62 protein-coding genes, 1 tRNA gene and 3 pseudogenes are annotated in these 81706 nt (G+C 59.7%); 53 read left to right on the plus strand and 13 right to left on the minus strand.

From position 1 onward, the window contains the following. Nucleotides 1-348: 348 nt before the first annotated feature. Nucleotides 349-1344, plus strand: coding sequence for a LysR family transcriptional regulator (locus FNJ47_RS04945; RefSeq protein WP_163151209.1), 996 nt, complete (start codon nucleotides 349-351; stop codon nucleotides 1342-1344). 13 nt (nucleotides 1345-1357) lie between these two features. On the opposite strand, the gene mobA is transcribed toward FNJ47_RS04945, so the two are convergent. Together mobA and FNJ47_RS04955 are read right to left on the minus strand one after the other, a co-directional pair. Next, the gene (gene mobA / locus FNJ47_RS04950) at nucleotides 1358-1990 is read right to left on the minus strand and encodes a molybdenum cofactor guanylyltransferase MobA (protein ID WP_163151211.1); all 633 of its coding nucleotides are present in this window, start codon (nucleotides 1988-1990) and stop codon (nucleotides 1358-1360) included. Beyond that, a complete protein-coding gene (locus tag FNJ47_RS04955; protein WP_163151213.1) occupies nucleotides 1983-2867 on the minus strand; it encodes a formate dehydrogenase accessory sulfurtransferase FdhD in 885 nt (294 codons plus the stop codon). The genes mobA and FNJ47_RS04955 overlap by 8 nt, the downstream gene beginning before the upstream one ends. A gap of 185 nt (nucleotides 2868-3052) precedes the next feature. Between FNJ47_RS04955 and FNJ47_RS04960 the strand changes: the two genes are divergently transcribed. From FNJ47_RS04960 to FNJ47_RS04975, 4 genes are all read left to right on the plus strand, one after another. After that, complete coding sequence (locus FNJ47_RS04960; protein WP_163151215.1) at nucleotides 3053-4306, plus strand: molybdopterin molybdotransferase MoeA; 1254 nt, start codon at nucleotides 3053-3055, stop codon at nucleotides 4304-4306. A 202-nt stretch (nucleotides 4307-4508) separates the two neighbouring features. Continuing rightward, a complete protein-coding gene (locus FNJ47_RS04965; RefSeq protein ID WP_163151217.1) occupies nucleotides 4509-6221 on the plus strand; it encodes an NAD(P)H-dependent oxidoreductase subunit E in 1713 nt (570 codons plus the stop codon). A gap of 37 nt (nucleotides 6222-6258) precedes the next feature. Continuing rightward, a complete protein-coding gene (gene fdhF / locus FNJ47_RS04970; RefSeq protein WP_163151219.1) occupies nucleotides 6259-9045 on the plus strand; it encodes a formate dehydrogenase subunit alpha in 2787 nt (928 codons plus the stop codon). Between the two features lie 31 nt (nucleotides 9046-9076). Then, nucleotides 9077-9799 (plus strand): substrate-binding domain-containing protein, encoded by a 723-nt coding sequence (locus tag FNJ47_RS04975; protein ID WP_165445542.1) that lies wholly within the window; start codon nucleotides 9077-9079, stop codon nucleotides 9797-9799. Nucleotides 9800-9811: 12 nt separating this feature from the next. Here FNJ47_RS04975 and FNJ47_RS04980 read toward each other — a convergent pair whose 3' ends face one another. Further along, nucleotides 9812-10339, minus strand: coding sequence for a SlyX family protein (locus FNJ47_RS04980; protein ID WP_163151221.1), 528 nt, complete (start codon nucleotides 10337-10339; stop codon nucleotides 9812-9814). 38 nt (nucleotides 10340-10377) lie between these two features. Between FNJ47_RS04980 and FNJ47_RS04985 the strand changes: the two genes are divergently transcribed. The 10 genes and pseudogenes from FNJ47_RS04985 (at nucleotide 10378) to FNJ47_RS05030 (ending at nucleotide 19965) form a co-directional block, all read left to right on the plus strand. Further along, nucleotides 10378-11016, plus strand: coding sequence for an exopolysaccharide biosynthesis protein (locus FNJ47_RS04985; RefSeq protein WP_163151223.1), 639 nt, complete (start codon nucleotides 10378-10380; stop codon nucleotides 11014-11016). Nucleotides 11017-11214: 198 nt separating this feature from the next. Next, nucleotides 11215-12426 (plus strand): ABC transporter substrate-binding protein, encoded by a 1212-nt coding sequence (locus FNJ47_RS04990; protein ID WP_163151225.1) that lies wholly within the window; start codon nucleotides 11215-11217, stop codon nucleotides 12424-12426. A 146-nt stretch (nucleotides 12427-12572) separates the two neighbouring features. Further along, nucleotides 12573-13265: pseudogene (locus FNJ47_RS04995) on the plus strand (glutathione S-transferase family protein). A 121-nt stretch (nucleotides 13266-13386) separates the two neighbouring features. Continuing rightward, nucleotides 13387-13803: a hypothetical protein gene (locus FNJ47_RS05000; protein WP_235999455.1), complete on the plus strand. Its 417-nt coding sequence runs from the start codon at nucleotides 13387-13389 to the stop codon at nucleotides 13801-13803. After that, a complete protein-coding gene (locus tag FNJ47_RS05005; protein ID WP_163151227.1) occupies nucleotides 13796-15028 on the plus strand; it encodes an HlyD family secretion protein in 1233 nt (410 codons plus the stop codon). The genes FNJ47_RS05000 and FNJ47_RS05005 overlap by 8 nt, the downstream gene beginning before the upstream one ends. Nucleotides 15029-15962: 934 nt before the next feature. Beyond that, nucleotides 15963-16967, plus strand: a complete 1005-nt coding sequence (locus FNJ47_RS05010) for a TRAP transporter substrate-binding protein (RefSeq protein WP_163151229.1) — start codon at nucleotides 15963-15965, stop codon at nucleotides 16965-16967. A 149-nt stretch (nucleotides 16968-17116) separates the two neighbouring features. Then, nucleotides 17117-17689 (plus strand): TRAP transporter small permease, encoded by a 573-nt coding sequence (locus FNJ47_RS05015; RefSeq protein WP_163151231.1) that lies wholly within the window; start codon nucleotides 17117-17119, stop codon nucleotides 17687-17689. Then, nucleotides 17689-18972 carry a TRAP transporter large permease gene (locus FNJ47_RS05020; protein WP_163151233.1) on the plus strand — a complete coding sequence of 428 codons (1284 nt, stop codon included), beginning with the start codon at nucleotides 17689-17691 and terminating at the stop codon, nucleotides 18970-18972. The genes FNJ47_RS05015 and FNJ47_RS05020 overlap by 1 nt, the downstream gene beginning before the upstream one ends. 159 nt (nucleotides 18973-19131) lie before the next feature. Next, nucleotides 19132-19713: a Spy/CpxP family protein refolding chaperone gene (locus FNJ47_RS05025; RefSeq protein ID WP_163151235.1), complete on the plus strand. Its 582-nt coding sequence runs from the start codon at nucleotides 19132-19134 to the stop codon at nucleotides 19711-19713. Nucleotides 19714-19889: 176 nt separating this feature from the next. Beyond that, nucleotides 19890-19965 (plus strand) — tRNA-Lys (locus tag FNJ47_RS05030). 249 nt (nucleotides 19966-20214) lie between these two features. Here the strand turns inward: FNJ47_RS05030 and FNJ47_RS05035 are convergent. After that, nucleotides 20215-21258 carry a tyrosine-type recombinase/integrase gene (locus FNJ47_RS05035; RefSeq protein WP_163151237.1) on the minus strand — a complete coding sequence of 348 codons (1044 nt, stop codon included), beginning with the start codon at nucleotides 21256-21258 and terminating at the stop codon, nucleotides 20215-20217. Next, on the minus strand, nucleotides 21209-21487 hold the full coding sequence (locus FNJ47_RS05040; protein WP_163151239.1) for a hypothetical protein: 279 nt from the start codon (nucleotides 21485-21487) through the stop codon (nucleotides 21209-21211). Before FNJ47_RS05040 ends, FNJ47_RS05035 begins: the two co-directional genes overlap by 50 nt. Before the next feature lie 574 nt (nucleotides 21488-22061). Here FNJ47_RS05040 and FNJ47_RS05045 point away from each other — a divergent pair. The 3 genes from FNJ47_RS05045 (at nucleotide 22062) to FNJ47_RS05055 (ending at nucleotide 24770) form a co-directional block, all read left to right on the plus strand. Next, nucleotides 22062-22811 carry an IclR family transcriptional regulator gene (locus FNJ47_RS05045; RefSeq protein ID WP_163151240.1) on the plus strand — a complete coding sequence of 250 codons (750 nt, stop codon included), beginning with the start codon at nucleotides 22062-22064 and terminating at the stop codon, nucleotides 22809-22811. Nucleotides 22812-22899: 88 nt separating this feature from the next. Further along, nucleotides 22900-23850, plus strand: a complete 951-nt coding sequence (locus tag FNJ47_RS05050; protein WP_347341609.1) for an amidohydrolase family protein — start codon at nucleotides 22900-22902, stop codon at nucleotides 23848-23850. Next, nucleotides 23847-24770, plus strand: coding sequence for an SMP-30/gluconolactonase/LRE family protein (locus tag FNJ47_RS05055; protein WP_163151244.1), 924 nt, complete (start codon nucleotides 23847-23849; stop codon nucleotides 24768-24770). Before FNJ47_RS05050 ends, FNJ47_RS05055 begins: the two co-directional genes overlap by 4 nt. 1 nt (nucleotide 24771) lies before the next feature. Here the strand turns inward: FNJ47_RS05055 and ydiJ are convergent. Continuing rightward, nucleotides 24772-27803: pseudogene (ydiJ, locus tag FNJ47_RS05060) on the minus strand (D-2-hydroxyglutarate dehydrogenase YdiJ). A 199-nt stretch (nucleotides 27804-28002) separates the two neighbouring features. On the opposite strand from ydiJ, the gene FNJ47_RS05065 reads away from it, so the two are divergent. The 5 genes from FNJ47_RS05065 to FNJ47_RS05085 are packed head-to-tail and all read left to right on the plus strand — an operon-like array spanning nucleotide 28003 to nucleotide 33335. Next, nucleotides 28003-29367, plus strand: a complete 1365-nt coding sequence (locus FNJ47_RS05065) for an MFS transporter (protein ID WP_163151246.1) — start codon at nucleotides 28003-28005, stop codon at nucleotides 29365-29367. A gap of 2 nt (nucleotides 29368-29369) precedes the next feature. Further along, entirely contained in the window at nucleotides 29370-30284 is a 915-nt protein-coding gene (locus FNJ47_RS05070; RefSeq protein ID WP_163151248.1) for an NAD(P)-dependent oxidoreductase, read from the plus strand. Between the two features lie 52 nt (nucleotides 30285-30336). Beyond that, nucleotides 30337-31659: an MFS transporter gene (locus tag FNJ47_RS05075; RefSeq protein WP_347341610.1), complete on the plus strand. Its 1323-nt coding sequence runs from the start codon at nucleotides 30337-30339 to the stop codon at nucleotides 31657-31659. Next, nucleotides 31656-32615, plus strand: coding sequence for an amidohydrolase family protein (locus tag FNJ47_RS05080; protein WP_165445543.1), 960 nt, complete (start codon nucleotides 31656-31658; stop codon nucleotides 32613-32615). Before FNJ47_RS05075 ends, FNJ47_RS05080 begins: the two co-directional genes overlap by 4 nt. Before the next feature lie 42 nt (nucleotides 32616-32657). Then, nucleotides 32658-33335 (plus strand): RraA family protein, encoded by a 678-nt coding sequence (locus tag FNJ47_RS05085; protein WP_163151250.1) that lies wholly within the window; start codon nucleotides 32658-32660, stop codon nucleotides 33333-33335. A gap of 386 nt (nucleotides 33336-33721) precedes the next feature. Here FNJ47_RS05085 and FNJ47_RS05090 read toward each other — a convergent pair whose 3' ends face one another. The 3 genes from FNJ47_RS05090 to dut form a co-directional block, all read right to left on the minus strand. After that, the gene (locus FNJ47_RS05090; RefSeq protein ID WP_347341611.1) at nucleotides 33722-34666 is read right to left on the minus strand and encodes a tyrosine-type recombinase/integrase; all 945 of its coding nucleotides are present in this window, start codon (nucleotides 34664-34666) and stop codon (nucleotides 33722-33724) included. 441 nt (nucleotides 34667-35107) lie between these two features. After that, on the minus strand, nucleotides 35108-35692 hold the full coding sequence (locus FNJ47_RS05095; RefSeq protein WP_163151252.1) for a hypothetical protein: 585 nt from the start codon (nucleotides 35690-35692) through the stop codon (nucleotides 35108-35110). Nucleotides 35693-37121: 1429 nt separating this feature from the next. Further along, nucleotides 37122-37595 carry a dUTP diphosphatase gene (dut, locus tag FNJ47_RS05100; protein WP_163151253.1) on the minus strand — a complete coding sequence of 158 codons (474 nt, stop codon included), beginning with the start codon at nucleotides 37593-37595 and terminating at the stop codon, nucleotides 37122-37124. A 63-nt stretch (nucleotides 37596-37658) separates the two neighbouring features. On the opposite strand from dut, the gene FNJ47_RS05105 reads away from it, so the two are divergent. The 24 genes from FNJ47_RS05105 (at nucleotide 37659) to FNJ47_RS05220 (ending at nucleotide 67954) form a co-directional block, all read left to right on the plus strand. After that, entirely contained in the window at nucleotides 37659-38582 is a 924-nt protein-coding gene (locus FNJ47_RS05105) for a phosphoribosyltransferase-like protein (protein WP_163151255.1), read from the plus strand. Further along, a complete protein-coding gene (locus FNJ47_RS05110; RefSeq protein ID WP_163151257.1) occupies nucleotides 38579-40453 on the plus strand; it encodes an ORC-CDC6 family AAA ATPase in 1875 nt (624 codons plus the stop codon). The genes FNJ47_RS05105 and FNJ47_RS05110 overlap by 4 nt, the downstream gene beginning before the upstream one ends. Continuing rightward, a complete protein-coding gene (locus tag FNJ47_RS05115) occupies nucleotides 40437-41372 on the plus strand; it encodes a hypothetical protein (RefSeq protein ID WP_163151259.1) in 936 nt (311 codons plus the stop codon). The genes FNJ47_RS05110 and FNJ47_RS05115 overlap by 17 nt, the downstream gene beginning before the upstream one ends. Before the next feature lie 16 nt (nucleotides 41373-41388). Next, nucleotides 41389-42528 (plus strand): methyltransferase, encoded by a 1140-nt coding sequence (locus FNJ47_RS05120; protein ID WP_163151261.1) that lies wholly within the window; start codon nucleotides 41389-41391, stop codon nucleotides 42526-42528. An 11-nt stretch (nucleotides 42529-42539) separates the two neighbouring features. Then, nucleotides 42540-43451 (plus strand): FAD-dependent thymidylate synthase, encoded by a 912-nt coding sequence (thyX, locus tag FNJ47_RS05125; protein WP_163151263.1) that lies wholly within the window; start codon nucleotides 42540-42542, stop codon nucleotides 43449-43451. A 461-nt stretch (nucleotides 43452-43912) separates the two neighbouring features. Next, complete coding sequence (locus FNJ47_RS05130) at nucleotides 43913-44143, plus strand: hypothetical protein (RefSeq protein ID WP_163151265.1); 231 nt, start codon at nucleotides 43913-43915, stop codon at nucleotides 44141-44143. Beyond that, a complete protein-coding gene (locus tag FNJ47_RS05135) occupies nucleotides 44140-50454 on the plus strand; it encodes an AAA family ATPase (RefSeq protein WP_175068347.1) in 6315 nt (2104 codons plus the stop codon). Before FNJ47_RS05130 ends, FNJ47_RS05135 begins: the two co-directional genes overlap by 4 nt. Next, nucleotides 50451-50726, plus strand: coding sequence for a hypothetical protein (locus FNJ47_RS05140; protein ID WP_163151207.1), 276 nt, complete (start codon nucleotides 50451-50453; stop codon nucleotides 50724-50726). Before FNJ47_RS05135 ends, FNJ47_RS05140 begins: the two co-directional genes overlap by 4 nt. Nucleotides 50727-50850: 124 nt before the next feature. Then, a complete protein-coding gene (locus tag FNJ47_RS05145; RefSeq protein WP_163151267.1) occupies nucleotides 50851-51471 on the plus strand; it encodes a response regulator transcription factor in 621 nt (206 codons plus the stop codon). Between the two features lie 110 nt (nucleotides 51472-51581). Beyond that, on the plus strand, nucleotides 51582-51959 hold the full coding sequence (locus FNJ47_RS05150; protein ID WP_165445544.1) for a response regulator transcription factor: 378 nt from the start codon (nucleotides 51582-51584) through the stop codon (nucleotides 51957-51959). 845 nt (nucleotides 51960-52804) lie between these two features. Further along, nucleotides 52805-54367 carry an ATP-binding protein gene (locus FNJ47_RS05155; RefSeq protein ID WP_163151269.1) on the plus strand — a complete coding sequence of 521 codons (1563 nt, stop codon included), beginning with the start codon at nucleotides 52805-52807 and terminating at the stop codon, nucleotides 54365-54367. 337 nt (nucleotides 54368-54704) lie between these two features. Continuing rightward, nucleotides 54705-55754 carry an alpha/beta fold hydrolase gene (locus FNJ47_RS05160; RefSeq protein WP_163151271.1) on the plus strand — a complete coding sequence of 350 codons (1050 nt, stop codon included), beginning with the start codon at nucleotides 54705-54707 and terminating at the stop codon, nucleotides 55752-55754. 127 nt (nucleotides 55755-55881) lie between these two features. Beyond that, nucleotides 55882-57306, plus strand: coding sequence for a class II fumarate hydratase (gene fumC, locus FNJ47_RS05165; protein WP_163151273.1), 1425 nt, complete (start codon nucleotides 55882-55884; stop codon nucleotides 57304-57306). Nucleotides 57307-57393: 87 nt separating this feature from the next. Beyond that, complete coding sequence (locus tag FNJ47_RS05170; RefSeq protein WP_163151275.1) at nucleotides 57394-57660, plus strand: hypothetical protein; 267 nt, start codon at nucleotides 57394-57396, stop codon at nucleotides 57658-57660. Nucleotides 57661-57703: 43 nt separating this feature from the next. Beyond that, nucleotides 57704-58114 carry a cupin domain-containing protein gene (locus FNJ47_RS05175; protein WP_347341612.1) on the plus strand — a complete coding sequence of 137 codons (411 nt, stop codon included), beginning with the start codon at nucleotides 57704-57706 and terminating at the stop codon, nucleotides 58112-58114. A gap of 32 nt (nucleotides 58115-58146) precedes the next feature. Then, nucleotides 58147-58551: a cupin domain-containing protein gene (locus tag FNJ47_RS05180; RefSeq protein ID WP_163151277.1), complete on the plus strand. Its 405-nt coding sequence runs from the start codon at nucleotides 58147-58149 to the stop codon at nucleotides 58549-58551. Between the two features lie 50 nt (nucleotides 58552-58601). Further along, nucleotides 58602-60134, plus strand: coding sequence for a malate dehydrogenase (quinone) (gene mqo / locus FNJ47_RS05185; protein WP_163151279.1), 1533 nt, complete (start codon nucleotides 58602-58604; stop codon nucleotides 60132-60134). 18 nt (nucleotides 60135-60152) lie between these two features. Then, entirely contained in the window at nucleotides 60153-61559 is a 1407-nt protein-coding gene (locus FNJ47_RS05190; protein ID WP_163151281.1) for a cytochrome ubiquinol oxidase subunit I, read from the plus strand. 2 nt (nucleotides 61560-61561) lie between these two features. Beyond that, nucleotides 61562-62593, plus strand: coding sequence for a cytochrome d ubiquinol oxidase subunit II (cydB, locus tag FNJ47_RS05195; protein WP_163151283.1), 1032 nt, complete (start codon nucleotides 61562-61564; stop codon nucleotides 62591-62593). Between the two features lie 81 nt (nucleotides 62594-62674). Continuing rightward, a complete protein-coding gene (locus tag FNJ47_RS05200; RefSeq protein WP_163151285.1) occupies nucleotides 62675-63211 on the plus strand; it encodes an FUSC family protein in 537 nt (178 codons plus the stop codon). Between the two features lie 57 nt (nucleotides 63212-63268). Then, on the plus strand, nucleotides 63269-65326 hold the full coding sequence (locus tag FNJ47_RS05205; RefSeq protein WP_163151287.1) for an FUSC family protein: 2058 nt from the start codon (nucleotides 63269-63271) through the stop codon (nucleotides 65324-65326). Beyond that, nucleotides 65313-65516, plus strand: coding sequence for a DUF1656 domain-containing protein (locus FNJ47_RS05210; protein WP_163151289.1), 204 nt, complete (start codon nucleotides 65313-65315; stop codon nucleotides 65514-65516). The genes FNJ47_RS05205 and FNJ47_RS05210 overlap by 14 nt, the downstream gene beginning before the upstream one ends. A 7-nt stretch (nucleotides 65517-65523) precedes the next feature. Next, complete coding sequence (locus tag FNJ47_RS05215; protein WP_235999456.1) at nucleotides 65524-66501, plus strand: efflux RND transporter periplasmic adaptor subunit; 978 nt, start codon at nucleotides 65524-65526, stop codon at nucleotides 66499-66501. A 142-nt stretch (nucleotides 66502-66643) separates the two neighbouring features. Further along, complete coding sequence (locus FNJ47_RS05220; RefSeq protein ID WP_163151291.1) at nucleotides 66644-67954, plus strand: threonine/serine exporter family protein; 1311 nt, start codon at nucleotides 66644-66646, stop codon at nucleotides 67952-67954. 534 nt (nucleotides 67955-68488) lie between these two features. Here FNJ47_RS05220 and FNJ47_RS05225 read toward each other — a convergent pair. The 3 genes and pseudogenes from FNJ47_RS05225 to FNJ47_RS05235 form a co-directional block, all read right to left on the minus strand. Next, a complete protein-coding gene (locus FNJ47_RS05225) occupies nucleotides 68489-71350 on the minus strand; it encodes an ATP-binding protein (protein ID WP_163151293.1) in 2862 nt (953 codons plus the stop codon). 434 nt (nucleotides 71351-71784) lie between these two features. Beyond that, nucleotides 71785-72759 carry an oxidoreductase gene (locus tag FNJ47_RS05230; protein ID WP_163151295.1) on the minus strand — a complete coding sequence of 325 codons (975 nt, stop codon included), beginning with the start codon at nucleotides 72757-72759 and terminating at the stop codon, nucleotides 71785-71787. A 1039-nt stretch (nucleotides 72760-73798) separates the two neighbouring features. After that, nucleotides 73799-74617 (minus strand): annotated as a pseudogene (locus FNJ47_RS05235) (alpha/beta fold hydrolase); the annotation flags it as partial. Between the two features lie 631 nt (nucleotides 74618-75248). Between FNJ47_RS05235 and FNJ47_RS05240 the strand changes: the two are divergent. The 5 genes from FNJ47_RS05240 (at nucleotide 75249) to hemA (ending at nucleotide 77861) form a co-directional block, all read left to right on the plus strand. Continuing rightward, the gene (locus FNJ47_RS05240; RefSeq protein ID WP_163151299.1) at nucleotides 75249-75479 is read left to right on the plus strand and encodes a hypothetical protein; all 231 of its coding nucleotides are present in this window, start codon (nucleotides 75249-75251) and stop codon (nucleotides 75477-75479) included. After that, complete coding sequence (locus FNJ47_RS05245) at nucleotides 75476-75709, plus strand: DUF6894 family protein (RefSeq protein ID WP_163151301.1); 234 nt, start codon at nucleotides 75476-75478, stop codon at nucleotides 75707-75709. Before FNJ47_RS05240 ends, FNJ47_RS05245 begins: the two co-directional genes overlap by 4 nt. A gap of 204 nt (nucleotides 75710-75913) precedes the next feature. After that, complete coding sequence (locus tag FNJ47_RS51035) at nucleotides 75914-76102, plus strand: hypothetical protein (protein ID WP_235999457.1); 189 nt, start codon at nucleotides 75914-75916, stop codon at nucleotides 76100-76102. Next, on the plus strand, nucleotides 76099-76308 hold the full coding sequence (locus FNJ47_RS53845; protein WP_163151303.1) for a hypothetical protein: 210 nt from the start codon (nucleotides 76099-76101) through the stop codon (nucleotides 76306-76308). Before FNJ47_RS51035 ends, FNJ47_RS53845 begins: the two co-directional genes overlap by 4 nt. Before the next feature lie 323 nt (nucleotides 76309-76631). After that, nucleotides 76632-77861, plus strand: a complete 1230-nt coding sequence (gene hemA, locus FNJ47_RS05255; protein WP_163151305.1) for a 5-aminolevulinate synthase — start codon at nucleotides 76632-76634, stop codon at nucleotides 77859-77861. Between the two features lie 555 nt (nucleotides 77862-78416). Here hemA and FNJ47_RS05260 read toward each other — a convergent pair. Beyond that, complete coding sequence (locus FNJ47_RS05260; protein WP_163151307.1) at nucleotides 78417-80432, minus strand: DNA primase family protein; 2016 nt, start codon at nucleotides 80430-80432, stop codon at nucleotides 78417-78419. A gap of 253 nt (nucleotides 80433-80685) precedes the next feature. On the opposite strand from FNJ47_RS05260, the gene FNJ47_RS05265 reads away from it, so the two are divergent. Beyond that, the coding region (locus FNJ47_RS05265; protein WP_206685291.1) for a DUF6538 domain-containing protein at nucleotides 80686-81706 on the plus strand (1021 nt) is incomplete at its 3' end.

Here is an 81706-nt window from a genome sequence, read left to right on the forward strand (position 1 = left end):
CTTACGGAGATCCAGAGAGTACGGCTTGCCCATCCATGCTGGCCTCCTATCCAGCCAGCATGGTGAATCAGAAACCAACTGATTTGGGAATCCCAAATCGATTCAGACTAAAGCCATCCCGCTTTAGATCTCTTCCGACATCGTCCGTTAACGATAAACGCCGCGGAAGCGTCATTTCATCCGGTCGATCGCCGCTCGCTCGACCTGTGCCTCCGCATCCTGGAATCGAAAGTACCTTTCCATCGGATTATTGGAATCCAATCCCAACAATCCGTCCTATCCCGCACTGCTTTGGAGTCTTCCGCGCCACCCCCAGCGCTACCCTCTGTTCTTTCCGGGGACGCTGCCATGTCGCTGCCCTCCATCGACGTCGACCTCCCGCGCCCCGCCACGCCGGCGGAGACCGCGCTGACGCGCCGGGTGGACCTCACCACGCTCCGTCTGTTCGTCGCGGTCTGCGACGAGCAAAATCTCACCCGCGCCGCACAGCGTGAGGGGATCGCAGCGTCCGCGGTGTCGAAACGGATGAACGATTTCGAGCTGGCGTTCGGCGTCACGCTGTTCAAGCGGCTTGCCAAGGGCATGGCACTGACGCCGGCCGGCGAGGCGCTGCTGCATCACGCCCGGGTCACGCTGCTCAATGTCGAGAAGATCGCGGTCGAGCTGTCGGAATATTCGCAAGGCGTGCGGGGCCATGTCCGCATGCTCGCCAACCTCTCGGCGATCGTGCAGTATCTGCCCGAGGATCTCTCCGCCTTCTTCGCCGCGCATGAGCTGCTCCGTGTCGATTTGCAGGAGGGTCCGAGCGGGCAGGTGGTGCGCGGCATCGAGGAGGGCGCGGCCGAGATCGGCATCTGCTCGGCAGAAGCCGACAGCCGCGCGCTCGAATCTTTCCACTACCGCTACGACAATCTGGTGGTCGTGATGCGGCAAGACCATCCGTTGGCCGGCCGCGAGAAATTGCGGTTCATCGAGACGCTCGATTTCGACCAGATCGGCCTGCACACCGCGAGCTCGATCTACCTGCGCTCGCAATATGCGGCCACGCAGGCCGGCAAGACGATGCGGCTGCGCATCAACGTGCCCGGCTTCGACGCGGTCTGCCGCATGGTGCAGGCCAATATGGGTCTCGGGCTGATCCCCGATCGCGCCTATCAGGTCGTTGGCGCCGGCGTGGGCCTTCGCGCGATCCCGCTGCGCGACGACTGGGGACGGCGCGAGCTGAAGATCGTGGTCCGCGATGCCGCGCATCTGTCCGGAACCAGCCGCCTGATGCTGGACTATCTGCGTGCGGCGGAGGCGCGGAATGCGCCGTGCGTGGAACATCGGGTCGGCAGGGCGTAGAGCGGCAGACGCGTCAGCCTCCGTCAAGTGCGGCGAGACGGTCGGCTTCCGCGATGTCTTCTACGGTGTTGGCGTTGAAGAACGGATCGAGCGGTTCGGTCGGCCACTCCACGGTTGCGAGTGGATAGCGCGCGGTCCAGCGATCGATCTTGCGTACGTCCTCCTCGACCAGCGCGTGGCGCAATTCATTCCGCAAGCGCACGCTCCAGAGGCCGATGACCGGATGCGTCTGCCCGTCGGATGAGGCGACCGCGAGCTCGGCATTCTCGGCCACGCGCGCTTGCTCCAGGCGTGTGACGAGATCGCGCGGAAGAAACGGACAGTCGCCTGCGGCGCTCAGCACCCATTTTGCATCCGGCCGGTTGGCTGCGGTCCAGTCGAGCGCGGCCAGGATGCCGGCGAGGGGGCCGGGATAGTCGGCGACATCGTCGGCAACGACGGGAAGGCCGAACGCGGCGAAGCGCGCGGGATCGCCATTGGCGTTGATGATCAGCCCGCCGCATTGTGGCGCGAGGCGGTCGATCACCCGTTGCAGGATGGTGCGACCGGCGATCTTGCGCATCGGCTTGTCGCCGCCGCCCATCCGTCGCGCCAGCCCGCCGGCGAGCAGCACGCCCGGGATGCCAGTCCCCGGAATATCAGTCATTGTCGGTCTCGCCCTTGCGCTTGTGACGCATCGATTCCTCTTCGACATAGTCGAGGTTCTGGTCGTAGACGATCCGCCCCTCACCCGACAGCGCGATGAAGCGCTTGCCGCGGGCGCGCCCGACCAGCGTCAGTCCGACCTGCCGCGCCAGATCGACGCCCCATGCGGTGAATCCGGAGCGGGAGACCAGGATCGGGATGCCCATCCGCACCGTCTTGATCACCATCTCGGAGGTCAGCCGCCCGGTGGTGTAGAGAATCTTGTCGGCCGGATCGACATTGTGGCGATAGATCCAGCCCGCGATCTTGTCGACGGCGTTGTGGCGGCCGACATCCTCGGTATAGCAGACCGGCGTGCTCTCCTTGCACAGCACGCAGCCGTGGATGGCGCCCGCTTCCAGATAGAGCGACGGCATCGTGTTGATGGTGTGCGTCATCTGGTAGAGCCAGGAGGTGCGCAGCTCGGCCTTCGGCAGCGCGACCTTTTCGACGGCTTCGAGCAGGTCGCCGAACGCGGTGCCCTGGGCGCAGCCCGAGGTCTGCGTGCGCTTCTTCAGCTTCGCCTCGAAATTGGTGTGGTGCGCGGTGCGCACCACGACGACCTCGAGATCGTCGTCATATTCGACCTCGGTGACGACGTCGTCGTATTTGAGCATGTTCTGGTTCAAGAGGTAGCCGAGCGCGAGGTATTCGGGATAGTCGTTGATCGTCATCATCGTGACGATCTCCTGCGCGTTGAGGTACAGCGTCAGCGGCCGCTCGACCGGCACCCTGATCTCGGTCTGCGCGCCGGTCTGATCGATGCCTGTGACGCGTTCGGTCAGTCGCGGGTCGTCCGGATCTGGAACGATGATGGGAGCGGCGGTCTTCTCGGTCACTGATTGACGTCCCGACGGGTTCACATGGTAACGCAGCTGAGGATATAAGCACGATCGGAGACCGACTGGCCACTTTCCGCCGGGTTGCGGGAACTGTCGCGGATGGGTTCGGTTTCAGAGATGATGCCGCAGTTCGCGATCCAGGTTGAGCAGACCTTGTCGGTAGCCGAGGACTGAGGGACAAAATGGCGCAGCTTTCGGACGACTGCTTCGCATTCGGCGGACCGATGATGTCGGTCGACGAGGCTGTCGCGATCATCGCCGCGCGCGTCAAGCCCATCGGCGAGACGGAGACCGTTGCCCTGGCGGACGCCGACGGACGCATCCTCGGCCGTGACGTTGCCGCGCCGCTGCCGCTGCCGCCTTTCAAGAACTCCGCCGTCGACGGCTACGCGGTATCAGGTGCTGATCTGCCGGCGAGCGGCGAGCGCACGTTTCCGGTCGCCGGACGCGTGCAGGCGGGGGCGCCGGCGCAGCCCGCGCGGCCCGGCCAGGCGGTGCGGATATTCACCGGCGCGCCGATGCCTGACGGCACCGACACCGTGTTCATGCAGGAAGACGTGCGGATCGACGACGCGGGGAACGTGATCCTGCCGTCCGGCCTGAAGCCCGGCGCCAACGTTCGCCCCGCCGGCGAGGATATTGCACGCGATCATGTCGCGCTGGCATCGGGCAGGCGCCTGCGCCCGCAGGACGTCGCCGTCGCCGCGGCCTTCGGGCTGACCACGCTCGATGTGGTGCGGCGGCTGCGCGTCGGGGTGTTCTCCACCGGCGACGAACTGGCCGCGCCGGGCGGCGCGCGCACGGAGGCGCAGCTGTTCGATTCCAACCGTTTCATGCTGATCGCGATGTTGCGGCGGCTTGGTTGCGAAGTCGGCGATCTCGGCATCCTGCGCGACGAGCGGGCCGAACTCGCGGCCGCGCTCAAGCAGGTTGCGCGACGCTATGACCTGATCCTGACCACCGGCGGTGTCTCGACCGGCGAAGAGGACCACGTCAAGGCCGGCATCGAGCAGGCCGGCTCGCTGGTGCTGTGGCGGATGGCGATCAAGCCGGGCCGTCCGGTGGCGATGGGAATCATCGACGGCACGCCGCTGGTCGGTTTGCCCGGCAATCCCGTGGCGAGCTTCGTCACCTTCGTCCACGTGGTGCGGCCGACCGTGCTGGCGCTGTCCGGCGCCGTGCCGTCTCCGCTGTTGCCGATGCCGGTTCGTGCCGCCTTCAGCTACAAGAAAAAGAGGGGGCGGCGCGAATATGTCCGCGCCTCGCTGCGACGCGCGGCGGACGGATCGCTGGAGGCGACCAAGTTTCCCCGCGAAGGGGCCGGTCTGCTGTCGTCGCTGGTCGAGACCGATGGGCTGATCGAACTCGGCGAGTCCGTCCTGCGGGTCGAGCCGGGCGATACCGTCGGCTTTCTCGGTTACGCCGATCTGCTGTGAGAGCGCAGATGCGGTCGTCTCTGCGATTTGAAATTCAGATCGATCGATAGGCAAACATTAACAACGGCCTGCGCGGCAACCGGACGCTCCTAGAGGCGTTCTAAATCTGCTTGCCTGTGGCATGCCAGTGAATAGACTTGGGTTGAACCGACGCAATTCGTGCAAAGCGGAGTTCCAAGACGCGGTTTCAAGGCGAGGATTCATGAGCCAAGGCGACGTTCACAAGGTCCGCGCGTTCGAGCATCCCGGACAGGGCAGGAAGCGGGCGAAAGCCACGCCCAAGGGACGCCAGGTCGACCCGGTGGCCGCGCATGAAATCGAGGCGCTGCTCGCCGACCGGCCGAGACAGCGCGATATGCTGATCGAGTACCTGCATCTGATCCAGGACAAGTACCACCAGATCTCGGCGGCGCATCTTGCCGCGCTCGCCGACGAGATGAAGCTGTCATTTGCCGAAGTATTCGAGACCGCGACCTTCTACGCGCATTTCGACATCGTGAAGGAAGGCGAGCCTGACATCGCGCCGCTCACCGTGCGTGTGTGCGATTCGCTGACCTGCGCGATGCTCGGCGGCGAGCAGCTGCTGAAGGATTTGCAGAACCGCGCCGGCCCCGGCATCCGCGTGGTGCGCGCGCCGTGCGTCGGCCGCTGCGACACGGCACCCGCTGCGGAGGTCGGCCACAACTTCATCGACCATGCCACTATTACCCACGTGCTCGCGGCGGCGAAGAGCGGCGACACCCATGCGCATCTCCCGAGCTATATCGAGTACGACGCCTATGTCGCCGACGGCGGATACAAGCTGCTGACGCGGCTGCGCTCGGGCGACCTGCCGCGGGAAGACCTGTTGAAGGCACTCGACGATGCCTCGCTGCGCGGCCTCGGCGGTGCCGGTTTTCCGACCGGCCGCAAGTGGCGCGCCGTGCTCGGCGAACCCGGTCCGCGGCTGATGGCTGTCAACGGCGACGAAGGCGAGCCGGGCACGTTTAAGGACCGCTATTATCTCGAGCGCGATCCGCATCGCTTCCTCGAGGGCATGCTGATCGGCGCCCACGTGGTCGAGGCGCCCGAAGTCTACATCTACATCCGCGACGAATATCCGGCCTGCCGCGAGATTCTCGCCCGCGAGATCGCAAAACTTCCGCCCGGCGGTCCGACGCTGCATCTGCGGCGCGGCGCCGGCGCCTATATCTGCGGCGAGGAATCCTCGCTGCTGGAATCGATCGAGGGCAAGCGCGGCCTGCCGCGGCACAAGCCGCCATATCCGTTCCAGGTCGGGCTGTTCGGCCTGCCGACGCTGATCAACAACATCGAGACGTTGTGGTGGGTTCGCGACATCGTCGAGAAGGGCGCCGACTGGTGGAAGAGCCATGGCCGCAACGAGCGCCACGGCCTGCGCAGCTTCTCGGTGTCGGGACGTGTCAGGGATCCCGGCGTCAAGCTCGCGCCGGCCGGCATCACCCTGCGCGAACTGATCGACGAGTTCTGCGGCGGCATGGCCGACGGCCATACCTTGCAGGCCTATCTGCCGGGCGGCGCGTCCGGCGGCATCCTGCCGGCATCGATGGACGACATCCCGCTCGATTTCGGCACGCTGGAGAAATACGGCTGCTTCATCGGCTCCGCCGCGGTCGTCGTGCTCTCGCAGGCCGATGACGTCAGGGATGCCGCGTTGAACCTGATGAAGTTCTTTGAGGACGAGAGCTGCGGGCAATGCACGCCTTGCCGCGCCGGAACCGAGAAGGCGGTGCTGTTGATGCTGCAACCGGTCTGGAACAAGGAACTGCTCGACCAATTGAGCCAGGCGATGCGCGATGCGTCGATCTGCGGCCTCGGTCAGGCGGCCTCCAATCCGCTGACCTCAGTGATCAAGTATTTTCCGGACGGCTTTCGTCCGCAGCAAGCCGCCGAATAGGCGGGCCGGGCAGGACGAATTTCGACGAGGATTTTGAATGAGCAACCATCAGAACTCCGGCCAGACGATTCAGTTCGAGCTCGACGGCCAACAGGTCGAAGCGCGCGTCGGTGAAACCATCTGGCAGGTCGCCAAGCGCCAGGGCACCGAGATCCCGCATCTCTGTTATTCGCCCGCGCCGGACTACCGGCCGGACGGTAACTGCCGCGCCTGCATGGTCGAGATCGAAGGCGAGCGTGTGCTGGCGGCATCGTGCAAGCGAACGCCTTCGGTCGGCATGAAGGTGAAGTCGGCGAGCCAGCGCGCCGTCGCGGCGCAGAAGATGGTGATGGAGCTGCTCGTCGCCGACCAGCCGGCGCGCGAGACCTCGCACGATCCGGATTCGAAATTCTGGCACTGGGCGGAGAAGACCGGCGTCACCGAAAGTCGCTTCCCCGCGACCGAGCGCTGGCACGCCGACACCAGCCATCCGGCGATGCGCGTCAATCTCGACGCCTGCATCCAGTGCGGCCTGTGCGTACGGGCGTGCCGCGAGGTGCAGGTCAACGACGTGATCGGCATGGCTTATCGTAGTCACGGCTCGAAAATCGTCTTCGACTTCGACGATCCGATGGGAGAGTCCACCTGCGTCGCCTGCGGTGAGTGCGTCCAGGCCTGCCCGACGGGGGCGTTGATGCCGGCCGTAATGCTCGACGACAAGCAGACGCGCGTCACCTGGCCAGACAAGAAGGTGGACTCGCTGTGCCCGTATTGCGGCGTCGGCTGCCAGGTCACCTACCAGGTCAAGGACGAGAAGGTGATCTACGCGGAAGGCCGTGACGGGCCCGCCAATCACAACCGGCTCTGCGTCAAGGGCCGCTTCGGCTTCGACTATATCCACCATCCGAACCGGCTGACCAAGCCGCTGGTGCGGCTGCCGGGCGTCAAGAAGGATGCCAACGACCAGGTCGATCCGGCAAATCCCTACACCCATTTCCGCGAGGCCTCGTGGGAGGAGGCGCTCGATCTTGCTGCGGCGGGCTTGCGGAAGATTCGCGACGAGAAGGGCGCCAAGGCGCTCGCCGGCTTCGGCTCGGCCAAAGGCTCGAACGAGGAGGCCTATCTGTTCCAGAAGCTGGTCCGCACCGGCTTCGGCTCCAACAATGTCGATCATTGCACGCGGCTGTGCCACGCCTCGTCGGTGGCGGCGCTGTTCGAGGGATTGAGCTCCGGCGCAGTGTCGGCGCCGTTCGCAGCTGCCGCGGATGCCGAGGTGATCTGGGTAATCGGCGCCAATCCGACCGTGAACCATCCGGTCGCCGCGACCTACATCAAGAACGCCGCCAAGCGCGGCGCCAAGCTGTACGTGATGGATCCGCGCCGGCAGGCGCTGTCGCGCCACGCCACGCAACACCTTGCCTTCAAGCCGGGCAGCGACGTCGCGATGCTGAACGCGATGATCCACACCATCATCACCGAAGGCCTGACCGACGAGCAATACATTGCCGGCTATACCGAAGGCTACGACGACCTCAAGGCGAAGATCCAGGAGTTCACGCCGGAGCGGATGTCGGCGATCTGCGGCATTCCCGCCGAGACGCTGCGCGAGGTCGCGCGTGCCTACGCCAGCGCCAAATCGTCGATCATCTTCTGGGGCATGGGCATCAGCCAGCATGTCCACGGCACCGACAATGCGCGCTGCCTGATCGCGCTGGCGCTCATCACCGGCCAGGTCGGCCGCCCCGGCACCGGGCTGCATCCGCTGCGCGGCCAGAACAACGTGCAGGGCGCCTCCGACGCCGGCCTGATCCCGATGTTCCTGCCGGACTACCAGCCGGTCGGCCGCGACGACATGCGCGGCGCCTTCGAGAAGCTGTGGGGGCAGGAGCTCGACCCGGTGCGCGGGCTGACCGTCGTCGAGATCATGAACGCGATCCACGCCGGCGAAATCCACGGCATGTATGTCGAGGGCGAGAACCCCGCGATGTCCGATCCGGACTTGCAGCACGCGCGCGAGGCGCTGGCCAGGCTCGACCATCTCGTCGTGCAGGATCTGTTCGTCACCGAGACCGCGTTCCACGCCGACGTCATCCTGCCGGCCTCGGCATTCGCAGAGAAGTCCGGCTCCTTCACCAACACCGATCGCCGCGTGCAATTGGCGCGCGAGGTGATCAAGCCGCCGGGCGATGCGCGGCAGGATCTCTGGATCATCCAGGAGATCGCCAAGCGGATGGGACTACCGTGGAACTATGCGGGGCCGGGCGAGGTCTTCACCGAGATGGCGCAGCTGATGCCGTCGCTGAAGAACATCACCTGGGAGCGCCTGGTGCGCGAGGGCGCGGTGACTTATCCGGTCGACGATCCCGACATGCCCGGCAACGAGATCATCTTCACCACCGGATTCCCGACCGAGAGCGGCCGCGGCAAGATCGTGCCGGCCAAAGTGATCCCGCCGGATGAATTGCCGGACGACGAATATCCGATGGTGCTGTCGACCGGCCGCGTGCTCGAGCACTGGCACACCGGCTCGATGACACGTCGTGCGCAGGTGCTCGACCAGATCGAGCCCGAAGCGGTGGCGTTCATGACGCCGAAGGACATGCGCAAGAAGGGGCTCGCGCCGGGCGACTTCATCCGTCTCGAGACCCGCCGCGGCGCGGTCGAGGTCAAGGTGCGCGCCGACCGCGACGTGCCCGAGAACATGGTCTTCATGCCGTTCTGTTACGCGGAAGCGGCGGCCAACCTGTTGACCAACCCGGCGCTCGATCCGTTCGGCAAGATTCCGGAGTTCAAGTTCTGCGCCGTCCGTGCCGAGAAGATCGATATCTGCACCGCGGCGGAATAGCGGTCGCGGGACGGAGCGTGGAGCCGCTGCATTGACGACGATCAAGGTCATCATTTCCGGCGGCTTCGCTGCGGTGTACCGGGAGGTGCTGCCTGAGTTCGAGCGAAGCGCTGGCATCAAGGTGGAAACCGGATCGGGCGCGTCGGAGGGCATCGGTCCGAAGACGATCAGGCACCAGCTTGCGAACGGCATCAAGGCGGACGTGGTGATCCTCTCGCGCGAGGGGTTGCGAACGCTGATCGAAGACGGACGGATTCGTGCGGGCTCCGATACCGGCCTGGCGACGGCGCCTCTGGCCGCCGCGGTTCGGGCGAGCTGTCCCAAGCCCGATATCGGCGATGACATCGCGCTCAGGAAAGCTTTGATCGCTGCGGGTCAAATCGTGGCGCCGAGCAGTACGAGCGGACAGTTCGTCCGCGACAAGGTCTTCCCGAAGCTGAACCTGCCGGACACGGTGAAACTCAAGCTCGAGGCGCGTGGGACCGAGGCGGCCGAAGCGCTGCGGGCAGGCAAGGCCAATTTCTCGATTGGGCCGACCAGCGAACTGGTTCAGGAGAGCGGCATCGAACTCGTCGGTCTGCTGCCTGCAAATCTCCAGCTCGTCCAAACCTTCACGGCCGCGGTCGTGAGCGACTCCAGAGCGCCCGAAGCAGCCATGCGCCTGATCGGGTTTCTTGCCTCGGACAGCGATATCTTGCGCGCGGCAATCGAGCGCGCCGGCATGGAGCGGCCGCGCGGCGAGGCCTCGTGCTGACGCACGCGGGCCTCAGTGATCGCTGGGGGCTACGTTGAGCGGCGCGCCACCGGTCGAAATCGGACCTGCCGGCTTTGCAGCCCGAGCCGGCGGCTTTTTGGGCTTCGCGGCGGCCGGCGCGACCGGTGCATGCGGTTGCTCGGCCGCGGCCGTGGCTGGCGCTGGTACCGGAGCAGGGCGCTGGAGCGCGTCGACCTTCGATGTCAGGGCCGCCAGTTGGTCGACGAGGGTTCTCACCTGCGCCTGCTGGTCCGCGACCGACTTGTTGAGGGCGCCGATGTCATCCTCGAGCTTCTGCTGGGTCGCGATCAGATCCGGCCGCGCCTCCTTGTCGCCCGCGGCTGCCGCTTTTTCGCCAGCTGCTGCGTTGCCCAGCGAGGGAACCAGCGGCGCGATTTGCGGCCATGCGTAGACACCCCCGGCGCCCGCAAGGGCGAGGATGATGACGATCAACAGGAACCACGGCCAGCGGCGGCGAGCGGCAGGAGGCAGGCTTGACGGCGCATGGCTGTGCCATGCCTGATCGGAATCGTTGGTCACCCATGCTTCCTAGTCTGCTTCGGCAGCTGTTGCAATCGATGCCGAGTCTGACCACTTTGGCTTGCATGTCCCCCTCGTCCGGAGCCCCATTGGCGCCCACACATACGTCCCAACTTCTTGAGGAACTCGTCGCTCAAGCACCGGACGGCCCCGTCGATCTCGAATGGCTCCTCAGCAACCTGGATAAGCGGTCGTTCGGCCTTCTCCTGCTGCTCCTGGGGCTGCTGGTGATCATTCCCGGCGTCGCGACCATCGCGACGCTCGCGCTGCTGTTTCCGGCGGTCGAGATGATGCTCGGCCACAGCGCGCCGTCGTTCCCGCGTTTCGTCTCGAAGCGACAGTTCGACTTCAAGCGCTTCAAGCGATTCACCGTCCTCGTCCGCCCGATGCTCCAGGCGATCGAGCGTCTCAGCCGGCCACGCTGGGATGCGCGTCGCGATGTGATCGACCGCCTCGTCGGGCTGGTCGTGTTTCTGCTGGCCTTCTCGGCAGGCTGGCCGCTGCCTCTGGTCAACGTCATTCCGGGAATGGTGGTCGTCCTGATTGCGATCGCCTACCTGCAGGAGGACGGCCTGTTGCTGGCGATTGCGATGGCGGCAGCGCTGATTTCCCTGGCTGGGCTCGGATGGACGCTGTGGGCATCGTTCACTGCCGTGATGAACTGGATGGGGCTGTGACGTTCGACGGCAGGGGCAGAGCCAAGGGCAGGTCCAAGGCAAGGTCTAAGGCAAGGTCTAAGGCAAGGTCTAAGGCAAGGTCTAAGGCAAGGTCCAAGCGCTGCTCTATGTCCTGACACGGGGGTCGACATCTCGCGCGGGCATGATCATTATCTCACCGGACGTCGCGGCAAACAGCGACGCGAATGGGGAGAACACATGCGTTGCATCACGCTCGCGGCAATCGCCGCACTCAGCCTTGCTTCCACGTCGGCGATTCTCGCTGCCGACAAGAAGTACGATCCCGGCGCCAGCGATACCGAGATCAAGATCGGGCAGACCATGCCTTACAGCGGTCCGGCCTCGGCGTATGGCACGCAGGGCAGGGCGGAAGCCGCCTACTGGAAGATGATCAACAGCCAGGGCGGCATCAACGGCCGCAAGATCACGCTCCTGAGCATGGACGACGGCTACAGCCCGCCGAAGACGGTGGAGCAGACCCGCAAGCTCGTGGAGCAGGATGAGATCCTTGCCAATATCGGCTCACTGGGCACGCCGACCAATTCGTCGATTCAAAAATATCTGAACGGCAAGAAGATCCCGCATCTGCTGATCTCCACCGGGGCCTCGAAGTGGAACGACCCGAAGGAATTTCCCTGGACCACGCCGTTCTATCCGCCCTATGCGCAGGAAGCGAAGATCTACGCCAAGTACATCGCCAAGGAGCTGCCCAACGCCAAGATCGGCGTGATCTATCAGAACGACGACTTCGGCAAGGATTATCTGAAGGGCTTCAAGGAGGGGCTGGGAGAGAAGGCCGGCCTGATCGTCAAGGAGCTCAGCTATGAGGTGACCGATCCGACGATCGATTCCCAGATCGTCAATCTGAAGGCCGCGGGCGCCGACGTGCTGATGACGATCACGACGCCGAAGTTCGGCGCACAGGCGATCCGCAAGGTCGCCGATCTCGGCTGGAAGCCGACGCACTTCATCGTCTCGGTCTCCAGTTCGATCGGCGGCGCGCTCGAGCCTGCCGGCCTGGAAGCATCCACCGGCCTCATGACGGCACTCGCGACCAAGGTGGTGGGCGACCCGGCGTGGGACACCGACAAGGGCGTGCAGGACTATCTCGCCTTCATGAAGCAGTGGCATCCCGAAGGCAATCCGATCGATGGCAGCAACCAGATCGGTTATCTGTCGGCGCAGTTCACCGCCATCATCCTGAAGAACTGCGGTGACGAGCTGACGCGCGAGAACCTGCTGAAGCAGGCCACCAACCTGAGCAAGGTCTCGCTGCCGCTGCTGCTGCCCGGCATCACGGTTTCGGTGTCGCCGACCAACTATTCCACCTTCGACACGTTCAAGCTCGCGAAGTTCGACGGCAAGACCTGGAAGTTCTTCGGGGAGAACATCAGCACCGCGTCGCGCTGACGACAAGTGAGCGGCGGCCACGCTGCTTGGCATTCAAGGGGACGCAGCAAAGGTGGCTGCGTCCCCGTGGAGTGCCCACCTGTCGACGTTTCCAACCGACCAGTCTTGAGGTAGCCTGTCGCGACCTTGAACGTGACGAGCCGGCCATGCTCACGCTCTATTCCTATCCGCCGTTGTTCGGCGTCGCTGACAACAATGGCTATGGTCTGAAGGTCTTCGCCTTTCTGAAGCTCGCCGGCGTGCCGTTCCGGCACGAGCACATTTTTGATGCCTCGAAGGCGCCGCGCCAGCAATTGCCCTATATCGTCGATGGCGATGACAGCATCGGCGACAGCGAGACCATCATTGGCTATGTCACCGAAAAATATGGCGTGACGCTGGATGCGGCGCTGACGCCGGCACAACGCACGACCAATCTCCTCGTCACGCGCACGCTCGACGATCTCTACTGGGTGATGTCCTATTCGCGCTAGCAGGACGAGCGCTACTGGCCCCAGTTCCGCGATGCGCTCAAGCGCGAGCATCCAGACCTCACCGATGACGGGTTGATGAAGGCCAAGGCGTTCAACGCCCAACGCCATTACTACCAAGGCATCGGCCGTTTCGAGCCCGACGCCGCGATGGCCCGCGGGCTCGCCGATCTCGCCGCACTGGCGAATCTGATCCCGGCGCAAGGCTATGTGCATGGCGACAGGCCGACAAGCATCGACGCCGGCATCTATGGCTTCGTGGCCAACATCTATTTCTACGACATCGAGACGCCGTTGAAGACATTCGTGGCCTCGCATGACGCTCTGGCACGACATTGCCGTGCCATCCACGCGGCAGTTGCGCTCTGATCCAGCGCGGACGGCTGACCTCTCCGTGAAATTACGGCTCTTGATTAAGCGCCAGCATTAGGGAACCATACCATCACGGGGCCATGCAAAGGCCCTCGCCCTTCAGGCGAGGAGGAAAGTTTTGAACGGACAAATACACCCGGCGGCTCCGCATCATCTTCCGTTCTTCGTTCCAGGTCCCGATGGCGACGACACCCTCATGTTGGTGATGGGCATCTTCCTGGTCGTGACCATCCTGTATGTGGGCACGCTGTACTGGAAGCTGCACAGCCTGCCGGAGCGGATGGCGCACAAGTCGCAGAAGTTGCAGTTCGAGATCGTCGCCGTCCTTGGCCTGATCTCGCTGTTCACCCATATGCACATCTTCTGGATTGCGGGCTTGCTGCTCGCGATGATCGACCTGCCGGATTTCAGCACGCCGCTGCGGACCATCGCGGGATCGGTGGAGCGGATTGCCGACGCGACGCCGCCGCGGCCCGCGTCGGTATCGGAGCCTGACGCAAGCCTCGCCGCGGATGAGGGCCAGGGCCATGCTTGAGCTTCTGCTGTGCTCCCTCGTCACGATCCTGCCGGACTATCTCTATCGCCGCTACCGGCAGGGCAAGCGCTTCGGCAAGGAGATCACGTTCTTCTCGGTCTGGCACGAGCTCAGATGGGGCATCACCGGCTGCCTGATGCTGACGATCGCTCTGATCACCATGATCTTCTACTATCATCCCTCCACCACATCGGCGGCGATCTACTTCCGCACCGTGCCCATCCTCCCCGAAGTTGCCGGTCGCGTCGCCGAAGTGAATGTCGGCTACAGCGCTCCCGTGAAGATGGGTGACGTTCTGTTCAGGCTCGATAACACCAAGCAGCAGGCTGCGCTGGAGACGGCGAAGCGCAAGGTCGCAGAAGTCGATGCCTCGCTCGCCAGTGCGCAGGCCGATATAGTCAAGGCCGAAGCCCAGGTCGGCGAGGCCAAGGCGGCCTGGCAGCAGGCCAAGGACGAACTGGACAGCAAGAGCGAGCTGCAGCGCCGCAATCCCGGCATCGTGCCGCAGCGTGACATCGAGAAGCTGCAGGTCGCCGTCAATCAGAGGCAGGCAGTCATCGACGCGACCAACGCGGCGCGGGAGACTGCCGGGCTGCGCGTCTCCACGCTGCTGCCCGCCGAGAAGGCGAGCGCAGAGGCAGCGATGGCGGAGGCGCAGGTCGATCTCGACAAGACCTATATTCGCGCCGGCGTCGACGGGCGGGTCGAGCAATTCATGCTTCGGACCGGTGACGTCGTCAATCAGATGATGCGCCCGGCCGGCATATTGATTCCGGAAGGCGCGGGCCGCAGCGTGTTGCAGGCCGGCTTCGGCCAGATCGAGGCCCAGGTCGTGAGGCCCGGCATGATCGCCGAGGCGACCTGCATCTCGAAGCCCTGGGTGATCATCCCGCTCGTCGTCACCGGTGTGCAGGACTACATCGCCGCCGGTCAATTCCGCTCCGGCGAGCAGTTGATCGATCCGCAAGCCCTGCGCCAGCCCGGCTCGATCCTCACGTTCCTGGAGCCGCTCTATACAGGCGGCCTCGAAGGCGTCACGCCGGGCTCCAGTTGCGTCGTCAATGCCTACACCAGCAACCACGATGTGATCGCCGATCCGAAGACTGGCGCGCTCAAGGGATTTGCCTTGCATGTCGTCGATGCGACGGGGCTCGTGCACGCACTTCTGCTGCGCATCCAGGCCTTGCTGCTGCCGGTCAAGACGCTGGTGCTGAGCGGCCACTGAGCGACGTTCGCTTGAGCGGCGTGTTGCCGATTGGACACGACGGGCAAATCAGTAGAATGCGTCAAGTGGCAGGGACGAAAATATTTCGGTTTATCGGAATGACAATCCGGTGTATGGTTTGCGCGTCTCACCCGATCGAGGGGCGCTTCGCGATCGTCACGAACGCGGTGTGAGATGCGGTGGACGCCGAGGTCGCGACTGACGAGGGCGATCGAAGCGGACGGCGAAGTCGTGCAGGCCTGACGCCCTAGTGGTAGGTGTCTCCTTGTAGAACGCGCAGCGTTCTATGAAGACGGTGACAACAAAGCCCAGTCTCGCCGGGGAGAGCACGTATAAGCCGTAAGCCATCGCGCAGGGAAAGCCGGATTGCTCCGGTTACACCTGTGGTCCTACCCCCGAGCGTTCTACCTTTTGCTCGGGGCCCATGGGTGCAATCGGCACCCGGCTTTCCCTGCGCCCTCTGGAAGAGGAGGGTGGAACGAAGAGCAAAGCTCGGGCAATCATGTCGCGAGAACGCGGATGTATGATCAAGTCAGTCCCGTCATCCTGAGGTGCGAGCCTCTTTGGCGAGCCTCGAAGGATCGACGGCCACCAGCCGGGCCGTGCATCCTTCGAGGCTCGCTCCGCTCGCACCTCAGGATGACGGTTCGAGAGCTTTCTCGGACAATAAGCCACCAGCATTCGCGCCCGGCGAACTCGCCATTGCCAAACCTCGCATTGACCGTTGGGCCATGGCCGGGCACAGCGTGCGGGCGGTGTCGTTGAACGGTCGCGAGAGCCGAAGGAGATACCGTCGGATCGGATTTTGCAGTGCAGCAATGGCGCAATTAGCCCCTGCTAAAGGGGCAATGGCAATCGTCGGTGCTTGTCTGTAATGGTGCGACCGGATGTCCCGGGGCCGGTGTTCGTGCTCCGCAATTACGCGGGAGGAAACATGCGTAAACTCATTTTGGCTGCGGCGTCGATCGCGGCCTTGACCTTTGTCGGGCAGGCCTCGGCGCAGTCGCCGATCGTCCTCAAGTTCAGCCACGTGGTGGCGTCGGATACGCCGAAGGGCAAGGCGGCCGACAAGTTCAAGGAACTCGCCGAGAAGTACACCGGCGGCAAGGTGAAGGTCGAGGTGTATCCGAACTCGACGCTCTACAAGGACAAGGAAGAGCTCGAGGCGCTGCAGCTCGGCGCCGTGCAGATGCTGGCGCCGTCGAACTCGAAGTTCGGCCCGATCGGCATCAAGGAATTCGAAGTCTTCGATCTGCCCTACATCCTCCCTGACCTGAAATCGCTGCGCAAGGTGACCGACGGCCCGCTCGGCGCGCAGCTGCTCAAGAAGCTGGATTCCAAGGGCATGACTGGTCTCGCCTATTGGGACAACGGCTTCAAGCAGATGAGCGCGAACAAGAAGCTCGTCGCGCCATCCGACTACAAGGGGCTCAAGTTCCGCATCCAGTCGTCGAAGGTGCTGGAAGCCCAGTTCCGCGCGCTCGGCGCGATCCCGCAGGTGATGGCATTCTCCGACGTCTACCAGGCGCTGCAGACCGGCGTGGTCGACGGCCAGGAGAACACCTGGTCGAACATCTACACCCAGAAAATGCATGAGGTGCAGAAGTACGCCACCGTCACCAATCACGGCTACATCGGCTACGTCGTGGTCGTGAACAAGAAGTTCTGGGACGGCCTGCCGGCCGATATCCGCGACGAGTTCTCCAAGGCGATGAAGGAAGCCACCGAGTTCGGCAACAGCCAGTCGGCCAAGGAAAACGAAGACGCGCTCGCCGAGATCAAGAAGGCCGGCAAGACCGAGATCGTCGCCTTGACGCCGGAGCAGGATGAGGCGATGCGCAAGGCGATGATGCCGGTCTACAAGGACGTGGCGTCGCGTGTCGGCCAGCCGCTGATCGACGAATTCCTGAAGGAAACGGGCCGCAGCCCGATGAACTAAGGCATGATCCGGAACACCGGTTTTCCGGATAGATCATGCTCAACAGAACGCGGATCTGAACCGCAAATCTAACGAATGCCGCGGCCACGTGAGGCCGCGGTTTGGGTGCCGTGGCCGGTTGCCGCATCAGGCCATGACAGGGGAGATCAATGCTGCTTAAAATTCTGGACCGGCTCGAGGAAATCATTATCGCGAGCCTGATGGGCGTTGCGACGCTCTTGACCTTCGTCACGGTCGTGCACCGCTTTCTGGTCGACGTTCCTGTGCTCTATCCGTACCTGTTCGGCATCAACCTCGCCTGGTCGCAGGAACTCTGCATCTACATGTTCATCTGGATGGCGAAGTTCGGCGCCGCCTATGGCGTGCGCACCGGCATCCATGTCGGCGTCGACGTGCTGATCAACCGCCTCAATGACGTCTGGCGCAAGCGCACCATCACTTTCGGCCTGCTCGGCGGCGCGCTGTTCACCGCGATCGTCGGCACCATGGGTGCCAAGTTCGTGTTCGAGCTGATGCACACCGACCAGGTCTCGCCGGACATGGAGATCCCGAGCTGGATCGTCTACGCCTGCATCCCGCTCGGCTCCTATCTGATGTGCTTCCGCTTCCTGCAAGTGTGCTGGAACTACTGGTGGACCGACGAGCTGCCACATCATGACGCCTCGCATGTCGACGGCGTCGAGACCAGCAAGACTGCGCCTGTCGCGCTTGGAGAAGCGTGATGAGCGCCGCACTTATTTTCGGACTGCTGTTTGCCCTGATGCTGACGGGCATGCCGATCTCGATTTCGCTCGGCCTGACCGTGCTCACCTTCCTGTTCACGATGACCGAGGTGCCGATCGAGAGCGTCGGCCTGAAGCTGTTTTCAGGCCTCGACAATTTCGGGATCATGGCGATCCCGTTCTTCATCCTGGCCGGCACCTTCCTGACTCGCGGCGGCGTCGCGCGGCGGATGATCGCGTTCACGACCTCATTAGTGGGGCATCTGCCGGGCGGCCTGGGACTCGCCGGCGTTGCGGCGTGCGCGATGTTCGCAGCGATCTCGGGCTCGAGCGTCGCCACGGTGGTCGCGATCGGCTCGATCATGATGCCGGCGATGGTCGATCACGGCTATCCGAAGCGGTTCGGCGTCGGTGTGATCTCGACCTCGGGCGCGCTCGGCATCCTGGTGCCGCCCTCGATCATCCTGGTGCTGTACGGCGTCTCCACCAACACCTCGATCGGTGCGCTGTTCATGGCCGGCATCGTGCCCGGCGTCCTGCTTGCGCTGATGCTTGCCGCGGTGACCTTCTTCGTCGCCCAGCGCAACGGCTATCCGAAGATGCCGCGCGCGACCATCGGCCAGCAGTTCACGGCATTCCGCGAAAGCGTCTGGGGCCTGTCGCTGATCGCGATCGTGCTCGGCGGCATCTATGGCGGCATCTTCACGCCGACCGAAGCGGCCGCGGTCGCCGCGACCTACGCCTTCTTCATCACCGTGTTCGTCTACAAGGAGCTGAAGCTCTCCGAGGTGCCGAAGGTGCTGCTGCAGGCGGCGAGCATGAGCTCGATGCTGCTCTACATCATCACCAACGCGGTGCTGTTCTCGTTCCTGATGACGCATGAGCAGATCCCGCAGGAGATGGCGGCCTGGATCATCGACAAGAACTTCTCGGTGTGGATGTTCCTGCTCGTCGTCAACGTCATCCTGCTGCTCGCCGGCAACGTGATGGACCCGTCGTCGATCCTCCTGATCATGGCGCCGATCCTGTTTCCGCTGGCGACCAAGCTCGGTGTACACCCGGTGCATCTCGGCATCCTGATGATCGTCAACACCGAGGTCGGGCTGTGCCATCCGCCTGTTGGCCTCAACCTCTATATCGCGAGCAGTATCGCCAAGATGGGGATCAGCGAGATCACGATCTCGGTGCTGCCGTGGCTATGCGCGATGCTGGTGTTCCTCGGCCTGATCACTTACGTGCCGGAGATATCGCTGTGGCTGCCGCGGCTGCTCGGAATGATCTGACGCAAATCAGAAATCCAGGGCGCGACCTTGCGCTTTGGATGTTTCTGACGAGCAACGAAGCGGATTACATCTTGGTAAGGCAGGTCTCTCTGTCCAATCCGTAAGTTGAAGGCAGCAGCAGGGGGTATCATCTTCGAGCAACCTTCAAAGGAGGTTCGGATGAATAAAGTTCTGCTCGCCGGTGTCGCGGCGCTCACGATCGCCGGTTCGACTGTGGTCTATGCCCAGCATCGTCCCTGGTTCCACGGACACATGCGGATGAGCTCCGAGGATCGCACCGCTTTCCTCGACGCGCGCATTGCCGCGGTGCACGCCGGGCTGAAGCTCACAGCCGATCAGGAGAAGCTGTGGCCGCCGGTCGAGGCCGCGGTGCGCGACTTCGCCAAGATGCGGATCGATCGCGCCAATGCGCGGATGGCCGTCGAGAAGACCGACGCGGACAAGGCTGACAAGCCGGGCGATCCTGTCGCGCGCCTGCGCGAGCGCGCCGACAACATGGCGGCGACCGCGACGTCGCTGAAGAAGATCGCCGATGCCGCCGACCCGCTCTACAAGACGCTCGACGACAACCAGAAGCGGCGGCTGACCCTGCTCACCCACATGGAAGGCCGCGGATTCGGCGCCGAGGGCTGGCGCCGCCACCGCCTCGAGCACGGCATGGACCGCTGGGAACGCGGCGGCCGCGACCACCATTTCGACCGGGATGACGGGCCGGATCAGGAGCGCTCGGGCCGGCTCTGAGCGCCTGCGGCCGGCAGCGTCGCCAAGCCTATGAAAGGCCGCCGGAATCCGGCGGCCTTTCGGCCGTCGGGAGGGTTCGTAAAAGTCGGGAAAACTTGCGCCAGCTTGCTGGACATCGCGGAATCGCTTTGCTAAACGACGGCCTCTCTTGCGAGGGTCATTTCCGGACAAGTTCCGGGCGCATAGCTCAGTTGGTAGAGCAGCTGACTCTTAATCAGCGGGTCCCAGGTTCGAGCCCTGGTGCGCCCACCAAGCTTTTCAAAGACTTGGCCAGACCTCGCGCAGAACGGACCTTTCAGTTGGGAGGTCAGTTGGGAGTTTTTGTTCGGTTTCCGTGCTCGTCGACTGCCGATCTCCTCGACGATTGGCGGGATGGCTGCCCGTTACCGCAGCGGCTATCTCGTTTCCGGCGGCGTGGAGCGCTCTCTCACGCAGTAGCCTTGGCGACCGGTGAACGCCTTCACCTGGAATCCATCCACATCCCCAAATCTTATTCTGCTTCTAGCCGTAGACCACGCTCAGCTTCTTGATTGCTGACTCCGCAAGCTCGACACGCCCGCCAAGGTAGTGCGCATCGAGTATCTGCTGCACGGTGGCCATCGAGTGTCCGGTAATCGCGGCGATCTCAGGCACTGAACAATTCGACAGCGCGAGCCGGGTGACGGCGGTTCCGCGTAGGTCATGGAAATGAAGGTCTTTGAGCGACGTCTTCTTGAATGCCTTGTCCCAGCTTGTCCTGAAGCCGTCCTCCGTCCAGGGGCGGCCGAACGAGTTGACCAAAATGGTGACGGCTGAGCGCTTTTCCTTAAGCGCAGCATCAAGGGCCGCTTTTAGCGGTGGTCCTACTGGTATGGTTACGCGCCGGCGGCCCTTGCTGCCGCGTCCCTTCGACTGTCGCATCCGGATATACGTGCCATCATAGTCCTTCCAGGTCAGCCGGAGCAGATCTCCCTGACGCTGGCCTGTCCAGAGCGCGAGCAGGAGAGCGGCCTGTAATTCGATGGACGCTACACCGCAAAAGGCGCGAATGTCCTCGGCGGTCCACACGATTTCCGACCGGTCAGATTCATAAAGCCGGCCGCCGCGTTCGCAGACATTCACGGCAATCTTGCCGTGGTCCTTGGCGACCGAGAGCACGCGCGCGATCGTCGTCCAGACGTAGTCTGCTTTGCGCGGTGTGGAGGAAAACGAGTTGCGGAAGGCCTTGAAGTCTCCTCGCGCACGTCGGTCCTCCACCGCACCGATCGGCATCGCACCGAACTTGGCTTCTACCAACGCGAGGTATTGATCGTAGGCGCGCTTGCTTTTGTAGCCAAGGCCTGTGTACTCGCTCTGGTCCTTGAAGTAGTCGATGAGCGAGCTAAACGTTTCGGTGCTTTTCTTGGGCTTCGCCGCGACTGCCTCACTGAAGAGCCGAACGAAATCCGGAGTGCCCGGCTCTGCATCGATGCGCGGGCCTCCTTTCCAAGCGTACCAGTACGTCTTGACCGTCCCATCAGCGAGTTTTTTTGTAAGGCTGTTGATGCCTTTGAGCCGCATCCGCATTTTGCGAGGCCTTCCATTCGTCGTAGGGTGACAGCTGCGGTCGAATTTTAGAATCCAGACCCGAGATCCGGTCAAGGGCGGCGTCGATGGCTTTTCTATCCCATTTGCGTGTTCCCGGAATCGGTCTTGGCATGATTCCTCGTCGGACCCACTCGTTGAATGCTGAAAGCGAGTCACAGCCTGCGTAAGCCGCAGCTTGTTCTTTCGACATGCCACGGGGCTCGATCATTCGGTGCTCCCACTGCCACAGTTTGAATGGTGCCGAGTGTCGGCAGTCCTTTTGATCAAGGCCGAGACCGCTGCGGAAAAAAGTGTAGGGGGCTTAGCGTCGCAAATTCGGTTACCGTGGAGTGGAAATCGGACAAGTCTGTGAGCGTGAGCGACGCCAGAACGGCTGATGAGATTCATGGGATCGAGCTTCGTCTGGTGCGGCGATCCTCGCCGGGATCCGACACCTAGCTGATTTCGCTTGTGTGCCAGCAAGATAGATCCTGCAATCAGACCGTTATGAGCGACGGGATATCGAGCAGCTTTGTTAATCTTGCTGCGTTTTCGCTTCGGTTCGATCGCGTTTGTCACCGTTCGGTTGAGCCGTTTCTGGTGCGAAACTGGTGCGGCGTTCCGGCTAACGCATAGGTCCAAAGTGTACCCGCACCTGCCGGTGTCTCGGAAAAGTGTGCCGTCCGGGAGACCCGAACTTTCTGTTTTCTATCCCGTCATCCCTGTCTGTTCTCATGCCGCAGCGTCTCAGCCCTTCTAACGGCCGAGAGAATGACGTAGGAGATGGAAGGAAGAGGTTCGAAATGGCTAAGCAGACCGAGAAGAAACAGCCTGCACTTAACGGCGTATCAGCGGCCGAACGAGCGCTCGCGGTGCTCACGGCGTTCCGCAGGGGCGACAGCGCCTTGAGCCTAGCCGAGCTCGCCGAGCGGACCGGTCTGGTCAAGAGCACGATCCTGCGGCTAGCTTTATCGCTGCAACAATACCGCCTGCTCGCGCGCTTGCCGGATGGCTCTTATCGGCTCGACGCGGAGACCTTGCGCCTCGGCACCGCCTATCAGCAGGCGTTTCGCCTTTCCGATCACGTCATGCCCGTGCTTGAGCAGCTCGCCGCGAAAACCGGCGAGACGACCTCCTTCTATGTTCGCAACGGCGAAGAGCGGTTGTGTCTTTTCCGAGTGGAAAGCACCAACCGGATCCGGATGACCGTGCAGCCGGGCGACACCCGTCCGATGGACAAATCGGCCATCGCGCAGACACTTCGTCGGTATGAGTCCGCAGTGCCTGGACCGGACGACGAGCTGCCGCTCTTTACCTCAGGCGTCACGGATCCTCATGCAGCCGCGCTCGCCATGCCCGTGTTCGGCATCGGAGAATCGCTTGTCGGGGCAATCTCGATCTCCGGGCCGATTAGCCGCCTCACGCCTGCGCGGGCGGATCAGATGAAGGGAGCGCTGTTTGAAGCCGCCACCAAGCTCACCCTCGCATGCGGAGGAACTCCATCCGCCGCCATCGGAAAGGGCGCGCGCAAACGGTCCAACCGGACGGCATAAAACGAAACGTCGTTTCATTTTACTTGCCGAGTCCGCCGTCTTGGGCTTATAAGCCTCCCCATAATAAACGATGGGGAGGGCGAACTTCGTGGCACTAGCAATGCTCACGCGCAGGACGATCCTTGCTGGACTGGGCGCATCGCTGGTTCCGCACGTTGCGACTGCGCAGGCCGAGGAGGTGCGTTGGTCGAGCGGCTCCGGGAAGCCGCGTTTCATTGCGCCGGCCGGCGCGACGGACTGTCATTTCCATACCTATGACAAGACCTATCCCCTCATGAAGGGCGCGACCCTGCTGCCGGAGGACGCCTTGCCTGACGATTACCGCGCTCTGCAGCGCCGGATCGGCACGACGCGGGGCGTGATCATCCAGCCTTCCACTTACGGCATCGACAACCGGCTGCAGATCGCGTCACGGCAGGCGCTTGGCGCAGAGAATTTTCGCGTGATTGCCGTCGTTGCGGAGGACATTTCCGACGTCGACCTGCGTCGGCTCGACGAACAAGGTGTCCGCGGCGTTCGCTTCAACCTTGGCTTTCCCGGCGTGCTGACGGTGGAGTCGCTCAAGCCGCTCGCGCCGCGGCTCGCCGATCTTGGCTGGCACTGCCAGATCAACATGCGCCCCAAGCAGATTGAGGACCATGCCGATCTGCTGGCTTCCCTGCCAGGACGTCTCGTGTTCGATCACCTAGCGCAGGTGCCGCAACCGGCCGGCGTTGAGAGCGCGCCCTACAAGATCATTCGTGGCCTGATCGACCGCGGCAAGACCTGGGTCAAGCTGTCCGGTCCCTATGTGTCGAGCAAGCAGGGCGCGCCTGATTACGCCGACGCAGGCGTCGTTGCGGCCGCTTACGTGAAGGCCGCGCCGGAGCGGCTGGTGTGGGGCAGTGACTGGCCGCATCCGTCGGAACGGGACAGCAAGCCGGATGATGCGCGCCTGTTCGATCTCTTCGCCCAATGCGCGGGGAGCGACGTCGTATTCAAGCGTATCCTCGTCGACAACCCAGCCGAGCTCTATGGCTTTCCGAAAGTCGCTCCATGACATTCTTCAGCCCGCCGCGCCGGATCGAGACCAGCATCTTCACGCGGCTTCCGGACCGGTTCCGCAACCCCCGTCGCACGGCGTGGGCCGATGCCAATCAGGGCGGTCGTGAGATCGACTCGTTCCTCGAGGGCCCCTCGTTCGATCGGCAGGGCCGGCTCTACATCACCGATATTCCCTACGGGCGCATCTTCCGGACCAACGAGGGTGGCGAATGGGAGCTCGTGTCGGAATATGATGGGTGGCCGAACGGACTGAAGATCCATCGCGACGGCCGCATCTTCATCACGGACTACAAGCGCGGCATCATGCTGCTGGACCCCACGAGCGGCAAGGTGACCCCGCATCTCGAAACCGCTGCGAGCGAGAGCTTCAAGGGCGTCAACGATCTGGTCTTCGCGCCATCAGGCAATCTCTATTTCACCGATCAGGGCCAGACCGGGATGCATGATCCCACCGGCCGGGTCTGGAAGCTCACGCCGGATGGCCGGCTCACTTGCCTGCTCAACACGATTCCCAGCCCGAACGGCATCGTCGTCGACCCCGAGGAGAGCTTTCTGCTCGTCGCAGTGACGCGCGCCAACCAGATCTGGCGCGTACCGCTGCCAACCAGCGGCCTGACAACGAAGGTCGGGATATTCTCGCATCTGCACGGCGGCCCCGGCGGTCCTGACGGACTTGCGCTCGACAGCGGCGGCAATCTACTGGTCTGTCACACCGGCTTCGGCTCGATCTGGCGGCTCTCGCCCTTGGCCGAGCCGCTCGATCGCATCGTCTCCTGCGCGGGCGTCGGCACGACCAATCTTGCTTTTGGCGGACCCGAGCGAAAGAGCCTCTTCATCACTGAAAGCCGCACAGGCACGCTGCTGCGCGCCGAGCTCGAGACACCGGGCATGGCGATGTTCTCGCACGCCGAATAGGTTAGCATCTGCTCAGGCATGCGAGCAAAGCCTGAGCCGGATGGGCCAGCGCCCGCTGGTCCATGATCTTGACCTGCGATCGGCACGAGTAGCCTGTTGCGAGCAGGTGGCCGCTTTGAGCCCATCGATTGACGTGAGGTCCCCAGCTCATTCCGTAGATGTACTCGGACGTCGCGCGATGTTCGGCCTCGTGGCCATACGTGCCCGCCATTCCACAGCATCCTGAAGGCAGCACCTGCAAGCTCGCGCCGGCTGCGGGGAACGCGGTTTGCCAGTCGCGCAGAGTGGAAAGGGCGAGCGAGCGCTCCGAGCAGTGTGGCAGTAGCAGGTACTCGTCACCCGCGCTTGAAGCCTTCGGGATCGCGTTGTGGTGACGCGCCAGCCGTTCCTGAACCAGGAGAACGGGCGGCGGCCGGTCCGCCTCAGCCAACATCCCGTATTCCGACCGGTAGGTCAGCGTCATCGAGGCATCGACACCGACCAGCTCGACGCCGGTGGCAGCGAGATCGCGCAGCATCGCGGCATTGCGCGAGGCGGTGCGGGTAAAGGCGCCGAGGAAGCCGTGCACGTGCAGCGGCTTCCCGTTTGCCCGGAACGGCGCGACGAACGGCCGGAAGCGGATTGCGCGCATCAGATCCAGCACGGCGAGCACGACATGCAACTCATAGTAGCTCGTGAAGGCGTCCTGCACCAGCACCACGCTGCGCGCGCGTTCCTCGATCGAGAGCGCCGCCAACGTCTTGGGCGTTGCGATCGCGATCCCGCGAGCCGCCAGTTCCGCCTGGATCGAGAGGTCGGAGAATTTCGGAGAATGCACCAGTCCGATGGCACGCATCAATGCGCGGCCGGGTGGGCTGTCGATCAGGACGTTGTATAGGCCGCTCACCTTGCCAAGTGCGGGCAGCATCGATTCCAGCGAGCCGACCAGATGGTCCCGCAGCGGCCGCAGATAGCGGCCATGGTAGACCTCGAGAAATTTCGCGCGAAAGGTCGGTAGTCGACCTTGATCGGGCATTGCCCGCTGCACGACTTGCAGGCGAGGCATCCATCCATCGCCTCTTTCACGGCATGCGAGAAATCAGCCTCGCGCGCCCAGCTGTTGCGCAGTCGCGCGGGAAAGTCGCGCCAGCGCGAGGCTTTCCGAAGCGCCGCCGCTTCGCTCACGGGATCGACGCCGAGTGCCGCGAGCTGCCGCAGCCATTCCCGGATCAGCGACGCGCGACCCTTCGGCGAATGCCGGCGATCGCGCGTCGCCTTATAGGAGGGGCACATCGCCTCATTCGGGTCCCAGGAGAAGCAGGCCCCGTTGCCGTTGCAATGGAGCGCCTCGTCATAGGCGGAGCGGAGTGAGGCGGGGATCGTTCGGTCGAGCTGGCCGCGTGTGGTCAGCCCGTCGATCGCCAGCAATTGGCCGCCCGCGGGTGCTGCGATCTTTCCGGGATTGAGCCGATTGCGCGGATCGAATGCCGCCTTGATGGATTGCAGGACCGGGTAGAGCGGCCCGAAGAAGCGCGGCGAGAATTCCGAGCGCACGCCCTTGCCGTGCTCGCCCCACAGCAGGCCGCCATATTTGCTGGTGAGGCGGACGACCTCTTCGGTGATCTCGCGGATCAGCGGCTCCTGGGTAGGGGCCTTCATGTCGATGGCCGGGCGGACATGCAGCACGCCGGCATCGACATGGCCGAACATGCCATAGACCAGCCCACGCGCGTCCAGCAGCGCGCGGAGTTCGGCGATATAGTCGGCGAGGTTCTCGGGCGGAACGGCGGTGTCCTCCACGAAGGGGATCGGCCGCTTGTCGCCTTGCATATTGCCGAGCAGACCGACGGATTTCCTCCGCATCGTCCAGATCGCGTTCACCTCGGCCTCGCCGTGCGCCACGGTGAAGCCGCGGCGGCCGCGCGACGGATCGGCCGCGCCAAGCGCCTCGGTCATCCGGCGAACCGGGACCTCGACGTCCAGCTCGCTATCGCCGACGAATTCGACGAGATTGACGCCGGTGGCGCGTTGCCCGTCGTCTTCGGGGAAGTATTGCCGGACCTGGTCCCAGACCACATCGTTTTGCGCCAGACCAAGCACTCTGGAATCGACGGTCTCGATGGAAGCGGCGCCGAACCGGATCAGCTCTTGCACGTCGCGCAAGGCGGCATCGAAGCTGCCATAGCGCACGTTGACGAGGGCGCTGTGCCTCGGGATCGGCTCCACGTTCAGCTTGGCTTCGGCAATCAGCGCCAGCGTGCCTTCGCTGCCGCAGAGGATCGAGTTCAGGTTGAAGCGGCCGCGATCGTCGCGGATGTGGGCGAGGTCATAGCCGGTCAAACAGCGGTTCAGCTTGGGGAAGTGCGCTGCGATCTGGTCCGCCTGCTCGCGCTGGATCGCGTCGACCAGCCGATGCACGGCACCGACGAGATCGGTTTGTCGCTGGATTTGCTGCAACTCCTGATCATCGAGCGGCCTCGACGTCCACACCGTGCCGTCCAGCAAGACGGTCGTCAGTTCCAGCACGTGGTCGCGCGTCTTGCCATAGAGGCAGGAGCCCTGGCCGCTGGCGTCAGTGCTGATCATGCCGCCGATCGTGGCGCGATTCGAGGTCGAGAGCTCCGGCGGGAAGAACAGGCCGTGCTCCGCCAGCGCCGCGTTGAGCTGATCCTTCACCACGCCGGCCTGCACCCGCACCCAGCGTTCGGTCGGGTTGATCTCGATGATCCCGTTCATGTGGCGCGAGACGTCGACCACAAGACCTTCCGTCAGCGACTGACCGTTGGTGCCCGTTCCGCCGCCGCGAGGCGCGAAGACGATGTCCTTGAAGCGATCGTCGGCCGTAGCCCGCACGATGCGCACGAGATCGTCGATGCTGCGCGGGAAGGCCACGAGTTGCGGGAGCAATTGGTAGATCGAGTTGTCGGTTGCCGACACGATCCGGTCGCCAGAGGACGGCGCCAAGTCGCCTTCGAACCCACGCACCCAGAGTTCCGCGGCCAATTCGGCATGCAGCGGGGCAGGGGCCCGCATATCGGAAATGCGTCGCAGCATGTGTCTCCCAGAGCCTCCCGGACGCCGTAACCGACAGTCAGCCCTCCACTTTTCGAGTGGAACCCCGCATTCGGGCCGGCGCAAGCCTTCTGTTGTGCAATTTCAAAAATGAAACATCGTTTCAAAATAAATTGCAACGGCGTTCTATTTTTGTTAAGTGGCGCCATGACCGGGGAAACACCGGCGTCGGAGGAAATCCATGGCAAGTGTCAACGCCGGTTCGGCCGGCGCCGCCTTCACACCCGAGCAGGAGAAGATCCTGTCGAAAGTGATGTGGCGAATCGTGCCCTTCCTGCTGCTCTGCTACATCGTCGCTTATCTCGACCGGGTGAATGTCGGCATTGCCAGCCTGACCATGAACCATGACCTCGGCATCTCGCCGTCCGAATTCGGCTGGAGCGCCGGACTGTTCTTCTTCGGCTATTTCCTGGCGGAGGTGCCGAGCAACCTTGCCTTGCAGGCGATCGGCGCCCGCAAATGGATCGCCCGGATCCTGCTCACCTGGGGACTGATTTCGGCCGCGACCGCGTTCGTAGCCGGTCCGGTGAGCTTCGGCGTGATGCGCTTCCTGCTCGGGCTCGGCGAGGCCGGCTTCACGCCGGGCGTGTTCCTCTACTTCACCTACTGGTTTCCGGCGCGGATCCGCGGCACGGCGACCGCGGCGTTCCTGCTCGGTATCCCGATCGCGAATATCATCGGTGCTCCGATATCGAGTTCGCTGCTGACACTCGACGGCGTGGGTGGCCTGCATGGTTGGCAATGGCTGCTGATCCTCGAGGCTTTGCCGGCAACCGTGCTCGGCTTCGTGTGCTTCTTCACGCTGACCGACAAGCCCGGACAGGCCAAGTGGCTGAGCCCTGACGAGCGGCGTTGGCTTGCCGAGGTGCTGGCGGCGGAGCGCGAGGCCATTGCCACAAAACATCCGTCGCGACTCAGGGATGCCTTCATCAATTGGCGCGTGCTCGCCTGCGCCGCCGTCAACTTCTGCGCCATCATCGGCTCCGTCGGCCTTGGCTTGTGGATGCCGCAAATCATCAAGGGCCTCGGCTTCGGTGTCGTGGCCGTCGGCTTCGTCGCGGCCGTGCCTTACATCTGTGGCGCCATCGCCATGATGCTGTGGGCACGCCTGTCGGACAAAGGTGGTGAACGCAGCTGGTTCGTGGCATCCGCGCTGCTCGTGGGCGCAGCATCGCTGATCGTCTGCGGTTACGCGACGTCGTCCGCGCTGGTCTCGATCGTCGCGCTCTGCGGCGCCGTGGTCGGTATCATGTGCTACCAGTCCACGTTCTGGCCGATCCCGTCGAGCTTCCTGACCGGCAGCGCGGCCGCCGGCGGCCTCGCGATGATCGTCTCGATCGGCAATCTCGGCGGCTTCGTCGGTCCCTATCTCATCGGTGTGATCAAGCAGGCGACCGACAGTTTCTCCTGGGCACTGCTCTCGGTCGCAGCATTTCTCGTCCTTGCCGCCATCCTCATCCGCGTGGTTGGCGTCAGCCTGCAGCGACAGGCCGGCTCGGCCGACGACCGCACCCGCCCAATCGCACCCCTCTCGAAAGGAATCTGATGATGAGCGAACAAAAGCAATTCCGTCTCGGCCTGGTCGGCTATGGCGAGATCGGCAGCACGTTGGGCGAGGGTCTCCGCGGCGCCGGCCTGCAGCAGATCTTCTGCTACGACAAATATGCTTTCGATGGTCCCTATGCCGATCTGATCCAGAGCCGCGCCAAGGCGGCCGGCGTCACCCTGGTCAAGTCCAACAAGGAACTGGCCGATGCAGCGGAGCTGATCTTCAGCGTCACGCCGGGCTCCGCCTCGCTCGAAAGCGCGGCCGCATTTGCACCCGTGCTCGATGGCCGCCACACCTTCCTCGACTTCGCCTCCGCCACGCCGAAGGTGAAGTACGGCGTGGCCGAGCGGCTGGCCAAGACTAGCGCCACGCTTGGCGACGGCTCCATCATGGGGACACCGAAGCACGGCTATGCGATGCACATGATGTCGAGCGGTCCCGCCGGCCAGCGCGTTGTCGACCTGCTCGTGCCCTGGGGCATGAGCATCGAATTCGTCGGCGACAAGCTCGGCACGGCCTCGGGCATCAAGATCCTGCGCTCCGTGCTGATCAAGGGCATCGAGGCGCTGATCGACGAGACGCTGCTCGCCGCCCGGTCCTATGGCCTCGATGAGACGGTATTGGCCTCGGCCTCGAAGACGCTGACGCGTCCGTTCATGGACACCGTCGAGAGCCTGACGCCGTCGGGCGTGATCCATGCCAAGCGACGCACCGAAGAGGTCGAGATGGCGGCCGAGGCGGTCGAGGATGCCGGCATCGAGCCGCTGATGGCGCGCGCGACGGTGGCGCGGCTGCGCTGGAAGGAGAATCTCGGCCTGAAGGAGCATTTCAAGGGCGTGGTTCCCGAGAACTACAAGATCGCGATCGACGCGATAGTGGCCAAGATGCAGGCCGGGGCGAAGGCCGCCGAATAACGCCGAGAAAACAAAAGCGAGACAACAAAAACGAGACAACAGGGAGAGAGACGTGGCGGCAACTCGAACAGACGTCGACCAGCTCGAGAAAGTGACGATGCGCAGGGTCATCCTGCGCCTCGTGCCGTTCCTGATGATCTGCTACTTCTTCGCCTTGCTCGACCGTGTGAACGTCGGCTTCGCTGCGCTGCAGATGAACAAGGATCTCGGGCTCACGCCTGCGATGTTCGGCTTTGGTGCAAGCCTGTTCTTCGTCTCGTATTTCCTTGTCGAGGTGCCGAGCAACCTTGCTCTCCAGAAGTTCGGAGCCAGGCGCTGGATCGCGCGCATCATGATCACCTGGGGATTGGTGACGGCCTGCATGGCCTTCGTGGCGGGGCCGTACTCGCTTTACGCGATGCGTTTCATCCTCGGCGCGGCGGAAGCGGGGTTCTTCCCCGGCGCAATCCTCTATCTGACCTATTGGCTGCCATCGCAATACCGGGCGCGCATCCTTGCGACGTTCACTGTGTCGATCCCCTTGGCCACCTTCCTTGGATCGCCGCTATCGGTTGGGCTGCTCGAGCTTGACGGCGTGCTCGGCCTGCGCGGGTGGCAGTGGCTTTTCGTCCTGGAAGGACTGCCGACCATTCTGCTGGGCGTTGCGTGCCTGTTCGTTCTGACCGACAAGCCTGCTCAGGCGTCCTGGCTGCCCCCCGAACAGCGCGAATGGTTGACGGGACGCATGGAGGCGGAGGCCGCCTCGCGCAAGCCGGTCGGACATCTCTCGCTCTGGCAGCTTGCCACCAACAAATATTTCCTGGTCATGGCCCTGGTCTGCTCCGGCGCGTCCGCGACCGGCAGCGTGCTGTCGGTGTGGCAGCCGCAACTGCTGAAGTCATTCGGCCTGACCAATTTGCAGACCGGCTTTGTCAACGCGATTCCCTACGGCATTGCGACGGTCCTGATGGTCCTGTGGGGGCGTCATTCGGACAAGAACGGCGAGCGCCGCTGGCACACCGCCATTCCGCTGCTGTTCGCCGCCGGCGGATTCACTGCGCTCGGCATGACCGGAACGGCGGTTGTCCCGACGATCATCATGGTCACGTTCTGCCTGGTGGGCGCCTACGCCTTCAAGGGGCCGTTCTGGGCGCTGTCGGCGAGCTGGCTTTCGACCAGCACGCTCGCGGCGGGCCTTGCCGGGATCAACGCGATCTCCAATCTGATCGGCGGCGGGTTGATGGTGAACGTGGTTGGCCTTGTCAAGGAATGGACCGGTAGCTTCGTGCTCGGGATGCTGCCGCTTGCGCTGCTGTGCGCAGTGGCCGCGACCTGCGTGCTCGTGCTGGGCCGCAACGTCGCGCACGCTGCCGACATGCTGGCGGTGAAATCATGAGCGCGCGCAGCACCACCTCACGGCACGCCATCACCCGGCGCGGCGTCCTTGCGGGCATGCTGGCTGCGAGCACGGGCGCCTGGGCCGGTGGGGTCGAGCAGGCCGTGCCTAACAGCACCGGGTCGGCGCCGGCGCGATTGAACGCGCCTGCGGACGCGTGCGATTGCCATCACCATATTTACGACGGGCGGTTTCCCGTTTCGCCGCATTGGCACCAGGGCTTTCCGCCAGGTGCGACCGTGGCTGATTATCGAAATCTCCAGCGCCGGCTCGGCGCCACCAGGAGCGTGGTGGTGCAGCCGTCGACCTACGGGGTCGACAACAGGTGTCTCGCGGACGCGCTGGGCCAGCTCGGGTCCGCCTCACGCGGTGTTGCGGTCGTCGACACCGACGTCGAGGAAGCAGAGCTCCGTGCGCTGGCCGATGCCGGCGTCTGCGCCATCCGCGTCAATTTCGTGTCTCCGCAAACCTGGGGGACGACAACGCCGGAGATGCTTGTCGCACTCGCCAGGCGCGTCAGCCCGCTTGGCTGGCACGTGCAGATCCTGATGACGGGCGATCAGATCGTCACTCATGAGAAGGTCATCCGCTCGCTGCCCACCAAGGTCGTCATTGATCATCTCGGGCGTATTCCCCAGCCTGATGGCCTCAAGCATCCCGCGTTTGCCGCTGTCCGCCGCATGCTGGATGAAGGCCGCACCTGGGTGAAGGTCACCGAACCCTATGAGGACAGCAAGCTCGGTCCGCCCTACGCAGATTCCAGCGAGGTCGCGCGCGCCTATGTGCGGGCAGCGCCGGAGCGGATCCTGTGGGGCACGGACTGGCCGCATCCGACCCAGCGCGGCACCAAGCCGGATGACGCCTTGCTGCTCGATCTGCTCGCCGACTGGGCGCCGGACGAAGGCGCGCGCCGGCGCATTCTGGTGGACAACCCGGCGCAGCTGTTCGGCTTCTAGGATCTCACCATTTCACTTGCCAAACATCGGAAAGGATAACGCATGTCTGTAGGTTTCAGAATCCTCAAGCGCCAGAGAAAAGTGGCTGCCGACGTCGTCGAACGTTTTGCTAGGCTGCCGGTCGCAAACGTCAGCGACAGCATGTCCCGGATGACAGCGGCGGGCGCGCGGCTTCGGCCGCGGCATCAGTCCGGAGGGATGGCCGGGCCCGCGCTGACCGTAAAGACGCGGCCGGGCGACAATCTGATGCTTCACAAGGCGATGGCGATGGCCGAGCCCGGCGATGTCATCGTGGTCGACGCAGGGAGCGATCTCACCAACGCATTGATCGGCGAGATGATGCTGATGCGCATCATCAAGAGCGGCCTTGCGGGTATCGTGATCGATGGTGCGGTCCGGGATGCCGGCTTCATCCGCGCTCAGACGTTTCCCGTGTTCGCGGCAGGCGTCACCCATCGCGGCCCTTACAAGAACGGACCAGGCGAGATTAACGTCCCGATTGCAATCGACGGCATGGTGATCGAGCCGGGCGATCTCATCATCGGCGACGACGATGGATTGCTTTGCGTGCCATTCGACCATGTTGATGGAGTCCTGAAAGCCGCGACGGCGAAGTACCAGGCTGAGCAGAAGCAAATCGCGAACATCAAGGCCGGAACGCACGATTCGTCCTGGGTTGACAAGGCACTACGCGAGTTGAATTGTGAGGGCCTGGACTGAATGTCGGAATTCGCGATCCGCGCGGGTTGTAGCGAGCAGCAACGAAGCGAGACGTTTCTGGCACGGCGCACGAATTGGCTGAAGTTTTGTTTGAATCTGATCGGGTTCGTGGCGCTTCGGCAGGGTCGTTTCTGGTGCGAAACTGGTGCGAACGCCTGCTCATGCAGCTGAGCCATGCTTGATATCCCAAGGTCCCCATCGCAGGGCTCTCCTCACAATGATCATCATGCGGATCGAATTTACCCTCTCAAGGCTGAAACAGGGGTTCGATTCCCCTAGGGAGCGCCATCGGCAAATTATATCATTGTAACTCCAGCTAGATTTTTGGATTTCGTCCCACCGAAGTTCTTAGTGGGACACCATGTGTACGCTCTACGTTCACCTCATCACTTCAACTTCGCCATAGCGGAATCGGCCGTCCTCTTGCGGTCCGCTGCCTTCGTGTAACGTTCAACCTCTTCCAAGCTCTGATGTCCCGTTACGGCCATAATCTCATGAGGCGTCGCACCGGACTCGGCAAGAGCTGTCGACGTGGCTTTGCGAATGCCATGAGCGGAGCAATGTGGAAGATCAGCTTGGCGGCACCAATCCTTGAATTTGTTTCCGAACCCGTTCGCCGTGAAGGGCTTTCCGAACTGAGTAAGCAGGAAAGTCATGTTGGAGCCGACTTTCGCTGCAGCGATGCTCTTCGCCAGCTCTGGATGCAATGGAATATCGATGTCGATCGGATTGCGATGTTCGTTCTTCGCCTGACGAAAGCGAATTCGACCATCGCGTATGTGCTGGCGACCAAGACGCGGTGCGTCTTCCCGCCGGCCCGTGGTGTAACGTAGCAAGTCCAATGCGAGCCGCGCTTGCGAACCCGGCGGGTGCCTTTCGTAAAACCGTTGAATTTCCTCTGCGGTCCAGGTGTGATGTCCATCAGATCGGTATTTCAGCTTTTTGACTCCGATCGTGGGATTAACAGTCGTTTCCTCAGCTTCGTTGGCCCAAGAGAATAGCGCGCGAAGTGCCTTCACCAGTTGATTGGCCGCAGCAGGTGTTGCTAATTTCGCGTCGCGCATTCTGCGGATGTGGCGAGCCTGCATCATCGCAACTGGCTTGGCTGCGTGTTCGCGCGCAATCTCGTCGAGCGCGCGGCGTTGCCAATTGCGCGTGCTGCCATCCAGAGCTTTGTACGATGCACTCGCGTAGTATCGGATGCAAAGGTAACGAAACGATCCCTTTTTTGACTCATCCGCTTGCCGAGGCGTATCGGGGATTGCTGTCGCGATTGCAGATTGATACTCTTCCATAAAGCCCGGCGTACCTGGCAACGCACGAATGCGCACCTTCCGCTTTCCCGGCATTCGAACGTAGCATCGAACGTTGCCGTGCCGATCGAGGTCCTCGCAAAGATATTTAAGACGTATGCGCATTGTTATGACCCCGGGCTTAGTCCCACGGATTTTCTTCTCCGCTTGCGTCGAGCGCATCAAACGCACAATCAAGCCTCTTAAGATCCCAAATAATTCGACCTCTGATCCTTTTTGGCGCGGGCATCTCGCCGTCGTTGACCAACTTGTCGAATGTCGATGGACTCACGCCAACGTATTCCGCGGCTTGAGCACGTGACAAACCTCGAGGAGGCAACGACGCCGGAAGCATGCTTTGGCGCTGAGTTTGAGGGCTGCTATCGTCGTTCACTTGGTCGATCTCGGATGCAAATCTTCGAATACGGAAGGCTTCGTTTTATTTTGTCGACAATCGAGTCGCTAAAAGCGAAGCCTGTTTCATAATTTGACTCGATCGGAAAAGAGCGCGGCGACGTGCGCGAGCGTCGCGATGGTAAACGTGCGTGTTTGTCTAAGGTCGGGAGAGCGCCGCCCGGCAATAGGGTGCAATGGAAGCGTCTCGAGATATTTCTCAGCCTCGTCGAATGTTTGACGATATTCGACGCGGTATTCGAACCGGGCGACACACTCCTCATCGAAGATGGGGAGACCGTCATCACGGTTTATTCGCCCTGATTCATAATATCGCAATTGCCGGGCTTGAATGGAGATTGCTGCGCTTGGCATCGGGGCGCCAAGTTCGACATCAATACTCAGGTGTGTGGCGATGCCATTTGCATCGGGCGTGGCGTCTGCAAACAGATCAGCAGCCTGTGCCGCGCCTTCGCCAAGCGCAACAATGATAGCCGCAATTGCTTCCTGCAAGGCGTGACCAGCGGCCAACTTGTCGAGATGTTTGAGGGGCCAACTCGCCCAGTCACCACTCAGCGCCGTGGCGGCGAGGCGCGCATACCTTTCGTAATGAACTGCGGTTTCTTTGACGCCTGGCCCGGACAACGGCGTTGCTGCTACAGCGAGAATCAATGCTGAGGCATCGCTGGGCGACCCGCGAGCAGCCCGCCCCCTACCTGTGATCGACCGGTGGCCGGTTGTAACGAGCATTCGATCCTGCATAGCAACCGTAGCTCGGGCGACACCGAGTTGGTCCGAAACCACATCAATGATCTTTGCTGGGGCAACCATCTTGATCTGACTAAAAATCAGATGGGGTAAAATGTCAACTCCATTCGAGTAAAAATCATATGGACAGCTGCTGTTTCATGACCTGAAGGTCATAGGTTCTAATCCCATCCCCCAATAAGGGGCTGTAAGAAAAGCAAAAAATCAAAGGCCCGCTCTTCGGGGCGGCTTTTTGTTTGTTTGGAATCGCCACCGAGTCGCCACGGCGATACCGATGCCGTACTGCGGGTTCGAATCCTGCTCGCTCCTCCACTTTGCCCCGACATTTCGTACTTCGAAACGGAGACAGGTCCGAAAACTCGGCCGTTTTCGTCAATCTTTATGCCCTGGAGAATGCCGGCCGTACTAAAAACAATCGACGAATGGGGCTGGAGAACGCGTTTTTCTCCGAATCCTAGAACATCGGGAATTGGTACAGTACGGCATTCTCGCGAAAAACAAGGCCCTCTTGGGGGCCGGTTTTGAATCTCTCTCCCTCAATCAACAGTCTAGGAAAACCCTGGGTTAGGTGCCTGCAGTTCTGCGATGAGCGGGAGCCCTGCAAGCCGGAGCCTGGCCCTGTCGCCCAGTACGGCTGAAGACCACTTTCTGCTTTCAAGCGTCGGATCGCTTTAAATCCCTACGCAGAACGCGACTGGTCCGATCACGATGGGAGCCCCTGTGAAGCCGCTCTGGGGGGCGCTTGCCTGAGGCTAGCGGTCCGACGTTTTAGTCGAACCGCCGGGGTAAACGAAGAATGGCGTCACTTAAGGCGCCGAAGGTTCGGACTGGTTCGCTGTTGCTGGAAATAGAGCGCCATGTAGTCGCCGTCTGAATGCGAAGGATCGAACCTGAGTCATCCTCCGATGACACCATTGTTATTGACGCCAAATTCGCTCGCTGACGAATATTGAGTGCGGCCTAACGAGTCACCACGATGTGCAAGATGGCATGCTGGCGCTGAAGGTGACGTCCGCTTGCGATGTTGCAGCAAGATTCAGAGATTACCGGAGGGTTGGGGGAAACCGCGAGTCGCCGCCCACGAGGTGATGTCATGCTAGAGACCCTAGTTAGGATATCGGCCGGGATGCTCGGTAAGTCAGGCTCAAGCGCTACTCCGGGAGAAGTGCCGCTTGGGGCAATCCAGGCGAGCGATGCGGGCAGACCCTTGCAATGCGGCTCACAAAGAAGCCAGTCTCTCAAAGACTTGGCTCCGGCCGGCAGCGCTACGTCGTAGATGCCCAGCTCGCAACCTCGCCAGATAGTAGGGTAAGGGGCTCAGAACCCTAAATGGTCACTCGTTGGAGCCAACGCCCGACGAACCAAAGCCGCGATCTCCGCGCCCTTGATCGGGCGAGAACTCATTGATCATCTCGTATTCCGGTCGGAGGAACGGGAGGAAGATCATCTGTGCAATTCGATCTCCTGGCCGAACAAAGATCGAAGGTCTATCCGGAGGATTACGATTCCAAGCAGAGATCATGCAGGCGCCCTTATAATCCGGATCGATCACACCTATCGAATTCCCCAGAACAAGCCCTTCGCTATGTGCCAGACCAGAGCGCGGTACAATGACAGCAAAGACACGCTCGTCGGGGATGTTCAATGCAATGCCTGACGAAATCAGCTGGGGTGAAGCTCCAGGCTTTAGTTCGAGAACATCGGGAATGCATGCGAACAAATCCACCCCAGCTGCCGCGCTTGAGCCGTATCGCGGAAATCCCCAGTTTTCCAGTCTTGGATCGATAACCTTTACCTGCAACTTCATGGAGCATCCTTTCGAGAGTACGCGGAAAGTGTATTATCGATGGGCACCCGAAGAGATTCTGCAATGGCCATTTCTGCCCCCTCATTTGATCAGGGCTTGATACTAGAGAAGTGCAAGAACCATCTTGATTTTCAGCTTTGGCCGATCGAGATGGAAGCTCAGATCGAGCCTTGGCTGGCTAACTTCCTGCCAGATGAGAAGGAGCATGCCTATCATCTTCTCAACTCCTTCTTGTTCTTTTCCGAGCGGATGACGAAGCAACTTTTTTTGTCAGCCGTAAACGATCTCAGCGTGCGCATCCGGAAACCCGGGAGAACAATGAGCGGCGAGAGATCGGCCTGGCGGTCGTTGTTCGACAGTATACTCGTCACGCAGGTCACCGGTGAAGCGCCAAATCCCACCGACAGTGGGAATCTTTTCTCGCGATACGCTAGGGACTTTCTTGGATTTGATGAGGCGCAGATCCTTTCGAACGACGAGGTTCTCCGAGTTTTGCTATCGAATAACCCGCGTCCCGTTATTTTTGTCGATGATTTCGCAGGATCAGGCAATCAGTTTGCGCGAATGTGGAAAAGAAAGCATCAGATCGGCTCGCTCCATATGTCGTTTGCGATGTACGCGTCTAAGCAGCGTGGCGGTTTCTTTGGGTATTGTCCCGCCCTATGCACCCAGTATGGAGCGGAGAACATTGCCAAGGAATGCCCAGAAGTAATCGTTTCGCCCGGCAATCTTCTGACGCCCCAATATAGCGCGATCGCCCCAGACTCGATCATTTGGCCTGACCATCTCCGGCAAAACGCCAGCGAGTTTCTACGTAAAGCGAGCGCCCGTGCAGGTATCCCGGAGGCGGGGGGCTCTGAAGACGATTGGCGTGGCTTCCACAAGTTGGGTCTCTGCATCGCGTTTCACCATGGCATGCCAGACGCGTCTTTGCCTCTATTCAAATGGCAGCAGAACGGATGGGCGCCCCTTGTGAGGTACTCATGACTATTGACCGGCCTCAGCCCGTCGAACAACTAAGTCAGCTGTTTGGGAACTATCGCGCCGAATGGCTGCGTGAGCGCATCTTCGATCTTTTCACCACGCCGGCTTACTTCCCAGAACTCGAAACTCGCAGCCCATGTGTCCTGGTGGGAGGAAGAGGCACTGGAAAGACCACCGTATTGCGCTCGCTTTCTTACGAAGGTCGCGCGGCTTTATCCGAAAAGGAAGGCTCTCCTGCTTCTCAGTGGAACTATTACGGTCTTTACTATCGTGTCGATACAAACCGTGTAACTGCTTTCCAGGGCACCGAACTACCCGAACAAACATGGACTAAACTTTTTGGTCACTACATCAATCTGTTGCTCTGCGGACAGGTGATCCGCTTTCTCAATTGGTACGCGCTACGGTTTCCAGAGCACCCCACACTTTCTACGATGGCTTGCCAACGTGTTGCTCTGAGCCTTCGATTGGGATCAGCAGCTACAATCGTTGATTTCACGGACGAGCTAGAAACTGCTCGGCTAAAATTCGAGGCCTTTCTAAATAACCTATCACCCGACAGCTTGCCGCCCGTTTCGATGCAGGCCGCCCCTGTGGACGAGCTTCTAAGCGCCGTCATCCAGCTACCTCAGTTCGCCAACAAGCATTTTTTCTTCCTGATCGACGAGTTCGAAAATTTTACGGACTCTCAGCAGATCGTGATGAACACTTTCATAAAGCACTGCGGTGCTAATCACAGTTTCAAGATTGGTGTTCGAGAACTTGGGTGGCGAAAGCGATCAACCCTAAATCCAAACGAGCAGCTCAACAGTCCGGCAGATTACATCCGCATCAATATCGCTGAGAAACTGGAAGGCGAAAGGTTCGAGGAGTTCGCAGCACAAATCTGTAACCAACGTCTCGCGCAGCTGGTACTGGACGGTAGCAATAATCCGCTCACGATCCAAGAACTCTTGCCTGGCCTTTCGGAAGAGGAGGAGGCAGAGCGCCTAGGCTTGCCGGAGCTCTTGTCAGAAAAACTCGTCTCAAAGGGGCTGGATCCTCAGTTTTTCTCAATTCAAGGCATCACGCAGCTAGAGGCGTACTTGGCGCTACTATGGGCGGAATGGAGTGACGTGGAGCTTGATGCCATTTTGGACGAACGAACGAAAAGTCCTAAGCAATGGCGCACCCGTCTATCGAACTATCGCCACGCCCTGTTGTTCACGATTAAGAAGGGCAAGGCGGGAATTCGCAAGTATTATGCCGGGTGGCCTACCTTTGTGCAGCTTTCAGGATCGAACATTCGCTATTTGCTTGAACTCGTGGATCGCACGCTTCTCTATCACTACGATAAGGCGGGTCAATTCGGCGCAGCCGTTAGTTGCGAGCATCAAACGATCGCGGCTCAAAATGTCGGAGCCAAAAACGTAAGTGAGTTGGAAGGCCTTTCAGTGCACGGGGCACAACTGACTAAGCTTGTGCTTGGTCTCGGGCGGATATTTCAGGTCTTGGCGTCACATCCACAAGGTCATGCTCCCGAGCAGAATCAGTTTCATGTGACCGAACAGGGCATTCCACCGCAGGAACTCAACGACCTTTTAAGCTCTGCCGTGATGCATCTGGCCCTAGTGAGAAGCAGCGGCACCAAGCTTGCCGACGACGCTGATATCAAGGCTTACGATTACTCGCTTCATCCGATCTTCGCTCCCTTCTTTGTTTTCAGCTATAGGAAAAAGCGAAAGTTGACACTCACTCCGGAACGAATTCTTGGCCTCGTCAAGGAGTCGAAGTCGACCATCAAGGAAATTCTTAAAGACTATGAAGCTGAGCAGGCGTCACCCCTGCCGGAGCAACTCCGCTTGTTTGAGAAGTACTATGACCGAATTGCGTAACAGGCCGCTCTTCACGTCCACATTTGAGAACCCTGGGTCTTTTCGACCAGTTGATGATTCCGCATACGTGTTCGGATTGTTCGAGGAAAGGAGCGAGCATATCCAATCCTGGACGTCTAGTTGCCCATCGGTGCACTTTGTAAAGATTACGAGTCAGGGGCGAACTTCGATCGAGACGGACGCGCAGGGGCTAGGATCGCTTTCACTTCGCAATCAGTCCGATCTTTCGCGACTGTTCGATCATGTACGAAAGAAGCGAATATATCTCGATATCACCGGCTTAAGCCATCACGTCTGGGCTCCGCTGGTGAGGGTAGCGCTGGATAAGAATCTCGATCTGAACGTGGTTTACGTGGAGCCAGCAAACTATAGCTACAGCCCCAGTCCTCGAAAGGGTGAGATTTTCGATCTAAGCGAAAGCATCGATGGAATAGCGCCAATTCCTCTTTTCGCGACCCTTAACGACACGGACGAAGAGAGAGTTTGCTTTATTGCTCTCTTAGGATTTGAAGGTACGCGGTTCGCTTACCTTGTGGAGCAGATCGATCCGCCGGGTGGGAAGATCGTTCCAGTAATTGGTGTGCCGGGATTCCAGTTGGAGTATCCGTTCCACGCTTATATGGGCAATCAGCCAGCTCTCGAACAAACCCGGGCATGGAGAAATGTTCACTTCGCACGCGCGAACTGTCCGTTCAGTCTGTATTACGTGCTCGAAGACATCATGCGTCGATATTCAAGCGATCACATTAAAATCGCTCCGATAGGCACGAAGCCGCATGCCTTGGGCGCTGTCCTGCTGGCCATCACAACGACGACCCGTTCGATCGAGCTTGTTTACGATCACCCGAAGCGAAAACCTAAGCGCACTACGGGCGCTCTTCGTCTTCTCGTGTATGCCGTTTCCGATTTTGTTCGATAGTTGCGTGGTCGGGTTCATGGATAAGCATTACACGCCAAAAGACCTCGCGAGTGCGATCGTGCGCGACCTCGCATGTCGTGCCCCGAAACGAGCAGCCGATTTCGCGGCAGGTGAAGGGAGTCTTCTAAACGCGATCCGCGAGAGATGGCCTAACACGCCGCTGGTGGCCACCGATCTTAGCCAATCAGCAGTGAATAAACTTAGAAAGCGTTTTCGGAACGCCAAGGCAGAGCGTTGCGATTTCCTGGATTCAACATCTCGGTCTCAGGTCGTCTCACTCAGTTCGAATCGCAAAAAATTCTCACTAATTCTTCTAAACCCGCCGTTTTCAAATCGCGACGGCAAGACATGGCCTCAGCAAGTTGGCAGACAGGCTGTTGCCTGCAGTCGGGCTCTTGCCTTTGTGATTGCGAGCCTGCCCTACCTTTCACGCAAGGGACAAGTCGTGGCAATCTTGCCCTCTTCTTGCTTAACCAGCCAGCGCGATGCATCAGCGCGAGCTGCGATACTTGAATCGTATCATATTAGGATTCTGCGCAGTAAGAAGAATGTTCAGTTCGAAAAGTGCAGCGTTGAGGTCGTTGTCATTGCGATCTCTCGCCGCTCCGTGTCGGACGTGTCTCAGTCAGACATCAATAGGCTAGCTGCCCCAAGTGGTGATGTTACAACACAACTAGCAAAAAACTCGATCAACGCATCGATCTTTCGAGGCACGATTCCAATGTCGGGGTGCTCGACAATGCCAAAAGGCGGCATAGCGCTGGTACACACGACGGATCTAAACGAAGGATCGATCAGATTGTCCAGCCTGAGGGTCTCGGCTGAAGTATCGTCCTCAACGACTGGGCCAGCTATCCTGATGCCTCGCGTTGGGCGGCCCAATTCAAAAAAGGTCTGTTTGTACCTGTCATCTGAACGGGTCGCGCTCTCGGACTGCATCCTTGCGGTGAAGTTCAATAGCATCGCTGCGGCAAAACTCGTTTACGCCCTTCTATCGAGTCATGAAAGGCGACTGCTCGACAGCTACGTTGGCTCTTGTGCAAAGTATCTGACGCTCGATGGGTTGCGCCTCATGCTTAATTCTCTGGGTGTCGCGACGGAAGTCTGCCGCGCCGATCAGGCCGCGACCTCAAAACTTGTTGCTTTGGCTCAGTAGCGGAGTTCGCTGTGGTAAACAAAGGTGCCAAGCCGGGAAGCGCGACGCGTCGTCCGACTGTCGAAGCCTTAGAGGTGCTGCTCCAGGAGCCAATTAAGGTCTTGGATCACGGCTTCATCAGGGTGGTCGACTACATGGGCGACGACAAGGCAATCGTCGACGCTGCGCGAGTCTCATACGGTCGAGGCACAAAGACGGCGAGCGAGGATCGCGCGTTAATCCACTATCTCATGCGTCACCACCACACTACTCCTTTTGAGATGGCGGAAATAAAATTTCACATCAAGCTTCCGATCTTTGTTGCGCGACAGTGGATTCGGCATCGGACAGCGAGCGTCAACGAATATTCAGCGCGATATTCGATTCTCGACAAAGAATTTTATCTCCCAACCGAGGACCAGCTGGCTTCTCAGTCGGACGAAAATCGACAGGGTCGAGGCAAAACGCTTTCGTCAACCGAGTCAGCGCAAGTGTTGGGCATTCTGCGACAGGATGCCGAGCGAAATTATGAACACTACGAATGGATGCTGAATGCCGACTCGAAGGATGGGAATAGAGCAGGCATCGCTCGTGAGCTTGCAAGAATTAATCTTACGCTAAACACCTACACGCAGTGGTACTGGAAAATCGATCTACACAATCTTCTGCATTTTCTGCGACTGCGGGTCGATCGACATGCGCAGAGTGAAATCAGACAGTACGCTCGCCAAATGCTTACAGTCGTACAAGCGTGGGTTCCTCAGACTTACGAGGCCTTCGTTGAGCATCGACTCGAAGCAATCAACCTATCAAGAACTGCGACTAGCGTTGTCAGGCGCATGATTAAGGGAGAACAAGTTACTCAGTCGAACAGCGGGCTATCTAAACGCGAATGGCTGGATCTTTTGGCCGGTCTTGCAATAGCGCCTGAAGATGATCGCTAAGGATCAAGCAGCCTGCACCAGTCACTTTTCTGTGTAACGCCGTTGATTCGGTGGAAAGAAAGTGCAAAGGCGATGTTGGTCTGGCCAGCCGATCCTTTCCTGGGCACCTGTGGATGCTGGTTCCATAACATTCGATGGACGAATCCGAGTACGCCGCTTATTGCGCCAGCGAAGACCTCAATCGGGCGGTGACGAGCGCGACCGCCACAGTTGTCTTGTCGCGCCGCCTGCGCTGACGTGAGGACGCGCGCCACGTCCAGATGGACGCAGCATTCTAGGATAGGGGTCTGACGTCCCAAGCGGCCCGAAAGTTTGGCAGCTTACGGCCCCCTTATGACATCTAACAACGTCTTACGAGCCATTCCCAACGGGTAGGCGTAAGTGTGATGCCGTGGAATACGGACGGCGGCCAATCGTCGCTAGACTACTAGATCTGGGGTGTAAGCGCCGGGTGCTGCACCATGGAAGCCATGGCGAAGATCAGCGACGTCGTATATGCTGCCAGCGTTGATAAAGCGGGCGGTAGCGACCACTCGCACAGTTCCGACGGTCACCTCGACCTAAAACTGGCAATGGCCTGCGAAGTCAGTGTTGCTGCCAAATCGGAGCAAATGATTGTGGACGGCGGGTTTGGCTGTTTCTGCAATCGACTCGCGAGCCGGATTTCACTGGAAACCGGAGTGCGGCGGTGAGTCAATCTTCTCTCTGCGCAGACGCGAATGATCACTTCCAGGTCCTTTGGGAGGACGCTGATCGTGTGTTTTGCAGAGTGTCCCTACTTAGCAACGCCGACCACTCCACTGCGCTCGCGGTGTTTCCTGCCGCCGAGCATCCGACACCAGCCATCTTCGAACGATTCGCCCACGAGTTCGAATTGAGAGAAGACCTGGCCTCAGCTTGGTCGGCGCGCCCCATTGAGTTGATCCGCGAGAGCGGTCGGATCATGCTACTGCTCGAGGACTCTGGCGGTGAACCGCTTGATCGGCTGATGGGTGAGCCGATGGAAACGGGCAGCTTCCTACGTCTCGCGACAGGCATAGCCGTGGCGCTGGGCAAGCTCCACCAACGTGGCCTCGTCCACAAGGATATCAAGCCGACCAACATTCTCGTGAACCACTCAACGGGAGAGGTCAAGCTCACCGGGTTCGGTCTCACCTCGCGCCTTCCGCGCGAACGACAAACGCCCGAACCACCTGAGACCATAGCCGGCACGCTTGCCTACATGGCCCCCGAACAGACCGGTCGAATGAACCGCTCGATCGACGCCCGCAGCGATCTCTATGCTCTCGGCGTCACGCTCTACCAGATGCTTACGGGCGCGTTACCATTCACAGCATCGGAGCCGCAGGAGTGGGTTCATTGTCACATCGCCCGAAGGCCAACACCGCCCAATGAGCGGCAGGAAGGGCTTCCAACGCCAATCTCAGAGATCGTCATGAAGCTTCTCGCGAAGACCCCGGAGGAGCGCTACCAAAGCGCCGCCGGGGTCGAGCGGGATTTTCGGCACTGTCTCTCCGAATGGGAACTGCAAACAGGCATAGACCCGTTTGAGCTCGGCAAACAGGATGTGCCCGACCGACTGATCGTACCCGAGAAATTGTATGGCAGGGAGCGCGAGGTTGCCTCCTTGCTTGCCGCGTTCGATCGCATCATCAAGAGCGGCGCGCCGGAGTTCGTGCTGGTCTCCGGCTACTCCGGAATTGGCAAATCTTCCGTCGTGAACGAACTGCATAGAGTGCTCGTGACGCCCCGCGGCCTCTTTGCGTCCGGTAAGTTCGACCAATACAACCGCGACGTTCCATATTCGACCCTGATGCAGGCTTTCGCGGCTCTACTTCGACCGCTTCTGGGAAAGAGCGACGCAGAGCTGAACTTTTGGCGCAAGGCCCTCCATGACGCGCTCGATCCGAACGGAAGGTTGATGGTCGACCTCGTGCCCGAGCTGAAGCTCATCATTGGCGATCCGCCCCCGGTCCCGGAGCTCCCGCCGCAACAAGCGCAAATACGATTCCAAGCGGTGCTCAGGTCTCTCCTCGGCGTCTTTGCCCGGGCTGAGCATCCACTGGTACTCTTTCTCGACGATCTCCAATGGCTCGACGCGGCAACGCTCGACCTTCTGGAGGATATCCTGATCCGATCGGAGCCTAAGCACCTGATGCTGGTAGGCGCCTACCGCGACAACGAGGTCGGTACCACTCATCCGCTGCTGCGCAAGCTCGAAACGATCGGCCAGGCTCAAGCCCGGATCCAGAAGATAACTCTAGCGCCGCTCGCCGGTGAGCACGTCGAAGAGCTGATAAGTGACGCTCTTTGCTGCACGACTTCGCACGCGGCACCGCTGGCGCAGATAGTGCACCAGAAAACGGCCGGCAATCCATTCTTTGTCGTACAATTTCTGCAAGCGCTCGCCGGCGAGGGCTTGCTTGCGGTCGACGCCGAAGCAGCACGCTGGTCTTGGGACTCCGAGCGTATTCTCGCAAAACGGTACACCGACAACGTCGCGGATCTCATCGTCTTAAAGTTGGCACGACTGCCGGAGAAGACGCAATCCTTGCTTCAGGATTTCGCCTGCCTGGGTGGCGTCGCAGATACGATAACTTTGTCAATGCTCCTCGACGTGCCACAGGACGAGGTGGCCTTTGCACTGTTGGAGGCTTTACGCCAGGAGTTGATCGAACGTCGAGGTGATTCCTACGGTTTCGTCCACGACCGCGTCCAGGAAGCCGTTTATTCCCTGATCCCGCCAGCTTCTCGTGCGGCAACACATCTACGGATTGGGCGACTACTCGTGTCGCAGTCTCCGCCAGAACGTCGCGAAGAAATGATCTTCGATATAGTAAACCAGCTCAATCGCGGCGCTTCGCTGATGATCTCAACAGAGGAGCGCGAGCAGCTCGCGGCATTCAACCTGATCGCCGGGAAGCGTGCCAAAGCCTCTACCGCGTACACTTCGGCACTAAGTTATTTGATTGCCGGCGCAGCGCTTCTTCCAGATGACTCGTGGGATCGCCGGCGCGCGTTGATCTATCAGCTGGAGCTGCACCGCGCCGAATGCGAATTTCAGACTGGCGAGCAAAGCTCTGCTGAAAACCGCCTGACGATGCTAGCAACACGGCCTGCCAGCAGCGTCGAGAGGGCGAACGTCACCTGGTTACGCAGCGTTTTGTACAACTCGCTCAATCGACCCGACCGCGCCGTCGAAGTATGTCTCGAATACCTCCGTCACGAAGGCATTGAGTGGAGCCTTCATCCGACGAAAGAGGAAGCGTGCCGAGAATACGAGCGCATGTGGTCGCTGCTCGGAGATCGTGAGATAGAGGAGCTCATTGATCTGCCCCTAATGAGCGATCCCGACACGGTGGCCACGGTAGAGGTTCTAACCAAAGCCATAATACCCGCAGTGATCATAGATGAAAATCTGGCTTCGCTGTTCCTTTGGCGCATAGTCAACCTCAGCCTGGAAAATGGCCACACTGACGCCTCCTGTCGGGCCTACGCCCAGATTGCCCGACTTGCTGGGCTACGCTTTGGTGACAACAAGGTTGGCGTTCGATTCGGACGGCTTGGCTACGAGCTGGTCGAACGACGAGGACTCAAGAGATTTCAGGCCTCAACATATTTGGGTTACGCCACCGTGACCGTTTCCTGGACGGCACACCTCCGAGAGGCGCGTGATCTAATCCGCCAAGCACTCGATGCCGCGAACGTAAACGGCGATCTCACCTACGTGGCATATTCGTGGCATCATTTAATTGCTAATCTTCTCGCAGCCGGCGAGCCACTCGTCAATGCGCAACGCGAGGCCGAGCGAGGCCTCGCATTTGTTCGGAAAGCTCGCTTCGCTCAAGAGATCAATACCATTACGGCGCAGTTAGCGCTTATCCGCACACTTCGCGGCCTGACGGCAACATTCGGCTCCCTTAACGACGAGCAATTGGATGAAATTCAGTACGAGCATCATCTATCTGGCACCAATCCCGGTGCCGAGTTCGCTGCCGGCACCTATTGGACGGGGAAGCTACAGGCCCGGTTTCATGCCGGAGACTATGCGGCGGCCATCGACGCCTCATTGAACGCGCAACGGCTGCTCCGGATATTGCGGGGTGTTCACCCAGCAGAGGTGCACTTCTATGGTGCACTCAGTCTTGCGTCGTCTTGTGACACCGTGTCCCCAATTCAAGATGGTCAGCACATCGAGGCCTTAGCCGCTCATCACAAGCAGCTCTTGGAATGGGCGGAAAACTGCCCCGATAATTTCGATGATCGGGCTGCGCTGGTCGGGGCGGAGATAGCCCGTCTGGAAGGCCGAGCGCTCGAAGCCATGGAGCTTTACCAACGCGCCATCCGATCCGCTAACGCCAGTGGCTTCGTGCAAAACGAGGCGCTCGCCTACGAACTCGCCGCTCGCTTCTATGCGGCGCGCGGATTTGACGAAATCGCGCATATCTATTTGCGAAACGCCCGGTACTGTTACCTGCGTTGGGGAGCCGACGGCAAGGTGAAGCAACTCGATCGGATGTACCCGCAACTCGGCAGAGACGAGACTGCTGCGGGTTCGACTAACACGATCGGGACAGCTGTGGAGCAGCTCGATCTTGCGACCGTGATAAGGCTCTCGCAAGCCGTCTCTGGAGAGATCGTTCCGCAAAAACTGACTGAGACGTTGATGCGCACCGCTGTCGAGCAAGCTGGCGCCGAGCGGGGTCTGTTGATCCTTCTGCGAGATGCGGAACCCAAAATCGAGGCAGAAGCGATGACCGGCGAAGGAGGGATCACTGTCAATCAGCAGGCTCAACCTGTGACCGCTGACGCGTTACCCTTGTCAATGCTTCAATACGTCTTACGCACGCGCGAAATCGTGCTTCTTGAAGATGCGGTGGAGCAACCTTCGGCATGGGCGACCGATACGTACATACGCGAGCGCCGCGCTCGTTCTGTCCTCTGCTTGCCCTTGATCAATCAGGCCAAACTCATCGGCGTGCTCTACCTCGAGAACAATCTCAGTCCGAAGGTCTTTGTACCGGCCCGGATGGCGGCTTTGAAGCTGCTGGTATCGCAAGCGGCAATCTCGCTGGAAAATACCTATCTCTACGACAATCTGGTAGAACGGGAAGCAAGGATCCGGAGACTGGTCGACGCCAACATTATCGGCATTTACCTCTGGAAGTCCGACGGCCGAATCGTAGAGGCAAACGACGCTTTTCTCCGAATGGTGGGTTACGACCGAGAGGACCTGGACAGGGGTGGCCTCCGCTGGATGGACATCACGCCGGCGGAATGGATCGACCGGGACAAGCAGCTAGCGCGAGAACTACGGAAGACCGGGAGTTTGCAGCCATTTGAGAAGGAATATTTCCGGAAGGACGGCAGCCGTGTCCGCGTACTTATGGGCGCCACACTTTTCGAGCAAGGCGCCGGCGAGGGCGTCGCTTTCGTGCTCGACCTGACGGAACGCAAGCGGGTCGAGGACGCGTTGCGGCAGAGCGAGGCCCGGAACGCAGCCGCCGAGCGAGAGCTCCGCCTGACGCTGGATACGATCCCGGCACTGACTTGGCGAACCGGCCCCGACGGCTCTGCCGAATATCTCAACAAGCGTTGGCTCGATTACACTGGAATGACGCTTGGGCAGGCATTGGGCTGGCAATGGGCCACCGCTATCCATCCCGATGATCTCGCCAGGCTGACTGAGGTCTGGCGGGGAATGCTCGCATCTCAAAAGCCTGGTGAGGTCGAAGCGCGAATGCGGCGGTTCGATGGAGTTTACCGCTGGTTCTTGTTTCGTACGGAAATTTTGCGCGATGAGACCGGCGCTGTCGTCGGCTGGTACGGCACGAACACCGACATCGAGGATCGGAAACAGGCCGAAGGCGCCCTGAAACGAAACGAAGCCTATGCCGCAGAAGCGCAAAAGCTGAGCCGCACAGGCAGCGTCGTCTGGGATGTGGCCAGAGAGAACTACTACTGGTCGGACGAGGCCTATCAGATCATAGGTTTCGATCGCACCGTCGAACCATCTCTCGATTTGATCCTGCAGCGCGTTCACCCCGACGACCGTACACTTGTGTTGAATGAGGTGCGTCGAGTGGTGGAAGGTGAGCAGAACTTTGACTATGAACACCGGCTGATGATGGATGACGGACAAATCAAGTATGTCAAAGTGCGTGCTCGTCGTGTCAGGCACTCTCCAGGCAACGAGGAGATCGTCGGGGCGCTGATGGATATCACGGCGGCCAGGAAATCGCAGGAAGCGTTGCATACCGCGCAAACGGCGTTGGCCCACTCCAGCCGTGTCGCGACTTTAGGAGAGATGAGTGCGTCGATCGCGCACGAGGTAAATCAACCACTCGCGGCGATTGTCACTACCGGCCAAGCTTGCTTGCGTTTTTTGAAGCGCGAACCGCCTGAACTGAACGAGGTGCGAGGGGCCGTCGAATGGATGGTCAAGAATAGCAACCGGGCAAGTGAAGTGATCCGGCGTGTTCGCGGATTGTCGAGCAAGTCAAATGACGAAAAGTCGGCTCTCGATGTCAAAGGCCTCATAGAGGAGACCGCCGCGCTTTTACGGCACGAGTTCGATGCACAGCATGTAGCGCTGGTACTCGAACTGCAACCTGACGCGCCGCAAATTTTTGCGGATCGTGTCCAGATTCAGCAGGTGGTCATTAATCTGGTCATGAACGGCATCGATGCGGTGAAACCCGTCACGGATCGACAACGGCTGTTGGTGATCCGTTCGCATGACGAAGCGGGTCATGTCATCGTTTCCGTGAAGGATAACGGCGTTGGAATCTCAGTGGAGAATGAGGGCCGGCTGTTCGACGCTTTTTATACCACCAAACCGGGAGGTCTCGGAATAGGGCTCTCGATCTGTCGATCGATCATTGCGGATCATGGCGGACGTCTTTCGACCGCCAACAACGGCGATGGACTTGGAGCCACGTTCCAGTTCGCTTTGCCAATATATCGGCAAGCACAGAACGCTGATCCGGCACCAGCGAATTGAGTTCGAACCTTGGTGAGCCTGATGAAGCCGATTATGACGCGATCCCACGTAAAGCTACGGACCTCGACGCTGAGAAGAAAGCGCGGCTCGTACATCTTCAATACGGCCATTCCTGGCCGGTGCGAACGCCGCGCGGCCGTCACATTCTCGCTGACGCCGCAGCCGACAAGCTGTCGGTTCTCGATCACGGACAGAAAGTCGACGCAGATTCCAGACGATCCATCAGCCCGTTTCGAGTTGTTGGAAAGATGACGCTCAACTTTGCCATATAGCGCCAAATTTCAGAAGGCCCTAGGTGTGGACGGCAAAGGAGCGCGTTATCAAAAGTTCGAATATGATGTGGTCATCGAGTGAGCCTCGGTGAAAGTTTCTAACAATCCGAGAGGTGAACTTTTTATGGATGGCAGCATCCAGCAACTGGTCTTGGTTGTTGACGACGACGAGGCAATGCGCGTCGCCTTAAGCTACCTGTTCCGTTCGGTGAACCTGCCTGTCAAAGTTTTCAGTACGACTGATGAGTTGCTTGGGAGCAAACTTCCGGACCTCGAAAGTTGCCTTGTCCTTGATATCCGTCTGCCAGGGGTTAATGGTCTCGAATTTCAGGATAGCCTCGCCTTGGCAGGTATCAATATTCCCATCGTGTTCATGACGGGGCATGGTGATATCCCGATGTCGGTCAGGGCCATGAGGGCCGGTGCCGTCGACTTTCTGCCCAAGCCATTCCGCGAACAAGATATGCTGGATGCTGTCAGCCGGGCGCTTGCGCAAGACCGGAGAAGGCGAGCGGGGGAAAAATCTATATTGAGGCTTCGCGCCTTGTACGAGGGGCTGACGCCCCGCGAACGCGAGATCATGGCCTTGGTCACCTCCGGCCTTAGGAATAAGCAAATCGCACATCAGCTTCAAATTAGCGAAATCACCGTCAAAATACACCGAGGACATTTGACAAAAAAGATGGAAGCTCGGTCACTGGCGGAACTCGTGACAATGGCAGAAGCGCTTGGCGTGAAACGGTAACGTAGCTGATCGAAACCTAAGTATGATATTCAAACCATACGTCAAAGTTCAGTCTGGCCGGGTGCAAGTTCTGGAAGCAAGATCAGGCTTCCTACCCAGGAAAATTGGTTTTGACGGCAATTCCCGTGATTTCGATTATCGACGATGACGAGTCGGTCCGAGTTGGACTAGACTATCTCGTCAAAGCGCTGGGCTACATTCCCTATACGTTCGAGTCGGCTGAGGCCTTCCTGCAGTCGCTCCAGCTACCGGCTACACATTGTGTGATTTCCGACGTTCGTATGCCGGCGATGAGTGGCCTCGAACTTCAGTCACATTTGCGCAGCGCCGGAAATGAAGTTCCGTTCATTTTCATTACGGCAGCCCCAGAAGAAGATGCGCACAGACAAGCAGTTAGGCAAGGCGCCATTTGCTTTTTGACAAAGCCGTTCGACGAAAACGCGCTGATCCAGTGTCTCAACGCGGCATTAGGCGACCAGTCAAAATAATTTGCTGCTGCTCTTTGCCTATCGGCGTACACGTCGGCTCATACCAGGAGCGTCTCAATCGAAAGCGCCTACTTCTTCTGCTCGTAAAGGCCGAAGACGTTCTTTAGCTGACGCAGTATCTGCGTCTCCCCCGCAGCTGCGATTTCCACCGTGATCTGACGGACGGGCCCTTTTAGTGTCAGCTTCGCTTTTGGCCTCTGAACGCCGATCGATCGGATCGATGTCGCCAGCGAGTGCGCTAGCTTTTGGCAACATGGATACTGACCCCACCGTGAAGGTCACCGCGCTGGTGACGCCGAAGTCGGCATCGATTGCACCCAGACCCCTGGCATCGTATGCCCTCGCTGAGGGATCAGCCGCCAGTAGTGCTCTTCCAACGGAGAAGTGATTACAACGAGCCGCATCGCAATCCACCAAAATGAAAACGGATCCGGCCATATTTTTGCAATTTCAGCTTGCCAAGTCGAGAGCGATTTCAAGGTCAGCCATTTTCTTTCCTCCCGATCGCCCCGTCTCGGTGATCACTTCCAAGCGGTCAGTCGCAACGTCCGACGTAAGCGTATGGTCAGGCATCGACACAAACCGATCCCTTCAAAGAGATCGTGAACCTCGCCCATCCCTCGCCCGTAGAAGGTGGGGTCAAAACGACGCCTACAGTCGAAACACGCTCAGCCGAGCAGCTTCTAAAACCTTTGTATCGGTTTATCCAACAATGACGAAAACCTAAGTGCGATGGCAGGGAGCGAGCTCGACGAGTTACAACTCGCCATACTCCGGCGGCCAGTCTTTCCTTAAAGACACCCCGCTACCAGATCCTCACAGTGCACTTAGACATCGGAGAGGTCATGAAGAATCCCGATGAGTTCCCATCTGCAGAAGTCGTTGGCTTTGGTCAATTTACCCTGATGCCGGCAGAGCGATTGCTCAAATGCGAAGGTTCGCCGATCATTTTGGGGGGCCGAGCAATGGATATTCTGATCACGTTGGTCGGACAGGCGGGAACAGTTGTTAGCAAGAAAGAACTGATTGCGCGGACTTGGCCGGACGTTACTGTCGATGAAAGTGGGCTTCGCCATCACGTCTTTGCGCTGCGAAAAGCCCTAAAGGATGACCGGAACGGGAATCGATACATCACCAACGTGCCGGGGCGAGGATATTCGTTTGTCGCGCCAGTTGTGCGAGGTGGCAAAGGCGAATCACGGCATGCGTCTACAAGAGCGGACAAGACGATGCTGCCACACGGTTTGCCACCACTGCTGACGCGCATGGTGGGCCGGGACGAGGAGGTCCGCGACATCTCCGCGCGTCTGACGGAGCACCGGTTTGTCACCATCACCGGAGGCGCCGGCATGGGAAAGACAACGGTCGCCGTTTCGGTCGCCCACGAGTTGGCTGCGACGTGCGAAGGAGTGACCTGGTTTATCGATTTCAGTGAGATCAGTGATCCAGATTCCGTCCCCGGCGTTCTCGCGACGGCGCTCGGTATCACCGCGCTAACACCCGACCAGCTACGCAGCCTCGGTGTATTCGGTGGCGACAAACGCGTCTTGCTCTTGCTGGATAATTGCGAACATCTAGTCGGCGTAGTTGCGAAGCTCGCCCAACAATTGTTCAAAGGTGTCCCCGGAATCCACATCCTTGCGTCAAGCCGAGAAGCGCTACAGGCGGATAGTGAGCACGTCTATCGTCTCCAACCGCTCGGCGGCCCGCCGATGGTGCCGTCACTATCGGCCGTAGAAGCCATGGCCTATCCCGCCGTTCAGTTGTTCATTGAGCGTGCAGCGACAAATGGAATTGAAGTTACTCTGACCGACGCGGAGGCCCCCATCGTCTCTGAGATTTGTGGCCACCTTGACGGCATGCCGCTCGCGATTTGCGTTGCGGCCGGTCGCGTCGGCGCGCACGGTCTCTCGGGTCTGGCGCACCTCTTGAGTCATCCATCCTGTTGGCTTCGCTGGAATGGACCTCGCACAGTGCACTCACGCCATCAAACGTTGGATTCTCTCCTGGACTGGAGCTACGACCTTCTTGCCGAGAACGAGCGGCTTATCCTTCGGCGCCTGTCGGTGTTTGCGACGAATTTTACGCTCGAGGGAGCTTGCGCCATTGCCGCGGATACTGACATCACCCAAGAGATGATTGCAGATGTCATTTGCAGTTTGGTGACGAAGTCTCTTGTTTCGACTGCAATAGACGCTTCTACGGTAACCTATCGGCTTCTTGAAACGACCAGGGCATACGCTCGTAAAAAGCTAATGCAAACTGCTGAATCGGATACGATCGTACGAAGGCACGCGGATTATCTCTCGCGTGTCCTTCGCGGGCGCTGCGAAGATCGCGTTATTGTGCGCGGTGAGCCAACTCGACATGCGACGCGTCCCGCCAATTTGCATGCTGCGTCAAGATAGCGGTTGCGGATAGACGGTTCACTCAACGGGCATCCCGAAAATTTCCAAGACATTGACGGTCTTGCCTCGGAGGAGAGTGTGACCGTTCTAAATCCCGTTCGCTCGAAGGTGTTCTTCTAACATACCTGAAGATGCGTCGGGTCCAGCTCAAGCCGGCGGTAAGCTCCATACGAGCGAGCTGACGTGAGTGCGTCGTTAAGCCCGTCTCGCAGACGCAGTCGCCGCTTCGCACAACAATACACGCGCATAAACGACACATGACGAGCAATTTTCTGCATTCAGCGTAAATGTGCTCATGCAACCGGGCGACCTGCTCTCGAAATTGGAAAGAGGTCAAATGTCTAACACAACGAACTACGATCGCCGAAATTTCATCAGTGTGGCGGCTGGAAGCGCCGCTGCATTACTCTCCCTCGGGGGCTCTGCCCTGGCGCAGCCGACAAAGCATAAATCAGCGGCTCTTCCCACGATCGCGCCCGGGACGCATTCATCGTTCGCTTCGCTGAAGCAGATCGATGCGGGCCTCTTGAGTGTCGAATATGCGGAAGCCGGTCCGATCGACGGCCCGGTGGTCATCCTTCTCCACGGCTGGCCGTACGACATTTACAGCTTCGTTGACGTGTGCCCCTTGTTGGCATCAGAGGGCTATCGGGTCATAGTTCCCTACGTGCGTGGCTACGGTCCCACGCGCTTTCTTTCCAACGACACATTCCGAAATGGTCAACCGTCGGCAGTCGCCCTCGACGTCATTACGTTGATGGACGCTCTGAAGATCGAAAGGGCGACGCTTGCCGGCTTTGACTGGGGTGCCCGAACGGCCAACGTCATTGCAGCGCTCTGGCCCGCGCGCTGCAGGGCGATGGTATCGGTGAGCGGCTATCTCATCGGAAGCCAGGCGGCAGGCAAGTTGCCGTTGCCACCCAAGGCTGAGCTCGAGTGGTGGTATCAATTCTACTTCGCCACCGAGCGCGGCCGTGAGGGCTACGACAAGAACCGGCACGACTTTGCCAAGCTCATTTGGCAGCAGGCCTCACCGAAATGGGACTTCAGCGAAGCTACCTTCGAGCGAAGTGCCAAGGCATTCGATAATCCCGATCACGTCGCGATCGTGGTCCACAACTATCGTTGGCGTATGGGCCTCGCGAATGGTGAGGCGATATATGATGACTTCGAACGGAAACTCGCGGAGGCCCCCGTCATCACTGTACCCACGATTACGATGGAAGGTGATGCCAACGGCGCACCGCACCCTGAGGCCAGCGCCTATGCGAAGAAGTTCTCGGGCAGATACGAGCATCGTCTGATCAAGGGCGGTATCGGGCACAACTTGCCACAGGAGGCCCCCCAGGCGTTTGCGGAAGCCGTCATCGACGTCGCCGAGAGTTGATCGACGCAAGGGGAGCTTGCGGATCGGCTGAAGCGATCCGCAAGTTTGCCCGACCTTGGCCGCGAGCACGACTGGAAACCGTCGAGCTCTGTTCAGCAACCCCACCAATAGCAAGAGGAAGATGCAGATGACTGACGTCAGGAAAGAGACCGATAGCCTTGGTGTTGTAGAAGTGCCGGCCGACAAGCTGTGGGGAGCGCAAACGCAGCGTTCGCTGGAGCATTTCAGCATCGGCGCCGATTTGATTCCCCGCGAGATGATCACCGGATATGCAATCCTCAAGAAGGCCGCCGCAACCGCCAATCGCGCAAGCGGGCGGTTGGACGACACAAGATACAAGCTGATCGTAAAGACGTGCGACGAAATTTTGGCGGGGCAGCACCACGACATGTTCCCGCTGCATGTCTGGATGACGGGTAGCGGAACGCAGTTCAATATGAACGTCAACGAGGTGGTTTCCAACCGCTGTTGCCAGCTCGCCGGCACGCCGCTTGGCAGCCACGCTCCGGTCCATCCGAACGATCACGTCAATATGGCGCAGTCGTCGAACGACTCGTTCCCCTCGACGATGAACATCGCGGCCGCCGTGAACGTGAAGCAGCGCTTGGTTCCGGCGGTTGCGGCTTTGCGTGATGCCATCGCAGCCAAGGCGAAGGAATGGGACAATATCGTCAAGATCGGCCGCACGCACATGCAGGATGCGACGCCGCTGACGCTGGGCCAGGAGTGGTCAGGCTATGCCGGCATGTTGACAGATGACCTGGAGCGAATCGAGGCGTCGCTGACCGGAGTCTATCGGCTGGCACTTGGTGGCACCGCGGTCGGGACGGGCATCAACTCGGCTCCTGGCTTTGCCGAAGCAGCGGCGGCCGAAATCGCCAAGCTCACCGGTCTCCCGTTTGTGACCGCGCCTAACAAGTTCACCGTGCAGGGCGCCCATGATGCGCTAGTGCAACTGTCCGGCACGCTGCGCACGCTAGCGGTGTCGCTGTACAAGATCGCCAACGATATCCGCTTGATGTCGTGCGGTCCTCGGGCAGGCTTTGCCGAGCTGTTGATCCCCGAGAACGAACCGGGTTCGTCGATCATGCCTGGCAAGGTCAATCCGACCCAGTGCGAGGCGCTTGCCATGATCGCTGCGCAGGTCCTGGGGAACGACGTTGCTGTCGGCTTTGGCGGCGCCGGCGGCTATCTTGAGATGAATGTCTACAAGCCGCTGATGATCTTCAACATCACGCATTCGGTGACGATCCTGAGCGACGGCTGCGTCAACTTCCGCAAGTTCCTGGTGGAGGGGACGAAGCCCAACCTGAAGAAGATCAACGAGTATGTTGAGCGTTCGCTGATGCTGGTCACCGCGCTGGCACCTGTCATCGGCTACGACAAGGCTTCGAAGATCGCTCACTACGCGATGGACCACGATCTGACGCTGAAAGCTGCTGCGCTCAAGCTCGGTTTCGTCAGCGAGGAGGAGTTCGATCGCGTTGTCGATCCTGCCAAGATGGTGAAGCCCTATGTCGCCTCTGCGGCGACGGCATCCGCTGCGGGCTGAACGCGCATCGACTAGGCGAGGGCCGGTTTGTTCACCGGCCGGCCCTCGATCGTCCACGATTTGGCGCGACAAACGGGAAGGAAGAAAATGCGATTCACGAGCACCATTGTTGTTGCCTGTCTGAGCGGCGCGTTGCTCCTGCAAGGCAGTTGGGCGTTTGCCGATCCTCAAACCGATGAAGGGAAAACCGTCTTTGGCAATGCACCGATCGGCCATCTTCAACCACGTGCACGCCCGTTCTCGCCTGACTCATCCGCGGATCAAGCGGAGCAGCGCCGCGAGTCGGATTTCGATGTCAAAGAACGAAAGCTGGACGAGGAGTTCAATAAGAAACTCGACATTTGCCGATGTTGAGACCCGAAGGCTCACCTGGAGCGACCCGGTCTGAAGCGAGGGAATGCAAAACATGTTCCGATGCGTTAGGTTATGGACAGGAACGGACCAGCAGTCTCACTTCGAGGACGGTGTCATCGAACTTGAGTTGGGGCTCCGCGGCGACGCACTCAGTCCGAAGCTGCCGTTGGGCTCGGCTTCGTTCCATGAAACGGATGCGGACCCAGGACTGGGATGGCATCCGGATCCTGCTCGTCAGCTCGTCATAACGCTGAGCGGTACGCTCGAATTCGAGACTGCCGACGGCCGATTCACGCTTCGTCAGGGCGACGTCCTCTTCACCGAGGACACGAGCGGAGCCGGTCACAACTGGAAAATGATCGGGGACGCTCCCTGGCGTCGACTCTACACGGTTCTCGAGCCTGACAGCGTTGTCCCATTTCGCCCGGCCACTTCGGCCAAAACGGTTGCGTGAAGCGTACAACAGAAAATGACAGGAGCAATAAGATGATCCGATGTGTGCGTCTGTGGACCGGCGATGACAACAATTCGTATTTTGAGGAAGGCACCATCGAGCTTGAACCTGGCCAGCGTGGTGATTGGCTGAGCAGCAAGGTTGACGTGACCACGATCTCTTTCCAGGAGACCGGAGCCGGCGGAACGTTCGCCTGGCACACGGCCCCCGTTCGACAATTGGTCATCACGCTGAGCGGGACACTCGACTTCCAGACGCGCGCCGGCAAGCATTTCCTGATCCACCCAGGCAATGTTCTGTTGGCCGAGGACACTGCCGGATCCGGTCATAGCTGGAAACTAACCGACGATTCATCCTGGCGACGCGCCTATGTGGTTCTGCGACCAGGCGCGGCCGTACCATTCCGCGCACGTAAAGCGCAAGCGATTCCAGCCTGAGAGAGGCGTAGCGAAGCAACGATATTGGGAACTCAAAACGGAGAAGCCAAATGCGACTCGAAAAACAACCTGACGTTGTGTTGATTGGCGCCGGCATCATGAGCGCGACCACCGGCGTGTTCTTGAAGGAACTCGAGCCGTCGCTCTCGATCACAATGTTCGAGACGCTGGAGGATTGCGGCCTGGAGAGTTCGGACGCTTGGAACAACGCCGGTACGGGTCATGCTGCCAACTGTGAGATGAACTATACGCCACAGCGTCCCGACGGCAGCATCGATATATCCGAGGCGCTTGAGGTCAACGTCGAGTTCGATCTCTCGCGGCAGTTCTGGACCTATCTGATCAGGAAGGGCGCAATCGCCGATCCTCGCTCGTTTATTCATCCTGTGCCGCACATGAGCTTCGTGCACGGCAAGGATAACGTGGCCTTCCTTGCAAAGCGGTTCAAGGCAATGGCGGCGCATCATTGCTACGCGGGGATGGAATACAGCGAGGACCCGAGGAAGATCTCTGACTGGGTGCCGCTGGTGATGGAGGGGCGAAAGGACGAAGAGCCCGTTGCCGCGACAAGGATCATCACGGGAGCCGACGTCGACTATGGCTCACTGACGCACCATCTGGTCCGGTATCTCGTGAGCCAGCCGGGCTGTTCCGTTCACTACAAGACTCGCGTGACAAGCCTGGTTCGCGAAGCTGATGGACGTTGGCGGGTCGAAGTGCATGACGTCGCCACCGGTGAAAAACGCTCGGTCACGGCGAAGTTCGTCTTTGTCGGGGCGGGCGGCGGCGCGCTGCCGCTGCTGCAAAAATCGGGAATTCCCGAGGCGCAAGGCTATGCCGGCTTTCCGGTTAGCGGCATCTGGTTACGCTGCGACGATCCGGCAATCAACAAGCGCCATCATGCCAAGGTCTACGGCAAGGCCGCGGTCGGCTCGCCGCCGATGTCGGTGCCGCACCTTGACACACGTGTCATTGGGGGCGAGCACTCTCTGCTGTTTGGTCCCTATGCGGGCTTCTCGAGCAAATTCCTCAAGCACGGGTCGCTTTTTGATCTGTTCGAGTCGATCCGACCGGCTAACGTCAAGCCGCTTCTGGCGGTCGCGCGCGACAACTTCGATCTCACGGAGTATCTGATCGGTCAGGTCTTGCAGTCCGAAAGCCACCGATTGGCGGCCCTGGACGAGTATTTTCCAAAGGCCGATCCCAAGGACTGGAGATTGCAGGTCGCTGGTCAGCGCGTCCAGATCATCAAGCCGGACGTCAAACGCGGAGGCCTGTTGGAGTTCGGAACTGAGCTGGTCGGTGCGGCCGATCGCTCCTTGGTCGCGCTGCTGGGAGCTTCGCCAGGCGCGTCCACTGCCGCCTTCATCGCAATCAGCGTGCTCGAGAAGTGCTTCGCCAACGAGCTCATGGAAAGCGCGTGGCTGCCCAAGCTGAAGGAGATAATCCCATCCTATGGCGTCTCGCTCATCGATGATGCGGATTTCACCCGCAGCATCCGTGCGGCGACCGCTGAAGTTCTCAAGCTCGACAACATCGTGTCACCCACGCGGCAAACGACACCGGTGGCTGAGACGGTTTGACGGGATAGGAGCCGCAAAATGGACGCCACAGCTCTTCTTCTGTCTCGCCTACAGTTCGCCTTCACGATTTCGTTCCACATCATTTTCCCGGCGTTCAGCATTGGTCTGGCCGCCTGGCTCGCCGTGCTCGAGGCAATGCATCTGTGGACCGGGAAACCGGTTTTCCGAACCCTGTTCCAATTCTGGCTGAAGGTATTTGGTGTCGCCTTCGGCCTTGGTGTGGTGTCAGGCGTCGTGATGGCCTTTCAGTTTGGCACAAACTGGAGCGTGCTGTCGAACATGTCGGGTCCCATCCAGGGACCGCTGCTTTCGTACGAGACATTTACCGCCTTCGCTTTGGAAGCCGGCTTCTTCGGTGTCCTCATCTTCGGGCGCAAGCGCGTGGCGCCATGGTTCTATATGTTTTCGACGACCATGGTGGCGCTTGGCACGACACTGTCGGCATTCTGGATCATGGTGAACAACAGCTGGATGCAGGTGCCAGTCGGCTACATCGTGCAAAATGGCCAGTTTGTTCCTGACGATTGGTCAAAGATCATCTTCAACTCCGTCGTGTGGTCGCGTTTTCCACACATGCTGTTGGCTTCCTACCTCACGGGCGCGTTCTGCGTTGCGGCCAGCGGCGCGTGGTACCTGCTGCAACGCAAGTGCCGGCCGGAGGCCCTCGTTATGCTGCGCATGGGACTCTTCCTTGCGGCAGTGCTCGTCCCGATTCAGTTTGTTTTCGGTCATCTCGTGGGCGACTACGTCCACGACTTCCAGCCTGCGAAGTTCGCAGCGATTGAGGGCCGTTGGCACGACGAACAGCCGGCCGGCGAGGTGCTGATCGCGTGGCCGGATCCGGCGCACGAGACGAACAGGTACGAAATCAAGATCCCGATCCTGGGAAGCATCATTGGCAGCATGAGCCTGACGTCCAAGGAAATTGGGTTGACCGATTTTCCGCCGCAGGATCGTCCGCCGGTTCTGATCCCGTTTGCAAGCTTCCGTATCATGGTCGGCTGCGGAATGATCATGCTCGCGCTTGCCTGGTTGGGATCCTATCTGAGTGTCAAGCATCGTCTTGAGCGTAGCCGCTTGCTGCTCTGGGGCGTCTTTCTCAGCTTCCCACTGCCGTTCATCGCCATTCTCACGGGCTGGTACACCGCAGAAGTCGGACGTCAACCCTGGGTGATCTACGGTGCATTGCGGACAGCCCAGGCGATGACACCATTTCTGACGGCGCCCGCCGCGTTGGGCTCGCTCATCCTGTTCGGCGCGATCTACCTATTCATCTTCTCGTTTGGCGTCCTTTATCTCTACAGGCTGTTGCGAGCAGGACCTTCGCCATACTCGCCCGAACTCTCGCATGACGCCACGCCTAACCGACCGATGTCGTTAGCCGGCGAACACCCGACTCCGAGCTTCATGATTGCAGGAGAATAGAAATGGTCATGTTCTGGGTAGCGGTCCTCGCCATCAGCATGCTTCTGTACCTGCTGCTGGATGGGTTCGATCTTGGTGTTGGCATGCTCTTCGGCCTGACGAGAAGCGAGGCTGACCGAAGTGCCATGTTGCGTTCGGTTGCGCCATTCTGGGATGGCAATGAAACTTGGCTCATCGTCACTGGCGTGGTCCTGTGGAGCGCGTTTCCGATCGTCTACGCGACGCTGTTGTCTGCGCTCTATGTTCCCGTCGTCCTCATGCTGGCGGGCCTGATCCTGCGCGGAGTCTCGTTTGAGTTTCGACACCACGCTCAGCGCTCGCGCTGGATTTGGGATTTTTGCTTCGCCGCGGGCTCTTTGGTCGCCAGCTTCATGCAGGGCGTGATGGTTGGCGCTCTCGTCGAGGGGCTGCGATTCACCAACGGCCAATACTCTGGCGGTCCTTTCGGTTGGGTGACGACCTTTGCATTGCTGTGCGGTGCCGGGCTCTGCTTCGGGTATGCGCTGCTTGGAGCTTGCTGGTTGGTCAGTAAATCCGAGGGCGAGGTCAGGAATAATGCACGTGACCAGGTTTCGATCCTCGCAAGCGTTTCCCTGGCATTCCTGATCATTGCCTTCTGTCACGCGCTGATCGTGCACCTTCCGATCATGCAGCGATGGATCGATCGCCCGTATCTATTCGTTTTCCCTGCCGTCGGTGCCGTAGCGGCGTGGATTCTTGTGCAAAGCACTATCGGCCACGACGACCGTTGGCCGTACCGGATGGCGACGTTGATATTCATTGCGGCCTTCGCCACGCTCGCACTTTCGTTCTGGCCCTACATGGTTCCGTTCGCCATTACGATTGAGTCCGCAGCGGCTCCGCATTCTTCGCTTGCGTTCATGTTCTGGGGCGAAGGGATCTTTGTGTTTCCGCTCATGTTGCTCTATGCCGCCGTTGGCTATCGCGTCTTTCGCGGCAAGGTGGCCAACCATCCCCAACAATTAGGCAACACCGAACCGGAGCCTGGCGGCTCACTTCGTCCAGCAGAGTGAGCAGTCTGTCAGGAAAACATCAGCTCGGGACTTGTTAGCCTGTAATCAAGCAGCGTGTGCAACAACTAGAGGATACAATCGATGTCTAAACCGGAACGGACGAATATCTCCTCGTTGGACTTCGTCTACGCGTTTGAGATGGCAATTGCAGCTCTCCTCTCGTACTGGGCGATGACGGCTGGCCTCACGCGGCTTGTCGACACCCCGACCGATCTGCTGGGGGGAATGTGGGCCGCCGTTTCTGCAATCTTTGTGTTCAGGGAAAAGGAGCTCGACAGCGTCTCGGCGGGGATCGCGCGGTTGGCCGCGACAGGCGTCAGCTTCGCGCTGTGCTTGCCTTACCTCTGGTTCTTCCCAGCCACACCGCTTGGCATCGCGGTGCTGGTGGCGATTGGTGCCGTCATAATGATCCTGTTGCACCGCCGAGGCGACATCATCACGACCGGTATCACAACTGTCGTCGTCATGGTTGTTGCCGCCATAGATCCACACGACAGCTGGCGGCAGCCACTGCTGCGGCTCGCCGACACCGTGGTCGGAATCTCCATTGGCGTTGCATGCCAGTGGATCGGTTTTCATCTGCTCCAGAAGGTAATGACTGCCCGGCACGTTTCGTGAATCGAATTGCTGGTGAAGGATTCGATTCGGATCTTTGTGGCAGATGGGGAAGGGACAGTGACTGCGTCGATTTCGTTTCCGACATCTGATGCACAAGGTTGGCAACCGTTGCAGCGGCTTCTGTCTTCGGTTCCAACTTTGCTGTTCGCTATTCGCGTCTGGGCCGCAGCCTGCCTGGCTCTCTTCGTCGCATTTTGGCTCCAAGTCGATAACGCCTATTGGGCAGCCACCACCGCGGTGATCGTCTCGCAACCGAGCCTCGGCGCCTCGCTCCGAAAGTCCTGGTTCCGGATGGGCGGGACGATCATTGGTGCCGTGGCGATCGTGATTCTAACAGCGTGCTTTCCGCAAAATCGTCTTGGCTTTCTGCTGGGCTTGGCACTTTGGGCGGCCGCCTGTGGCTTCGTTGCCGCTACTCTCCGCAATTTCGCCGCTTATGGCGCTGCGCTCGCCGGTTTCACGGCTGCGATCATCGCGAGCGACGAGCTCGGCGCAACAGGAGGGCTAGGCGGACATGTCCTTTTGCTGGCTCTTACACGGGTCAGCGAGATCTGCATAGGGATCGTCTGCGCCGCAGTGGTCCTGGCCACCACTGATCTCGGGCGGACGAGGGGCCGCCTTGCCGATTTGTATGCAGCTATCTCCGGCGCGATTGCGCGCGGGCTGGTGTGTACGCTCAAGGGAGCTGACGGTGGGACCACGCGTGCGGAACGTCGAGATCTTGTCCGGCAGACGATCGCGCTCGACCCGGTCATTGATGAGGTCATGGGAGAAGAGCCAGATCTGCGGCTGAACTCCCAGCCTCTACGAGCAGCCGTCGAAGGGCTCTTCGTCAGCCTCGCCGGCTGGCGGTTGGTTGCCAATCACCTCGAGCACGTCACGGGTGATTGGCGTCGGCTTGATGCCGACATCATTTTGCAAAGACTTCCCGCTGCTTTGCGCTCGGGAACCGGCGAAACGGATGCGGTGGACTGGGTGGAAGAGGCCGTCCGGTTGCGGCGCACTTGTACCGCTGCAGTGAAAGCGTTGGTCAAATTGCCGGCTCATACGTCGTCACTACGCATGATGGCCGATGGTGCCGCGCAAGGCATGATGGGCCTTGCGCGTTCGCTCGATGGAATTGCTGTGCTGGCTGGCCGTGACCGAGGTGAGGGAAACCGCCAAGCCGCACAGCTTCCGGTCCCCGATTATCTGCCCGCGCTCGTAAATGCGTCGCGCATATTTCTGATGATTGGCGCGGTCGAGCTCTTCTGGATCGTCACTGAATGGTCGAGCGGCGCCTTGGCGATCGTTTGGTCGACGATCTTCGTCATCGTTCACTCATTGCCTGGGACGGATCAGCCCTATGACAGCGCCAGAAGCCGATTACTTGGCATTGTTGCGGCAGCGATCTGCGCCGCGATCATCAAATTTGCCGTGCTGCCCGGCTGTGAGACTTTCACGGGTCTGGCGATAGTGATCGGAGTGGTGCTTGTGCCGGTAGCAGCCTTGTCCACGCTGCACTGGCAACCAGAGCTATTTGGATTCCTTGCTCTCGCATTGATCCCGCTTTTAAAGCCGGAAAACCCGATCAGCTACGACACAGTCCAGTACTATAACGATGCGCTTGCGGTCATCGCAGGGGCAGGGGCGTCGACACTCGCGTTCCGCCTTTTGCCACCACCTTCGCCGGCGTTCCGTGCTGCTCGCCTTTTATGGCTGACGCTCCGCGACCTGCGGCGGCTCGCGAAGATGGAGGCGACCGGTTCACGGGCTGCTTGGGAAAGCCTGGCTTACGCCCGACTCTCGGTTTTTCCGGAGCAGGCAGGTTCGCTGCAACGTGCTCGGCTGCTGGCTGCCGTTTCGGTGGGATCCGAAATTATTCGCGTTCGGCGAATGGCACGGCGGCTCGGCGTTGCCGCGGAGCTCGATTCCGCGTTCGCGCCACTGGCCTGGGCGCAGAGCGCTCTTGCAAGCCGAAGGCTCGAATACCTAGCCGGCAGACTACCGACGACGCTGACCGGCGCACGTGCACGCACAGTGCTGCGCATGCAGGGCAGCATCTGCGCCATCTCCGAAGGGCTTCGTTGGCACGCGACTTACTTCGACGCGAGGACCATCAATGAGCTTCGCTGAAGTCAATGTGTTCGGCGTCTACGTGGCTCCGATCTCGATCATGATGGTCGCGGCTTGGTTGATTCTGCAGCCGCTTCGCTGGCTCGCCAGTAAGGTCCGCATTTTGCGATTGGTCTGGCACCCGGCGCTCCTTGAGTTTGCCGTGTACGTCATCATCCTCTCGTCCGTCGTTCTCCTGGTCGGAAATTGAGGCCGCGATGTCGGAAATTGACCTGAAGCTGACGGCCACCTCAAGGGCATCCACCGGTCCGTTCTCATCGTCGGCTCTGGAAAGGGGGCGTGACTTTATCGGTGTGGGCAAAGGCATTGCGATCTCGGTCACGCTCGTCATGGTAGGGCTCGCCATCGCGGCAGGCTCAGCGGCATGGAATACATACATGGAGCGACCATGGACACGCGACGCAACTGTCCGAGCCTATGTCGTGACCATGGCGCCTGAGGTTTCGGGCCGGATTGTCGAGCTTCCGGTCGCTGACAACCAGTTCGTTCACAAGGGCGATCTATTGATGATTGTCGACCCCACCGATTACAGGATTGGAGTGAGCCTGGCGGCCGCAGCGGTGGACCAGGCAAAGGCGACGGCTGTGAACGCGGCGGCTGAATCCCGCCGGCGACAACAGTTGAGCGACCTCGCGACGACGCCGGAGGAAAAGCAGTCCTATGCCGCCGCTGCTCTCGCCGCACAAGCCTCGTATCAGCATGCCTCGGCAAGTTTGGATCAAGCCAACGTCAACTTGAAGCGAACTCGCATCCTCTCGCCGGCCGAAGGCTATGTGACCAATCTGTTGGTGCAGCTCGGCGACTACGTGAACGTGGGACAGAAGGCTATCTCGGTGGTGAATGCCGAAACCTTTTGGGTCGACGGTTATTTCGAGGAAACCAGCCTTTCGCAAATTCACGAAGCTGATGCGGCGGCAATCAAGTTGCTAAGCTATCGGCAAGTGCTACGTGGTCATGTCGAAAGTATTTCGCGTGGCATCAACGTCCCAAATGCGCGACCCGACGCCGGTGGCCTGGCAACCGTAAATCCGGTCTTTACCTGGGTTCGGCTTGCCCAGCGCGTGCCTGTTCGACTTCACATCGATGAAGTGCCGCCAGGCGTGCGACTCGTGGTGGGCATGACGGCCACCGTAGAGATCAGTTCTCGCCCTCGCAGCAAGCAAGCCCCGGATTAGTTCGGGACATATACCGACCCAGCGTTGGTCCAATCGAAAGGTAAGTACCATGGTGGATTTAGCGGAATATATGATTTCCGGAGCCGTCGACAGAAGCGCGCAGCACAGAGAACCGACGCCTCGTGTTCTCGCAGAGCGGGCTATGGCTAGCGATGAGCACTGCGATGTCATCCTTGGTCTGGCAAAGGTCCTTTTCGTCAATGGCCAGGGAACCGATCAGGTTGTTGCGGCAGCCCGGCGGCTTGGCGACGCGCTCGGCATCACCGCTGAGCTGATGCCGCGTTGGGGCGAGTTGACGTTGCGCGCCAAGGGCGATGATGTAACACGGATTGTGGAAGTATCGGCTGATCCGGTCGGGGTTGATATGCATCGCGTCGCCTCTGCGATGCAGGCAGTGGCGGATGTTGAAGCCGGTCGCCTTTCGCTCGAGGAGGCTCGAGAGCGGATCGACGCCATCTCCAAGGCGCCGTCGGCCGCGACGTGGTTATTCGCGCTGGCCGCGGCGGTCGGAGCGGTCGCTCTCGCGATCATATTCGGCATTCAACACTTGCCCGCTGCAATACTGATTTTCATCAGCGCAGGCGCGGGTGGCCTGCTCCGGCGCGCGATCGCGAAGGCGAGTTCCAACATCTTCATCCAGCCGTTCTGCGCGGCACTGCTTGCTGGTGTTATCGGCGGACTGGCCGTTCATTATCAGCTCAGCACGGCACTGAGGCTTGTAGTTGTGTGTCCCTGCATGGTGCTGGTTCCGGGGCCACATATTCTCAACGGCGCGATCGACCTCATCAACGGGCGAATTCACCTCGGTGTATCTCGTCTGACCTACGCCGGAATCGTCGTCGTCGCAATCTCGGTGGGGTTGCTCCTGGGGCTCAAGCTTGTGCACGGGTCATTGCCGATAGACCCGCCGGGTCAGGCTGTGTCGCTCTGGCTTGACGTGATCGCTGCCGGCGTTGCGGTGGCATGTTACAGCGTATTCTTCTCGACGCCACCGAGCATGTTCGCATGGCCAGTTGCGGTCGGCATGCTGGCTCATGCGTTCCGTTGGGTGGCGATCACCGTATTTGGCTTCGGAGTGACGACGGGCGCTCTTGTTGCCTGTTTCGTCGTTGGCATGCTGCTCACTCCAGTTTCGCTCCGGAAGCATCTGCCGTTCGCCGCCATAGGCTTTGCTTCGGTGGTGTCGATGATACCAGGCGTTTACGTCTTCAGAATGATGAGTGGGCTGGTTCAGATCGCCGGTTCGTCGCATCCGACGCCGGAACTGGTCGGTGCCACGATCGCTGATGGGACGACTGCTGTAGCCATCGTACTCGCCATGAGCCTTGGTCTCATCGTACCCAGACTGGCCATTGGCCATCTCCATGATGGACGCGCTCGGGCCAAGAAGGGCTCAAGCGATCTTGGTTCCGTTCAGAGTTCGGGGGCGAAGTTTCGCTGCTCACAGAACTAAACGAAATCTTGCGGAAATCAACGATCTGCGCGTCGAGTTCTATGTGAAAGTGAACTGCGGCAACTGAATGGACGCAGTTGCTGCGGTCCTTTGCCGGTGCTCACCAAAAGGGATTTCGATAGAGCACGGAAACCAGAGAAGAGGAGGCGATGTCAATACGAGGTGTGCTGCTCGCCTGGCTACCGTGTCGATTGCAATTGAAGGAGCCCGGTTCTTCGCAACTAGTCTACGGACGTCAGGGACTGCTCTTATAGCGCACAAGGTCAATGCCGCGGTTCTGCCGCTGGCGGATTGGGCCAATGTGAGCTCAAGTCGAGCGGTAGCGATCTGGGAGCCGAGAAGGCGACTACGGTGGCTGCATCTTACAGGAACGTCGCAAGGTGATGCTGTGGCTGCTACATTGGCTCGATCGCGGCCGCGATCGTTGATCCCCCAGCGTTAGAGGATGGTGATCGTCCGCCTCAGCGGTAGCTGGTCATTCCTAAGCAACTGGGGAAGATCCCCACTCGATTCATCAGTGGCGCGCAGGACGATTTAGCGCAAGGTCGCAAGCAGTCGTTCTGCCTGCCTTAGATCGGGTGTATCCAGGCCTTCCGCGAACCGCGCGTATACAGGCTGGAGAAGCGACCTTGCGTCAGTTCGACCTTGGCTTGCCCACAACTTCGCCAGGTCGACGGCAGTGCGCAACTCCCAAGCCAATGCACCTTGGCGGCGGCTCCACTCCAGTGATTGTGTGAGGCATTGTTCAGCATCTTCGTATTTGGGCTGAGGCATCGATAGCAGAACGTCAGCCTTCGTACGAAGCAGCTCAGCCATGTATGAAACGTCTCCGTTTTCCTCGACCATTTCGATGGCCTCGCCGACGAGTTTGACGGCTTCAGCGTGCCGGCCGATCGCTGCAAGTCCCTGTACAAGCGAGATACTAAACATTGTGGTGAGCAATTCGTAACGCGCCGAATGGAGATCCGCCAGCGCGCCCTGCAGACTTTCGACCCCGAGCTTTGCTGCGCCGCGACGAACGGCCAACAAGCCTTTGTAGCCACGTCCAACTGCAAGGTAGGGTCCCAAGGAGTGAGTTTCCGCGCGTGCGATAAACCACTCCAGGAGTTCTTCGGCGGTCTCGAGGTCCCCCATCCATAGGAATAAGGAAATCGCCCAAATCAATGTAATTGATAGGGTCACAGGATGGTCTGTTGCCGCAGCGTCCTTAATGGTTTCTTTTGCACGCAACCGGGCTTGATCCGGATAACCTTGGAGCCAAAGCGTCCGCGCGAGGAAGATACCAGCCAAGTCATGCCCATCGAAACCTAGATAAATCGCGTTGCTTCGTTGGGGTGTCGTCATGCGCTGTTGGGCCGCTTCCAACCCCAAACGGGCACCGGCAAGATCGCCCGTGTGGGTGAGCGAAATACCAGAGATCGAATGGGCAAGTGCAATGGCAGTGGGATCAGCGACCACTTTGGAGAGAGCGGAGGCTCGCTTCCCCAATGCTATGGCAGTCTTGAAGTCGCCGATCCGCAGATGGTACATCGTAAGCGGCGCCAATAGCTGCAATTGGTTGAGCGGCTCGCCGCGTTCTTCAGCAATCGCCAGACTTCTGTTCAGGGCCACGCGCGCCGCATCGGTGCTGCCGCGAGTAAACATCAACGACAGTCCCAGTGCTGCTTGAAGATGCATTTCCTCGAACCCACCGCGGGTGGTGTCGTTAAGAGCGGCAATTGCCGTCTCTGCCCAGCGATGACATTCAGTTAGCAAAGACATTGCGAGAAAGACAGGTCCTGCGTTGGCAGCAAGTGAGACTCCGACTTTAGCAGAGCCGCTATCGCTAAAGCTCCATTCCAGGGCCGCCCGGACGTCGCCGAGGCCGGAAAGGTAAGGCGCACGCTCCAATGCGTTCGACAACGTGGGCCATGTCGCCCCTGTCTTTTCCAGCCATCGTTGGCAGTAAGCCGCGTGGCATTGTCCTAAATCTGCAAGTTCAGCACCGCGGGCACCAAGTCCGAGGACGTAGGAGCGCGTCGTAGCTAGGAGCCGATAGCGCATCGATCCTCCTATGGAACGCGCCACGACCATCGATTTCGACACGAGACTTTCGATTGCATCGAATACGAGAGACTGATCGGCGGTCACGCTTACCGTGATGGCTTGTGCCGCCTCCAACGTAAAATCCCCGACGAACACTGCGAGACGGCGGAGTACCATGCGTTCCGGTTCAGACAGGAGGCTAAAGCTCCAATCCAGCGTGGCCTGAAGGGTTCTCTGGCGCGGTGGCGCGGTTCGTTGTCCCTGCCATAATAGAGTCAAGCGTTCGTCGAGCATCGCTGCAGTTCGTTGCAGGCCCAAAGCCGCAACGCGTCCGGCCGCCAGCTCGATCGCAAGGGCCACGCCGTCGAGCTTACGGCAGATGCCGGCCACGACGGCTGCATCCGAGTCGTCCAGATTCACGCGAGTACCCGACGCGGCTGCACGCTCGACGAACAATTTCGCCGCGGAGAAGGCCAAAGTGGCGGCTGCTGTAGGCGGACAATCCTGTGGTGGAACGTCGAGAGGCTCTAGCCTGTAGATAAATTCGCCGGTTGCTCGAAGAGCCTCTCGACTGGTCGCCAGGAGATGGACTTGCGATGTAGCGCGAAAAATCTGCGCAGTGACCGCCGCAACGGCGTCAACTACATGCTCACAGTTATCGAGCACTAGAAGGATTCGTTTGTCCCGCAGGTGTGAGACGATACTCGGGGTCGGATCGTCGGACCGCACCGATATCCCCAGGGTCGACGCCAAAGAAACGGCTACCATCCCGGGATCACTTATGATCCCGAGGTCGATAAAAAGGGCTGACCCAACAAACGTTTCCAACAGATCGTGTGCGACCGCAACGGCGAGCGTTGTCTTCCCAACTCCTCCAGGGCCCACGATCGTGACGAAGCGCGAAGTTGCAAGCTGAGTGGAGAGGGTCGAAATGTTATCGGTCCGCCCGATTATGCGAACCAAGCGAGCAGGCAGAAGGTGGTCTGCCTGAACCGGTCTGGTGTTCCCTGCCTCTCCTGTATTCTTGTTTTTCACCGACGAAATGGGAGCAACGAAGCAGTAGCCGCGTCCCGGAACCGTGGCAATGTATCTGGCACAATCCTGCCCATCGCCTAGAGCCCTGCGCAAGGCAGCAATCTGGAATCGTAGATTGGCTTCTTCTACGCTGATACCGGACCAAACTTCCGAGATCAGCTCTCTTTTGTCGAGGACTTCGTTCGGGCGCGATATCAACGCGATCAGCACGTCGAGCGCTCGCGCCCCCAGTTCGACGGGGTCTCCGCCTTTAGTCAGGAGGCGTTCGCTCGCGACAAGGCTGAACGGACCGAAGGAAATTGCGTCTTTGCTCTTTGCAGCCGGCTTCGCAATCATTTCTGCCCATGTGACAAAACGATACCATCAATTCATGTCCTTCAACTTAGCGTAAAGATGGCTTGAGGCGTTAGACTAATCCGGATGTTTCGCCAGGACTGTAAGTGATTTGGCCGCCAGCCAGCGAGAGCTCCACAGGCAGGTCGGAGCCTTAAGTGGTTGATGTACCTGGTATCCCCGAATTTGTGTGACTGCGGCTGGTGGAGCGTCCAGATCCAACGGTTGCCACGCACGTAGCTGCTCTTGATCAGTCAGGTCTTCTGCCCTATCGAGACATTCTGCCGCGTACTTTGATGCGTGCAAGAGGATCCGGCGTCTCGGGGGCGGCGACGCCGCATGCTTGTTTCGCTCATGTTGAGCGACGCAGGAAGCTCAGGGGGCATTGGCTCTCCTGAGAGAACCATCGATTCATCTTCGTCCATCTATCGTACGCTTCAATCGATACCTGCGCCCGTCAGTTGTTCGCTGAGTTGCCACAAACGACCTGCGGAAACCGGATCGATGGCACGTGGCCGCACACCATGCAGTTCTGTGCTGTCGTCATCGGGGAGTTTGATGGCAATCTCGCAGTCAGCGCAGTAGACGCCGCCCATGCCATCAAGTTGCGGACTAGTTGCGCACCATACGCTGGTAGCAGCCCCTTGCTGAGGTGTTTTCTTGTTGTTGCACGGATCGATGATCGGCTTACCAGCTTCGTCGAGAACCTTGCTGGCATCGATCTCGGCTGGTGACATGTGGCGGAGCAGATCCGTAACGATGCCTCCCGGATGCACCGCGAAGGCGCGCACGCTACGACTTTTCCCGATTGAGTCGAGTGCAACGGCAAACAGGGAATTGGCAGTTTTCGACTGTCCATAAGCGATCCAGGGATCATATGGGCGGCGCTCAAAGTTTGGATCATGAAAGTCGATGCCGGCCCGGCGGTGGCCATACGAGGAGAGAGCGACGACGCGGGCTCCTTGAGCGCGAACGAGCGCGGGCCAAAGGCGGCAGGTGAGCAGAAAATGGCCAAGATGGTTTGCGGAAAATTGCGATTCATAGCCGCGAGCATCGCGCCTTAGTGGGGCGGCCATCACACCCGCATTGTTGACTAAGATATGGAGGGCATGATGCGCATCGAGAAACCGCTTCGCGAAGTGATCGATCAATGAAGGATCAAGCAGGTCAATGGTTTCGATCGTGATATCCGGCATATCGACCAGGTTTGCCTTTGCTTTTGACATATCGCGGACCGGTACGACCACCTTTGCACCAGCCGACCGAAAGGCGCGTGCGGTCTCAAGGCCGATTCCCGAATAGCCGCCGGTCACAACCGCGGTCTTACCAGTCAGATCGATTCCTTTGATCACTTCGGCTGCCGTAGTGGCGGCACCGAACCCTGAATTGATAGGAGCTTGAGGAGTTTGCATGGGTCACCGAGGAGGCAGGTCGTCCACAACAGAAATGAACTCTTCACCGAAGCAACCGACTTGAGCAACAAGCGCGGTCGAACTCGCAGCAGGGGCTCCTAACTTTCACGCGACAATAGCCGCCGTCCCCTATCGTCAGCATGATCGCACAGATGCGACAGTGTAACTCGTTGTGTTTTGTTTGGCGCCGTTAATCGTTGCAAGCAGGCCCTCACATCTTTCCGAAGAAATCTCACTTAATGCGTGAAGCCGTTCTGTTGTGGCTTCTGACCACCTAAGGAGAGACTTGAATGACCAAACTTACGCTTGTTTGCGCTGGTGTGCTGGTAATCACGGCGATCGCCGCGGCTCCGGCGATAGCTCGAGAGAAACATGCATCTGTCAGGAAGGTTCAGGATGCTTATGGTAGCCTGACGACCCCTGCCTCGACCACTACCAAGACTCGGCCCTGCCTCAGGGAGCCGGATGTCGGCTCATTCGCGACCGCTCCCTATAGGCGGCCGCCCTGCGTGCCAACGACGGGGTATTGACTCACGTCTGGTAAGCACTGACGTCCCCGGGTGCATTATAAGTCGGGCTGTCGTAGTCGCGCAGCCCGACTTCGTGATCTGTGCAAACCGATGGTTTGGGACCGGTACGTGGGTCGCTTTTTGGAGCTTTGTCGCGAGCCGCGTCAATATGAGCGCTGGAGGACTCAATCGATGAGTGCGACTGCAGCCCTGGTTAGGAACAGCATTTTGCGGCTGGGCGCCCGACGGCCCCCTCGTTTCGGACAGCGACGCCCTGTTCGTGGGGTAATTAATGGCTCACGCCCGGCGAACGATGCGAGATTGGACGCCAAGCAGCGGGGCCGTAAGGTAAACCTCCAGAAGCAGCGGCAGCAAGAGGCGGTTGCTGCGCGTCAGCGGCCATCATTGCGCATGCGTAAGCTTTCGATCTACGAGTAGACCTGCCGCATGTGATATGAGGTCTATTTTTAAGACGTAGCCGAGAAGCGGCTCTGCTCGCACTCGTGGCTCGTGATCGTTGGTTCGGCTTGCCGGATGAACGCCAACAGATCCGCGTTGATCGTCTCGGCTTGTGTAGTCGGCATTCCGTGCGGAAAACCCTTGTAGGTCTTCAGCGTGCCGTTCTTCAAGAGCTTTGCCGACAGCGGTCCGGAGTCGGCATAAGGCACGATCTGATCGTCGTCGCCATGCATGACAAGCACGGGCACGGTGATCATCTTCAGGTCCTCGGTGAAGTCGGTCTGTGAGAAAGCGACGATGCCATCGTAGTGCGCTTTCGCACCGCCCATCATGCCCTGCCGCCACCAGTTCTCGATCACGGCTTCCGAAGGCTTGGTGTTGGGCCGGTTGTAGCCATAGAATGGACCGGCTGCGAGATCGCGATAGAATTGGGTGCGGCTCGCCGCAAGCTGCGCCTGCAGGCCGTCGAAGACGGATTTGGGCAAGCCACCCGGGTTAGCCGGCGTCTGCACCATCAAAGGTGGCACGGAGCTGATGAGCACCGCCTTCGCCACCCGGCTCTCGCCGTGGCGGGCGATATAATGCGCCACCTCGCCGCCGCCGGTGGAGTGGCCGACATGCACAGCATTCTTCACGTCGAGATGCGCTATCACCGCCGCGAGGTCGTCAGCATAATGGTCCATGTCATGCCCGTGAGCCACCTGGCTCGAACGGCCGTGGCCACGGCGGTCGTGGGCGATCACGCGATAGCCGTGATTGAGGAAGAACAGCATCTGTGCATCCCAATCGTCAGATGAGAGCGGCCAGCCATGGCTAAAGACGATCGGTTGGCCGGAGCCCCAATCCTTGTAAAAAATTTCGACGCCATCGTTGGTCTTAATGAAAGACATGCTTTCCCTCGTGTTGGGCGCGAATGAGCCCCTGCTGGTCCGGTTAGCGAGCCATTACCTTCGCGCACAAAGCGCGAAGTTGCGCGTTGAATGGTGTTAGGTGCCGTGTACTGTTGTGAACCAGGCGAGCGCACCGCACGCTGGCGTCGATGCAGATATCCATAGCGTTGCATAAGCCAGACCGGCGGTGTCCCAGGGCTTGTAAGGCAATACGTCAGCCTATGAACACCCGTCTGGGTCTAAGCTCTTCGTATGAATCCCATGACTCCTTTTGCTGCCGGGCGTTTACCTACGTTCAATTGAGCCGTTCATCTTGATGGCCTTAGGCTACATGCGTCGGCGAAAATGTAGATCTTTGAAGAGTGAACAAGAGTTTTGGCTGGACAGCGTCAATAGCAGCAAAAGGAGATCGCAATGCAAAACTCCTGCGAAAGCATCAGTCATGGCAGAGGCGCGCGATGCGCAGTTTGTGACGGAAAGTTCGGACTGATCCGACACTACTCGTGGCGAACTCCTCTTTGTTCCCAAAAGTGCGTCGATCGCTTCAAAGCTCGCCGCGCAGGTGATGCCAGTTGGCTGGCCTGGCTCCAAGTCATCCTAAACCAACCGCCGAGAACAGCGTGAGGCCACTATGACGTTCCAGATATCACAACGAGGCAAGCAATACCTCAAGACGGCGCAGACTTTGCTTCGTGCTGCCAGGTCGATGACTGACCAAGCGATCGCTGATCAGCTTAAGGCCCTTGCCGACGACTACGAGCGGCGAGCGGAGAAAGCTTCGCTTGTTGATGCGGCCAAGGCATTGGCACGATCGGCTGCTGATACAGAAAGCGAAGCAGTGTTTGAGAGAGGCTGGACATGACCCACGTGTACTTCCACTGCTCTAACAACAGACAGATGTTGGTCGATCGATGTGGTGCATTGGTGGGCGACCTCACGGAGGCTCGTGATCACGCCGCTTGTGTTGTGCGATCCCTCACAACGGCGCGCAACCTCGAAGATTGGCGCGACTGGATCTTGCACGTCAACGACGATCTTGGTGATGAGCTATTCGTCGTTCCCTTTGTATTCGTACTCGGTAAGCCTCATTAGGGATGGGACGCTCGTGGATCAAAAGCTAATGACACCGCTTCTTTGGAAGTGAAGGATATCGTGAGAAACCGAGCAAGCTCATCCTAGGTCGAGCAATACTTGAAGGAGCGGTCGAGTGAGCGTCATCGGCGCTTACCTTCTGGTTACCGCCGGGCTCAACGATTGCGGCGATAGACTGTCATCTAACCAAAGCGAGGCACGAGGATGGGCGGGGTGATTTTGTTTGTTTCGAAATCTGAGCGCGAGCGGGTTCGGCTAATTCGAGAGGCGCGCGCGATATATGAAAGCATCTTCCCTGCGGAGGATCGTATCAGTGAGCCGAAGAGCGGGACGTTAGACGGGCATGCGGACCGTGGCGTGGATGAGTACCACAGGAATGGAGTCCACTCATGATAAGAATTGTCGCAGTGCTCTGCAGCCTTGTCTCCCCGACAAGTTGTCGTGAGCAGACCGTAACGACCTCCGAATTTGCTGACGTCTCACTGCAGTCGTGCCTGATGGGCGCGCCGGAGCTTGCCGATTGGATGAAACAGTATCCAGCCGAGCGCCTGGCGGCGTGGCGCTGTGTGATCGGCAACCAAGTCAGTAGGGGAGCTTAGGGCGGGGAGCGGAACACTCCTCAGGGCGAATGTGGTCGATGCACCGATATTTCGTTCGCCACGATTTGCAGAGATTTGCACCTGCCGCACCGCACTGACGTCCCTTGTCGGGTACCAATTTGCCTCGCGGAGGCAGCTAGGTTCGCAAGTGCTTGGCCCCGGCGCCCCCTCCCTTCGCCGTGGCCCCGCGGCCGGTCCTTCCCCCGAGGACCGGCCGCCCTTTCAGGACCTGATAGCCGACCGAGTTGGATTGAATGGGCACGGCGGCTTGTGGACCTGGGAAGTCCAATCGTTGAGTACAAGCCGGCCGGAGATTTCGAGTCATGACCTATGATCACTTCTTTGCCTCCGCACTCGCTCGCCTGCATAGCGAACGGCGCTACCGCGTGTTTGCCGATCTCGAGCGCATTGCCGGGCGTTTTCCGCATGCGATATGGCACTCTCCCGACGGCACGCGCCCGGTCGTGATCTGGTGCTCGAACGATTACCTTGGCATGGGCCAGCATCCAAAGGTGATCGGCGCGATGGTCGAAACCGCGACCCGGATGGGCGCAGGCGCAGGTGGTACCCGCAACATCTCTGGAACCAATCATCCGTTGGTCGAACTGGAGCGGGAGCTTGCGGACCTGCACGGAAAGGAAGCGGCGCTGGTGTTCACCTCCGGGTACGTGTCCAACGAAACCGGCATCGCAACGATCGCCAAGCTGCTCCCAAACTGCTTGATCCTCTCCGACGCGTGGAACCACAATTCGATGATCGAGGGCGTGCACCGTGCGGGCGTGGAAAAGAAAATCTGGTGTCACAACGACGTCAGTCATCTCGAAGATTTGCTGGCAGCTGCGGCACCCGATCGCCCGAAGCTGATCGTATTCGAGGCCCTCTACTCGATGGACGGCGATGTCGCGCCGGTGAACCGCATCTGCGATCTCGCAGAGCGCTACGGTGCCATGACGTATATCGACGAGGTCCATTCGGCCGGCATGTACGGTCCCGCGGGCGCGGGCATTGCCGCGCGAGAGGGGGTCCTTGACCGCATCGACGTGGTCGAGGGGACGCTGGCGAAGGCGTTCGGCTGCCTCGGCGGCTACATTGCGGGAAGTGCCGACGTCATCGACGCAGTACGCTCTTATGCACCGGGATTTATTTTCACGACCGCGCTGCCGCCAGCGATCTGCGCCGCCGCGACCGCGGCAATCCGGCACCTCAAGACGTCACAATGGGAGCGCGACCGTCATCAGGACCGCGCGGCGCGGGTCAAGGGTGTGCTCAACGCCGCCGGCCTTCCGGTGATGCCCAGCGAGACACACATTGTGCCAGTCATGGTGGGTGATCCGGTGAAGTGCAAGGAAGCCAGCGACCTGCTGCTCGCTGAGCATGGCATCTACGTCCAGCCGATCAACTATCCGACCGTCCCGCGCGGCACCGAGCGGTTGCGCATCACGCCGACGCCCTACCATGATGACGTGCTCATCGATGCGCTCGCCGAAGCGCTGATCGATATCTCGGGGCGTCTCGGGCTACCGCTTCGGCATCGCGCGCTCGCAGCGGAGTAGGTGCATAGCGGGGCATTAGAGGTTCGTTTGTTCCCCGCCCCAGCGTCGTCAACCGCGCGGAGATTTCGTGTCAACCTGTCAACCGTGTCAACCCAGATCTCAAGATCTGCGACTAGTGACATTTCGGGGCGCGCTTGCTCCGTAAGGGGCGGGGAAGGAAGGACCCGCGCAGCATGGACCCAAAGGTCCACAATGCGTCAGCTTTCGATCCATAACAAGACGCGATCGAGCAGCGACGGAGATGGCTAAAGCCACAGCGACGATTCGCGAAGCTTCTACGCCATTTCGGTCGAAAACCCTCGCTGGTCTATCCTATTGAAATAAATACCTCTTATCTAAATAGCTTAAGGAAGGAGAAGGTTGAGATAGTTTTGATTGTCACGTAGAGAGCTTGTGAAAGCAGCCTAATCGCCGAAATTTTGATCTCGTTTAAATATATAGCGGGCGAACTGTCGTACCTTCGCCGGCAGATCGAAATGTCATTTAGCTAGTGGCTTGTCTGTATGCCGAGGGTTCTGCGCAACCCTCGGCGTACTATCGCTCATTGTCGAGGTGCTAAACCGGAACCACGTCGTCGAGAGGATCAGCGCGGTTGCTTCCATTCATTTCCGCGCGTGGGCGATCGTCACGGAGCTTGACATTGAGATAGAAGCGCAACCGTTTGGAATCATCCCGTTCGAAGTGCCTTTTCAAGTCTCGGCCGAACTTAGTCTCAAAGACCGGCGATTTTGAGTTAGCATGACACCACTCCAGGAAAGCCTGATACATCGGACGCGCCTGCACTTTCGAACCGTCGACCCTTTCGAGGCAGTCCTCCGCAAACTGCATCACGATATCCATCTCTTTGCGATAGTCGGCTGTCGCGGCGGCAACGCTCGGAGCGACGTAGAGCCCGTTCTGAAGGAAGTCCAGAGCCCCCTCGCACAGCCAATTCAGGATGCCGGGAGCATCCTTAAGCATTTCGCCGACCATCTCTTCGGGATCTCGCATATCCTTTTCAGCAATCTGAACTGGCCACTTCAACAGCAGCATTCGGCGCCAGATGCCATTAGAGGTGTCAGTAATCTTTGGCAGACCGTTACCGCTCATGTGCGGCTTCGCCCGCGGCATGAAGTCAACGAACCCCTTGAACAACGTTCGAACAGGGATTTCCTCGCTGCCGGTCAGCTTCTTAACAAGCTCAGATTGAAGCGGTTTGCCTTCGGGCAATTCCAACACTCGCACCATCCGCTTGCCGAAAAGGCGAATGAGATCTGGCGACGCTCCGCCGGCACTTCGCTCGCCTTGTCCGATGATAGACTCGGTTGGCAACCCGACAGCAAAGCTCTTCCCCAACAACCTCATGAGCAATTCAAGATAGACACTCTTCCCGTTTGCGCCTTCTCCGTAATGAAACATGAACCGTTGCAGTGGCACGCCCAAAATGCTGATGCCGGAAAATTGCTGCAAGGTGCGACGCGCCTCCGGATCCGGCATCATTTTTTCAATCCAACTCTCGAAGAATGGAGCTCGGGCGGATTGATCGTACATCACGGGAACCAATGCCGTGATATAATCAGACTTTCGATGCCCTTTTCGCGCGCGGATTCGGCAGATCGTGCGGGTTGACTTATCGTCCGGGCACTCAAGGTCGTTCTCTTGGACAAATGCCAAGGTGTGGCTGAGTGTGGCCACGGAAAGTGCGCTGGCGTTGAACTCCTCGGCAGGCTTCCGCCACCTGGGTGCGCCGCATTCCAGCATTGCTTTAAGACGAGAAGCATTCTTGGAAATGACACCAAACCTTTTATGAGCTGCCTTCCGCGCCGCGAAGGAACGTTGGGCGGCTTTTCCCGACTTCACAGCTTCGTGCAGTGTTTTTGCCGATGTCTCATCATGATCCCGCGTACCGTTGAGGTCAGATGCAGCTTTTGAGCCGGCGTCGATAGCCTTTTGTTCGACTTCTGTAGGTCGAAGGAGATCGGCCTCAAGCTGGATAAAGTCTCCGACCGCTTGGGCCATCATCCAAGCGTTTGCCTCCCCGTTATCGATGTCCCAATGTCGTCCCGACCAAGCCAATTTGTCCCCGCCGGGGATGCCAGCGGCTTGCATGATCAGCAACTCGTTCGGAAAATAAGCTTCGAGACGCTTGGCATTATCGGTATCTGACTGGTCCAGCAGCGAACATGCCGCGAGGGTCTCCCGACCTGGACCCTTCAACTTGGGGGGGCTCGGGGGATTTCCAAGCGCGGGCGTGTCAGTCGTGACACTGGTCGAATCGTCGCCCAGGTTGGGCGGCATCGACGTCAGCCACTCAGGTGGATCTTCGATCGGAGCTTCCCATTTTTCGGCGGTCCAATCGTTCGACGCGTTGAAGTCATCATCGATAGGGAATGGCGGCTCGTGGCCAAAGTCATGAATCGCATCGGACGCGACCAAGTAGACCATTTCGTCACCGTAATCGATCATATCGGCGATGCGTGTTGGATCGATGCCGCTATTGAGCCAATCGTTGAAGTCCTGCCCCTTGCGATCGTTGGCACGAACGTGTTTCTCGGTGGGCCCGCAGAGACCACCGTTTGTTGTTTGAGTCATTTGAAATTCCAGCTTGTCGAGGCGAGCTCGTGTGGCGTCGCCGGTGAGACAGTGGGCTCAGAAAACGTAACAAATCCCTAGATTCGTTTTCTGTCCCACCTCGGGGTAAGCGATTGATCTATATGAGGACTTGCAGTCCCCTAGGGAGCGCCAGCGGCTCTAGAAGCGCTGATGGATCAAAAACATCCTGCAAATCATGGCTTTGTCTGCTGTCGGGTGGTAGCAGAGAGTAGTAGCTTTGACGCGCGCGCTGATGGGACTGATCAAGGACAGACACGGGACTTACTACGCTCAGCGCAAGGTGCCGGAACGCCTGCAGGAGGCCGTTGCGCGTGTGCTCAATTCCGGCCGGGACCGCCAAGTCTTCCTCAAGAAATCGCTCGGCACCAAGAAGCTCAAGGACGCGAACGTAGCTGCCACGCACGTCTTGGCTGATTTCGACCGAACATTTGCCGCTGCCGAGGAGCTGCTCAAGAGGCGTCCCGTCATTCCCTCACTGACCGATGGCCAGATCAAGCGCATGGCCGAAAGCTTCTACGCCAGCATGTTGGCGAACGACGAAGAGGAGCGCCAAGAGGGAACTGGATCGGAGGCAATCTTCCAGAGCGTTGCGGAGCAGCTCACTGCTGTAGGGATTGAATATCGAACACCGTTTGCCGTGGGTGCCCTGCCCGAGGCTGGCTTGTCGGACCGCGAAATCACCAAGCGGAGCGATACGCTCGAACACCAGCTAGCGGTTGTCCCTAAGGCCCTAGCCCGGGGCGATATCACGGTTATCCGCGAGGAACTGGATGAGCTGTTGCTGGCGTTCCAACTCAACGTTGACCGCAAGAGTGTCTCGTATCGAAAGCTGGGCATGGCGGTGCTAGCGGCCCGCGTGCGTGCACTCAAGGATATCGAAAAGCGCAATGCCGGCGAACCCATTGAGACACCGCAGTCGGCTTACGCCATCCCTGAGGGCCCCAAGGGCGAACAGGGAGGTGGAGGTGGGCTAAGGGAAGCTTTCGAAGGCTGGAAGAAGGAGCGCGACAGGCCTGAGGGCACTGTTCACGAGTACGGCCGCGCCATCGAGATGTTCATTCAGCTCCACGGCAATCTACCGCTCTTGGACATCCGTCGCTCTCATGCGCGGACGTTTCGCGAGGCGCTCCAGATGGTGCCCAAGACCCGCAGAGGGCCGCTTCTCAAGGCCTCACTTCCTGAGTTGGTGGAGCACGGTCGGAAGCATGCAGGCGGCCCGAAGGTTTCCGCAGGTACGGTGAACAAGCAGCTTG

It is taken from the genome of Bradyrhizobium uaiense (assembly GCF_010811875.1).
GTDB lineage: Bacteria > Pseudomonadota > Alphaproteobacteria > Rhizobiales > Xanthobacteraceae > Bradyrhizobium > Bradyrhizobium uaiense.

Excerpts from the sequence above, each read along its gene's own strand:
- FNJ47_RS04945 (WP_163151209.1), top strand. The coding sequence starts at position 349 with ATGTCGCTGCCCTCCATCGACGTCGACCTCCCGCGCCCCGCCACGCCG.
- mobA (WP_163151211.1), bottom strand. The coding sequence starts at position 1,990 with ATGACTGATATTCCGGGGACTGGCATCCCGGGCGTGCTGCTCGCCGGC.
- FNJ47_RS04960 (WP_163151215.1), top strand. The coding sequence starts at position 3,053 with ATGGCGCAGCTTTCGGACGACTGCTTCGCATTCGGCGGACCGATGATG.
- FNJ47_RS04965 (WP_163151217.1), top strand. The coding sequence starts at position 4,509 with ATGAGCCAAGGCGACGTTCACAAGGTCCGCGCGTTCGAGCATCCCGGA.
- fdhF (WP_163151219.1), top strand. The coding sequence starts at position 6,259 with ATGAGCAACCATCAGAACTCCGGCCAGACGATTCAGTTCGAGCTCGAC.
- FNJ47_RS04985 (WP_163151223.1), top strand. The coding sequence starts at position 10,378 with ATGCCGAGTCTGACCACTTTGGCTTGCATGTCCCCCTCGTCCGGAGCC.
- FNJ47_RS04990 (WP_163151225.1), top strand. The coding sequence starts at position 11,215 with ATGCGTTGCATCACGCTCGCGGCAATCGCCGCACTCAGCCTTGCTTCC.
- FNJ47_RS05005 (WP_163151227.1), top strand. The coding sequence starts at position 13,796 with ATGCTTGAGCTTCTGCTGTGCTCCCTCGTCACGATCCTGCCGGACTAT.
- FNJ47_RS05010 (WP_163151229.1), top strand. The coding sequence starts at position 15,963 with ATGCGTAAACTCATTTTGGCTGCGGCGTCGATCGCGGCCTTGACCTTT.
- FNJ47_RS05015 (WP_163151231.1), top strand. The coding sequence starts at position 17,117 with ATGCTGCTTAAAATTCTGGACCGGCTCGAGGAAATCATTATCGCGAGC.
- FNJ47_RS05020 (WP_163151233.1), top strand. The coding sequence starts at position 17,689 with ATGAGCGCCGCACTTATTTTCGGACTGCTGTTTGCCCTGATGCTGACG.
- FNJ47_RS05025 (WP_163151235.1), top strand. The coding sequence starts at position 19,132 with ATGAATAAAGTTCTGCTCGCCGGTGTCGCGGCGCTCACGATCGCCGGT.
- FNJ47_RS05035 (WP_163151237.1), bottom strand. The coding sequence starts at position 21,258 with ATGCGGATGCGGCTCAAAGGCATCAACAGCCTTACAAAAAAACTCGCT.
- FNJ47_RS05040 (WP_163151239.1), bottom strand. The coding sequence starts at position 21,487 with ATGATCGAGCCCCGTGGCATGTCGAAAGAACAAGCTGCGGCTTACGCA.
- FNJ47_RS05045 (WP_163151240.1), top strand. The coding sequence starts at position 22,062 with ATGGCTAAGCAGACCGAGAAGAAACAGCCTGCACTTAACGGCGTATCA.
- FNJ47_RS05055 (WP_163151244.1), top strand. The coding sequence starts at position 23,847 with ATGACATTCTTCAGCCCGCCGCGCCGGATCGAGACCAGCATCTTCACG.
- FNJ47_RS05065 (WP_163151246.1), top strand. The coding sequence starts at position 28,003 with ATGGCAAGTGTCAACGCCGGTTCGGCCGGCGCCGCCTTCACACCCGAG.
- FNJ47_RS05070 (WP_163151248.1), top strand. The coding sequence starts at position 29,370 with ATGAGCGAACAAAAGCAATTCCGTCTCGGCCTGGTCGGCTATGGCGAG.
- FNJ47_RS05080 (WP_165445543.1), top strand. The coding sequence starts at position 31,656 with ATGAGCGCGCGCAGCACCACCTCACGGCACGCCATCACCCGGCGCGGC.
- FNJ47_RS05085 (WP_163151250.1), top strand. The coding sequence starts at position 32,658 with ATGTCTGTAGGTTTCAGAATCCTCAAGCGCCAGAGAAAAGTGGCTGCC.
- dut (WP_163151253.1), bottom strand. The coding sequence starts at position 37,595 with ATGAAGTTGCAGGTAAAGGTTATCGATCCAAGACTGGAAAACTGGGGA.
- FNJ47_RS05105 (WP_163151255.1), top strand. The coding sequence starts at position 37,659 with ATGGCCATTTCTGCCCCCTCATTTGATCAGGGCTTGATACTAGAGAAG.
- FNJ47_RS05110 (WP_163151257.1), top strand. The coding sequence starts at position 38,579 with ATGACTATTGACCGGCCTCAGCCCGTCGAACAACTAAGTCAGCTGTTT.
- FNJ47_RS05115 (WP_163151259.1), top strand. The coding sequence starts at position 40,437 with ATGACCGAATTGCGTAACAGGCCGCTCTTCACGTCCACATTTGAGAAC.
- FNJ47_RS05120 (WP_163151261.1), top strand. The coding sequence starts at position 41,389 with ATGGATAAGCATTACACGCCAAAAGACCTCGCGAGTGCGATCGTGCGC.
- FNJ47_RS05130 (WP_163151265.1), top strand. The coding sequence starts at position 43,913 with ATGGAAGCCATGGCGAAGATCAGCGACGTCGTATATGCTGCCAGCGTT.
- FNJ47_RS05145 (WP_163151267.1), top strand. The coding sequence starts at position 50,851 with ATGGATGGCAGCATCCAGCAACTGGTCTTGGTTGTTGACGACGACGAG.
- FNJ47_RS05155 (WP_163151269.1), top strand. The coding sequence starts at position 52,805 with ATGAAGAATCCCGATGAGTTCCCATCTGCAGAAGTCGTTGGCTTTGGT.
- FNJ47_RS05160 (WP_163151271.1), top strand. The coding sequence starts at position 54,705 with ATGTCTAACACAACGAACTACGATCGCCGAAATTTCATCAGTGTGGCG.
- fumC (WP_163151273.1), top strand. The coding sequence starts at position 55,882 with ATGACTGACGTCAGGAAAGAGACCGATAGCCTTGGTGTTGTAGAAGTG.
- FNJ47_RS05170 (WP_163151275.1), top strand. The coding sequence starts at position 57,394 with ATGCGATTCACGAGCACCATTGTTGTTGCCTGTCTGAGCGGCGCGTTG.
- FNJ47_RS05175 (WP_347341612.1), top strand. The coding sequence starts at position 57,704 with ATGCAAAACATGTTCCGATGCGTTAGGTTATGGACAGGAACGGACCAG.
- FNJ47_RS05180 (WP_163151277.1), top strand. The coding sequence starts at position 58,147 with ATGATCCGATGTGTGCGTCTGTGGACCGGCGATGACAACAATTCGTAT.
- mqo (WP_163151279.1), top strand. The coding sequence starts at position 58,602 with ATGCGACTCGAAAAACAACCTGACGTTGTGTTGATTGGCGCCGGCATC.
- FNJ47_RS05190 (WP_163151281.1), top strand. The coding sequence starts at position 60,153 with ATGGACGCCACAGCTCTTCTTCTGTCTCGCCTACAGTTCGCCTTCACG.
- cydB (WP_163151283.1), top strand. The coding sequence starts at position 61,562 with ATGGTCATGTTCTGGGTAGCGGTCCTCGCCATCAGCATGCTTCTGTAC.
- FNJ47_RS05200 (WP_163151285.1), top strand. The coding sequence starts at position 62,675 with ATGTCTAAACCGGAACGGACGAATATCTCCTCGTTGGACTTCGTCTAC.
- FNJ47_RS05210 (WP_163151289.1), top strand. The coding sequence starts at position 65,313 with ATGAGCTTCGCTGAAGTCAATGTGTTCGGCGTCTACGTGGCTCCGATC.
- FNJ47_RS05215 (WP_235999456.1), top strand. The coding sequence starts at position 65,524 with ATGTCGGAAATTGACCTGAAGCTGACGGCCACCTCAAGGGCATCCACC.
- FNJ47_RS05220 (WP_163151291.1), top strand. The coding sequence starts at position 66,644 with ATGGCTAGCGATGAGCACTGCGATGTCATCCTTGGTCTGGCAAAGGTC.
- FNJ47_RS05225 (WP_163151293.1), bottom strand. The coding sequence starts at position 71,350 with ATGATTGCGAAGCCGGCTGCAAAGAGCAAAGACGCAATTTCCTTCGGT.
- FNJ47_RS05230 (WP_163151295.1), bottom strand. The coding sequence starts at position 72,759 with ATGCAAACTCCTCAAGCTCCTATCAATTCAGGGTTCGGTGCCGCCACT.
- FNJ47_RS05240 (WP_163151299.1), top strand. The coding sequence starts at position 75,249 with ATGACGTTCCAGATATCACAACGAGGCAAGCAATACCTCAAGACGGCG.
- FNJ47_RS05245 (WP_163151301.1), top strand. The coding sequence starts at position 75,476 with ATGACCCACGTGTACTTCCACTGCTCTAACAACAGACAGATGTTGGTC.
- FNJ47_RS51035 (WP_235999457.1), top strand. The coding sequence starts at position 75,914 with ATGGGCGGGGTGATTTTGTTTGTTTCGAAATCTGAGCGCGAGCGGGTT.
- FNJ47_RS53845 (WP_163151303.1), top strand. The coding sequence starts at position 76,099 with ATGATAAGAATTGTCGCAGTGCTCTGCAGCCTTGTCTCCCCGACAAGT.
- hemA (WP_163151305.1), top strand. The coding sequence starts at position 76,632 with ATGACCTATGATCACTTCTTTGCCTCCGCACTCGCTCGCCTGCATAGC.
- FNJ47_RS05260 (WP_163151307.1), bottom strand. The coding sequence starts at position 80,432 with ATGACTCAAACAACAAACGGTGGTCTCTGCGGGCCCACCGAGAAACAC.